The sequence below is a fragment of the Ensifer adhaerens genome (genome assembly GCF_002007205.1).
GTDB lineage: Bacteria > Pseudomonadota > Alphaproteobacteria > Rhizobiales > Rhizobiaceae > Ensifer > Ensifer adhaerens_D.
Window position 1 is genome coordinate 678372 of record NZ_LAZS01000006.1, and the last position, 114058, is coordinate 792429.

Sequence of the window (114058 nt, forward strand, 5' to 3'; positions counted from 1 at the left end):
GAAGTATTCCTGCTGCAAACCTCGCCATCCCGTTCTCCCCTGAAAACCCAAGGCGCCGTTTCCATCACTGCTGCGTGCAGGGTGACAGGATACATCCGTGAGTCAAGGGAGGGTTCGCCACAAGGTTCATGCTTGCAGGACCGTCAGACCCTGCAGAAATTCCTGTAAGCGATTGAAAAGAATGGCGCACCCGAAGAGATTCGAACTCCTGACCCCCAGATTCGTAGTCTGGTGCTCTATCCAGCTGAGCTACGGGTGCTTTTGCCTGAAGCGGTCGAACCGCTTGCGTGAGCGGTTCTCTAAAGGGTCCTTTCGGGGATTGCAAGCGCCGTTCCGCAAAAAATTTCATTTTTACGACGATGGCCCGATCTGCTGTGGACAGTCCTCGGCAGGACGATGCAGCAACACCCTGGAAAGCAGGACATTGTCGCGATGGAAGCAGCCACGGAAAAAAATATCGCGGATGCTAGACCGCAGCCCCGCCAGCGTCGCTTCGGCGGATTTACCAGTTCTAATGGCGAAACTTCGAGCGGAAGGCGTCGAGGGGCACCGGCCGATCGGGTAGTTCGATGCGGAAGAGCGTACCCGGCGTCGGCTTTTCGACGAGGGCGATCGTGCCGCCATGGGCAAGCACCAGCTCGCGCGCAATCGCCAGCCCAAGGCCGGTACCGCCGGAGCGGGCCGAGCCGCGGAAGGCCGCGAACAGGTTTTCCCGCGCCTTCGGCGGCATGCCGGGGCCGGTATCGTCCACGGAGATGGTGACGACACTGCCGATGCGCATGGCCGAGACGGCAACGACCCGCGGGCGGCCGTCCTCCGGTTCGTGATTGGTCAGCGCCTGCACGGCGTTGCGGCAGATGTTGTGCACCACCCGGAAAAGCTGCTCGCTGTCGGCGTCGACTTCGAGATCGTCCTGCATCTGGATCTGGAAATCGATGCCGGACTGCGGATCGATCGCCAGCAGCTCGGCAACGTCGGAGACCAGCGGCTTTAGCGCGACGAAGCGCCGGTGCGGCTCGGCTTCGGTGGTGCGCCCATAGGACAGGACCTCGCGGGTGTAGCCGACGGCGCGGTCGATGGTGCGCAGCAGGGTCGGGGCGAAGCGCTTGACCACCGGGTCGTCCACGTCGGCGAGGCGGTCGGAAATCAATTGCGCCGAGGACAGGATGTTGCGCATGTCGTGGTTGATCTTCGAGACCGCCAGACCGAGTTCCGCCAGGCTCTTCTGCTGCTTCAGCGTCTTCTGCAGTTCACGCTGCATGCTGGCGAGATGCTGGCCGGCGACGGCGAGTTCGTCGCGCCCCTCAGGCGGCACCAGCACGCGGGCGGGATCGGCCGGATCGTTGGAGAATTCCTGCATGTTTGCCGTCATCCGCCGGATCGGCGCGATCAGCATGCGGTTGATGGCGAGAAAGATCAGCGCCGCGGTGATCAGCGAAATGATCAGCGACAGAACAAAGACGTTGCGCGAGTAGACGAGCATGGCCTTGCGCAGGCTGGCATCCTTCATCAGGAGCTCGATCGTCGCATCGCTCTCGCCAAGCGGCCCATAGACGCGGATCACCCGATCACCGCCGAAGAGCAGCGTGTCGAAGGCATCGCGGATCGAAGCAAAGGCGGTCGCGTTGGCGACGTCGTACTCGCCCTTAATCTCGAGCGGCATGTCAGTGAGCGCGATCATGCGCGAGGCATCCTTGCGTCGGATGACGATCGCCTTGGTGCCGGTCGCCATCAGCGTGTCTTTCTGCACGCTGCGCGGCAGCTCGACATTCTGCAGGCCATCGACGACGACGGCGGCAGCGGCCGCCGTGTTCAGCCGGTCCTCAAGCCAACGGATGCGCATGGTCGCAACGGACGGCGCAAAGATCAGCACCTCCGCCAGCATGACGAAGACGATGGTGAGCAGGAGCAGCTTGCCGGAAAGACCCCGGAAGAACCCCGCACTCGTCTTCAGTGGCTCGCTCGCCGTTGCCGGACGCGTCTCTTCCGCCATGCCTTACAAACTTCCCTGCCCGTCAAACAAAACGCCCGAGGCCGCGCACAAGTGCCCGAGCCAAGGGGCTTTGCGCCAAGGCTCCATAATAGGAGATGACCGCCTGATTTCCAATCTTGCAAGGGCGGAGCCGGGTGCGACATAGGCGCGGGCACCTTTCCGTCCCGCACGGTCGGTCATGATAAAGATCCGCGTCCCGCCCATCGTTCTCCCCTTGCGTCGCCGAAACTATGATTTCCGGCGCGCCCCCGCCTCAGTTCTGCCTACCTGCACAGAATCGGAATCGGTGTAAGTCACCCAGGGAACAGGTCTGCAGCGTCCCGGGACGACGTCCCGCGCGCGGCAACGGCGGCCGGGCCGTGCAGCAAGACAGGCGGCAGACATTCGAGGCCCGTAGAGCAGCGAACCCGCGGCGCCGTGAGGGCGCCGCGGGCTCCAATCATTCGGCGGGGAAAGCCGCCGATCAGAACTCTTCCCAATCGTCCTTGGCGACCGCCGCAGCGGAGCTGCCGCCAAAGGCGCGGGCGACGTTGCCCATCATGCGTCGCGCCGGCGATTCGACCGGGCGGGTGGTTTCGCGCGCAACCGCCATCGGCCTTGCCGCGGTGTTGTCGACCTTGAAGTAGGCGATCAGGCTGGCGAGATTGTTGGCTTCGCCGGAGAGCTTGTGGGTGGCGGCATTCGCCTCTTCCACCATCGCGGCGTTCTGCTGGGTCACCTGGTCCATCTGGTTGACGGCAGTGCTGACTTCGCTGAGGCCCGTCGACTGTTCACGCGCCGCCGTCGCGATCGAGTGGATGTGGTCGTTGATCTTGAGGACCCGCTCCTCGATCTCGCCGAGCGCCGATCCCGTCTCCTGCACCAGGCGGACACCGGTTGCCACTTCGCTGCCCGACTTGGAGATCAGCGACTTGATGTCCTTGGCGGCGCTTGCGGCGCGCTGCGCAAGTTCGCGAACTTCCTGTGCGACGACCGCGAAGCCCTTGCCCGCATCACCGGCACGGGCCGCCTCGACGCCGGCGTTCAACGCCAGAAGGTTGGTCTGGAAGGCGATTTCGTCGATCACATTGGTGATCTGGCCGATCTCGCTCGAGGCCTGCTCGATGCGGCCCATGGCATCGACGGCGTTGCGCACGACGGCCGCCGACTGCGCGGCGCTGTGCTTGGCCTCGTTGACCATGACGGTGGCTTCCTGCGCCCGCTCGGTGGAGCTCTTCACTGCAACAGTGATCTGGTCGAGTGCTGCAGACGTTTCCTCGAGCGCTGCTGCCTGCTGCTCCGTCCGCTTCGACAGATCGTCGGCCGCCGAACGCAGTTCGGACGAATTGCCGTTGATCGAGTCGGTGGTCACGCGAACCTCGCGCAGCGTCTTCTGCAGCGTCGACAGGGTTTCGTTGACGTTGTTCTGCAGCTCGGCGAAGGCGCCCTGATAGTGGCCGTTCATGCTCTGGGTCAGGTCGCCGGCCGCAAGGCTCGCTATCACCCGGCGGGTTTCGGCGATACCAGCATCGACGCTGCCGACCAGCTCGTTGACGCTGCCAGCGAAACGGTTGAGGTCTTCGTTCTCGTAGTCCTTGCCGATGCGCTTGGTGAAATCGCCGGCGGCGGCGGCCGCAACGACGACGCCGATGCTCGACTGCAGGTCGGCGCTCTTTTCACGCAGCACCGCCTCCTGCGCGTTGAGGTCGCGGACGGCAAGGCCATTCTGCTTGAAGACCTGCACGGCTTCTGCCATTTCGCCGATTTCGTCCTTGCGCCCGACGAAAGGCACGTCCGCGGCAAGATCGCCGCCAGCCAGCTGCTTCATCTTGCCCGTCAACTCGAGGATCGGACGGCTCAAATGGTTCGTGGCGATGTAGAGGGCCGCGCCGATGCCGGCGATGAGGCCGAGCCCGGCGATGGCGAGGATGGTGACGATCACGCCGCGCTCGAAGGTGGCAACGTCAGCCGTCACCACTTCAAGCGTCTTCAGGTTGATGTCGACAACGCCGTCGATCTGCTCCTGAAACGCCTTGCGGTTTGCGCGGTTGGCGTCGGTATTGCCCTGCTCGTTGGCGGCCTGCGGCGAGACTTCCTCGCCAAGCCGCGCGGTCTCGACACGGAAGGTCTTGAACTCCGCGGCGCGCACCACCAGCGTGTCGAAGGAGGCCATGGTTTCCGCCGGGATCAGCGGGCGCCACTCGGTCAGCAGCGTATCGATCTTGTCGAGATTCTTGCGAATGCCCTCTGCGAAGGGCTTGGCCTTCTCAATGGTCGGGGCGGCATAGATGCCACGCGATTCCATGACGACCGCGGTCACCAGACGGTTGAGGCGTTCCGCGTAGAAGGCGCGCTTCGCCACGTTTTCGTACTGGTGGAACTTTTCGTTGTATTTGCTGACAGCAACCAGCGACATGCCGGTTACCGCAACCGCCAGCACACTCATGATGCCGACGATTAGATTGATCTTACCGCGTATTTTCATCCCGACCTCCACGGAGTGACGAGAGCGTCCGATTATCGGACATGCCGCCGCCCCATATGCACCGGAAGGACCCTAAATAGGCGTGGTTAATAAAGCTCATCGACCTCGACCGGCAATCTGGGGAGCCCACGTTAGGGCTCCGTTTACCAATCTCCGCTAGTTGGCCTCCCTTTTCGCGGCTCGACAGATTGCCTTTGGCGGGCGCACCGGCCCTTTTTGCTGTGCTGCCGCCATTGAATCGCCGCCCGCAATTGACTTTCCGGGAAAATTCCCCTTATAAGCCGCGCACGTCCGGTCAAGCCCTCCTGCCCGAAATGGCGGAGCCATGTCCGATAACGTAAACGCTCCTTGCTACACGCAAACCCAAGAAGGGCCGCACACCGCGGTATTAAATAAATGAAGCGTACCTACCAACCGTCCAAGCTTGTCCGCAAGCGTCGCCACGGCTTCCGTTCGCGTATGGCTACCAAGGGTGGCCAAAAGGTCCTCGCAGCCCGCCGGGCTCGTGGCCGCAAGCGTCTTTCGGCTTAAGCCGAAACTGCCCGAAACCAGTGTCCGGGCACATGACGTCAGATAAAGACAAAACGACTGTCGGGCGGCTGAAAAGCCGTCCGCAGTTTTTGGCCGTTCGGGCAGGAGAAGGCCGCAGAGGCCCCCTGTTTCTCCTCGAAGTGCTCGACCGCAACGATCCGGAAGGCGAAGCCCGCGTCGGCTTCACCGTCACCAAAAAACACGGCAATGCCGTCGAGCGAAACCGGATCCGCCGACGCCTGAAAGAGGCGGTGCGGCTTTCCGCCGGGTTTGCAATGAAACCCGGACACGACTATGTGATTGTCGCCCGACGCGAACTCCTGAATGCTCCCTTCGACGCCTTGACCCGGGGCCTTCGCGAGCGCATCGAAAACAAGCCGAAACAGAAGCGGCCGCCGGCCGGTTCCAGGAAACTATGATGGAAAAAAACCGCAACTATTTCGTGGCGATTGGCCTGTCCGTGCTGATCCTCATTGCCTGGCAGTTCCTTTACGTCAATCCGAAGATTGAAAAGGAACGCATTGCTGCGGAAGCGCTGCAGGCCCAGCAGGCACAGTCGCAGTCGGCAACGCCGTCTCAGCAGACGCCGGGTCAGGCCCTGCCGGGTGGCGGCGCAATCCCGGGCGCCGGTGAAAACCGCGACCAGGCGATTGGCAAGTCGGCCCGCGTTGCGATCGACACGCCGTCGCTTTCCGGCTCCATCAATCTCACCGGCGCCCGCTTCGACGACCTGAAGCTCAAGGAATACCGCGAGACGGTCGATCCGAAGAGCCCGGTCATCACCCTCTTCAGCCCGGCCGAGACGACCGACGGCTACTTCGCCGAACTCGGCTACGTCGGCAGCGAGGCCACCGGCTCGGTTCCGGGTCCGCAGACCGTCTGGACGCTTTCGGGCGGCGACAAGCTGACCGCGGCAACCCCGGTCACGCTCACCTTCACCAACGAGAAGGGCGTCGTCTTTACCCGCACGATCTCGGTCGACGACCATTACATGTTCCAGGTGGTCGACAGCATCAAGAACGGTGCTGCCGAGCCGCTGTCGCTTTCGTCCTATGGCCGCGTGACCCGCTTCAACAAGCCGACGACGCCGAGCGTCTACGTGCTGCATGAAGGCTTCATCGGCGTTATCGGCGACCATGGCCTGCAGGAAGTCGGCTATTCGAAGATCGAGGACGACAAGGCCATCGAGCCGGGCAAGGCGACCGGCGGCTGGCTCGGCATCACCGACAAATATTGGGCTGCCGCGATCGTTCCGCCGCAGGCGACACCTTACGACACCCGCTTCTCGCACTTCACCGACGGCCGTGGCCGCTACCAGAGCGACTACAAGAGCGACGCCGTCACCATCGCGGCCGGGCAGTCGTCCGAGGTCAAGAACCTGGTCTTTGCCGGCGCAAAGGAAGTTCCCGTCGTCGACAACTACGAAGTGGCCTACTCGATCCCCAACTTCGACAAGCTGATCGACTGGGGCTGGTTCTACTTCATCACCAAGCCGATGTTCAAAATGATGGATTTCTTCTTCCGTCTGTTCGGCAACTTCGGCATCGCGATCCTGATCACCACGATCGTCGTCAAGGCCATCTTCTTCCCGCTCGCCAACAAGCAGTACGCATCGATGGCGAACATGAAGAAGGTTCAGCCGAAGATGGAGGAACTGAAGAAGAAGTTCGGCGACGACCGCATGGGTCTGCAGCAGGCGATGATGCAGCTCTACAAGGACGAGAAGATCAATCCGCTCGCCGGCTGCTGGCCGATCCTGATCCAGATCCCGGTGTTCTTCGCGCTCTACAAGGTGATCTACATCACCATCGAAATGCGCCATGCACCGTTCTTCGGCTGGATCCACGACCTTTCGGCACCCGATCCGACGACGATCGTCAACCTCTTCGGTCTCTTGCCCTTCGACGGCCCGGCCTTCCTGCATCTCGGCGTCTGGCCGATCATCATGGGCGTCACCATGTTCGTGCAGATGCGCATGAACCCGACGCCGCCGGATCCGACCCAGGCAATGCTGTTCACCTGGATGCCCGTGGTCTTCACCTTCATGCTGGCATCGTTCCCGGCTGGCCTGGTGATCTACTGGGCCTGGAACAACACGCTTTCGGTGCTGCAGCAGTCGATCATCATGAAGCGCCAGGGCGTAAAGATCGAGCTCTTCGACAATTTGAAGGGCCTGTTTTCGAAGAAACCCAAACCGGCGGAATGACGCCGGTCAGGCACGGTAAACGCAGAGCCCCGGACTTCGGTCCGGGGCTTTTTTGTTTTGACGCCACGGCACGACACAGGATGGCGTTGACGCGGGCGTTCGCTCCGGGCATCTGGCGTTATTGAAACCAGCGCGCCCCTGCTCCAGGACAAATTGCCATGACCGACCCGTCGGCCACCTCCGCCCCGTTCGCCGCCAGCGAGAAGCTTGGCGCCCTGCTCGTCTTCGGCTCGGCCTTCTTCTGGAGTTTCGGCGGCGCCATTGCCCGGTTCCTGCACATTTCCGACAGCTGGACGATTGTGTTCTGGCGCTGCCTCTTTGCCGGCCTGTTCCTGCTCGCCTTCATGCTGGTGCGTGACGGACCGCGCGGCACGGTGGCGCTGTTCAAGGGCATGGGCTGGCCGGGCATCGCCGTCGGGCTCTGTTTCACCATCGCCTCGACGTCCTTCATCATCGCCATCTCCTACACGACCATTGCCAATGTCGTGCTGCTCGGCGCCGGCGTGCCGCTGTTTGCGGCGCTGATGTGTTGGGCGCTGTTTCGCGAACGGGTCTCGCGCTTCACCTGGGGCGCGATCACTGCCGTCATCTTCGGCGTCGCGATCATGGTCTCGGAAAGCCTGACGGGAAGCGTGTCTCCGGTCGGTGATGCGCTGGCGCTGCTGATCCCGGTCGTCTTCGCGCTGGCGACCGTGATTACCCGACGCTACCCGCATGTGCGCATGACGCCGGCCACCTGCTTCGGCTGTTTTGCCGCCAGCGCCATTGCCGCCAGCCAGTCGTCGGGACTTTCGGTCACCGGAAGCGAGCTCGCGCTGCTTTTCGTCTTCGGCGCCTTCAACCTCGGGCTTGGCATGGCGCTCTTCGTCACCGGTGCCCGACTGGTGCCTTCGGCGCTCGCCGCCCTGCTCGGCACTGCCGAAACCGTGCTCGGTCCGCTCTGGGTGGCGATCATCCATGGCGAGGTGCCGAGCAGCCGAACGATCATCGGCGGCACCTTCATTCTTCTGGCGCTGCTCGCCTATCTCTTCAACGAGTTCCGGCGGACGCAAGCCATTCCCACACGGCCGGTCCGCACGCCGACGCCTTGACATCCACGGCCAAAACCTTGAAGCCAAGGACTTTCTCGATGAAGGACCGACCGCCGATGGCCGACACCAGACCCAAAGACGACAAGCCGCTGTTCGGCCGGCCGTGGATTTTCATTCGCGGCGTGCCCGCCATGAAGTTCCTGCCGCCGGAAGGACCGGCCGAGATTGCCTTTGCAGGCCGCTCGAATGTCGGCAAGTCGTCGTTGATCAACGCGCTGGTCGGCCACAAGGGGCTGGCAAGAACGTCCAATACCCCGGGCCGCACCCAGGAACTCAACTACTTCGTGCCTGACGGCTATTCCGGCGAAGGCGATGACCTGCCGCCGATGGCGCTGGTCGACATGCCCGGCTACGGCTATGCCCAGGCGCCGAAGGAACAGGTCGATGCCTGGACGAAGCTCGTCTTCGATTACCTGCGCGGCCGTTCGACGCTGAAGCGCGTCTATGTGCTGATCGATAGCCGCCACGGCATCAAGAAGAACGACGACGAGGTCTTCGACCTGCTCGACAAGGCAGCCGTCTCCTATCAGCTCGTGCTGACCAAGACGGACAAGATCAAGGCCGCCGGCGTGCCGCGGCTGGTCGCCGAGACGCTTGAGAAAATCAAAAAGCACCCTGCAGCCTACCCGGAGGTCCTTTCGACCTCCTCCGAAAAGGGCGAAGGGCTCGAAGAGCTGCGGGCAGCGATCGGCACTGCCATCACGCGCTAGAGGCTGCGCGATGGTCCGGCATGAGGGGCCTTTTGCGAAACCAATGTCTTTGATCTCTGTCACTACCCGGACATGCAATCCGCTCTATCTCTGCGTTGCGTCCAGATCGGTGGCGCGGCCAGAGATAGGAGAGAGACATGTCCGATTTGATCGTTGTCGGGTTCGATTCCCCCGAGGAGGCTGACAGGGTTCTGGTCCGGCTCGCCGGGCTGAAGAAGGAATATCTGATCGACCTCGAGGATGCGGTGGTCGTCGTGCGCGACACCGAAGGCAAGGTCCATCTCAAGCAGAGCCTCAACCTGACCGCCGTCGGCGCCACCTCGGGTCTGCTCTCCGGCTCGCTCTGGGGCGGCCTGGTCGGCCTTCTGTTCCTCAATCCGCTGGCTGGCTTTGCGATCGGCGGCGCGCTCGGCGCGGGTGCCGGTGCCCTTTCGGGTTCGCTCAGCGATTACGGCATCGACGACGAATTCATCAAGTCGCTCGGCAACACCATCCCGAACAATTCCTCGGCCCTGTTCATCCTGGTGCGCAAGGTTCAGCCGGAAAAGGTTCTCGCCGAATTCCCCGACTTGCGCGGCCGCGTGCTGAAGACGTCGCTTTCGCCCGAACAGGAACAAAAGCTGCAGGCGGCACTCTCTGGCGCCAGCGCGGCTTCTCCGCCAGCCGGCTCGTTCTAGCTGGATTTGCCCGCCGGTACGAAGGCAAGCGCCAGACCATTGATGCAATGGCGCTTGCCGGTCGGCGGCGGGCCGTCGTCGAAGATGTGACCGAGGTGACCGCCGCAACGGCGGCAATGGCATTCGGTGCGGCTCATGGACAGCGAATTGTCCTCCCGTGTCGCCACGGCACCCGGGAGCGATTGCCAAAAGCTCGGCCAGCCCGTGCCGCTATCGTATTTAGCGTCGGCGGAATAGAGCGGCAGCGCACAGCCGGCGCAATGGAAGATGCCCTTGCGCTTCTCGTGGTTGAGCGCGCTGGTAAAGGGGCGCTCCGTATCCTCGTGCCTGAGGATGCGGTATTGATCGTCGGTGAGCGTCGCGCGCCATTCGGCATCAGATTTGACAACCTCGAAGCTCTCCGTTCCGGCTGCCCACGCAAGCGACGTCAGATCGCGGGCCGCGAAGGCTGCGGCCAAGGCCGTGCCTGCCATCAGGAAGACGCGCCGGCTGATCATGCTAACCTCCCATTTGGACTCGCAATCGACGATACCGCTCGGACCGAGCCACGGCAAAACAATGCCGTTCAAACCGTCGTGACGCCGCGGAACGCCATCGGCCATACGGCCGATGGCAGGCACCAGGCCGCAAGTGGCGGCCCGGCGCAGCGGAAGCTACCCTTTCGGCAGGAGCACCTTGTCGATCACATGGATGACGCCGTTCGACTGTTTGACGTCGGCGATCGTCACCATCGCCGTGCCACCGGTCTCGTCGGTCAGCGTCAGCTTGCCGCCGTCTTCCTTGGCCTTCAGCACGCAGCCGCCAACCGTCTTCACGTCATGTTCGCCACCATCGTCCGTGACCATCTTGGCGATCGCCGAGGACATCGCGTCGGCGGAAACGACATGGCAGGTCAGGACCTTGGTGAGCTTCTCCTTGTTTTCCGGCTTCAGAAGCGTGTCGACGGTGCCGGCCGGCAATGCGTCAAAGGCGGCATTGGTCGGCGCGAAAACCGTGAACGGGCCCTTGCCTTGCAGCGTCTCCACCAAGCCGGCAGCCTTGACGGCGGCGACCAGCGTGGTGTGATCCTTCGAGTTGACGGCGTTTTCGACGATGTTTTTCTCCGCATACATCGGAGCGCCGCCGACCATCGGATTTTCGGCATGGGCGGCGAATGCGCTTGCTGCGAGAACGGACGCCGTGGCGACGACGCGAATTGCAGACCTGAACATCTTCTCTTCCTTCCTTTTTGAGGGGAGGCGGCTCTTGCGCCGCCCCGAAGCTGCCGTTCCCTCCTTGGGGAACATGACAAGCAACGGATGCGCGGAAGAAAGAGTTTCAGAAAATCTCCGGCAATTTATCCAATTGATAAATAAGGATATTTTCCAACACGGTGCGATCAGAGGTTCCGCGCCTTGCCAAGCGCGATGATCGGCCCGGTGGCCACGCCGGTTGGCGAACCGCCAAGCGGTTCGACACTGATGGCGAGGACCGAGCCGGCGGAGATCCTCGAGCGGAACGTGGAGGGAATGGCAATCTCGCCCTCCCCGGTCTGCGGCAGGACGCCGAGCGAGATCGCCGGGTTGCTGCCATTGATCAGCCAGAGCTCGAGCGATTTCTGTTCCGCCTGGTTCGCGGCAACGGGCGTCACCTTAAGACGACCGGACGACGGATCGAAACGAGCCACGAGATCGACGGCGCTGCCTTTTCCGGCGAGTTCGGCAATGAGCGAGGCGCCGGTCGACGGCGCCTCGAACAGGCCGGCCATGGAAGCGCCCATCACCATCAGCGCGGCGAGCGAGGCCAGCGCCAGCCCACGCCAGAGCGCCAGCGAATGCCAGAGCCCGCGCGAAGGCACGGGTTCGGGCCGCAGCGTATCGAAAAGCCGCTGTTCGATCGCGGAGAAAGCCCTGGGTGGTGGCACCACCGGGTCGTAGCCCTCGTCGAAGGAAGAAAGGTTGCTCTGCCAGCGATCGACCATGGCCGCGAAGTTGCGATCGGAGGCAAGCCTGGCCTCGACCTTGCGGCGGTCGTCGGCAGACAACACGCCGAGCACATATTCGCCCGCGATCACCTCGTCGCGGCGAAAGTCCCGGCCTTCTGGGGTTGGCGTTGTCATCGTTCCATACACTCTCGCAACTTCAGGAGACTGCGCCTCAACCAAGTCCGCATCGTGTTCAGCGGCACCGCGAAGACATCCGCCAGTTCCTGGTAGCTCAGGCCCTCGACATAGGCGCGCCGCACCGCGTCTGCGCGATCCTTTTCAAGCTCCTCCATGCAGGCATCGATCCGCCTGCCTTCCGCTCTCACAACTGCCGATTTTTCCGGATCGGCAGCAGGATCAGCCAAATCGTAGGCTTCGTCAATCACGTTGGCGGCCGGTTTGCGCGCACGGATGATATCGATCGCCTGATTGCGCGCGATCGCCGCCAACCAGGAGCTGGCCGCCGCCTGTCCTTGAACGAAACGGCCGGCGCGCTGCCAGATCTTGACGTAGATTTCCTGCAGCGCCTCTTCCGCTTCGCCCCGGTTTGCAAGGATACGCAGGCAGATGCCGAAGAGTTTCGGGCTCGTCTGGCGGTAGAGTTCGGCAAAGGCATCGCGATCGCCGAGCGAGACGCGGCCAAGAAGCCCGGCAATATCCTCGTCCATCATCCAGTGCGCGCCCCAAAGCTCGTTCACAGACGGAGATAGGGCGCCGATCACAATGTGCCAGCCATGCCGTCATTCCGGCTTTATCTTGTTCGCCGATCATTCCATCGGTCCGGAACTTGCGCTAAACAGCAGCCGGTATTTTTCGAGGGTCCGCCATGTCCGCCAATGAAAGTGAAATCCAGGCACGCCTGCTCACCCAGGCCCTGCCCTACATGCAGCGCTACGAGAACAAGACGATCGTCGTCAAATATGGCGGCCACGCCATGGGCAACAGCGAGCTCGGCCGCGCCTTTGCCAGCGACATCGCGCTTCTGAAGCAATCGGGCGTCAACCCGATCGTCGTGCACGGCGGCGGCCCGCAGATCGGCGCGATGCTGACGAAGATGGGCATCGAATCGAAGTTCGAGGGCGGCCTGCGCGTCACCGACGAAAAGACGGTCGAGATCGTCGAGATGGTGCTCGCCGGTTCGATCAACAAGGAGATCGTCGCGCTCATCAACCAGACCGGCGAATGGGCGATCGGCCTTTGCGGCAAGGACGGCAACATGGTCTTCGCCGAAAAGGCGCGCAAGACCGTCAAGGATCCGGACAGCAACATCGAGCGCGTGCTCGATCTCGGCTTCGTCGGCGAAGTGGTCGAAGTCGACCGCACGCTGATCGACCTGCTTGCCCGCTCGGAAATGATCCCGGTCATCGCACCGGTGGCACCGGGCCGCGACGGCCACACCTACAACATCAACGCCGACACGTTTGCCGGCGCGATTGCAGGGGCGCTGAATGCGACGCGCCTGCTGTTCCTGACGGATGTTCCCGGCGTTCTCGACAAGCAGGGCAACCTGATCAAGGAACTCTCGGTCTCCCAGGCCCGCGCGCTGATCGCCGACGGCACGATCTCCGGCGGCATGATCCCGAAGGTCGAAACCTGCATCGACGCCATCAAGGCGGGCGTTCAGGGCGTCGTCATCCTCAACGGCAAGACCGCCCATTCGGTGCTGCTCGAAATCTTCACCGAGCGCGGCGCCGGCACGCTGATCGTGCCCTGACCGGACTGAACTCGTTCGCAACCAACAAGAAAGCGGGAGAAGGCCTCGGCCCACTCCCGCTTTTCGTTTTAACGGGCGAAATCCGATCAGCCGTTGTAAACCTCCATCGCTGCCGCCTTCAGCTTCTCCATCATCACGCGGTAGGGCCCCGGGCCATAGCTGACGCGCGAGACGCCGGCGCGGGCAAGCGTCTTCAGGTCGGGTGCGGCCGGGCGCATCATGATGTTGACGGGCAGGGTCGAGGCGGCGCAGACCTTGGCGATCAGCGCCTCGTCCACCAGCCACGGCACGAAGAAGCCGCTTGCGCCCGCTTCGGCATAGGCCTTGCCGCGGGCGATCGCCTCGTCGACGAGGCCAGCATGGCGCGTTTCGTCACCCTCCTGCAGGAAGAGATCGGTGCGGGCGTTGATGAACAGAGGGATGCCGCGGCGGTCGGCCATCTCGCGGATGGCGCGGATGCGGGCGGCCTGCTTGTCGACCGGATGCACGCCGCCCTTGCCGACCACCTGGTCCTCGAAATTGATGCCGATGGCGCCGACATCGAGGATGCGCGAGACATTGGCGGCACCGGTCGCCGGATCGTCGGAATAGGCGCCCTCGAAATCGATGCTGACGGGCAGATCCGTGCTCGCCACGATCAGCCGGGCGATATCCGCGAGCCAGGCAAGCGGCACCTTCTCGCCGTCGCCGAAGCCGTGAGCGGCGGCGACCGACCAGCTTCCGGTCGCAAGCGCCTTGGCGCCGGCCTCGGCCACCGCCTTGGCGCTGCCGGCATCCCAGATGTTGTAGAGCACCACCGGGTCACCCTTCTTATGCAGGGCGGCGAAGGCGAGCGCCTTTTCCTTCTGGTTCATTGCGTTTCCTCCACGAACAGGCTGACTGGTTTCATCTTCGCCTCGTGCCGGAGCAGCCATTGTTTCCGCCAGAGCCCTCCACCGTAACCCGTCAGTGAACCATCGGCACCGATGCAACGATGGCACGGAATGACGATGGCAATCCGGTTGGACCCATTGGCCTTGGCCACGGCACGCGCGGACTGGATCGTAGCGACCTCGCGGGCAATGTCACCATAGGAACGCGTCCCGCCGGCGGGAATTTTCACGAGCTTCGCCCAGACGTTGCGCTCGAACGGCGTTCCGCCTGATGCGAGCGGCGTTTGGAACCCGCCCGCCTCGCCTGCGAAATAGGCCTTCAGCTCGCCTTCGATCTGGTCGATCGGCGCCGTCCTGCCCGGAACGATGGCCGAGCGCGTCGCGCGCTTCAGCGCCTCCAGCTCCGCCGGCAACGCCTTGCGTTCATGGAATTCCAGCAGATAGAGATGCGTCGCATCGGCAACCGCGACCATCGGCCCGATCGGGGTTTCGATCCAGTCGGAGAAAAGCAGCGCCCGCCCCTGGGCTGCCGCCGGTGCATCACCGAGCAACCGCTGGAAGGCCGCGCGAAAACCGCTCGGCGATTCGTAGCCGGCCTCGAGCTGGGCGTCGATCACCCGGCCGCCGTCAGCGAGCTGGCGGGCGGCAAGCCCCAGGCGGCGGTGGCGCGCGAGATCGAGGAAGGTGATGCCGAGCGCGCGCTTGAAGGCGCGACGGACGGTCGAAGGATCAAGCCCCCGGCGCACGAGGTCGTCCTCGCTCCAGCGACGTTCCGGGGCCGCCTCCAGCGTCTGCAGCAGTTCCTGGACGAGCGGATCCTTGGCGCCGAACGTGGCGAGCGGCCGGCAGCGCTGGCAGGGGCGGAACCCCGTCTCCAGGCAGGTGCCGATCGAGCCGACGAAGATCGTGTTTTCCCGCTTCGGCTTGCGGGCCGGGCACGACAGGCGACAGAAGACGCCTGTTGTCTTGACACAGACGAAGGCAGAACCTTCGTATTCGCTGCTGCGCGCCATCAAGGCGTCGTAGAGCGTTTCATCGGAGGGAAGATCGAACAACATGCCGTGGTTCTAGCATGGCCACGGCTCGGAAGACGCCGGTTTTCGGGCGTCTATTTTTCAGGGCAGCGTGGCTTTTCAGATCAGCACGAGCATCACGACGCCGAGCACGATCAGCAGGCAGCCCAGAAGCTCCAGCCGGTTGATCCATTCGCGGAAGATGAAGAAGGACGAGGCGAAGGTGAAGAGCATTTCCACCTGGGCGACGACCTTGACGACGGCCGCCTGCTGCAGGGTCATCGCCATGAACCAGCCGAAGGAGGCAGACGCGCCGACGAAGCCGACGACAAAAGCCGGTTTCCAGGCAGCAGCGATGCGCGGCAGCTCGTCGCGCTCGCGAAGCACGATCCAGATCAGCATGACCACGGTCTGCAGCAGGATGACGAAGCCGAGGGTATAGCTCGCCTGCATCATATAATCGGGTGCGGGCAGGCTCGGCGCCAGCGCCAGCGAGGCCGAACGATAGGCGACGGCCGACAGGCCGAAGAAGGTGCCGGACAGCAGGCCGATGCCGGCGGTGCGTGAGAACACCGAGGTCACCAGCGTGCGCGCGCTCAAGGTCGTGCGCGCCACCGAGATCAGCATGACACCGACGACCGAGATGGCGATTGCCACCAGCGTGCCCTGGCTCGCCTTTTCGCCGAGAAAGATCAGACCGCAGAGGGCTGCCTGCGCCGGCTCGGTGCGCGAATAGGCGGTACCGACGGCGAAATTGCGGAAGGAAAAGAGGTGGACGAGCAGGAAGGTCGCGGCGATCTGCGCCACGCCGCCGACCACCGCCCAGAGGAAGAAGGTGCCGTTCGGCACCGGAAGCGGGCGGCCCGCCACCTGCCAGAGCAGAAACAGATAGAGGAAGGCGAACGGCAGGCCGAAGCCGAAGCGCACGAAGGTCGCACCCGTCGTGCCCATGACGCCTTTCAAGTGTTTCTGCATTGCGGAGCGGACGTTCTGAAGGAAGGCCGCGGCGATGGTGATGAGAACCCAGGTTTCCATCGTTGCGAGCTAGCACGCGGGCCGGTTGATTGCCAAGAACCAGCGGCAGATCCGGCGCCTATTCCGCTTTTTCCTGCGCCTCTGCGAGTTCCCGGCTCTCGCTGATCGTAATGCGCGGCGCTTCGTCCTCGAACGTCTTTACCCGCTGATCGTAGTTCGGGGCGAGCGTTCCGAGCACACGATCCCAGAACGAGAAATAGTTGGCGTAGTTGTACCGGAAACTCTGATGATGCTGGTCGTGGAATGTCGTGCACAAGAGCGGAGACGGGGAACGCGCCGTGGAGGTGGCGAAATACTCGAAGCCGCAATGCCCGATCATGCCGTTGAAATGTTCGAACAGCCGATGGGCGATAAGGACCAACGGCGGAAACGGCACGACGAATACGACGACGGCCGAAAAGCTCTGAAGCAGGAAGTTGTCGAACACGTCCTCGGAATAGGTGCTCCAGATCGTCGGCGCGACGCTTTTATGGTGCAGGCTATGCAGCGGATAGAGCCACTTGGTGTGCAGCAGCCGGTGCATGAAGTAGAACCAGGCATCGTAGAGGATCATGCTGAGCACGAAGAGCGGCAGGGCGTTCCACCAGTTGAGCGTCCAGGGTGCCGGCGCCCAGCCCTTCTGCTGGGCGTAAAGACCGATAGTCAGCGGCAGGCAGGCGCTGAACATCGATTTGAGGCTCTGGCGGATCTCGGCGTTGCGACGCTTGTCGGTACCGCGTCCCTTCTGGATCTTTCGCTCGGGATTGCGCTCGTTGAGCCATGTGATGCCGTAGCCGAGCACGAAATAGGTAACGACGGTGAACGCGTAGAATCCGAACAGAAACAGCAGATAGAACACTTCGTCAGACATTGGCATCCGCATCCCCGAGCCAAAAACCGCGCGAGCGGAAGATGCCACGCACTACCGATAACTCAAAGCGCTAATCTATGCGTCAGCATTGCGCGGAGCGCCGCTCGTCTTTATTTTGTCGTTTGCTGCCACGATCCGTCATGTCATAAGGCGGTCATGAAAAAGCTCGACCGCCTGCCGACCCGCTCCGAATTCGCCCATGTCACCGACTGGGTCTTCGACCTCGACAACACGCTCTACCCACACCACGTCAACCTGTTTGCGCAGATCGATCGCAACATGACGGCCTATGTGGCGAAGCTTTTGTCGCTGGATCCGGCCGACGCCAAGAAGCTGCAGAAGGACTATTACCGCGATCACGGCACGACGCTCAAAGGCCTGATGATCCATCACGGTATCGATCCGAACGATTTTCTCGAGCAGGCGCATGCGATCGATTATTCGATCGTTCCTGCCGACCCGGCGCTCGGCGAGGCCATCAAGTCGCTGCCCGGCCGCAAGTTCATCTTCACCAATGGCAGTGTCGCCCATGCGGAGATGACGGCCCGGGCGCTCGGCATCCTCGATCACTTCGACGACATCTTCGACATCGTCGCGGCCGACTTCGTGCCGAAGCCGGCGGGCGAGACCTATGACAAGTTCATGAGCCTGCACCGGGTGGATACCCGCAATGCCGTGATGTTCGAGGACCTGCCGCGCAATCTGCTGGTGCCGAAGGCGCTGGGCATGAAGACGGTGCTCCTGGTACCGCAGAACCTCGAATACACCTTTGCGGAATCGTGGGAAAAGTCGAACGACACCGACGAGCAGATCGACTACGTGACGGAAGACCTCACCGGCTTCCTGCGGAGCCTCCTCACGGATCTCTAGAGTGGGCGCGGGCGGACACCGCGAACACCGCTTCCCACCCGCTCCGACACAATTTGGCCGCCGAAAAACCCCTTTTCGGCCAATGACTTAAATTACGAAAGTTTAACTGGCGTCGGCCGCACCTCCGTCTATCCTTGCGATCGGAAACAACCGATCGAAAGGACGCATGATGCCGAACAAGACCCTGATCCTCGGCGTGGCCGCACTCTCAGTCGCCGTCACCGGAATGACCTCCCCCTCGTTCGCCGCACGCGAAAAGATGACGCCGGAGCAGCGCGGCGAGCGCATGATTGAGCGCCTCGACACCCACAAGGACCAGAAGGTTTCGCTCACAGAGTTCCAGGCGCGGATCTCGGACAATTTCAAGACCTTCGATACCAATGGCGACGGGCAGATCAGCACCGAAGAGATGAAGGTGAAGCGCGAAGCCTTCCGCGAGGCGCGCAAGGCCTGGAAGGACGCCAAGGCAAAGACCGGCACGGAGCGTGAGACCGCCCTTGCCAAGCTGAAGGAAGCCCGCCCGGCGATGCTGCCGGGCCTGAGGCCCAAGGCCTTCAAGCGCGTCGATACCGACGGCAACGGCTCCTTGAGCGCCAGCGAGGTCTCAAGCGCCGCCGAAGCCATGTTCAAGCGGCGTGACAAGAATGGCGACGGCGTCATCGACGCGGCCGACTTTACCAAGAAGATCTGACGGGAGCTCTTCTCTCTCCCCACCGCCCGGTGGAGAGGCTCCTCTCTGGCCCATAGCCCCTTGCTCCCCCGGCGAGGGGCTATGCGCATTGTCGGAGGCGTTCAGCGACGGCCGTTCGCCATCGGCACCGACTTAGGATCGACCGTTTCGTAGAAGCGGGAAATGATCTCCCAGGCTTCCTCGGCCGTTTCGACGAAGTGGACCAGATCGACATCGTTGGGCGCGATCGTGCCGAATTCGGCAAGCGCCTCGAAGTTGACGATCGAGCGCCAGAATTTTTCGCCGAAGAGAATGAGCGGAACCAGCGCCAGACGCCCGGTCTGCATCAGCGTCATCGTCTCGAACAATTCGTCCAGCGTGCCGAAGCCGCCCGGGAACACGGTGACGGCCTTGGCGCGCAGGAGGAAATGCATCTTGCGGATGGCGAAGTAGTGGAAGTTGAACGACAGTTCGGGCGTCACGTAGCGATTGGGCGCCTGCTCGTGCGGCAGCACGATGTTGAGACCGATCGACGGCGCGCCGACATCGTCGGCACCGCGATTGCCCGCTTCCATCACGCCCGGGCCGCCGCCGGTGACGACGACATATTCCTTGTAGTGCAGCTTGGCCGAATGCTCGGAGCAGAGCCGGGCAAACTTGCGCGCCTCCTCGTAATAGACCGAAGCCGCTTCGAGGTTCTTGCGCTGCGTCTCGTTCTTCGCCGCCCAGGCGTCGCCGCCGGGCTCGGGAATGCGGGCGCCACCGAACATAACGACGGTGGAATTGATGCCGCGCTCCTCCAGCATCATTTCGGTTTTCAAGAGTTCGAGCTGCAGCCGGATCGGGCGCAGCTCCTCGCGGCAGAGAAAATCGTCGTCGATATAGGCGAGGCGATAGGACGGCGAAGCCGATTGCGGCGTGACCGGTACGGTCTGTGCGCGTTGCCGGCTCTGCGAGCTGTCGGCCAGCGGATCCCAGACCCCATCTTTGCGGCGCAGCGCGCGTTTCTTCATACGTGCCATCGTGTCGTCTTTCCCGTCGCGTTCCGGACAATCGGCATCTCGTCCAGACGCGTCCTATCCTCAATCCTCGGTCATGAAGGTCGCAAGCGCACCAACGCGCCGCGGCGGCCTTTGCGCATCCCGAACGGGTACGCGGCGCTGTAGTGCCGCAGTCGCCTCAGTTTGCCAAGCCCCGGCCACTCACGGGACCTGAAAAGCCCTTCAACTTTTCAGGATCATATCTGCAGCGCCGCGCCCTGAGGGACATGTCAAGATCGCTGCAGCAGCTAGATCTGCTGCATAATTTTGTCCTTAAATCGATTCCGATTTTCGGATTTATGCAGTAGAGCTTTCGCAGGATAACCGCCGAACTTTAAGGAATTCCGATGACGAACCACGACCTCGCCTCCCTGTCGCAGACGATCGAAGCCGCCTTTGAAGACCGCGATTCCGTCAACACCGGAACGCGCGGCGCGGTGCGCGATGCCGTCGAGACGGCGCTGAACCTGCTCGACAGCGGCAAGGTCCGCGTTGCCCAGCGCGGCGAAGATGGGGTGTGGACTGTCAATCAGTGGCTGAAGAAGGCCGTGCTGCTCTCCTTCCGCCTCAACCCGATGGAAATCGTCAAGGGCGGCCCCGGCCAGTCGGTCTGGTGGGACAAGGTGCCGTCGAAGTTCGACGGCTGGAGCGTCAACGAGTTCGAGAAGGCCGGCTTCCGCGCCGTTCCGAACTGCGTCGTGCGCCGCTCGGCCTATATCGCCCCCAACGCCATCCTGATGCCCTCCTTCGTCAACCTCGGCGCCTATGTCGGCGAAGGCACGATGGTCGACACCTGGGCAACGGTCGGCTCCTGCGCCCAGATCGGCAAGCACGTGCACCTTTCGGGCGGCGTCGGCATCGGCGGCGTGCTGGAGCCGATGCAGGCCGGCCCGACGATCATCGAGGACAACTGCTTCATCGGCGCCCGCTCGGAAGTCGTCGAAGGCTGCATCGTGCGCGAAGGCTCGGTGCTCGGCATGGGCGTCTTCATCGGCAAGTCGACCAAGATCGTCGACCGCGCCACCGGCGAAGTGACCTACGGCGAAGTTCCGCCCTACTCCGTGGTCGTCGCCGGCTCGATGCCGTCGGGCTCGACCATGGGCAACGGCCAGCCGGCGCCGAACCTTTATTGCGCCGTCATCGTCAAGCGCGTCGACGAGAAGACCCGCTCGAAGACCGGCATCAACGAACTGCTTCGGGACTGATCCCGATGACACCGGAGGGGCCGCAGCCGAGCATGACCTGGCTGTTCTTCAGCCCCTCCGGTCGCATCGGTCGCCTGCCCTTCTTTCTCTCCTGGCTGTTCTGGTTCCTGATCGGCGGCTTCATGGTTGCCCGGATGGTCGCCAACGAGGGCAACGATACGGCGCTCGCGATCTGGACGCTGGCGTTCGTCGTCTCGAGCCTCGTCTCGCTGCCTTCCATCGCCATGCTGGCGATCAAGCGCCTGCACGATATCGGCTATCCCGGCCCACTTTCCCTCACCCTGTTTATCCCGGTCTTGAGCCCGGTCGTCTTCATCGCCCTTTGCCTCTGGCCGGGTGAGCCGGGGCCCAATGAATTCGGCGCGCACAGCGACGAACCCGGCCCCTGACCCTTCGCCCCTGTACAAGAACGGCGCGAGCGCGTATGAAGCGCGCCATGACAGGCCCGCGACGTGTTGGCCGCGGCAATTGGCGCCGAGACGATCCGATCGTCCCGGGCACGACGACCGAAATCCGAAAGACAAGATATGACTGAATTCGAAGGGATCGCGCCTGCGATCGCCGAGGCGTTGGCAAAACGCGGTTACAACGAATTGACGCCGGTTCAACAGGCGATGCGCGATCCGGAACTCGCCGGGCGCGACGCTCTGGTTTCGGCGCAGACCGGCTCCGGCAAGACGGTCGCCTTCGGCCTGGCGCTGGCGCCGACGCTGCTTGGCGACGAACGCCGCTTCGGACACGCCGGTGCACCCCTGGCGCTCGCCATCGCACCGACGCGCGAACTGGCGCTGCAGGTCAAGCGCGAGCTCGAATGGCTCTATGGAGAGACCGGCGCGACGATCGCGTCGTGTGTCGGCGGCATGGACATGCGCACCGAGAAGCGCGCGTTGGAGCGCGGCGCCCACATCGTCGTCGGCACGCCCGGCCGTCTCTGCGACCACATCCGCCGCAACTCGCTCGACATCTCGTCGCTGCGCGCCATCGTGCTCGACGAGGCCGACGAGATGCTCGACCTCGGCTTCCGCGAAGACCTCGAATTCATTCTCGAAGAGTCCCCAGATGACCGCCGCACGCTGATGTTCTCGGCCACCGTGCCGAAGTCGATCGCGACGCTTGCCAAGAGCTACCAGCGCGACGCCGTGCGCATCAGCACCGCTTCGGAACAGAAGCAGCATGTCGACATCGAATACCGTGCGCTGACTGTGGCGCCGAATGATCGCGAGAACGCAATCATCAACGTACTGCGGTACTACGAGGCCAGAAACGCCATCGTCTTCTGTTCGACGCGCGCTGCCGTCAACCACCTGACCGCCCGTTTCAACAATCGCGGCTTCTCGGTGGTGGCGCTTTCCGGCGAACTCAGCCAGAACGAACGCACCCACGCGCTGCAGGCCATGCGCGACGGCCGCGCCCGCGTCTGCATCGCCACCGACGTCGCCGCACGCGGTATCGACTTGCCGGGCCTGGAACTGGTCATTCACGCGGATTTGCCGACCAACTCCGAGACGCTGCTGCACCGCAGCGGCCGCACCGGACGCGCCGGCCAGAAGGGCGTGAGCGCCCTGATCGTGCCTGTCAACCAGCGCCGCAAGGCCGAGCGCCTGCTCGACGGCGGCCGGATCACCGCGACCTGGGCACGGCCACCGTCGGCCGACGAGGTCAGCCAGCGTGACGACGAGCGCCTGCTTGCCGATACGAGCTTTGCCGAGCCCATCCGCGAAGACGAACAGGCGATCGTGGCAGCACTTCTCGAGCGCCACGGCGCCGAGCAGATGGCAGCGGCCTTCGTGCGCCAGTTCCGCTCTGGCCGGTCGGCCCCGGAAGATCTGATCGAGGTCGCCGTTGGCGCCAAGCCGCGCCGCGACGAACGCGCACCGCGCGATGACCGTGCGCCGCGCGAGGACTTTGGTGCCGAACGCGCCGATTTCAGCGACGGCAGTTGGTTCTCGCTCTCGGTCGGCCGCAAGCAGAGTGCCGAACCGCGCTGGCTGATCCCGATGCTCTGCCGCCACGGCAAGCTGACCAAGCGCGACATCGGCGCGATCCGCATGCAGCAGGAAGAGACCTTCGTCGAAATGACCGCCGATGGCGCCGAACGCTTCCTGTCGGCGATCGGCAAGGACAAGATGCTGGAAAAGGGCATCCGCGTGAAGCCGCTCGCCGGCGCGCCGGATCTCTCGCAGCAGCGGCAGGAAAAGCCGAGCTTCTCCAGGGACAAGCCGAACTTCTCCAAGGATAAGCCGGGCTTTGCCAAGAAGCGCCCCTATTCCGACGACGCCCCTCGCAGTGACGACCGCGGCGACTTCAAGCCGAAGCGCAAGTTCGACAAGAAGCCCGGTTATTCCGAAGGGCCGGCCCACACCGAGGACCGGCCGCCGGCCAAGGGCGCCGAAAAGCCCTGGAGCAACAAGAAGAAGGGCAAGCCGAAGGGCAATGCCAAAAATCGCCAGGGCTGAGCCTGGCAACGGCAAAAGCACAGCCAAATCAACAGACGCCGCGATCCGATCGCGGCGTTTTTTTTGCATCTTGGGACCGGCACAATGCGGGTTACGCACGGCATCGCGGGCCGCAGCGCGGTGTTCAGGCGGCGTCGAGTTGCGATTGGGCGACGACCTTGACCACCCAGTCGGCGAAGACGCGCAGACGGCTGCTCAGGTGCCGGTTCGGCGGATAGACCAGATAGATCGGCATGGGCTCGACCTCCCAATCCTCGAGCACCGGCCGCATGGCGCCGGTCACGAGATCGTCGCGCACCATGAAGCGCGGCGCCTGGATGACGCCGAGGCCGGCGCGCGCCGCGGCGAGGTAGGTGGTGGATTCATTCGCCGCCACCGTATAGCGGCCGTTCACCTCGATTTCCTCGTTGCCGCGCTTGAAGTAGAACGGCATCTGCTGCCCGGTCTGCGGCCGGAAATAGCCGACGACGTAGCAGTTCTTCGAGAGATCCGAAGGGTGCTGCGGGACCGCGTGGCGCGAGAGGTATTCGGGTGCCGCGACGGCGACGAAGCTCATTTCGGTGATGCGGCGCGCAATCAGCGACTGGTCGGTGAGCGCACCGACGCGAATGGCGCAATCGACGTTCTCGGCCACGTAGTCGACGGTCCTGTCCGAAACCCCGAGATCTATCTGGATGTCGGGATAGCGCGTGTGAAACTCCGGCAGCGCCGGGATCACGATCAGGTTGGCGATCGCACTTGCCATCTCCACCCTGAGCCGTCCCTTCGGCAAGGTCTGGGCGCTGGAAAGGCTGCCGTCGAGTTCGTCGAGGTCGGTCAAAAGGCGGGCGGCACGTTCGTAATAAAGCGCGCCATCGGGCGTCACCAGCACGCGGCGGGTGGTTCGGTTCAAAAGCTTCGTGCGCAAATGTGCCTCCAATCCCTGGATGAGATTGGTGAGCGTTGCCTTCGGCATATTCAGCGAAGCGGAAGCGCGGGTGAAATTTCCGGTTTCGACGACCCGGAGGAACGCGCGCATGGCCGTGAGCTGGTCCATTTTCAAGAGCCGTAATTGTTCGAGAATACGAATAGTGTAGACAGATTGAAAAGACTATTCCAGACAGAAGACAATGCTATTCTCCTATCGTGGCGTGTTGTCGCCACATGTGGGTTTAGCTCGGGCCGAAGGCAAGAGAGATGGGCGAACAGTTCAAAGTGGAGACGATGCAGACGGGCCAAGGCTCGTGCACGGCACGCGTCTACCGCGGCGAAGCCCTGCTCAATCCGCCGCCGATCGTGTTGCACCTGCATGGCGGCTCCTTCGTCGGCGGAACGATCGCCGCCGGCGAGCGTGTCGCCGAGGCGCTTGCGGCTGCCGGAGCGGTGGTGATCTCTCCGGAATATTCCGCGGCCTGCCTCAATCCCTTTCCCGCGGCCCTCGATGTCGCCTATGCCATGCTGTCGTCGATGCGCTCGCGCTGCCCGCAGTTCGCGCACAAGAAGTCGTCGCTGTTCGTGGCCGGCGAAGAGGCTGGCGGCAATGTCGCCGCCGGTGCCGCGCTGATGGCGCGGGACCAGTATCTGACCGATCTCAAGGGCCAGATCCTGCTGTCGCCGATGCTCGACCCGTGCCTGGCAACGGAATCGTTTCGGCAATACTGCCCGCAGTCCTCGGCGCAATCGATCGCCGACGGCTGGCAACGTTATCTCGGCCAGAGCGGTGGCTTCACCCACCCTTACGCCGCGCCGGCCCACTGTACGCGGCTCGCCGGCCTCGTGCCTTCGCTGATCGTGACCAGCGAGGAATGTCCGATGCGCGACGAGGCTGAAGCCTATGCCGAGCGCCTGCGCAAGGCGGGCGTGGCGGTGGAGTCCCACGTTCTGCCGGGACGCGCCGGGTGGTTGCCGCAGAACGCGGGTTCCGGCGAAGGCTGGTCGGCGCAGCAGAAGGAAATTACCGGCATCTTCGCCCGCTTCTTTCAGAAGGCGGGGGCAAAGCCGGCGGAAATGACGGTGCGTTAGACGGGGTCGCTCAGAGGCGCATTCCCCCGATCTGGCATCGAACGCAAAGCGCCGGCTCCCAACCGGCAAGGAGAGAAAAATGACATCGACAGTGACCCGCCGGGCCCTCTGGGGCGCCGGCCTGAGTATCCTTTTGTCTGTCGGCGGCGGTGCCGCCGTCATGTTCGGCCTGCCGCAGCACTTCGAGGCCGATGCCGCGACCGATGCGGCGGCCGCCCCTCCGCCGGCCGTGCCGGTTTCGGTGGCACGGGCGCAGTCCAAGCGCATCACCACCTGGGAAGAATTCTCCGGCCGTCTCGAAGCGATCGAGCGCGTCGAGGTTCGCCCGCGTGTCGGCGGCGCCATCCTCAAGGCGCATTACCGCGAAGGCGCGCTCGTCAGCCAAGGCGACCTGCTGGTGACGATCGATCCCGAGCCCTATGCCGCCGCCGTCGAGCGGGCAAAGGCCCAGGTCGAGGCAGCGGAAGCGCGTGTTTCGCTCGCCAAGATCGAACTCGAGCGCGGCCGCAAGCTGGTGACCACCAGCGCCGTGCCGCAGAGCAGCGTGGACCAGCGTTCCAGCGCCTATGACGAGGCGCAAGCCGAAGTCCGCTCGGCCAAGGCGGCACTGCGTACGGCCGAACTCGACCTGCAATATACCGAGGTGCGCGCCCCGATTTCCGGTCGCGTCGGCCGGCTCGACGTCACCGCCGGCAACCTGGTTGCCGCCGGTTCCGCCTCGCCGGTTCTGACGACGCTCGTCTCGGTCGATCCGATCTATGCGAGCTTCAACGCCAGCGAAGAGGTGGTCACAACCGCACTCGCAAGGCTCGCGGCGTCCGCCGGCGGCAGCGCGATCGAGCGCATTCCGGTCCAGGTCGGCACCGCCGCCGACGAAGGCACGCCGATCTCCGGCCATATCCAGCTCATCAACAACGAGGTGGATGCGGCAACCGGCACCATCCGAGTGCGCGCAGCGCTTGAAAACGCCGACGGCAAGCTGATCCCCGGCCAGTTCGTGCGCATCCGCATCGGTGAACCGGATCCTGAGGAAAAGCTCGTGATCAGCGACCGCGCCATCGGCTCCGACCAGGACAAGAAGTTCGTCTTCGTCGTCGGCACCGACAACAAGGTCGAGTACCGCCAGGTGAAACTCGGACCGAATTCCGATGGTCTGCGGATCGTCGAAAGCGGTCTGGCTTCGGGCGAGAACATTGTCGTCAACGGCCTGCAGCGGGTTCGCCCCGGCGTCGTCGTGGCGCCGCAGCAGGTCGAGGAAACGACCGCCTCGATCGCCAAATAATCCAGGCGCCTCTTTGCTCGTTGTGAAGAGGCGGCCAGCCTAGGCATCACTCAGCAGACGCCTTGCCGCGCGGCGAAGCTTTCGCCGCGCACCGGCGAGGTCTGCCCGAAAACATCCCAAGGGGGATACCATGAACTTCTCACGCTTCTTCGTCGACCGCCCGGTCTTCGCGGGCGTCCTTTCGGTCCTGATCTTCGTGGCCGGCCTGATCGGCATGACCGGTCTGCCGATCTCCGAATATCCCGAAGTCGTGCCGCCGCAGATCGTCGTGCGCGCGCAGTATCCGGGCGCCAACCCGGCCGTCATTGCCGAGACGGTGGCGACACCGCTCGAAGAACAGATCAACGGCGTCGAGGACATGCTCTACATGCAGAGCCAGGCGACCGCCGACGGCCTGATGACGCTGACCGTCACCTTCGCGCTCGGCACCGACCCGGACCAGGCCCAGCAACTCGTGCAGAACCGCGTCTCGCAGGCCGAGCCGCGCCTGCCCGAGGAGGTGCGCCGCCTCGGCATCACCACGGTCAAGAGCTCGCCCGACCTGACGATGGTCGTGCACCTGCTTTCGCCAAACGGCCAGTATGACATCAACTATCTGCGCAACTACGGTGTGCTGAACGTCAAGGATCGGCTGGCGCGCATCGAAGGCGTCGGCCAGGTTCAGATCTTCGGCGGCGGCGACTATTCGATGCGCATCTGGATCGACCCGCAGAAGGCAGCCGAGCGCGGCCTTGCTGCAAGCGATATCGCCAATGCGGTGCGCGGCCAGAACGTCCAGGCGGCGGCCGGCGTCATCGGCGCCTCGCCCTCCGTCCCGGGCCTCGACCTGCAGCTTTCCGTCAATGCCCAAGGCCGCCTGCAGACGCCCGAGGACTTCGAGAACATCGTCGTCAAATCCGGCGCTCAGGGCGAAGTAACCCGCCTCGGCGACGTTGCCCGCGTCGAAATGGGCGCGTCCGACTATTCGTTGCGCTCGCTGCTCGACAACAAGCCCGCCGTCGGCATGGCGGTCTTCCAGGCCCCTGGCTCCAACGCGATCCAGATCTCCGACGATGTGCGCAAGGCCATGGCCGAGATGAAGCTCACCATGCCCGATGGCGTCGAATACGGCATCGTCTACGACACGACCCAGTTCGTGCGCGCCTCGATCGAATCGGTCGTCGACACCCTGCTCGAAGCGATCGCACTGGTCGTGCTCGTCGTCATCATCTTCCTGCAGACCTGGCGCGCCTCGATCATCCCGCTCGTCGCCGTTCCGGTCTCGATCGTCGGCACCTTCGCGGTGATGTACGTCTTCGGCTTCTCGATCAACGCGCTCAGCCTCTTCGGCCTGGTGCTGGCGATCGGCATCGTCGTCGACGACGCGATCGTCGTGGTGGAAAACGTCGAACGCAACATCGAGCAGGGACTGTCGCCCGTCCAGGCGACCTATCGCGCGATGCAGGAAGTCTCCGGTCCGATCATCGCGATCGCGCTGGTGCTCGTCGCCGTGTTCGTGCCGCTCGCCTTCATCACCGGGCTCACCGGCCAGTTCTACCGCCAGTTCGCGCTGACGATCGCAATCTCGACGGTCATCTCGGCGCTCAACTCGCTGACGCTCTCTCCGGCACTGGCCGCCCTTCTCTTGAAGGACCACCACGCGCCGAAGGATTGGCTGACGCGGGTGATGGACAGGCTCTTTGGCTGGTTCTTCCGCGGCTTCAACCGTTTCTTCGGCGCAAGCTCGGAAGCCTATGGTCGCGGCGTCGGCCGCATCCTGACGCGCAAGTCGCTGATCATGGTGGTCTATGTCGTGCTTCTCGGCGTCACCTTCACGCTGTTTCGCGCAGTGCCCGGCGGCTTCGTGCCAGCGCAGGACAAGCAGTACCTGATCGGCTTCGCCCAGCTTCCGGATGCAGCCACCCTCGACCGTTCGGAAGACGTGATCAAGCGCATGAGCGAGATCGCGCTCAAGCACCCGGGCGTCGAAAACGCCATCGCTTTCCCGGGCCTGTCGATCAACGGCTTCACCAACTCGTCGAACTCCGGCATCGTCTTCGTCGCCCTCAAACCCTTCGAGGAACGCAAGACGCCCGAACTGTCCGGCGGCGCGATCGCCATGCAGCTCAACCAGGAATTCGGCGTCATCCAGGATGCCTTCATCGCCATGTTCCCGCCGCCGCCCGTCCAGGGCCTCGGCACGACCGGTGGCTTCAAGCTGCAGCTCGAGGACAAGAACGGCCTCGGCTACCAGGCGCTCGACGAGGCGGCCAAGGCCTTCCTCGCCAAGGCCTACCAGACGCCGGAATTGGCGGGGCTCTATTCGAGCTACCAGATCAACGTGCCGCAGCTCTATGCCGACCTTGACCGTGTGAAAGCACGCCAGCTCGGCGTTGCCGTCACCGACGTCTTCGAGACTCTCCAGATTTACCTGGGCTCGCTCTACGTCAACGACTTCAACGCCTTCGGCCGTACCTACAGCGTGCGCGTTCAGGCGGATGCCAACTACCGCAGCCATGCCGACGATATCGGCAAGCTGAAGGTGCGTTCGCAGTCCGGCGAAATGATCCCGCTGTCGGCGCTTCTGAAGGTGGAACAGACGGTCGGCGCCGAACGGGCGATCCGCTACAACGGCTTCCTGTCGGCCGACATCAACGGCGGCCCGGCACCGGGCTTCTCGTCCGGCCAGGCGCAGGAAGCGATCGAACGCATCGCCGCTGAAACCCTGCCGCCAGGCATCGGCTACGAATGGACGGACCTGACCTACCAGCAGATCCTCGCCGGCAACTCGGGCATTCTGGTCTTCCCACTGGCGCTGCTGCTCGTCTATCTCGTGCTGGCGGCCCAGTATGAGAGCCTGACGCTGCCGATCGCGATCATCATGATCGTGCCGATGGGCATCATGGCGGCGCTGGTCGGTGTCTGGCTGACCGGAGGCGACAACAATGTCTTCACTCAGATCGGTCTGATCGTCCTGGTCGGGCTATCGGCGAAGAACGCCATCCTGATCGTCGAGTTCGCCCGCGAACTGGAACTGTCGGGCAGCACGCCGGTCAAGGCGGCGATCGAGGCAAGCCGGCTGCGGCTGCGCCCGATCCTGATGACCTCGATGGCCTTCATCATGGGCGTGGTGCCGCTTGTCATGTCGACCGGCGCCGGCGCGGAAATGCGCTCGGCCATGGGTATCGCGGTATTTGCCGGCATGATCGGCGTCACCGCCTTCGGCATCTTCATGACGCCGGTGTTCTACGTGCTGATCCGCAAGCTCGCTGGCGAGCGGCCTCTGAAGCACGCGGGAGCCCATATCGAGGCGCCGCATCTGGCGCCCGGAGAGTAAGAACCTCCATCCTCTTAGCCTTCACGCGGGCCGGATCCATCCCGGCCCGCTGACGCTGCGGCGTCGCGCCTCCGCCCAGGCGCGGCGCCGCAATGCATCTCGCGCGCCAGTTGCTCATCTCATGTGACAGGTCGCCATCCTGCGTGACAGTTTGCTGGCGATCGGATAAACCAGCAGCCTCCATTCCCAAGGCCCCCGTGGCCATGCAGACGGCATAGCGTTAGATGACCCCCACCGATCCGATCGCCAATCTCGCCACCCTCATCCGTTGCCCCTCGGTCACCCCGGCCGAAGGCGGAGCACTTATGGCACTCGAAGCCATGCTGAAGCCGCTCGGCTTCGCGGTCGACCGCGTGGTGGCGAAAGAGATCGGCACGCCTGATATCGAGAACCTCTATGCGCGGCTCGGAACCGAAGGCCCGCACCTGATGTTCGCCGGCCACACCGATGTCGTGCCCGTTGGCGACGAGGCTGCCTGGAGCCATGGACCGTTCTCGGCCGACATTGCCGGCGGCGAAATGTACGGCCGCGGCGCCGTCGACATGAAAGGCGGCATCGCCTGCTTCGTCGCAGCAATCGCCCGCCACATCGAAAAGCATGGCGCCCCGAAGGGCTCGGTCTCCTTCCTGATTACCGGCGACGAAGAGGGGCCGGCGATCAACGGCACCACGAAGCTGTTGCAATGGGCGGCCGACAAGGGCGAGCGCTGGGACGCCTGCCTCGTCGGCGAACCGACCAACCCGGAGAGCCTTGGCGACATGATCAAGATCGGCCGGCGCGGTTCGCTGTCCGGACGCATCACCGTCCATGGCGTGCAGGGCCACGCGGCCTATCCGCATCTTGCCGACAGCCCCGTGCGCGGCATCCTGCAACTAACCCAGGCGCTGATGGACCCGCCCTTCGACAACGGCACCGAGAGCTTCCAGCCCTCCAACCTGGAAGTCACGACGATCGACGTCGGCAACGCAGCCGTCAACGTCATTCCGGCCAAGGCGACGGCTGCCTTCAACATCCGCTTCAACGACACGTGGACGGCGGAAAGCCTGATGGCAGAGATCATTGCGCGGCTCGACCGCGCGGCAGCAAGCGGCAGCCTGCGCCCGGATCGCGTCCCCGTCCGCTACGAGATCGTCTGGGCCGAGCGCCCGAGCCACGTGTTCCTGACGCGCAACAATGCGCTGATCGATTCGCTCTCGGGCGCCGTCGAGGCCGTCACCGGGCGCCAGCCGAAGCTGTCGACGACCGGCGGCACGTCGGATGCCCGCTTCATCAAGGACTACTGCCCGGTGGTCGAGTTCGGCCTCGTCGGCCAGACCATGCACATGGTCGACGAACGCGTCGCCGTCGCCGACCTCGAGACGCTGACCGATATCTATGAAACTTTCATCGCCCGCTGGTTCGGCCATGCCGCTGCTTGACGAGGTGCTTGCCTATATCCGGGGGCTCTGGCTCCTGGCGCAGGGTAACGAAGAAGGCTTCCGCTGGCTCGATTTCAGCGAGAGCGGCCTCTGGCGCTCGTTCACGTCGATGCTCTGGTGCCTGCCGGCGATCGCCGTCACCTGGGCGTCCTGGCGGCTCTATTATCTCTCGGTCATGCCAGATGGCACCACGGTCGGCATCGGCCTCATCTTCAAGCTGCTGGTCGTCGATCTCGTCAGCTGGCTTTTGCCGCTGGTGCTGATCGCCATTCTCTCGCGCCCTCTCGGCTTTGCCGGAGCGGTGGTGCCGATCGTCGTTACGACCAACTGGCTTTCCGTGCCGCTCTCCTACGCCATGGCGGTCCCGGCGGCGATCCGTGTCGTCATCCCCGGGAGCCAGGGGCTGACGAGTTTCATCTGGCTGACGCTGCTCGTCATCAGCATAGCGGTGCTCTTCCGACTTCTGCGCATGGTGACCGGCAACCAGACACTGCTTGCCTCGGCGCTGACGGCGCTCTTCCTGCTGCCGTCGATGATGATCGGGGATCTCTTGCAGCGCTTCTTCGGCCTGATCCCGAGCTAGAGCTTCGGGATCGGCTCGCGGTCAGTAGTCCACTTGTAGGAAATAAAGCCCGTCGGGCGGCGCCACCGGACCACAGGCCTTGCGGTCGCGCGCTTCAAGCGCGGCCTGCAGGTCATCCGGCGTCCACTTGCCCTCGCCCACCAACTTCAGCGAGCCGGCGAAGGACCGGATCTGGTTGTGCAGGAAGCTCTGCGCCGTCGCGCGGATTTCGATGACGCCGGCAACCAGCGCGACATCGAGCCGGTCGAGCGTGCGTACCGGGCTCGTCGCCTGGCAATGGGCGGAGCGGAAGGTGGTGAAATCGTGGTGGCCGACGAGGCGCTGGGCACCTGCATGCATGGCTACATGATCGAGCGGCTTCGGCACCCACCAGGCGCGCCTGGCTTCCAGCGCCAGCGGCGCTGGCCTTGAAATGATGCGGTAGAGATAATGCCGGCGTAGCGCCGAGAAGCGCGCGTCGAATTCCGGCGACACTTCCTCGGCCTCGAGGATCGCCACCCGCTCGCCGGCAAGCCCCAGATGGGCATTCAACGCATTGCGCAGGGTATAGGACTTCCACAGACGCGTGAGGTCGGCATGCATGACCTGGCCGCTGGCGTGAACGCCCGAGTCGGTGCGGCCGGCGCCGCGGATCGAGACGGTCTCGCCGGTCAGGGACAGGATCGCCTTTTCGATTGCCCCTTGCACCGAAAGGCCGTTGTCCTGCCGCTGCCAGCCGACATAATCCGAGCCGTCATATTCGACCGTCAGTTTGAACCGCGGCATCAGCCGACCCTCGTGCCGGCCGCAACCGGCGTTCCGCGCAGGAAGTCGGCGGTACCAAGCGCCTTGCCGCCCGCGCGCTGCAGGCGCGTGAGCCGCACGGCGCCCTCGCCGCAGGCAATCGTCAGATTGTCGTCGAGAACCGTGCCAACCTCGCCGGCGCCGGTCGCCAGTTCCGAGTTCAGAACTTTGATGCGTTCCGGCTTGCCGGCGATTTCGAGCTCGAACCAGGCGCCCGGGAACGGCGACAGGCCGCGGATATGGTCGTGCACCTCGCGGGCGCTTCGGGCGAAATCGATGCGGGTTTCCGTCTTGCTGATCTTCTGGGCGTAGACGACACCCTCGTCGGGCTGCGCGGTCAGCGGCAGATCGCCGGCTTCGAGCCTGGCCATCGCTTCCTTCATCAAGGTGGCGCCGACCTGCATCAGGCGATCGTGCAATTCGCCCCCCGTCATCGTCTCGCCGATCTGGACGGCCTTAGTGAGGGCGACGGGGCCGGTGTCCAGCCCCTTGTCCATCTTCATCACCATCATGCCGGTCTGATGATCGCCGGCCATGACGGCGCGCTGGATGGGGGCCGCACCGCGCCAGCGCGGCAACAGCGAGGCGTGGCCGTTGTAGCAGCCGAGCTTGGTGCCGGTGAGGATTGCCTCGGGCAGAAGCAGGCCATAGGCGACGACGACGGCGACATCGGCATCGAAGTCCCGGAAGGCCTGGCGATCCGCTTCGTCCTTGAAGTTGACAGGCGTCAGCACGGGAATGCCCAGGAGTTCGGCTGCCTGATGCACCGGCGATTTCTGCAGGTCGAGCCCACGGCGGCCGCCCGGCCTTGGCGGCTGGGTATAGACGGCAACGATCTGATGGCCGGCCTCGGCGAGTGCCGCCAGCGTCGGTACCGAGAATTCCGGTGTACCCATGAAGATGATGCGAAGCGACAAGGCGGTAACTCCGTCCTTTCAGATCACTTCATGCAGCAAGCGGCGAAATGATCTCAATCTCTGAAACAGCACAATTCCGGGAAAGCCGTCTCAGGCTTTTCCCGGATTTGTTCAATGGGTCCCGCCTTCAAATCGAACGCTCGCGATTTACGCGATCGCTCACGATCGAAGGCTCAGATCGCCTTGGCGCCGCGCGTCTTGGCGGCCTTGGTGAACTTGCGGATCACCATATCGCGCTTGAGCTTGGAGATGTGATCGATGAACAGAACGCCGTTCAGGTGATCGATCTCGTGCTGCAGGCAGGTCGCGAGCAGGCCATCGGCCTCGATCGTCTGTTCCTTGCCGTCGCGGTCAAGGTGCTTGACGGTGATGGTCGCCGGGCGCTCGACCTCGGCATAATAATCCGGGATCGACAGGCAGCCTTCCTCGTAAACCGAATAGGTGTCGGAAGACGAGACGATCTCGGGATTGATGAAGACGAGCGGCGACTTCTCGTCGCCCTCCTTCGAAACGTCGAGCACCAGCATGCGCCTGGCGACGCCGATCTGGATCGCGGCAAGGCCGATACCGGGCGCATCGTACATGGTTTCGAGCATGTCGTCGGCCAGACGGCGGACGTCCGCGTCGATGGTTTCGATCGGCGTGGAAACCTGGCGAAGCACAGGATCGGGAAGGATGATAAGCGGCTTGATCGTCATGTTGCTCCCATAGCCGATCTTTCCGTCGGCGTGCAAGGAAATTGCCTTGCCACCCGCAGCAGCCCTTGCTGCAGCGGCCCGCGTTAACTGCATCGGCCGAATGTTCTTGTTTTGATCTACACTTCGCGAGAGAATCTGTTAGGTTTGGCGCATGGAACCTGCGCCTCTACCCTTTGCCCAGCCGTTGTTTTTCGTCGGCACCTTGCCGATCACGCTGGGCCACCTCGTGATTGCCGCCGGCCTTGTGGTCGTGGTTGCTCTTCTGATGGCATTTTCCCGCCGGCGCGATACCCGCGACGACGAGCGGCAGGAACAGATGGCGATGCTGCTGGCCGCCCAGACAGAGATGCAAGGGCGGGTCGCGGCCATGGCCGAGGTGTTCGGGGCGCGGCAGGCGGAGCTCAACCAGACACTCAGCCAGCGCATCGACGGCATGACCCACCGCATCGGCGCCTCGATCACCGAACAGACCAAGGCGACGCACGAGAACCTTAGGCGGCTGCAGGAGCGCCTCGCGGTCATCGACACCGCCCAGAACAACATTCAGGCGCTTGCCAAGGACATGGCCGGGCTTCAGGCGATTCTTTCCAACAAGCAGACGCGCGGTGCTTTCGGCCAGTCGCGCATGGAGGCGATCATCGCCGACGGTTTGCCGATGGGCGCCTTCGAGTTCCAGGCGACGCTGTCGAACGGCGCGCGGCCCGACTGCACCATCCGCATGCCGAACGGCCAGCCGCCGCTGGTCATCGATGCCAAGTTTCCGCTCGAAGCCTGGAACGCGATGCGTGACGCGCCGAGCCCGGAACGCCGGCTACAGATCGCACAGCTCTTCCGCCGCGACATGGAAACGCATGTGCGCGATATCGCCAGCAAGTATCTGATACCAGGCGAAACGCAGGACACCGCCTTCCTCTTCGTGCCGTCGGAATCGATCTTCGCGGAGATCCACGAGCATTTCGAAGCGATCGTTCAAAAGGCGCACCGCCAGCGGATCGTCATCGTCTCGCCGTCGCTGTTGCTCCTATCGATCCAGGTGATCCAGGCGATCCTCAAGGATGCGCGCATGCGCGAGCAGGCGCATCTGATCCAGGGCGAAGTCATCAGGCTGATGGAGGACCTCGGCCGTCTTGACGAGCGCGTACGCAAGCTTCAGGGCCATTTCGCCATGAGCCAGAAGGATGTCGAGGATATCCTCGTTTCCTCCAGCAAGCTCACCCGCCGCGGTGCCAAGATCGAGGCGCTCGAACTCGAGGCCGAGGGTGTCCCCCGGGACGCGGGTGATCAGCGTGCTGCGGTCGACAACCGCGTCGGGCAATTGCGCCTGCGGGTGGTTGACGAGGACTGAGGCTGTCGGGCACTCTCCGGCCCAATTCGCAAAGCCGACAGGACAATTTCACATGATTACTGTTTTTGGGTCCATCAACATGGATCTGATCGCCACCACCGCACGCCTCCCGAAGCCCGGCGAAACCGTTGCCGGCACGAGCTTCTCGACCGCCGCCGGCGGCAAGGGCGCAAACCAGGCGCTCGCCGCGCGGCGCGCCGGAGCAACGGTCAAGATGGCGGGCGCGGTCGGCGCCGACAGCTTTGCCGAGGGCGCACTGGAACTGCTGAAGGGCGCAGGCGCCGACCTGTCGCTGACCAAGACTGTCGACGAGCCGACCGGCACCGCCCATATCCTGGTCGGCGGTGACGGCGAAAACGTCATCGTCGTCGTCGCCAGCGCCAATGCGACGGTCGATGAGGCCGATGCGGTCACGGCCGTTGATGGCATGAAGCCCGGCGACACGCTGATGCTGCAGCTCGAAATTCCGGCGGCCTCGGTCGAGAAGGCGCTCACTGCGGCCAAGCAGAAGGGCGTGCGCTCGGTCATCAACATCGCGCCGCTGACGCCGGAGGCGGCCCGCCTCGGCCGCATGGCCGATATCGTCATCGCCAACGAGACAGAATTCGAGCTTCTTGCCGGCAAGAGCGGCATCAGCAGTGCGGAGCGCGAAGCGGCAATGAAGGCACTTCATGCCGAGACCGGCCAGACGGTCATCGTCACGCTCGGCGCCGAAGGCGTGATCGCCGTGCACGAGGGCGAGATCCAGCGCGCCAAGGGCCTGAAGATCGAGCCGGTCGACACGGTCGGCGCCGGCGACACCTTCTGCGGCTATCTTGCAGCCAGCCTCGATGCCGGCATCGCCTTCCCCGACGCTCTGCGCCGTGCCGCGGTCGCCGGCTCTCTCGCCTGCCTGAAGAGCGGCGCGCAGCCCTCGATCCCGCTTGCTTCGGACGTGGCGGCACGCGTCTAGGCGCGCAACGCCCCGCGGCCGGATCGGCACCGAATTCGCGGATGCAGCGGGTTGCACGCAGAGAGCTTGGTGCGGACGGGAAACCGTTCGCACTTTTTCTTTCGACGATCTGTATTGGTGCTTCTTTCGACTCAACAAACCGCCGCTTGCGCAATCCGGACAGCCGATGTCGCGGAGGTAAAACTTTGCGCGCAATTTTATGCAAGCGAGGCGTGAAATAGCGTCCGTGTTGGCCCTATTTTAAGATTCTCCAGTCTATTCAGGACCCTGAGAAAACCGGCCTAAGCGCCCGGTCGCCTCCAACATGCCGGTCGGCATCTGACGCTCCATGATGGAGTTCACCCCCATTGCGAAATGCGTCCACCGCAGGCGAGCGCCTGCGGACCTCCCAGCACGTGAGGATTTCATGTTCAAGTTCCAAGCCAAATCGCTGGCGACCAAACTGATCGCGGTGACAGGCGGCACGATCGCACTTGTCCTGCTTGCCTCGAATTTCGTTCTCATCTCCCAGACCCAGGACCGCGTCGAAACGCTGGTCCTCGAACAGGCAAGTGGCGAAGCCCGCGCAATCGCCTCCGACATCGCCGGCGACATCGGCGAGCTTGCGAGTGCTGCCCGTTCGATGGCCGGTGTCGTCGGCCGCGCGCATGCCGAAAAGTCGATGGAGCGCACCGGGGTGATCAACGTCTTGAGGGCGAACCTCGAGCAGAACCCCTTTGCCTTCGGCAGCTGGTTCGCGGAGGAGCCCAAGGCTTTCGACGGCCGCCAGGAAGACGTCGTCAACAACAAGGAACTGGGCGGCAACGACCTCGGCATCTTCACGCCCTATTGGTCGAAGACCCGCAACAACGAAATCCAGTACTCCACCTTCCGGGCCGACTATCCGGCCGAGTGGTATGCTCTCGCAGCCAAGAGCGGCAAGGGCGCCATCACCCAGCCCTATACTGCCGAAGGGACAGACGTTCCGACCGCGATGAGCTCGATCGCCTATCCGGTCATGTCGAACGGCAAGCTGATCGGCGTCTCCGGCGTCGACATTTCGCTCGCCTCGCTCGGCGAGGGCCTGGCGAAGCTGAAGCCCTTCGACACGGGCCGCGTCTACCTCCTGTCGCAGAGCGGCAAATGGCTGGTCGCGCCGATCCCGGACCTTCTGCTCAAGGAATATGACGGCGAAGGCAACGACGTCGTCAAGAACGCGCTGGCCTCGGGCAAGCCGGGCATTATCTCCAACCTCTCTTACGACGGCAACGAGCCCTTCGACCGTCTCGTCTATCCGTTCGCCCTCTCCGGCGTGAACACCAGCTGGATCGTGCTCGTCGACGTGCCGCGCACCGCGATCAACGCGCCGGTCAAGGACCAGACCTACATGATGATCGTCGGCGGCCTCGTCGTGCTCGGCGCCGTGCTGCTCGGTCTCTATCTCGCCGTTCGTGGTTTCGTGCAGAAGCCGCTGGCAAGCCTCGTCAAGGACGTGAACGATCTCAGCCACGGTGACTACACCAAGGCGATCGCCGGCCAGGATCGTTCCGACGAAACCGGCGAAGTCGCCAAGGCGCTCGAAGGCTTCCGCCATCAGCTTGCCGACACCAAGCGCCTCGAAGGCGAAGCCCGCCATGAGCGCGAACAGGCCGAGCGCGAACGCGGCCGCTCGGAAACCGAGCGCGCCGAATCGAGCGCGCTTCAGCGCGACATCGTCGCCCGCCTCGGCAAGGGTCTCTCGCATCTGTCGTCCGGCGATCTCGCGTTCCGCATCACCGACGATTTCCCGGGCGAATACGCGCAGCTCAAGCGCGACTTCAATGCGACGATGGAAAGCCTCGAAGAGACGATCCGCACCGTCAACCATTCGGTCGTCAACATCGGCAACGGCACCAGCGAAATCAGCAGCGCCGCCAACGACCTGTCTCACCGCACCGAACAGCAGGCTGCAAGCCTGGAAGAAACCGCAGCGGCCCTCGACGAGCTGACCTCGCAGGTCAACGCCAGCGCCGAAAACGCCAAGGTCGCCGCCAAATCGGTGGAAGTGGCCAGCAGCGACGCCGGACAGTCGGGCGAAGTGGTGCAGAAGGCGATTGCCGCGATGAAAGGCATCGAGCAGTCCTCGCACGAAGTCAGCCGCATCATCGGCGTCATCGACGAAATCGCCTTCCAGACCAACCTTCTGGCGCTCAATGCCGGCGTCGAAGCGGCGCGTGCAGGTGAAGCCGGCAAGGGTTTTGCCGTCGTCGCCCAGGAAGTGCGCGAACTCGCCCAGCGCTCGGCGAACGCCGCCAAGGAGATCAAGACGCTGATCAACACCTCGGCCGGCCAGGTGCGCGAAGGTGTCGATCTCGTCGGCAAGGCGGGCGGCGCGCTCGAAAAGATCGCCGAACAGGTGGTGCAGATCAACGGCCTCATCCGCCAGATCTCCAGCTCCGCTTCGGAACAGGCCGTCGGCCTGAAGGAGATCAACTCTGCCGTCAACCAGATGGACCAGGTAACCCAGCAGAACGCCGCCATGGTCGAGGAAACGACCGCGGCCGGCATGGCGCTCAACGAAGAAGCCCGCACGCTGAACACGCTCGTTTCGCGCTTCCGGGTCGCGCAGGCAACCGCATCGGCCCAACCGTCCTCGGCGGCAATGCTACGCGGCACGGCCGAGCGCATGCGCGCGGCTGAACGCCCCGCTCCGGTCCCGGCTCCCGCCCGCGAGGCGCGGCCCGCTCCGGCGGCGACCCCAGCGCGAAGCAACTACTCGGCTTCGACGCAGCGGGTGCTGACCCAGACCTCCGGCGCCAACGCGCTTGCCCAGGACAACTGGGAAGAGTTCTGATCAACGGAACGAGAAAAGAAAACGGCGCCTCTCGGGGCGCCGTTTTTGTTTGGACTACGATGATCGAGCCGAAGCTCAGATGCGTGCCAAGCGTTCCGTCAGAAGATCGAAGAAGCCCTGGTCGTCGACGAAGCGCATGACCTTGGCGTTGTGCGGCCGGCCGGTGACCTGCCACCAGTCGACGACGGTCATGCCGGCCGTGAGCTCCGACTTGGTTTCGATCTCGACGTTGCAATCCCGGCCGGTGAAAAGCTCGGGACGCAGCAGATAGGCAATGACGGTCGGGTCGTGCAGCGGGCCGCCGTCGCTGCCATATTTCTCGATATCGAAGCGTTCGAAGAATTCGAGCATTTCGGCCATGGCGATCGCCGGGCGGCTGCCGATGTCGCGGATCTTCTGGACGCGCGCCTTGTGGGTCAGCACCCGGTGGGTGACGTCAAGCGGCATCATCACGATCGGAATGCCCGAACGGAAAACGATGTCGGCGGCTTCCGGGTCGACGTAGACGTTGAACTCGGCGGCGGGCGTGATGTTGCCGCCTTCGAAGAAGCCGCCACCCATCATCACCAGTTCCTTGACCCGCGGGGCGATGTCAGGCGCCTTCTGAAGCGCCAGCGCGATGTTGGTCAGCGGACCGAGCGTGCAGAGCGTCACGGTGCCTTCTGCCTCGTTGCGCAGCGTCTCGATGATGAAGTCGACCGCATGCTGCTCCTCGAGCTTCATCGTCGGCTCGGCAAGCTCCGGGCCGTCGAGACCGGTCTTGCCGTGGACGTGTTCGGCGGTCACCAGCGGGCGGGCAATCGGCTTGTCGGCGCCCGAGAACACCCTAACCTTCGGCCGGTCACAGAGCTCGCACAGGATACGCGCGTTGCGGGCCGTCAAGGCCAGCGGCACGTTGCCGGCGACAGCGGTGATGCCGAGAAGATCGATCTCTTCCGGGCTGCCGAAAGCGAGCATGATGGCGGCGGCGTCGTCCTGCCCGGGGTCGGTGTCTATAATTATCTTTCTCGGCACAGGCACTTTCTCGTCCTCCCTGGATCACGTTGTTCGGGTCGATCCGACCCGAACAAGGCGCGATCGATACCATGCATTGGGACCGGGGCGGGGGCAAACGTCCTGGCGTTCCTCTGTCCCATTCCCGGATTCTGCGAGAGCGGACTATGATTTGCGTGCACGCCGGAGGCAAGCGGCTTGCACTCATTGCGCACAGCTACCATATTGCGGAAAGGATGCTGCAAGGCAGGTCCGAACAACGGTCGCTTGATCTCGCAAGGACTTGAAGAATGAGCCGAATTACGCCTTTTACGAGCCCGCTGCTGTTGGGTTTCGATACGATGGAAAAGACCCTTGAGCGCATCGCCAAGGGCAACGACGGATACCCGCCCTACAATATCGAGCGCATCCGCGGCGACGAATCGTCCGATGCGCCGGAACGCCTGCGCATCACGCTGGCGGTGGCCGGCTTTTCCGACGAAGACCTCGAAGTCACCACCGAAGAAAACCAGCTCGTCATCCGCGGCCGGCAGATCGACAACGGCGACCGCGACTATCTGCACCGCGGCATCGCCGCGCGCCAGTTCCAGCGCACCTTCGTTCTCGCCGACGGCATGAAGGTGCTCGGCGCTGAACTGCGCAACGGCCTGCTCTCGGTCGATCTCGTTCGTCCCGAACCGGTGCGTATGGTAAAGAAAATTAACATTTCAGTCCCAGAGTAGGATAACCGGCGGGATTTTCCCCTCACCGGCGACCACGGAGTGTCACCATGGGACTGAAAGACATCAGCTCGTCACTGTCGAAGAACGACCTCGCGCATCTCGGCGAAGGCGAAGTCGGCTACATCCGGAAAATGCGTTCGGAAGAGGTCTCGCGCTGCTTCCCGGAAGCACCGGAGATGGGACCGGGTATCGACCTCTGGGCACTCTTCGGCGCCGACGGCACGCCGATCCTCCTCACCGACAACCGTTCCAGCACCTTCTTCAAGGCGGCCGAGGACGATCTGAAGACAGTCACGCTGCACTGATCGGGCTACCGTCGACGACGGCGGCAACGTGATGCCTGAATGGAAGCCGTCGCCCCTGAGAGCGACGCAAGCTTGAGCGGAAAACCGCTTCACACTTTTCCTGGAATTGATCTTCTGGTCCGCAATTCCGGACGGAAAACCGCTTCGCACTTTTCCTGGAATTAAGCTTCTAGTCCGCAATTCCGGACGGAAAACCGCTTCGCACTTTTCCTGGAATTAAGCTTCTAGTCCGCAATTCCGGACGGAAAACCGCTTCGCACTTTTCCTGGAATTAAGCTTCTAGTCCGCAATTCCGGACGGAAAACCGCTTCGCACTTTTCCTGGAATTAAGCTTCTAGTCCGCAATTCCGGACGGAAAACCGCTTCGCACTTTTCCTGGAATTAAGCTTCTAGTCCGCAATTCCGGACGGAAAACCGCTTCGCACTTTTCCTGGAATTAAGCTTCTAGTCCGCAATTCCGGACGGAAAACCGCTTCGCACTTTTCCTGGAATTAAGCTTCTAGTCCGCAATTCCGGACGGAAAACCGCTTCGCACTTTTCCTGGAATTAAGCTTCTAGTCCGCAATTCCGGACGGAAAACCGCTTCGCACTTTTCCTGGAATTAAGCTTCTAGTCCGCAATTCCGGACGGAAAACCGCTTCGCACTTTTCCTGGAATTAAGCTTCTAGTCCGCAATTCCGGACGGAAAACCGCTTCGCACTTTTCCTGGAATTAAGCTTCTAGTCCGCAATTCCGGACGGAAAACCGCTTCGCACTTTTCCTGGAATTAAGCTTCTAGTCCGCAATTCCGGACGGAAAACCGCTTCGCACTTTTCCTGGAATTGCTTTAGACGCGCCGGAAGGTGAGATAGGCGGAGCTGCGCCCTTCCCTGCGTGCCTTGGCCTCGTAGCGCGTGCTCGGCCACCCCTCATAGGGCGTCAGCCAATCGGAAGCCTTCTCTGCCGTCCACTCGAAGGCTGCGTGATCGCGGCAGTGCAACAGAGTCCAGTTGACGTAGGTATCGATATCCGAGGCGAAGCAGAACAGGCCACCGGGCTTCAACACGCGGGCGAAGCGGTCGAGATTGACCTTGGAGACGAAGCGGCGCTTCCAGTGTTTGCGCTTCGGCCACGGGTCCGGATAGAGCAGATCGATCTGGTCGATCGACGCAGCCGGCAGCCAGTCGAGCACCTGGGTGGCGTCGTCGTCGTAGAGCCTGATGTTGCTGACGCCGCGCGCCTCGATGTGGCCGACGAGCTTGGCCATGGAATTGACGAAGGGTTCGACGCCGATAAAGCCCGTCGACGGCGCTTCGGCCGCGCGGTGGATCAGGTGCTCGCCGCCGCCGAAGCCGATTTCGAGGCGCATGCGGTCGACGACCTGAGGATAGAGCGTCTTCAGATCGGCCGGAGCCGCGCTCGAAAGGTCAAGCTTCAGCGTCGGCAGTACGGTTTCCAGATGCGTCGCCTGCCGCTCGCGCAGCGGCTTGCCCTTGCGGCGGCCGAAGAAGGCCTCGGTTGCTCTGGCACGGCGCGGTTCGGTCATGTCCTTGTCCCTTGGTCACGCTGATCTCGGATCAAGGCAACCCAAAATCAAAATGAACGAAGCGGGCGCTCCTTGCCGGAGCGCCCGCCCTGATTTTCGCAAACGCCTGATAGCAGGCCGCTGCGCTATCTTCAATGCGCGGCACTACAGCGCCGCGCGTCTTGTGAGACGCGCAAAGGTCGCTGTAGCACTTTAAAGTGCTGCATGTTTTTGTCCTTTAGTCGGTTACGATCAAAGGAAACGTGCAGTACACGCCACGCCGACGCCTTGATTAGGCGGCAGCCCGGCCGTTGACGGCGCCACTCTGCTCGATCGCAGCCTTCAGCGGCTTGACCAGGTCGATCTTCTCCCAGGAGAAAGAACCGTCACGGCCGGCCTTGCGGCCGAAGTGGCCATAGGCGGACGTCTTGGCATAGATCGGCTTGTTGAGATCGAGATGACGGCGAATGCCGGTCGGCGACAGGTCCATCGTCTGGCGGATCGCGTGTTCGACCTGATCTTCCGAAACCTTGCCGGTGCCGTGCAGGTCGACATAGATCGACAGCGGCTGGGCGACGCCGATGGCGTAGGAAAGCTGGATCGTGCAGCGGTCCGAGAGACCGGCCGCAACGACGTTCTTTGCCAGGTAGCGGGCGGCATAGGCAGCCGAACGGTCGACCTTGGTCGTGTCCTTGCCCGAGAACGCGCCGCCGCCATGCGGTGCGGCACCGCCGTAGGTGTCGACGATGATCTTGCGGCCGGTGAGGCCGGCGTCGCCGTCAGGACCGCCGATGACGAACTTGCCGGTCGGGTTGATGTACCAGGTGCAATCGTCGGCGATCTTCAGATCGTCGAGCGCTTCGCGGATATAGGGCTCGACAACCGAGCGAACCTTGGCGGAATCCCAGCTGTCGTCGAGGTGCTGCGTCGACAGAACGATCGAGGTGACTTCCGTCGGCTTGCCGTCGACGTAGCGTACGGTAACCTGGCTCTTGGCATCCGGGCCGAGCTTGGCGACTTCGCCTTCGCCCTTCTTGCGCGCAGCGGCGAGCAGGTTGAGGATGCGGTGCGAATAGTAGATCGGCGCCGGCATGAGCTCAGCGGTTTCGCGGCAGGCGTAGCCGAACATGATGCCCTGGTCGCCGGCACCTTCTTCGCCCTGCTTGTCGGCGGCGCTGTCGACGCCCTGAGCGATGTGGGCGGACTGGAAGTGCAGGAGCACGTCGATCTTCGCCGTCTTCCAGTGGAAGCCGTCCTGCTCATAGCCGATCTCGCGGATCGCCTTGCGGGCGGCGGACTTGAACTTCGAGGGGTTGATGACGTCGTTGCCGTCCTTGTCCTTCTTCAGAAGGCTCGGCGGCAGGCGCACTTCGCCGGCAATCACAACGCGGTTGGTGGTCGCCAGCGTCTCGCAGGCGATACGCACGCCCCAGGGATCGACGCCGGTCTTGGCCGCTTCGCGGTAGACCAGATCCACGATCTCGTCGGAGATACGGTCACACACCTTGTCCGGATGACCTTCGGCTACGGATTCACTCGTGAATAGGTAGTTTGCACGCATGCGGGAAGTCCCCTCAATGAAGAAAAAGCGCTGGCACGGTGTTAGTGGTTTTGCGACCGAAAAACAAGCACACAACGACATAAATATATCTTTATATCGCCATCGGGGCCAATCACTTTGATGCGCCGGGGGAAGGCGCGCAAGAAAAAAGCGGCACAATGGCCGCTTTGTTTTCAAGTCCCGACGGGGAACGTTGGAACTATTCGCTTTCTGCTTCCGCAGCGAGTGCCTTGACGAGATCGACGAGCCGGCGGCGAACCTTCGGGTCGGTGATCTTGACGAAAGCGCGGTTGAGCTGCAGCCCCTCGGAGGACGACAGGAAATCGACGACGTAGTTCGAGCTGGAAGCCTCTGCCATGCCGGGCTGACCGGCAGCGTTATCGCCCGGGGCATCCTCGAAGAAGAAGGAAACCGGAACGTTCAGGATGCCTGAAATGTTCTGCAACCGGCTGGCGCCGACGCGGTTCGTGCCCTTCTCGTACTTCTGGATCTGCTGGAAGGTGATCCCCAGACTTTCGCCGAGCTTCTCCTGGCTCATGCCAAGCATCGTACGGCGAAGACGAATCCGACTTCCGACATGAATGTCGATCGGATTCGGCTTCTTCTTGTTTTCGATCATATCTGCGTTCCCAAACACGCTGTTTCGTTAATCCATCGCCCGGCATGAGAACTCCGCTCACCGAGGCGTCCGCCAGGGTGATCGAACAAAGCCACCACAACAAGGACGATGGTGCGGACCACTATGCAATTTTAGGGGTTTTAGGTCAATTCTTCCTAATATTAAAACCAACACGCGAAAACACTGCAACCAGAAGGAGGAAGATCGCACCCAGCCAGAAAACGCGGCTTCGCATAGCGTCGTCTAACGGGGTAGGCATCCTTCCCGGCAGAAGTGTGTCGACCACTCCCCTATAATTGTAGGATAATCCTACCATTAAAACCCCACGTGCATCAACAATTGCTGATATACCGCTGTTGGCCGCGCGGACAAGGGGGGTACCAGTTTCAACGGCGCGCAATTGTGCCTGGTGGAAATGCTGGCGCGGGCCCGGCGTATCTCCGAACCAGGCGTCGTTGGTGATATTGAGAAGCGCGTCGGCGCGGCGCGCGGTCCCATCGATCTCGTCCGGGAAGATCGCCTCGTAACAAACGAGCGGGTAGAGCGTGCGGCCGCCGGGCAGCGTCAGCAGCGAACGACTTTTCGCAGCGGAAAAGCCACCTGGCATGGAAGCGGCGACCGAGCTCAGCCCCCAGGAAGACAGCAGGCTCTCGAAAGGCAGATATTCGCCGAAGGGTACCAGATGCACCTTGTCGGCAGCGCCGATGATCTGGCCCCGACCGTCGATCATATAAATCGAGTTGTAGTAGCGGGGCGGCAGGCCGGCGCCGGCATCCTCCACGCGCACGGCGCCGGCGATCAGCACCTGGTCGTCGTCAAGCACTTCGGCGATGCGCGCCAGGGCGTCCGGATTGTCGGTGAGGATGAAGGGGATCGACGTCTCCGGCCAGACGACGATATCCGGCCGTTTGCTCTCTTTCTCAGGCGCGACGGCGGTCAACGCAAGATGCTCCTCGAACACCGCAGCGCGCTCGCCATCGTCGAGCTTCTTCGCCTGGTCGATCACCGGCTGGACGAGGCGCACGGTCAGCGGCGGCTCGGGCGAAGCCGGCGCCGGCTGTGCCAGGCGGTAGAAACCGAAGCCCACATGGGCGGAAAAAAGCAGGACCGCGACCGCCAGGCCGATCCGGCTTCCCCTGCCCGTCGCGATCAAAGCGGGAGCGGCAAAGACGAAGACGGCGAGCATGTTGATGGTCGAAAGATTGACGACGCTTGCCGACTGCATCATCAGCGGCATCGGCATGGCGGCGTAGCCGATCGCATTCCAGGGGAAGCCGGTGAAGAGAAAGCTGCGCAGCCATTCGCAAAGGCCGAAGCCCAGGGCAAGGGCGGCAATGCGTCCGATGCCGTCGGACCAGAACAGGCGGGCAATCAGCGTCGCCAGGGCGTAGAAGAGCGCAAGAAAGGCCGGCAGGCCGACGACGGCAAGGGGCAGCGCCCAGGCAAACTCATCCGCCTCGACGAGCAGCGCGTTGCCGAGCCACCACAGACCACCGAGGAAGTAGCCGAAACCGAACCACCAACCGACGACCGCCGCGGGCCAGAGCCGCCTGACGACGCCGCCCTCCGGGTTTCCGGTCGCGCCGTCGAGCAGCCAGACGAGGATCGGAAAAGCAACGAATGCAAAGGCGAAGATGCCGAAGGGCGGCTGCGCCAGAACCGCGATAAGCCCCGCGAAGAAAGCGAGCAAAGCCCGGGGGAACCCGGAAAGAAGCATCACCCTGCCAGCCAGTCTTACCATGCAGCCTCCAGTCGATCCCGCCGCCTGCCACGGCGGAGGAACGAAACAACACCCGAATCAATCGGCGCCAGTCTTCCAAAAAACCGGCTTCTTGTCCCCTTTCGGGGCCGGATTAGGGGGCGAGGCAAGGTGTTCCGGCTTGGCAACGGTGCCTACGCCACCGGCTCGGAGACATCACGGATGGATGGAGGAGATTACCCGCGCGCATGAAACGCGCGGGAACCGGACGATCAGTGCTCGCCCGCCGTTGCCTCGGAGGCGGCAGCGCCATTGTTGAGATTGACCGGACCAGTTTCCGAAGCGGTCTCGCCCTCCGGCCGCAGGACGCGGCGGCGGGCCGGCGGGCGCTTGCGCATGATGCGCACACGCTTCACGCGGCGCGGGTCGGCGTCGAGGATCTGGAACTCGAAGCCCGGAATGGCCTGGACGACTTCGCCGCGCACCGGAATGCGGCCGAGCGAGGCGAAGATCAGGCCGCCGAGGGTGTCGACGTCCTCGAGTTGTTCGCGCACGTCGAAATCGCGGCCGATCGCCGCGGCGATCTCTTCCAGCTCGACGCGGGCGTCGGCGACGAACACGTCGTCCGACGTGCGCGCAAACATCACTTCGTCGTCGTCGTGCTCGTCCTCGATATCACCGACGACCATCTCGACGATGTCTTCGAGCGAGACGAGACCATCGGTTCCGCCATATTCGTCGATGACGAGCGCCATCTGGATGCGGGCGGCCTGCATGCGCTGCATCAGGTCGGACGCCAGCATCGAGGGCGGCACGAAGAGGAGCTGGCGGACGATGCCCGCCTCCTCCAGCGACTTGCCGAGATCGACGCGCGAAAGGTCGAAGCTTGCCTTGGGCGAGCGCGGCGCCTTTTCGGACGCGGCCGCCGTCGATGCCTGGGCTTGCGCCTTGCCGTTGCGGCGGCGATTGCGGGCCTGCTTCGTGACATAGGACAGCAGGTCGCGAATGTGGACCATGCCGCGAGGGTCATCGAGGCCTTCGCTGTAGACCGGCATGCGCGAGCGGCCGGACTCCTCGAAGATCACCATCAACTCGCCGATGGTGATGCTCTGGTCGACCGCTTCGATATCGGCGCGCGGAACCATGACGTCCTCGACCCGGATCTCGCGGAAGCGCAGGATGTTGTTGAGCATCGCCCGTTCGCCGGGCGAGAAAGCCGTGTTGCTGTCGGCATCGGTCTGAAGCGCGTCAGCAAGATCCTCGCGCAGGCTCGATGGACTTGCGCCGCGCAAGAGGCGCGCGGCCCGGCTCCAGAAGGTGGAAGTGGATTTCGTGCCCTCGTGTCGAGTGGCGGTGCTACTACTGCCCGCCTCCGCCTCTCCGGAGGCATCTGCCTCCTCGGTCGCCAGCGCGACGGGCTGTGTTTTAAAGTCGCTCATTGGTCCAAACTGTTAAATCGGGGTACGATCCCCGTAGGGGTCAGATAAGCCAAGACGCGCCAAAATGCGAGTCTCCAGGCCTTCCATTCTTTCGGCTTCGTCATCTTCCATATGATCATAACCGAAAAGATGCAGGAATCCATGCACGAGAAGATGCGTCAGATGCGCATCGAAGGACTTTTCGAGTTCCACCGCTTCGCGCTCGAGCGTCTCCTTCGCGACGATGATGTCGCCAAGCATCGGTCCGGGCATGGCGCCCGGCGTCACCGGAAAGGCGGGAAAGGACAGCACATTGGTCGGCTTGTCCTGATTGCGCCACTCGGCGTTGATTGCCCGCATGGAGGCGTCGTCGGTAAAGACGAGCGAAAGCTCCGGCGGATTTTTCGGCAGCGGTTGCTTCTCTTCGGTTGCCAGAAAGGCTGCCGCCGCCTCGAGCACCGGCGACGAGAAGGCGAGCAACGCCCCCTCATCCGGCCAGTTGCCCTCTTCCACGCTGATCTGGATATCCAATGCCGTCATGATCGCAGCGACCGCTTTCAGCGGTCGCCCTGCTCGCTTTCGTCGTGCACGGCCGTATGGGACTCGTAGGCCCTGACGATGCGCGCCACCATCGGATGACGCACGACATCGACGTCCTTGAAGCGCACGACCGAGACGCCTTCGACCCCTCTGAGGATCTGCAGCGCTTCGACGAGGCCCGACTTCACGCCGCGCGGCAAGTCGACCTGGCTCGGGTCTCCGGTGACGATCATCCGGCCGTTTTCGCCGAGACGGGTCAGGAACATCTTCATCTGCATCGATGTCGTGTTCTGCGCCTCGTCGAGGATGACGGCGGCATTGGCAAGCGTGCGGCCGCGCATGAAGGCGAGCGGCGCGATTTCGATGACGCCGGCGGTAATGGCGCGTTCGACCTTGTCGCCCGGCATCATGTCATAGAGCGCGTCGTAGAGCGGCCGGAGATAGGGATCGACCTTCTCCTTCATGTCGCCCGGCAGGAAGCCCAGGCGCTCGCCCGCCTCGACGGCAGGACGCGACAGCACGATGCGGTCGACGACGCCACGCTCCAGCAGCTGTGCGGCATGGGCAACCGCGAGGTAGGTCTTGCCGGTGCCGGCGGGGCCTACGCCGAAGACAAGCTCGGACCGCTCCAGCGCACGGATATAGGCATCCTGCGTCGGCGTGCGCGCTGCTATCGTCTTCTTGCGCGTCGAAATCTGCGCCATCGTCAATTTGGCTTTACGCTCCATGGTCGGCAATTGTAGCTGATCGTCGGCGGCAACCGCCATACGGATCGCGCCCTCGACATCAGACGTATCGATCGAAGCCCCGCCCTGCAATCGTCCATAGAGATAATCGAGAGCACGGCGCGCCTGGTTGGTGGCGACGACGTCACCGGAGATCGCTACGGAATTGCCGCGCGGTCGGGCGTCGATGCGCAGCCGCTCTTCGAGAAGCTTCAGGTTCTGGTCGAACTGGCCGAAGAGCTCGCTGGCGAACCGATTGTTCTCGAAGGTCAGCACGAAGTGATTGGCGTCTGTCGCAGAGGTTTTCGACTGGCGCGTGGATGAAGAGATCAATTCGTGTCCGTTCAAGCGGTTCAGGCTCCTTGTTTTCGGTCCTTACCCGATCATCTCCGCAAACAGGCTGTTCGGCCCGGCCTTGATGATTCGCACCTTGATAATGTCACCGATTTGCGATGCTTTTGCATCAACATTCACCGGCTGCAGCCACGGCGAGCGCCCGACGAGCTGGCCGGGCATGCGCCCTTCCTTCTCCAAAAGCAGGTCGATTTCGCGACCGACGCAGGACTCGGCGAAGGCCCGCTGCTGCGAAAACAGCAAAGCCTGCAATTTTTCCAAGCGCTTGGCCTTCACGTCCTCGGAAATTTGGTCGCCGAGTTCGGCGCCCGGCGTGCCGGGACGCGTCGAATATTTGAACGAAAATGCCTGTGCATAACCCACGGCTTCCACGAGGCGCATGGTGTCCTCGAAGTCCTCGTCGGTCTCTCCGGGGAAGCCGACGATGAAATCGCCCGACAAGGCGAGGTCCGGCTGGACCGCGCGGATGCGCGCAATCAGTGCCAGATACTCGGCGGCGGTATGCCTGCGGTTCATCGCCTTCAGGATGCGGTCGGAGCCCGATTGCACCGGCAGGTGCAGGTAGGGCATCAGCTTTGCCATCGAGCGGTGCGCCTCAATCAGGCTGTCGTCCATATCGCGCGGGTGACTGGTCGTGTAGCGCAGCCGGGCAAGGCCCTCGATCTCGCCGAGACGCGAAAGCAGGTCGCCAAGGCCCCATTCGCGGCCATCGGGTCCGACGCCGTGCCAGGCGTTGACGTTCTGGCCGAGTAAGGTGATTTCACGCACGCCGCCTTCGACGAGCTTTTCCGCTTCCGAGACGATCTGGGCGACCGGGCGGGAAACCTCGGAGCCGCGCGTGTAGGGAACGACACAGAAGGTGCAGAACTTGTCGCAACCTTCCTGCACCGTCAGGAAGGCGGTAACGCCGCGGGCGCGGGTCTTCGCCTTGTCGGGCGCCGGCAGGTGCTCGAACTTGTCTTCGACGGCATAGTCCGTCTGCACGACCCGTTCACCGCTGCGCGCGCGCTTCAGTGCCTCGGGCAGCCGGTGGTAGGTGGTCGGGCCGATGACGAGATCGACCGCGGGCGCACGCCTCAGGATCTCGTTGCCTTCGGCCTGCGCGACGCAGCCGGCAACGCCGATCACCATTTCGCGGCCTTCGGCGGCTTTCGCCTTCTTCAGGTCGCGCAGGCGGCCGAGCTCGGAATAGACCTTTTCCGCCGCCTTTTCGCGGATGTGACAGGTGTTGAGGAGGACGAAGTCGGCATCTTCCAGCACGTCGGTCGAGACATAGCCATCGCGCGACAATGCATCCGACATGCGGTCGGAGTCATAGACGTTCATCTGGCAGCCATAGGTCTTGACGAAGACCTTGCGGGCCGGCGCGCGTTCGTCGCCCATGGCGGGCGTTGTCGACAGAAGGGCTGTTTCCTGGGTCATGGCGGCTTACTTAGTGCAAACCGGTCCGAAGTTGAAGTATTTTCGGCAGCGGCCGCCTTTCCCGAGACGTCTCAGGCCCGCCCGCGCAACCGGTCCGACAGCATGCTGCGGATGCTCTGTTCGATCTTGCGGCTCACTTCCTTGCGGTTGGTGTGCCTGTCGTAGTCGATCGCCTCGCCGAAATCGACGTCGACCTCGATCGCCCCTTCGCGCAGGATGCCCAGCAGATGCGGCACCAGTTCGGTATCGCCCGGCCAGGCCGCGATCGGTCGGTTGAACCGGCCCATCGGCATGCCGTGAATGCCGGTATAGGAGATCGCCACCGGCTGCACGTGTACGAGCCCGGTCGGCGAATGCGGCACAGCCGACGCGGCAGCGCCGAAAAGCGAGGTCTTGATCTCCAGCAGGCGGTTGCCGTCCGAGGTCGTACCCTCGGGAAACAAAACGACGATTTCGCCGGCCGCCATGCGCTGGCCGATCTCGCTCACCTGCTTGCCGGTCGAGCGCTTCTGCTCACGCTCGACGAAGATCGACGCCTGCAGCCGGGCGAGAACGCCGAAGACCGGCCAGCCCTTCACCTCGGACTTGGCGACGAAGGCGACATCAGCGATGGACGAGAGGACCAGGATGTCCTTCCAGGAGGCATGGTTGGCGCAGATCAGCAACGGCCGGCGGCGGTCCGCCATGCCATGGACCCGCACCTTGATGCCGAGAAGGTAACAGGCGAGCCGGTGCCAATAACGCGGCAGGTGGCGCCGGGGTTTCAGATCGAGCCAGAGGCAGACGACCTGAATCGGCATCAGCACGAGCGAAACCAGCGCCAGAAGCGCTGCGAAGATCGCAATCCGTAGCCAATTGATCATCCGGAAAGAAATCCCTGGCGCAACCGAGTGAGCGCTTGGGACTAGCGAAGATCGAGCCGCATGACAAGCGCGGCGGTCCGCTGGCCGGCTTTGTCCTGGTAATAGGCGCGGCGTTCGCCGACCTTGTTGAAGCCGAGCTTGCGGTAAAGCCCGATCGCCGGCTGATTGGTCTCGTCCACTTCGAGGAACAACGCCTCGGAGCCCTTGACCAGCGCTTCGCGCATGGCCGCCTGCATCAACCTCCAGCCGAGACCGGAGCGCGCATAACGCGGCTCGACGCCGATCGTCAGGATTTCCGCCTCGCCGGCAACGGCTCGCGAGAGGACGAACCCGCCGAAGGCCGGGCGGAACGAGCCGTTGGTCTGCCGGGCGACAAAGCCGAACACCGTTTCCTGGACGAGGAGCGCATGAATTTCGCCGTCGCTCCACGGGGACGCGAAACGCTGGCGGTGCAGCGCCGCCGCGGCCATCAGGTCCGCTTCCTCCAAGGGGAAGATGTCGAACTCGGTGCGGCGGGTGAAGTAGTCGGTGAAGCTCATCTCGGTCTATGCTCGGGCAATCGCGAAGCCCGCCTGCGGCTTGGCGTCGGGGCCTCTGAGATATAGCGGACGCGGCTTGGCCGAGGCTGGATCGGCAACGGCACCAAGCACGGCGACGGCGGCGACATCGATGAGTTCTGAGGGCTTGAGCGGCATGTCGGCAGCGACGAGATGTGCGCCGGATCCGCCGATGACGCCGTCGAAACCGGCAAATCGTTCGCGCGCCGCCTCGACGGAGAACGCCTCGGGCTCTGCTATGGCAGCGCCCGTCGCATCGAAAGCCTGGAGATAGACTTCGTCCCGCTTGGCATCGATGGCCACGAGAACGGCCTTGCCGGGCGATGCGGCACGGATGCCCTCGGCCACGACCGCAAGCGTCGAGACGCCGACGGCGGGTTTGCCGAGCGCCAGCGCCAGGCCGCGGGCGGCCGCCACGCCAACACGAATGCCGGTGAATGACCCCGGACCGACGGTGACAGCGATGCGGTCGATATCGGAAAGCGATCGGCCGGCCGTAGCCAGTGCCTCGTCGACGAACTCCATCAGCCGCTCGGCGTGTCCCTTGCCGAGATCGGCCCCGGAACGCCCGAGCACGGCTTCCGCTTCGTTGTCATAGACGGCAACGGAGCAGCCCGAACCGGACGTGTCGATCGCAAGTACAATCATTTCAACGCTGTGATCTCTAAGACGCCACAAACCGCAAAGCCGAGGTGGCTTTGCGGCCAATTCTTACGCTACGCGAGACGCCAATGGTGGCGTCCGATATCAGACGGCTTCGACCGCTTCCACCTCGGGCACGAAGTGGCGCAGCAGGTTCTGCACGCCATGCTTCAGCGTCGCGGTCGACGACGGGCAACCGGAGCAGGCGCCCTTCATGTTGAGGAACACAGTGCCGTCCTTGAAGCCACGGAAGGTGATGTCGCCGCCATCCTGGGCGACGGCCGGGCGCACGCGCGTTTCCAAGAGTTCCTTGATCGTGGCGACGATCGTCTCGTCGCCTTCATCGAAGAACTCGTCTTCCTCGTCGGCCTGCTCGGCGCGGCCGCTGCCGGCCATGATCGCCTGGCCGGACATGAAATGCTCCATGATCGAACCGAGGATCGCCGGCTTCAGGTGCTGCCATTCCTGGCCTTCCTTGCTGACGGTGATGAAATCATAGCCGAAATAGACGCCGGTGACGCCGGGGATCGAAAACAGCCGTGCCGCAAGCGGCGAGCCGGCACGTGCTTCTTCCTCGTCGCGGAATTCGGCAGTGCCGTTTTCCAGGACGACCTTGCCCGGCAAAAACTTCAGCGTCGCCGGGTTCGGCGTGGCTTCGGTCTGAATGAACATGTCTGTCTCCGTTTCGCCGGGAACGGCATCCGCCCAGCTTTTTAGAATAATTCAAAAGAATATAGGAGCATGGCCCTCGGGTCGCAAGGGCACATAGCGACGCAGGTCAGCTGAGCGCGTCGATCTCCTCGTCCGTCAGGGCATCGGGGATGACCGTGACGGGGATCGGAAAGGCCGCGGCCTTGCCGGCAATGGACGACACCAGCGGACCGGGGCCCTCTTTCGCCGAACCGGCTGCGAGAACCAGAATGGCGATGTCGCGATCCTCTTCGATCGCCGCGTGGATCTGCTCGGTGGCCGTGCCCTCGCGGATGACGACCTCGGGCTCGATGCCGATCCGCTCGCGGACCGACTGGGACACCTTGGCGAGCGTCGCCTCGGCTTCCTCGCGCGCTTCCGCACGCATGATTTCCTCGACCCCCAGCCATTGCTGGAAGTCGCCGTCGGCGATCACATAGAGCAGGACGAGGCCACCATTGGAATTCTTGGCGCGCATGCCGGCATAATGCACGGCGCGCCCGCATTCCGGGGTATCGTCTATCACCGCCATGAATTTGCGGCGGTGACCTTCAAGTCGAGAGAGTCGGGTCGAGACCATAGGGTGAACAATACATCCCGCGCGAGCCGCCGCAAGGTCTGATTTTTGCGTTTCGGACGAGGACACGGAAAAGTGCCCGAGGCTTTCCGGTCGAGGTTCACTTCGGCTGGCGAAGGCCGACCATCAAAATGAAATTGGGTCCGGGCGTTCCCCGGACCCAATCAGTTTACTGCAAAAAGCCGATGATCTCGCGCACTTCGCGCATCGTCTTTTCCGCCCGTGCCCGCGCCCGCTCGCCGCCGTCCCTAAGGATCGCGTCGATATGGGCGGTGTCACCCATCAGGCGGCGCATCTCAGCGGTGATCGGTGCGAGAACCTCGACCGCGAGGTCGACCAGGGCCGGCTTGAACACGGAGAACTGCTGCCCGCCGAATTCGGAAAGCACCTGCTCCTTGGTCTTGTCGGACAGCGCAGCATAGATGCCGACGAGGTTGTCCGCTTCCGGTCGCCCCTTCAGCCCATCGACTTCGCTCGGAAGCGCATCCGGGTCGGTCTTGGCCTTGCGGATCTTCTTCGAGATCGTCTCGGCGTCGTCCATCAGGTTGACGCGCGACAGGTCGGACGGATCGGACTTCGACATCTTCTTGGTGCCGTCGCGCAGCGACATGACGCGCGGCGTCGCACCGCCGATCAGCGGCTCTACCGGCGGGAAATAGGCATGGATCGGCTCTTCGCCGACAACCATGTCGACACCGTAGCCGGCGCTGCGGATATGCTCCATGAAGTCGATGTTGAACTTCTGGGCGATATCGCGGGTCAGCTCCAGATGCTGCTTCTGGTCGTCGCCGACAGGAACGTGCGTCGCGCGGTAGACGAGAATGTCGGCCGCCATCAGGCTCGGATAGGCAAGCAGGCCCAGCGAGGCGTTCTCGCGGTCTTTGCCGGCCTTGTCCTTGAACTGCGTCATGCGGTTCATCCAGCCGATGCGGGCGACGCAATTGAAGATCCAGGCGAGTTCCGCGTGCTGCGGCACGGCCGACTGGTTGAAGACGATATGCTTCTTCGGATCGATACCCGAAGCGATGAAGGCAGCGGCGATCGAGCGGATCTGCCCCTTCAGGTCCTCGTGCACGAGCTGGGCCGTGATCGAGTGCAGGTCGACGACGCAGTAGATGCAGTCGTTGTTTTCCTGCAGCGCCACGAACTTGCGGATCGCGCCGAGATAATTGCCGAGATGGAGATTGCCCGTCGGCTGAACGCCGGAGAATACGAGCGGCTTGAATTCGTTCATGTCGTCCTCAATAGGCTGGTGGAGGGCCCCAGGGCCTGCTGGCCCATGTTGCTAACGGCATGGCTTATGCACGGGCGGCGGGAGGCAATCAAGAGGTCGAGAACTGCAGGTTCACGCCGCTGGCTGCAAGAGATCCCAATGGTTGCCGAACGGGTCGCTGAAGACGGCAACGGTGCCATAGGGCTCGTGGCGCGGCGCCTCCAGAAAGACGACGCCGGCGGCCAGCATCGCCGCATGGTCGCGGGCGAAATCGTCGGTGAAGAGGAAGAAGCCGACCCGGCCGCCGGTCTGGTTGCCGATCGCCGCCTGCTGGCGCTCGCCGTCAGCCTTGGCGAGCAGCAGCGCCGTTTCGACGGCCCCCTTGGGACGGACGACAACCCAGCGCTTGGTGGCGTCGAGAACGGTGTCCTCCACGAGATCGAAACCGAGCTTGCCACAGTAGAAGGCGATGCCGGCGTCGTAGTCCGGCACGACCAGGGCAATGCGTGCGATGGTCTGGCGCATCAGTCACCCGCCTCCGGCGTTGCTGCAGGCTCCGCAGGCGCTTTCGCGCCCCGCTTGATGTTGCGGCGGATCATGCCGAGGCTCGCGCCGCCGAGCCCGAAGGCGAGCGCGAAGTAGATCACCATGGCGACTGCGACCAGGCCCGTCAGCGTCGTTGTCCGCGTCAGCAGGGACGCGGCAGAGGACAGTTCGAAAGCGAACCAGCCGACAGCGTAGTACAGCGCCGCCGCCATGCCCGCCGCCGCGATGACGAGACGCGGGATGCGGGTGAGCAGCGGGATGTCCCTGCCCCAATGGCCGCGCCAGACGAGTGTCGCAAAGAGCAGGACGGCGTTCACCCAGCCCGCAACAATCTCGGCAGTGGCGATGCCGCTGGCGCCGAGACGCGGAAACAGGGTGAGCGCCAGGGACACGTTCACGACAACGGAGATGGCGGCGAAGATCATCGGCGTGCGCGTGTCCTCGCGCGCGAAAAAGCCGGGAATGAAGGCCTTGATCAGCACGAAAGCCGGCAGGCCGAGGCCGTAAATTGCCAGGATATGACCGACGATGATGGTCGAATCGGCCGAGAACTTGCCGCGCTCGAACAGCAGCCGGACGATCGGCTCGGACATGACGAGCAATGCGGCAGCGGCCGGCAGCGTCAAGAACAGCGTGAACTCGACGGAGCGGTTCTGCAGGTTCGACGCCTCGTTGACATTGCCAGAGCGCAGCGCCCGGGCGAGTTCCGGTAACAGCACGGTTGCGACCGCGATGCCGACGACGCCGAGCGGCAGCTGGTAGATGCGGTCGGCATAGACGAGCGAGGAAACGGCGCCTTCCTGCGCCGAGGCGATGTTGGTGTTGATCAGGAGGTTGATCTGGGTGATGCCGCCGGTGATCGCCGCCGGCAGGGCCAGCACCAAGAGGCGCTTCACGTTGGCGGTCATCTTCGGACGACGAAGGCCGATCTTGATGCCGGCGTCACGCACCGCGATCCAGACGATCGCAAGCTGCACCAGGCCGGCGGCCATGACGCCCCAGGAAAGCCCGTAGCCGACCGCGATCGGGTCCTGACCCGCGTACCAGGCATAGCCGAGCACGCCGATGAGGATGAAATTGAGAAACACCGGCGCGATTGCCGCGGCGAAATAGCGGTGCAGCGAATTCAGCATGCCCGCCATCATCGCCGCCAGCGACATGCAGGCGAGATAGGGGAACATGATCGCCGCAAAGACGATGGTGCTGCCGAGCTTTTCCGGGTCGTCGGCAAAGCCGGGCGCGATCAGGTTGCTGACGATGAAGGGCATCGTCAGTTCCATCGCGATCGTCAGGAACAGCAGCACGGTGAAGAGGACGCCAAAGACCTCCTCGGAGAAACGCCGCGCGCCATCCATGCCGTTCGCCTCGATTTCCCGGGCAAAGAGCGGCACGAAAGCGGAATTGAAGGCGCCTTCGGCAAAGAGGCGGCGGAAGGTGTTCGGCAGGCGGAAGGCGGTGTTGAAGGCGTCGGCCACCGGGCCGGTGCCAAGGGCTGCCGCCATGAAGGTTTCGCGGATGAAACCGAAGAGCCGGCTTCCGAGCGTCGCGCCACCGACAGTTGCAAATTTCTTGACCAGGCTCATGTTTCGGCTTTTGTCGCTCTTTGAGAGGAGACGCCCGGTGGCGGCGCGATGATGCCCGACGGCATGCGGTCGCGTGCTTCGTCACCCTCGCCGGCCATGACGGCCTTGAGGCGGGCGGCAATGTTCATCTGACGGTTTTCGCTCGTCACCTTCTGGCCGACGAGGTCGGTGACGTAGAAGGTGTCGATCACCTTCTCGCCGAAGGTGGTGATGTGGGCCGAGGCGATATCGAGCGAGAGATCGGAAAGCACCGCGGTGATCTCGGACAAGAGGCCCGGACGGTCGAGGCCCTCGACCTCGATGACCGTGAACTTGTTCGACAGCGTGTTGCTGATCGTCACTTCCGGCGTCACCGTGAAAGCCTTGGTGCGCTTCTTCACCTTGGTGCGGCTGGCAATGACTTCCGGCAGCCGCTTGCGGCCGGAAAGCACATCCTCGATCAGCTTGCCGATGCTCGCCGCCCGGCGCATCTCGTCCTCGTCGACGGCGAATTCGCGGTTAACGAGGATGGTGTCGAGCGCACGGCCGTCCGAGGTCGTGAAGATCTGGGCGTCGACGATGTTGGCGCCGGCCGCGGCACAGGCGCCGGCAATCACCGTCAGCAGCCGCGGATGGTCCGGCGAAAGCACGGTGATTTCGGTGATCGCGTGGAACTGGTGGGTGCGCACCATCGTCGCCAGCGCCTTGCCGGCGGCATCCGCCTCACGGATGAAGCGCGCATGCCGGATCTGGTCCTCCAGCGCCACCGTCAGGAGATACGGCTGGTAGTGCAGGCGCACATAGTCGTCGCGTTCTTTCTCGGACCAGTCCGTCAGCGCCTCGCCGAGCATGACGGCAGCATGCGCCGCACGCTCCTTGCGCGACAGTTCGGAGAAGCCGCCCGACAGCAACAGCTCGGTCTCGTAATAGAGCGTGCGCAGCAGCTGCCCCTTCCAGCCGTTCCAGACGCCGGGACCGACAGCGCGGATATCGCAGACGGTCAGGACAAGCAGCATCTTCAGGCGGTCGAGCGACTGCACCCGCTCAGCAAAGTCGACGATCGTCTTGCGGTCGTTGAGGTCGCGCGTCTGGGCGACCATCGACATCAAAAGATGCTCCTCGATCAGCCAGGCGACGAGTTCCGTTTGCTTCGGCGACAGCCCGAAGCGCGGGCAGAGCTTGCGCGCCACCTTGGCGCCGGCGGTCGAATGATCCTCCGGCCGACCCTTGGCAATGTCGTGCAGGAGCACGGCGACATAAAGCGCCTCGCGCTCCTCGATCCCCGGCATCAGCTTGGCGACCAGCGGATGTGCCTCTTCCTCGATGCCGCCCTCGATGCGCGAGAGCACGTCGACGGTGCGCAGCAAGTGCTCGTCGACCGTATAGTGATGATACATGTTGAACTGCATCATCGAGACGATCTTGCCGAAATCCGGAATGAAGCGGCCGAGCACGCCGGCTTCGTTCATGCGCCTGAGGATCAGTTCCGGCTTGCGGCGCGAGGTGAGGATCGACAGGAAGAGGCGGTTTGCCTCCTCGTTTTCGCGCAGCGCCGGCTTGATCAGGCCGAGAGAGCGCGTCACCTGGCGCAGGGCTGCCGGGTGGAATTCGAGCCCGTTGATATCGGCGATGTGGAAGAAGCGCAAAAGGTTGACCGGATCGCGCTTGAAGACATCGGGGCTTGCAAGCGCAATGCGGCCGCCGTCGTCGACGAAATCGAGCGTGCCGGCGATCTTGCGGCTGCGATGGGTGAAGCGGCCGATGATGCCGGAAATGCCGGGCGCGTCCTTGGCCTGCTGGTCTTCGAGTGCGGCGCAGAAGATGCGAGTGAGGTCGCCGACGTCCTTTGCCACCAGGAAGAAGTGCTTCATGAACCGTTCGACGGCCGAAAGGCCCGGATGGTCGTGATAACCGAGCGCCTCGGCGATCTCGCGCTGGATGTCGAAGGACAGCCGCTCCTCGGCCTTGCCGGTCAGGAAATGCATGTGGCAGCGCACAGCCCACAGGAAATCCTCGGCCTTCTGGAAGAGCTGGTATTCCTGCCGCGACAGCACCCCGAGCTTGACGAGGTCGGCCGTGTCCTTGAGCCGGTAGAAATACTTGGCGATCCAGAACAGCGTGTGCAGGTCGCGAAGGCCGCCCTTGCCTTCCTTGACGTTCGGCTCGACGAGATAACGCGTATCACCCGCCTTGCGATGGCGCTCGTCCCGTTCGGCCAGCTTGGCGGCGATGAAATCCGGCCCGGTGTTGCGCACGATCTCGTGGTCGAAGCGCGTTTCGAGTTCGGCGCACAAGGTCTCGGAGCCGCAGATATAGCGCGTTTCGAGAATGGCGGTGCGGATCGTCATGTCGGCGCGCGACAGCCGGATGCATTCCTCGATGGTGCGGGTGGCGTGACCGACCTTGAAGCCCAGGTCCCAGAGGATATAGAGCATGAACTCGATCGCCGGCTCCGCCCAGACCGCCTTCTTGACCGGCAGCAGGAACAGAAGATCGATGTCGGAGCCCGGCGCCAGCGTGCCGCGGCCATAGCCGCCGACCGCGGTCACCGCGATGCGCGAGGCCGGAGGCGCGTTGGCGGCATCGAAGATCTCGTTCAGCACGAAATCATGCAGCACCGTAATCAGCTGATCCTGCAGCCAGGAAATGCGCTCGGCGCAGAGAATGCCGGCACCATCCGCGTTGAACAGCTCGCGCGCCTTGGCCCGGCCGGCGACGTTTGCCTGCTTGAAGGCAGCCAGCAATGCCTGACGCATCGGGTCGCGCTGTTCGGCGTGGGCCGAGGCGATGAAGTCGCATTTTGCCCGGAGCGCTGCGACATCGAGGATTTCGGGAAAGAAGGTTTCGTGTCTGCCCATGAAGTGCCGAGGGGCGTCCTGTCCGACTGGTTGCGTGGTTCGCTGAATGAAGAGCGTTCCTGCATGCTCCCATCCGATCAAGGCCGAACCGGGACCGTGCAGCATTTCAAGTTACTACCGGCTCATCGCCGCGCCCTTAGAAAGGCGCGCGGCGCTGTATAGCCTTTTTCACCGACGCGTGCACAGCAAAAACCGAGAGCCTGCTACCGGGCACTCAGTTCCTTTTTCAGGGCGTAGAGCGCGTCCAGCGCCTCGCGCGGCGTCATGTCGTCGGGGTTGAGCGCCTTCAGCGCCTCGTCCACCCTGGAGTTTCCGACGGATTTCACCTCTTCTCGCCGGATCGCCACCTGGAAGAGCGGCAGATCGTCGATCAGTTGGCTCGCCGGATTCTTGCGGTCGGCGTCCTCGAGCTTGGCGAGCACGTCCTTGGCGCGCGCCACCACCGAGGCCGGCAGGCCGGCGAGACGGGCGACCTGAATACCATAGGAGCGGTCGGCCGCACCCGGCCCCACCTCGTGCAGGAAGATCACGTCGCCGTGCCATTCCTTGACCCGCATGGTGGCGTTCGAGAGACGTCCGAGCTTTTCCGAAAGCACGGTGAGCTCATGGAAGTGAGTGGCGAAGAGGCCGCGGCAGCGGTTCGCCTCATGCAGATGCTCGACCGCCGCCCAGGCGATCGACAGGCCGTCGAAGGTCGCCGTGCCGCGGCCGATCTCGTCGAGGATCACCAGCGAGCGATCGGTCGCCTGGTTGAGGATCGCCGCCGTCTCGACCATCTCGACCATGAAGGTCGAGCGGCCGCGCGCCAGATCGTCGGAGGCGCCGACGCGGGAGAAGAGCCGGTCGACGATGCCGATATGGGCGCTCGTCGCCGGCACGAAGGTGCCCATCTGCGCCATGATCGCGATCAGCGCATTCTGTCTGAGGAAGGTCGACTTACCGCCCATATTCGGACCGGTGAGCAGCCAGATCGCGCCGCCCTCCTCGCCCTCAGGCGGCGACAGATCACAGCCATTGGCGACGAAGGTATTCGATGCCTGGCGTTTGAGCGCCTGTTCGACCACCGGATGGCGGCCGCCGTCGATGGCGAACATGCGCGAGCGGTCGACGATGGGCCGAGCATAGGCCTGCTCTTCCGCAAGCACGGCAAGGCCGACGGAGACGTCCACGGTCGCAAGCGCCAGTGCTGCCGCCTTCAGCGTCTCGGCAGCGGCAACGACTTCTGCCGTCATCGCGTCGAAGGCTTCGAGCTCGATCGACAACGCGCGGTCGGCGGCGTTGGCAATCTTGCTTTCGAGTTCGGCGAGTTCCGTCGTGGTGAAGCGCATGGCGTTCGCCATCGTCTGGCGATGGATGAAGCGGGCGCGGCCGGCATCGGTGTCGGTCATCGAGCCGGCGTTTCCGGCTGTCACCTCGATGAAATAACCGAGCACGTTGTTGTGCTTGATCTTCAGCGACTTGATGCCGGTTTCTTCCGAATATTGCAGCTGCAGCCCGGCGATCACCCGGCGCGACTGGTCGCGCAGGCCCCTGACTTCATCGAGCTCGGCATTGGCGCCTTCGCAGACGAAACCGCCGTCCCGCTTCAAGAGTGGCAACTCTTCGCCAAGCGTTGCGTCGAGCAGCCCGAGCAGACCGGCAGGCAGCGCATCGATCGCTGAACGTGCCTGTTTCAACTCTTCCGAAAGCGTGCCGGCAGCCATCAGCCGCGAGATCGAGGCGGAGGCGTGCAAGCCCGCCCGGATGGCGCCGAGGTCTCGCGGTCCACCACGACCGAGCGCGAGGCGCGACAGAGCGCGCGGCATATCCGGCGCGCGACGCAGCGCATCGCGCAGGTCGCCGGAAAAGGAGGGCTGGCTCGCCAGGATCTCGATCGAGTCGAGCCGCTCGTTGATGCGATCCGGATCGGTCAAGGGCGACATCAGCCGCTCGGCAAGCAGCCGCGCGCCGCCGCTTGTGACCGTGCGGTCGAGCGCCTTCAGCAGCGTGCCTTCGCGGGCGCCCGAGAGCGTCTTGACCAGTTCAAGGTTCCCGCGCGTCGCCGGGTCGATGAACAGCGTCGAGGCCGCACTTTCGCGCTCGGGCGTTCCGAGCGCCGGACGCTCGGCAAGCTGGGTCTTCTCGACATAGGAGATCGCCGCGGAGGCGGCGGCCAGTTCGGCACGGGAGAACGTCCCGAAGCCGTCGAGTGTCTTCACGCCGAAATAGCGGGCAATGCGGCCCTCGGCCGTCGCGCTGTCGAACAGCACGGCCGGCTGCGGCACGGCCACGCGACCGAGCACGTCGAAGACGGGGCGAAGTTCCGGATCGTGAAACACCGTGTCGGCAAGGATCAGTTCGCGCGGCTCGATGCGCAGGATATCGGCAAGCAAACGGCTTTCGGCGGTTTCGGCCAGCCGGAAGATGCCGGTGGAGATGTCGATCCAGGCAAGCGCATAGGCCGGCTCCGAACCGCTCTTGATCCGCGCCAGCGCCATCAGGTAATTGGTCTCGGACGGCGAAAGCAGCTTTTCTTCGGTGATCGTGCCGGGCGTCACCAGGCGCACGACGTCGCGGCGGACCACCGATTTGCTGCCGCGCTTCTTGGCCTCCGCCGGGTCCTCGACCTGCTCGCAGACGGCAACGCGGAAACCGAGCCCGATCAGCTTCTGCAGATAATCGTCGGCGGCATGCACCGGCACGCCGCACATCGGGATTTCCTGGCCCATGTGCTGGCCGCGCTTGGTCAGCGTGATGCCGAGCGCACGCGAGGCTTCGACCGCGTCCTGGAAGAACAGCTCGTAAAAATCGCCCATGCGATAGAACAGCAGCGAGTCCGGGTTGTTGGCCTTGATCTCGATGAATTGTTCCATCATCGGCGTCGCGGTGGAACGGCTTTCCTCGCTCGCCAGTTCGGCTGCGGATAAAACCTCCCCCGCGCGGGTCGAATAGTCTGTCACGAAATTCATGATTGTTCCGAAAAAAGAGATGGCACACTATCGCCAAGCAAATATAGACGACAACCATAAAGAGGCGCACCGCAAGGCTCGCCCACAGGAGGATAGAGGAAACATGCCGGCCACCGACAAGACCGATCGCACCATGACGAGCGTCACTGCGCAGGAAGCGCTCGATTTTCACTCGCAGGGTCGCCCCGGAAAGCTGGAGATTTCCCCCACCAAGGCGATGGCCACCCAGCGCGACCTGTCGCTTGCCTATTCGCCGGGCGTCGCGGTGCCGGTGAAGGCGATCGCCGAAGATCCCAACACCGCCTATGACTATACGACACGCGGCAACATGGTCGCGGTCATCTCGAACGGCACCGCCATCCTCGGCCTCGGCAATCTCGGGGCACTGGCCTCCAAGCCGGTCATGGAAGGCAAGGCGGTGCTGTTCAAGCGCTTTGCCGACGTGGATTCGATCGACCTCGAAGTCGATACCGAAAACGTCGACGAGTTCATCAACTGCGTGCGTTTCCTTGGGCCCTCCTTCGGCGGCATCAATCTCGAAGACATCAAGGCGCCGGACTGTTTCATCATCGAGCAGAAGCTGCGCGAGGTCATGGACATCCCGGTGTTCCACGACGACCAGCACGGCACCGCGATCATTGCCGCCGCCGGCCTCATCAACGCGCTGGCGCTGACCGGCCGCGACTTCAAGACGACGAAGCTCGTCTGCAACGGCGCGGGTGCTGCGGCCATCGCCTGCATCGAGCTCATCAAGTCGATGGGCTTTGCTTCTGACAACATCATCCTGTGCGATACCAAGGGCGTGATCTTCGAAGGCCGCACCGAGGGCATGAACCAGTGGAAGTCGGCGCATGCGGTCAAGACCGATCGCCGCACGCTCGCCGAAGCACTCGACGGCGCCGACGTGGTCTTCGGCCTCTCGGCCAAGGGTGCCCTTTCGGAAGACATGGTACGCTCGATGGCGCCACGGCCGATCATCTTCGCCATGGCCAACCCGGATCCGGAGATCACACCGGAGGAAGTCGCCCGCATCCGCGACGACGCCATCGTCGCCACCGGCCGTTCGGACTATCCGAACCAGGTCAACAATGTGCTCGGCTTCCCCTACATCTTCCGCGGCGCGCTCGACGTGCGCGCGACGACGATCAACGACGAGATGAAGATCGCCGCGGCTGAAGCGCTCGCAAGCCTTGCCAAGGAAGACGTGCCCGACGATGTCGCCGCCGCCTACCAGGGCAACCGGCCGCGCTTCGGGCCGCAATACATCATCCCGGTCCCCTTCGATCCGCGCCTGATCTCGGCGATCCCGATGGCGGTCGCGAAGGCCGCGATGGAAAGCGGCGTCGCCCGCAAGCCGATCACCGATCTGGAAGCCTACGGCCGCCAGCTCTCCGCCCGGCGCGATCCGATCGCATCGACGCTGCAGCGCATCTACGAGCGCGTCCGGCGCCAGCCGAAGCGCATCGTCTTTGCCGAAGGCGAAGAGGTGCAGGTCATGCGCTCGGCGATCGCCTATGCCAACCAGCAGCTCGGCACCGCCATCCTGCTCGGCCGCGAGGAGCGTATGCGCGAAACGGCGGAACGCGAAGGCATCGATCTCGACCGCCCGGGCATCCAGATCGTCAATGCGCGCCTTTCCAAGCGTGTCAGCGCCTATACCGACTATCTCTATGCCCGCCTGCAGCGGAAGGGCTTCCTCTTCCGCGACGCCCAGCGCCTGATCAACAACGACCGCAACCACTTCGCCGCCTGCATGGTGGCGCTCGGCGATGCCGACGGCATGGTCACGGGCCTCACCCGCAACTATTCGACCGCCCTTGAGGATGTGCGCCGCTGCATCGATCCGAAGCCGGGCCATCGCGTCATCGGCGTCTCGATCGCACTCTGCCGCGGCCGCACGGTGCTGGTCGCCGACACGGCGGTTCACGACATGCCCTCTTCGGAGGAGCTTGCCGATATCGCCGAGGAGGCCGCCGGCCTTGCCAAGCGTCTCGGCTACGTGCCGCGCGTGGCAATGCTTGCCTATTCCACCTTTGGCCATCCCCAGGGCGAGCGTTCGGAACGGGTGCGCGAAGCGGTCAACATCCTCGACAAGCGCCGCGTCGACTTCGAGTATGACGGGGAAATGGCCGCCGACGTGGCGCTCAATGCCCGCGTCATGGAGCAGTATCCGTTCTGCCGCCTCTCGGGCACGGCGAACGTGCTCGTCATGCCGGCATTCCACTCGGCATCGATCTCGACCAAGATGCTGCAGGAACTTGGCGGCTCGACGGTGATCGGTCCGCTGCTCGTCGGCTTCGACAAGTCGATCCAGATCGTCTCGATGTCGGCCAAGGATTCCGACATCGTCAACATGGCGGCGATCGCGGCCTACAACGCCGGCATGTAGGACCGGCGTTGCCGGTCCGGCGGCTGCCCCATTCTGACGCAGCCGCCTCCAATCGGGTCACTTCGGCCCCTCGATTGGTAGCAATTCGAAACAACCTCAAAGAAGAAAAGCCCGCTTCCCTAATAAGGAGGCGGGCTTAATAGCGGGTAGTGCTTTTATGTTTAAGGTTATGAAAGTAGGAGTCTTGGGAACCCTATACCTGCCGAACCCCGGAAGATCGGCAGTTTCTCCATTTATTTCTCTATTCGTTCGTCATGAAATTAGAGAAGAACATGACAATACATGTCTCTCTTTCGACCTCGAAAGTCAAATCCATCATTAATATTTGGTTAACCCCATTAGGCCCGGTCAGGAGACCGCGCCACCGAACCGACCGGCATCGGCGCCGTAGTAGTTGAGGTAACGCCCCGAGATATTGCTGATCGGCAATACGATCAGAACGTCGGTCGTGCGGAAGGCATGATCGACCACCGCGCCGTCACCGACCATGGCGCCAAGGCGCATATAGCCCTTGATCAGCGGCGGCAGGGCGGCAAGCGCCTTCTTTGCGTTGATCGCCTCGGCCGGCATCAGATCCATCGTCCGGTGCAGTTCCGGGCGCGCGCTGACGGCCCAGTCGTCGCGGGCGCGGATGTTGTGGTGAAGGAAAGACAGCGCCAGCGCATGCTCGGCCGGAACGACACCCGGGAACGAGCCGCAGCCGAACATCGCGTCCATGCCGTATTTCAGCGCGTAGGCCCAGTTGCCCTGCCAAAGGAGTTCGACCGTGCGCTTGGTGCGGTACTCCGGCAGGACGCAGGAACGGCCGAGCTCCATGAAGCGCTTCGTCGGATGACGGGCGAGAAGCGCGTCGATCGCGAATTCGGAAGACGAATAAAAACCGCCGGAACGCTCAGCCACATCCTGGCGCAGCAACCGGTAGGTGCCGACGATCTGATCTTCGGAGTCGCCTTCGATCGCGGTGTCGAGAACCAGCAGGTGATCGCAGATCGCATCCCAGCTGTCGACGTCGCGCTTGCGCCGCTCTGCCTCGGGGCCAACCTGTGCCTTCATCTCCTCGACGAAAACCTTGTAGCGCACCGCCTGGGCGGCATCGATCTCCGATGCCGTGCGGGCGAGACGCGTCTCAAGATTGGCGATCCGGCCAAGCACGTCGCTTGCCGGAGCGGCAGCCTTCTTGCCGATGCAAGCCTGAGAAGTATCAACCACGTTCGCCGATTCCAATAGCTCGATGGCCATCCCGCGTCATCCCGAATCAATTCTGTCTGCCGGGCTTAGACCACGTTTCTGCAACAACATAGTGACATCAAAGCGGCACACAACCCCCGCTGCAGAATGGTTACCGTTACCACCGCGCGCGTTACCGTTTGCCGAGCAGACGCGCAATTTCGGAGGTCAGCACCTGCGGCTCGACCGGCTTGGCCAGGACGACATCGGCACCGGCGGCAAGGAGGCGGTCGCGCATGTCCTCGCGGATATCGGAGGTCAGCACGATCACCGGCAGCCGCGCCAGCGCGCGCGCCGCCTCATCCGCGCGTATCTGCCGCATCATGGAAAGCCCGTCGCCACCCGGCATGTTGAGATCGGTAACGAGAAGCTCCGGCAAGGGGCCTCCGGTAGACGCCCGCAGCGCCTCGGCAACCGCCGCGAAGTCGCTGACCAGCTGGACCGCGTGGCCGGAACGCTGCAGCAGGGTGCGGATGATCAGCGCGTTGATCGGATCGTCCTCGGCCAGCAGGATGCCGTCTCCCGATCTGCGGACCGGGTCGGCGGCAGGCTCTTCCCTCAGCACCGGCCTGTTGTCGTTGATCGCGTCGCGCTTTTCGATGCCCTTCAGGCGACCGAGCAGCACTTCGACCAGGGACTTTTCGCGCAAGGGCCGGATCAGCCAGGCTTCGTAGCCGTCCATCTGGTTGACGGGATGGCTGTTGCGCTCCTCCGGATTGATCAGATAGGTGCGGCGAACCTCCAACCGCCCGATCGCCGGCTGCAGCGCCAGAAGTTGCTCGTACTGCTGTGCGTGCCGGTGATCGACGATCACATCGGTGAGCGGCGCGCCGCCGGCCTGCACATCGGCAAGAACATGCTGGGCCGCGGCAAGCGTCGTTGCGCGGTGGCAGCGCCCGCCAAGCGTCGCAATGGTTGCGGCCAGCGCCGCCGAGGCCGGACCATCGGGGGCCATGACCAGCACATGCGATCCGGCAAGGGTCGAGCGGCGCTCCGGCGCGACCGCCTCGACCTCCGCAAGCGGCAGGCGGATTTCGAAGCGGCTGCCGCGGCCGGGCGCGCTTGAGGCCGTGAGGCTGCCGCCGCAGGCCTGCATGATGCGCCTGGATATGGCGAGGCCGAGCCCCGTGCCCTTGGCGCGCTGTTCGTCGTTTCCGGCCTGCTCGAACTCCTCGAAGATGCGCTTCAGATCGTCGGGCGTCATTCCCGGACCGGTATCGTCGATGCGGATCCTTACGCAATCCTCGACCGTGTCCGCGCTGACGAAGACGCCGCCGACGTCCGTGAATTTGACCGCGTTGCCGATCACGTTGAAAAGCACCTGGCGCAGCCGCGCCGCATCAAACGCCATCAGCGCCGGAACGTCGACGGAAACGGTGGCGCCGATCTCGATGCCCTTTTCGTGGGCGCGGTTGGAGAGCATCTCCACGACGCTCTCGATGACGCCGCGCGGATCCTGTCGGCTCGGGCGGAACTGGAAACGGCCGGCCGAAAGCGACGAGAAGTCGATCAGGTCCTCGACAAGCTGGACCAGGGCGTGGCCGGATTGCTGCATGCCGGCAAGGTAATTCTTCTGCTCGCTCGACAGCCGGGTCTGCCCGAGCAGATGGCTCATGCCGAGAATGCCCGAAAGCGGCGTGCGGATCTCATGGCTGACGGTGGAAAGCAGCCGCGACTTTGCCTGGCTCGCTTCTTCCGCCCGCCGGCGCGCCGCCTCGCGCTCGCGCGCTGCGCGCGCCTCCTCCGTGACGTCGCGCGCGATGCTGTGGCGCATGAGCTTGCCGCTGGCCGGATCGCGGGCGATCACGTCATGCCAGTCGAAAAGGCGGATGCCCTCGCCGGTGGCGATGCGCACCAGATAGTGATTGGGTGCTGCCTTCGGCTCGAAGCTCAGGCCAAGGGCGCTGCAGGCCAGACCGCGGACATCCGGCTGACCGCAGACCTGATGGAAGACGGCATTGGCATGGACGATCTTGCCGTCCATGCCGCGCATGATCGCAAGATCACCGAGCGCATCGTGGATGGTCGAAAGCAACGCCGAGGTTTCGGAACGATGCCAATCGAAGTCGCGCTCCGTCTCGTCGGAAACCGGCAGGCTATCAAGAGAACGGATGGCTTCGATGGCAAGCAGAAGCGCACCGACCACGCCGGCCGCGGCAAGCGCTGCGGCGAACAGGTGAAAGCCCGCGGTTATGCCGACCACGAGAATAAGGCCGGAGGCGATCAGGCCGAGCAACGCCAGGGACGCGTGCCTGAGCGCAGAGCGCCCATCGGAAGCCGGCTGCTCCGGCGTCGGGCCGGACGGCGGCGCATCGAGCGGAAGCGCGGAGATCGGCGCAGCGCTGCCCGCCCGGGCGTCTCTCCCGAAGCCGGTTTCGATCCGCTCTAGCAGTCGTGACGGTTCGCTCATGCGTTCCGGCTAACACGACAGGCGTTCCGAATGGCTTCAAGGCTTCGATAAAATCTTAGCGATCCGCCTTTTTCGCGTGCAGCAGCTCGTCAAGAATGATCGCGCCGGCGCCGATGGTGATGAAGGTATCGGCCAGATTGAAGACGGCGAAGGACCACGTCTCGGTGTAGAAGAGGATGTAGTCGATGACGTAGCCGAAGAGCAGCCGGTCGACGAGGTTTCCGAGCGCACCGGCAATGATCAACGCATAGCCGAAATGGGCGAAGAACCGATCCTTTGGCGTGCGCTTCCACAGCCAGAGCACGAAGGCGCAGACGGTGAGCCGCATGCCGACGATGAACCAGCCCTCCATGCCCGACAGCATCGAGAAGGCGACGCCGTAGTTGTAGGTGCGGTAGAGCGCCAGCATCGGCACGACGTGGACCGCCTGGTTGAACGGCAGGTAGAGCTCGACCAGGTACTTGATCACTTGGTCGGCGATGAGCGCGAGCAGGATGAAGACCGCGATCGGCAGCGGCCGGGAAAACAGCACCGGCTTCTCGCTCATGCTCGGGCATCCAGCGTCAAAAGGTGACGGCGCGCCTCGAACAGCATGATGCCGGTCGCGATCGCCAGATTGAGCGAGTCCGCCCGGCCGGCCTGTGGAATACGCGCAAGCGCGCCGGCCTCGCGGGCAAGCTCCTCCGGCAATCCCGACTGCTCATTGCCCATCAGAAGCACGACCGGCTTCGACTTGTAGTCAATGGTGCGATAGTCGACGGCGCCGGCGAGATGAGTTGCGACCACCTTCACGCCGGCGGATTTCTGCCAGCGGATGAAGTCTTCGGCGCTCGCGCGCGCCACCGGCATCGCAAAGACCGAACCCATGGTCGCACGGACGGTTTCGAGCGAGAACGGATCGGTGGTCTCGCCGACGAGAATGACGCCGGAGGCGCCGGCGGCATCGGCGGTGCGGATGACGGTGCCGAGGTTGCCGGGATCGCGGACCCGGTCGAGCGCCACATAGGTTTCACCGAGCTCAGGCTTCAGGTCCTTCAGCGACTGGTAGCGCTGCTCGAAGATGCCGACGACCATCTGCGGGTTGTCGCGCCGCGTAATCGTCGAGAGCACCTTCTCGCTGACCTCGAGCACCAGCCCGCCCTTGGCGAAGGTCTTTGCCGCCACCTGCTCCACATGCGGCTTGCCCTTGGCCGCCTTGGCATAGATCAGCGTCTTGATCTTCCAGCCGAGATCGAGCGCGTCGATCACCAGCTTCAGGCCTTCGGCCATGAAGGAGCGCGTCTCGTCGCGGTGCTTCTTCTGCGTCAGCGCGCGGATGTCCTTGATGATCGGGTTGGTGAGGCTCGTGACTTCCTTCACCTGACCGACCCGGCCGGTGCCGTGCTCGCTTCTGTCGTTCGTCATTGCGGTACCCAGCGGCTGAAGAGAGAGGTCGAAAGCGCCCTGCCCGGCTCGCGGCCGTCAAGCCCGCCCTCGCGGATGATGAGTTCGCCCGACTCCACCCGGCCGCCGCGGCCGCGCATCGTCTCGCGCATCAGTTCATGGATGGAGTAGAAGCTCGCCCGGATGGAATAGGCCGTCAGCACCAGGCCGCGCGCCTCCGGCGACAGGATTTCCCGGCAGATGTCTAGCATCGCCGCCAGATGGTCGAAAAGCTGCCAGACCTCGCCGTTCGGCCCGCGGCCGAACTTCGGCGGATCGGTCAAGATGATGTCGTAGCGGCTGCCGCGGCGCTCCTCGCGCTGGATGAACTTCATCGCGTCGTCGCAGATCCAGCGGATCGGCAGGTTTTCGGCGCGCGCCAGCTGCTGGTTTTCACGCGCCCAGCCGATCGCCTTCTTCGAGGCGTCGACATGGGTGACTTCGGCGCCGGCCCTGGCGGCAATCAGCGAGGCGACGCCGGTGTAGCCGAAGAGGTTCAGAACCTTGAGCGGGCGGCCGGCCGCCTCCACCTGATCCTTCACCCAGCTCCAATGCGCAAGCTGTTCGGGAAAGACGCCGACATGGCGGAACGAGGTGAAACGGCCATGGAATTCGGTGTTGAGGAGCTGCATTGGCCAGGTTTCGCCGAGCACGGCGCCGGGAAAGCGCCAGCGGCCCATGCCGTCTTCGTCGGTGTCGCCGGTGAAGATCGCGTCCGCCTTCTCCCAGACGCTGTCAGGCAGGCTGCGCGGCCAGAGCGCCTGCGCCTCGGGGCGCACGATACGATAGGGACCATACTGCTCGAGCTTCTCGCCGGCGCCGCTGTCGATCAGATGGTAGCCAGAGGCATTCGACGTCTCGAGAATGAGCGGCACGCGCTCGGCCGGCTTGTCGCCGGTTCGCCTGTTGATCACGCGCACAGGCGCCTCCTGTACGGGAGCCTGCTTGGCGGCTTTGTCGCGCGTCTCGGTGGCCTGTGCTACCGCTGGGCGCGCCGGCCGTTCCTTGAAGCCGCCGCCCTTCGGCGGTGCCGGCCGCTTCTGATCGTGGCGACCGCCGCCACGCGCCTCGGCACCGCGGCCCTTGGCCGTCGTCACGGAGGCATTCTTCGACCGCCGGTCCTTTTCCTTCACGCTGAAATCCCTGGGCTTTGTTAGAGCATGCGCCGCCTGCCCTGCGCAGTATCCGGTATGAACGGGCGGACGCCATGAGGTTTGTCGCCGCAGCTTGAGCCACGGTATCCATTGAAGCTGCAAATAGCATCGCTGATGCTCTTGGCAAAGCCGTTTCCGTTTTGCGAAGATCAAGGCGCAAGAACCCGCTGCAAATTTCCTGGGGCCGGAACCGACTTCCGGACATTCTGCAGTAAGTCTAATGTGTCGGAGCGCCTTCGCACGCCGATACCGGGCGCGGGGCACAAGCAGGGGGAGGAAACGCATGGACATGACCGGCGAAGAGCGGATTTCGGCTGGGCGCGACGCGGTGTGGCGCGGCCTCAACGACCCGGACATCCTCAAGCGATGCATCCCCGGATGCCAATCGCTGGAGATGACGTCGCCAACCGAGCTTGCGGCCGTGGTGAAGATCAAGATCGGCCCGGTCTCGGCCTCCTTCACCGGCAATGTCATGCTCTCCAATCTCAATCCGCCGGAGAGTTACACGATCTCGGGCGAAGGAAAGGGCGGCATCGCCGGGTTCGCCAAGGGCGGCGCCGACGTCGCCTTGAGCGAAGACGGGGAAGAAACGGTGCTGCGCTACGACGTCAAGGCGGAGGTCGGCGGCAAACTCGCGCAGCTCGGTTCCCGCCTGATCGACTCGACCGCAAAGAAGCTGGCGCAGCAATTCTTCGCCGATTTTAGCGCCGCGGTCGGCGGTACGGCAGAAGCCGCGAGCTGAAGTCGCGACGCGGATCGAACGGCGTCCCGTCTCGGATCTTCGGCTTTTTTGACCCTTTGGTCAGTTCTGCGGCGCTGCGAGCGTCGCCTGGGTCGCGAGCTTTTCTGCCTGGCTGCGGTGTTTTTCCGCCTCGCGGTGCCATTTCAGCGCTTCGTTCGCTTCGCTGCGCGCACGCCGCCGGTACTTGCCCTGGCTGAACCAGGTGGCGGCTGCCCCCAGGATCACGCCGAGGATGACCGCGAGAAACAGGAAGACGAAGAAGGGCGCGCTGACCGAAAGTACGCTGTCTTCCGGCCGGAAGGGGTTCAGCGCCAGTGTTACGCTTTGACGGTTGGCCACGCTTAGCACGATCAGGATGATTGCGACCGGCACGAGAACAACGATGTTGATCAGCTTCTTGAACATTCAATCGCTCCATCTCGCCGACGCCCGCGTTCCTTGCCGGACGCCAGCCGGCAACGGGCCTCGATTACAGGGGGGCGTTGGGGCCTCTGGCGACCGTGGAGGATGATTAATCCTCGTCTTCGCCGTTCATGCCCGGATTGAGCCGCTCGCGCAGTTCCTTGCCGGTCTTGAAGAAGGGCACCCATTTTTCCTCGACGAAAACGGAATCGCCGGTACGTGGGTTGCGCCCGGACCGCGACGGCCGGTTCTTGACCGAGAAGGCGCCGAAGCCGCGCAGTTCGACCCGGTTGCCTGCGGCGAGCGCGTCGGTGATCTCATCGAGGACCGCGTTGACGATATTTTCGACGTCGCGGTGGTAGAGATGCGGATTGCGAGCTGCAACAATCTGCACCAGTTCTGACTTGATCACTGTCGCCCCCTCAAATTCTTGTTTGTTTTGCTTTTTCGGTCTGCATTGTGATTTCCGCAAGGCGGTGCGCGGCATTTGCAAAATCACCGACATCGCTCGACGGCTCAGGCTGGGTATATGTCGCCTTGCTCATTGGCCATCAACCTGCCAAACCGAAACAAGACCGTCAAGAAACAACTTGTCGCCTGCAACTTTTTCGAGCCCGCTCATTGCCGGAAAAGCGTCATATCCCAACATCTTGATCCAGTTGGAGACGATCGCGCCGAGGCCAAAAGGCAGGGTCTTGCGCGGCGCTTCCCAATCGACGATCGGCAGGTCCTTCGACACCTTTTTCTCCGTGAGGAAGGCGCGAATTTCGTCCTCGCCGCCGAGCGTGTCGACGAGCTTGGCCTTCAGCGCCTGGCGACCGGTGAAAATGCGTCCGTCGGCGAGTAGCAGCGCGTCCGGACGCGGCAACTTGCGGCGCTCGGCAACCAGGTCGACGAACCAGGCGTAGCTGTCGTCGATCATCGACTGGATCATGGCCTTCGCCTCGTCGCTCGCCGGATGGAAGGGCGATGGCTCAGCCTTCAAAGGTCGCGACTTGATCGATTCCAGCGAAACGCCGATCTTGTCCATCAGCTCCTTGATCTGCGGATATTGGAAAATGACGCCGATAGAGCCGGTGATCGAGCTTTCGCCGGCAACGATCGTATCGCCGCCGAGCGCGATCATGTAGCCCGCCGAAGCGGCAAGCGTGCGGACATCGGAAACGACAGGCTTCTTGGCGGCAACCTTGCGGAGCGCCTTATAGAGGACCTCGCCGCCATAGGTCGTTCCGCCGGGCGACGAAATGGTCACGACCAGCGCCTTGACGCTGTCGTTGTCGGCAATTTTCTGGAGACGCTCGAGCAGCTCGCGGTCGTCCTGGATTAGGCCGGTGATTGCGACGCGCGCCACGTGCTGCCTGCTGCGGCCGACGTCGTCGGCAGCCCCCGACCAGGCAAAGATCGCGAATGCGGCGGCGAGAAGCAGGCCCGCCACCACAAAGCGCCAGAAACTCAACTTCCGGCGCAAGCTGCGGCGATCGGCGATGGCGAGTTCGTCCATGTGGGTTTCTCCCGATTTGTTGGCGCAGCTTCTGTCAGTTTCCGCGGGAACGTGCTATCTGCGCGCGAAGAGGCATATTCCATAGACGCGCTTGGCCACGGTTGAAAGCCGCGGCTGGCGTTTTTGCGCTTCACCCGAGTTTTTTTGCGGCGCCATTGTGCGACAGCAAAAAATATCCATATTTGCGACGACTTACACCCATGTATGTAAATGGCCCTTCGCCGGGTCAGCGACAAAAAAAGCAGTAGAACCGACAGGCCCTTCCATGTTGAACCACGCGCCAGCCCCGGGCATCTTTGCCGATACGGGTGCGAGCTCCGCCGACGCCTATGCGCTCGCCGCGCGGCATTCCGCGCGCGTGCGCCGCCTGAAGATCATCCTGCCGATCGTCGCCGGCGTCATTGCCGTCATTTTTGCCGCCGTATCCTTCGTGCGCGCCTTCATGCCCGTCGACCTGCAGATCGAGACCGCGACGATCGAAGACGGCAAGATCGTCATGAAGAACCCGGCGATTTCCGGTCGCAACAAGCAGGGCATCAGCTATTCGATGAAGGCGCAGCGGGCGCTCCAGGATATCGCCAATCCCGATATCATCACGCTGCAGACGATCCACGCGGAAATGCCGATGAAGGATTCCATGATTGCGACCGTGGACGCCACCAACGGCATCTATGATCGCGGCGCCAACACGCTCGACATGAACGCCCCGTTCACCATTTCCGTCAATAATGGCATCAACGCCGACTTCCAGTCGGCCTATCTGGACATCAATGCCGGCGAGATGGAAACGAAGCAGCCCGTTGCGATCAGCATGAAGGGCGGTTCGATCATTGCGCAGACGCTGCGAATGACGGATAAGGGACGTATTGTAATATTCGAGGGCATGGTGAGGGTGAACATTGAGCCCACCGCCATCCGCAAGAACGCGAAATAGGACCCGGTGCACTCCATGTCGGTCACAACCGCCTCATTTTTCAAGATTTCCGCCAGCCTGGCCATGGCCGGAGCGGGCGCTTTGATTATTGCCTCCGGCGCTTTTGCGCAGGCCACATCGAGCAAGATGAAGGGCCTTGAGCTTTCCAACGACAAGCCGATCCAGATCGAGAGCGACAAGCTCGAAATCAAGGACCCGGAAAGCAAGGCGATCTTTTCCGGCAACGTCAAGGTCGTGCAGGGCACGACGACACTGCAGGCCGGCAACATGGTCGTCTTCTACAAGTCCGGCGGCGGCTCGGTTTCGAGCGGCGACGCCGACATCGACCGTATCGAGGTCAGCGACAAGGTTTTCCTGAGCTCCGGCACGCAGCAGGCGACGGCCGATACCGGCTCGTTCGACATGACCAAGCAGGTCTTCGTTCTCAAGGGCGACAAGGTCGTTCTCTCGGAAGGCAAGAACGTTTTCGTCGGCTGCCAGCTCAACGTCCAGATGGAAACCGGAGAAGCCCAGCTCGAAGCCTGTGGCGGTCGGGTGCAGATCCAGCTCGACCCGCAGTCCCGCAAGAAGAACTGACGTAGACCGCTCGTGCAACTTCCCTTCCTCCACAAGCGCAAACGGGTCCGCAAACCGTCGGCGACCGCTACGGTCGCTTCCGGGCATGCGGTCGACAAGGCGCGCTATGACGGCACGCTGATCGCCCGCGGGCTTACCAAGGCCTATCGCGAACGCCGGGTCGTCAACGGTGTGTCGCTGGTGGTGCGGCGCGGCGAGGCCGTGGGCCTGCTCGGCCCGAACGGCGCCGGCAAGACCACCTGCTTCTACATGATCACCGGCCTCGTCCCCGTCGACGAGGGCTCGATCGAGATCAACGGCAACGACGTGACGACGATGCCGATGTACCGGCGCGCGCGCCTTGGTGTCGGCTACCTGCCGCAGGAAGCGTCGATCTTCCGCGGGCTGACGGTCGAGGAGAACATCCGCGCCGTCCTCGAGGTCCACGACAAGAACCTGGAGCGGCGCGAGAGCAAGCTCAACGACCTGCTCGGCGAGTTCAACATCACGCATCTGCGCAAGTCGCCGGCGATCGCGCTTTCCGGCGGCGAGCGCCGCCGCCTCGAAATCGCCCGCGCGCTTGCGACGGACCCGACGTTCATGCTGCTCGACGAGCCTTTTGCCGGCGTCGACCCTATCTCGGTCGCCGACATCCAGGCGCTTGTCCGGCACCTGACCTCGCGCGGCATCGGCGTGCTCATCACCGACCATAACGTTCGCGAAACGCTCGGCCTCATCGATCGCGCCTATATCATCCATGCGGGCGAAGTGCTGACGCATGGTCGCGCCAACGACATCGTCACCAATCCTGACGTGCGCAGGCTCTATCTCGGCGACAATTTCAGCCTCTGAGACCGCCTCGCGGGCGATTCCGCCCGCGATCACGCTTGACCAAACCTTTCCGATAAGCAATTTTTGGGCCAATTAAAAAAGGGCCCGACCGGCGACCGGAGAAGCACCGCGGCCCCTGGAGATTTCTCGGGAGTTTCGCGTCAGCATGGCCCTGTCCGCCAGCCTTCATCTGCGCCAGTCCCAGTCCCTGGTGATGACGCCCCAGCTGATGCAGTCGATCCAGCTGCTGCAGATGACGCATCTTGAACTCAACCAGTTCATCGCCCAGGAAGTCGAAAAGAACCCGCTGCTCGAATTTCAGGCGAATGACGATCAAGTCACCCCGGAGCGGGGCGAGATGGTGGGCGCCGAGGAAACTGGCGGAAGCGATGACGGCGGCGGCCAGGCGGATCTCTACGACAGCGCGACGTCGCAAAGCGGCGAGCGGCTCGACGACCAGCTCGATGCCGATTTTGCCAATGTCTTCCAGGACGACACGACGCCGCAGCGCGCCGATGCGCCCGAACTGCTCGGCCAGTGGAAGTCGATGCCCGGCAGCAGTGAGGGCGAAGACTACGACCTCGACGACTTTGTCGCCGGGCGCAAGAGCCTGCGCGAAACGCTTCTAGAGCAGTTGCCCTTCGCGCTTCCGGACGCCTCCGACCGGCTGATCGCTCAGCACCTCATCGACCAGCTCGACGACGCCGGCTACCTGCAGGCGGACCTCGGGGAGGTCGCCGAGCGGCTGGGCGCCACGCAAGCCGACGTCGTGAGCGTGCTCCTGACGCTGCAGCAGTTCGATCCGCCCGGCGTCTTCGCGCGCTCGCTCGGCGAATGTCTCGCCATCCAGCTGCGCGCCCGCGACCGCCTCGATCCGGCGATGGAGGCACTGCTTGCCAACCTCGAACTTCTGGCGCGGCGAGATTTTGCGACCCTGAAGAAGATCTGCGGTGTCGACGAGGAAGACCTGATCGACATGCTGGCGGAAATCCGCAAGCTCGACCCGAAACCCGGCACCAGCTTCGAGACCAGCGTCAGCGAGGCGATCGTGCCCGATATCGTCGTGCGCGCAGCACCCGACGGCTCATGGATGATCGAGCTCAATCCGGATGCGCTGCCGCGCGTACTGGTCAATCAGGACTATTTCGCTTCGGTTTCGCGCGGCACGCAGAAAAACAGCGCCGACCAGGCCTTCCTGAACGAATGCCTGCAGAACGCCAACTGGCTGACGCGCAGCCTCGACCAACGCGCCCGGACGATCATGAAGGTCGCCACCGAGATCGTCCGCCAGCAGGACGCCTTCCTTGCCAACGGCATCGGCCATCTCAGGCCGCTGAACCTCAAGACCGTCGCCGACGCGATAAAAATGCATGAATCGACCGTCAGCCGCGTCACCTCGAACAAATACATGCTGACGCCGCGCGGGCTGTTCGAGCTCAAGTATTTCTTCACCGTCTCGATCGGCTCGGCCGAGGGCGGCGACAGCCATTCGGCCGAATCCGTTCGCCACAAGATCCGCACGCTGATCCACGAGGAGAGCGCCGAAGCCGTGCTTTCCGACGACGACATCGTCGACAGCCTGAAGAAGGCCGGTATCGACATCGCCCGGCGCACCGTCGCCAAATACCGGGAAGCGATGAACATCCCCTCCTCCGTGCAGCGCCGGCGGGAGAAGCGCGCGCTGGCCAAGGCCGCCGGTTTCTGAGCACCGGAAGTTAAGCCGCATTAACTTTTTTGCGACCTTCGATTGACTCTCTCCGACACAGGCGATATGAGCCCGCCGCAATTGCCGGGGACATGCTCGCCCCGGAGGCGACCGGTGCGACCGGTGGCTGCGACAGAGGCGCGCCCGCAAGTCTGAAAGGCTTGGATGACGGGACCGCTTGGAATAGACTGGCTGCGCAAATCACGAACGAGAGAGGAAACTCCATGAGTGTGCGTGTATCCGGTAAACAGATGGAAATCGGCGATTCGTTCCGCGCCCGCATTGGCGAGCAGATCGAGCAGGCCGTTACCAAATATTTCGACGGAGGATATTCAAGCCAGGTCACTGTGGAAAAATCCGGGCCGCGCTTCAGCGCCGACTGCAAGCTTCATCTCGATACGGGCGTGGTAATGCAGGCGAACGGCCAGGCGAACGATCCACAGGCTGCCTTCGACGCGGCGTCGGACCGCATCGAAAAGCGCCTGCGTCGCTACAAGCGCAAGCTGAAGGATCATCACAACGGCAACGGCCAGAACGCTGCCGAAGTGGCCTACACAGTGATGGATTCGGTGCCGTTCGAGGATGACGAAGTCCCCGAGGATTATGCACCGACGATCGTCGCCGAAAGCTCGAAACAATTGAGGACGATGTCTGTCGCAAGCGCCGTGATGGCGCTCGACATGACAGATGAACCCGTCCTGATGTTCCGCACTCCCGGCAAGGCTGAGTTGAATATCGTCTACAGACGCAACGACGGAAATATTGGCTGGATCGACGCTGCCAATATCAAAGCATGAGCGAAAAAGAGGGATGCCGGCGTGCCGGCATCCCTCTCCCGCAACTCAGCGGCCAGGCCCGGAAAATGTGACTTTTCTGTGCATGGAACCCGCCATGACAAAGATGGTTAGAGCCATTGCGACGCATTTATGATGATGTTGTCCGGCTCTAACCGGCGAACGAGGACAAAAGAATGGCATTGGCAGGTCTACTGCATCAAAATGCGATCATCCCGGCCATGAGGGCCAACTCGAAAAAACAGCTCCTCCAGGAATTGGCGGCAAAAGCATCAAAGATCACCGGGCTCCCCGAGCGTGAAATCTTCGACGTGATCCTGCAGCGCGAGCGCCTCGGCTCCACCGGCGTCGGCAACGGCATCGCCATCCCGCACGGCAAGCTCAACAATCTTCCCTCGATCATCGGCATCTTTGCGCGCCTCGATGCGCCTGTCGATTTCGAGGCGCTCGACGACCAGCCGGTCGATCTCGTGTTCCTGCTGCTTGCTCCCGAGGGCGCCGGCGCGGATCACCTCAAGGCGCTGTCGCGCATTGCCCGCGTGCTTCGCGACCAGGACATGGTCGCCAAGATCCGCTCGAGCGATTCCGCCAGCGCGATCTACACGCTGCTCGACGACGACGCGACCTCGCACGCGGCCTGAGAGTGGCGAATGGCGCGCGTCCGAAAGGACGCGCATGCCCACCGTCAGTAGAGCTGGCGCCCGTTCAAATGATCAATGAAAATCCGGAACAAAGCGCCCTGGCTCGAAATGCCGAGCCGGCGGTAGATGTTCTTGCGGTGGATGCGCACGGTGCCCTCGGCGATGCTCATCACCTTGCCGATCGACAGGTTGCTGTGCCCCCTGAGGATCAGGCGCACGATGTTGCGTTGCTGCTTGGTTAGCCGATCCGAACACAGGCTGTCGAACGCTGCCTCCATAGCATCGTCACCCTCTTCGGATGGCGGCGGCACAATCGTCCGGCCCTGCTGGCGCCAATTCGACCTGATGGCCTCGCGCACGATCGGCTCGTAGACGCGCAGCCGGGCCAGCTCGGTCTCACTGAAAGGTTCGCCGCCGCGGCCGCGCATCAGCGAGTAGGTCGCCTGCAGGCCGGCATCGAGCGGGATGACGAAGCCCACCTCCTCGACGAGAACGCCCTTTTCCATCGACACGCAGGGATGCACTTCCGCCGACGACGAGAAGTCGGACAGGAAGAACTGGTCCGGCGCGAGTTCGCGCATTCGCCAGAGCCCTGCCGGCTGGCCGGCACAACAGGCGACGTAAAAGGGATCGAGCAGATAGGCGCCGCCGAGATAGGCGGAAAGCGCACTTGCCGACACCTTGGCCGTATAGCCGTCATGCAGGACGATCGGCCTTGCATCGTAAGGATAGGCAAACGCGACCGAGAGATCGAAGCCGGTGACCGATCGGAGCATCCGGTCGAGCGCTCGGCCGAAATCCTCCGTGCCGATCAGGCCGATCATCGCCGAGATATCGGCAGACTCGCTTGCGAGCATTCCCTTGTCATCCCCCAACCCTACGTATCCCCCATGGGATATCGACAGCCCCTCACTCGTCAACAATAATTCCCGGGGAGTGAGAACCGGATCCGTCGCGGGTCGTCATCGGCGCCGTTGCTAAGGATACGCAAGGGGAGGATTACGATGGCAGGCAGGCTTTCAGGCAAGGTGGCGCTGATCAGCGGCGGCGCGGGAGGCTGCGGCCTTGCCGCCTCCGAACTGTTTGCGCGGGAGGGCGCCAAGGTCGGCATTGTCGACCTGCCGCGCAGCAAGGGCGAAGAGGTCGCCGCAGCGATCCGCGCCAAGGGTGGCGAGGCGATCTTTGCCCCGGCCGACGTCTCTGTCTCCGCAGAGGTGACGTCCGCCGTCAAGGCGGTCGAAGCGGCCTTCGGCGCTATCACCGTGCTCTTCAACCATGCCGGCATCCTCGCCGTCGGTCCGTTTCTCGAAACGGAGGAGGACGAGTGGGACCGGCTGATGGCGGTCAATGTGCGCAGCATGTTCCTGATGACCAAGGCGGTGCTTCCGGGCATGCTTGCAGCCGGCGGCGGCAGCATCGTCTGCACCTCGTCGATTTCGGCGGTCGCGGCAACGCCGATGGAGGTGCTCTACGACACCACCAAGGGCGCCTGCCACATGTTCGCGCGCGCCATCGCCGTCGAGTTCCGCGACCGCGGCATCCGCTGCAACGCCGTCTGCCCGGGCTTCATCGCCACCGATCACGGCAAGCGCGAGCTCGTCGGGCTCAGCAAATACGGCGTCGACGTTTCGGAAGCGGCGATTGCCGCACAGCAGGGCCGCATGTGCGATCCGAAGGAAGTGGCGAACGCGGCATTGTTTCTGGCGAGTGACGAGGCGAGCTTCATCAACGGCACGCATCTGTTCGTCGACAATTGCTTCACCGCGGTTTGAGGGAGGGGAGAATGCTTCAGGCAGGTGGCCACTGGCGCAACTGGGTCGGAAACCAATCATGCATCGTGCGCCATCGCGGCGCGCCCGACAGCGAGGCGGCGCTCGCACAGATGGTCCGCGAGGCGACATCGCAGGGGCTGAACGTCCGCTGCGCCGGCTCCGGTCATTCGTTCACGCCGGTGGCGCTGACCAGCGGTCTGCAGCTGACACTCTCGAGCATGCAGGGCGTCGTCAACATCGACAGCACCCGCAAGCGCGTGGCGGTCAAGGCCGGCACCACCATCAACCAGCTCGGCAAGGTGCTGAAGGAGAACGGCCTGTCGCTGATCAACCAAGGCGATATCGACAGCCAGGCGCTAGCCGGCGCGCTGACGACCGGCACACATGGCACCGGCGCCAGGCTCGGCAACATGGCCTCGCAGATCGTCGGCATGCGCCTCGTGCAGCCCGACGGCAGCATCCTCGTGGTCGACGAGACCACGCCGGATCTGCTGGAGGCGGCGCGCGTCTCGGTCGGCATGCTCGGCGTGATCTCGGAGATCACATTACAGGCGATGGACAGCTACAATCTCCATGAAAAGCTCTGGCGCTGCACCTTCGACGAAATGATCGAACAGCACGACGAGCTTGCCGCCAAGCACCGCCATTTCGGTTTCTTCTGGTGCCCGGTTCCGGAGAGCCGCCACTGCTACTGCCTGCCGGACACGGCCTCGGTGTCGACCACGGACAAGACCTCCGACGTCTGCGAGATGAAGGTGATCGACATCACCGAGGAAGCGCCGATGGAGCGCGGGTTCGAGAAGATCGCCTATTCCTCGGAGATCTACCCGATCGAGTACGTGCCGAACTTCCACGAGCTCGAATATGCGGTGCCTGTCGCCCACGGCAAGGAAGCGGTAAAGGCAGTGCGCAAGCTGATGCTGGAAAAGCACCCGACCTGCATCTACCCGATCGAATATCGCTTCACTGCCGGCGACACCGGCTGGATCAGCCCCTTCTTCGAGCAGGATTCGATCACGCTTTCGGTCTCGGGCGAACCGGGCACCGACTACTGGGAATACCTGAAGGACGTCGACACGATCCTCCGGCAATACGGCTCGCGGCCGCACTGGGGCAAGCTGCATTTCCTCGGCGCCGAGGATGTGACGGCGCTCTACCCTCGCGCGGGCGATTTCCGGGCGCTCCGGGCCAGGGTCGATCCGGAGGGACGTTTCCTCAACGATCACCTGCAGCAGCTCTTCGGATAGCGCCAGCCAACCAAGCGCCCGCCGCTGCGCTCAGCCCAAACAAAAACGCCGCGCGATGGTCGCGCGGCGTTCTTTATAACTCTGACCGTCAGGATCAGGCGGTCGGCGCGTCGCCGTTTTCGCCAGCAACGACCTTGGGGCCACCCTTGGAGACGCCGACCATGGCCGGGCGCAGAACGCGGTCGCCGATGGTGTAGCCGGCCTGGACGACCTGCAGCACCGTGTTGTTCGGAACGTCCGCATTCGGGATCTCGAACATGGCCTGGTGGAAGTTCGGATCGAACCTCTGGCCTTCCGGCTCCAGCTTCTTGACGCCGTGGCGCTCGAGCGCCGACAGCATCGAACGCTCGGTCATTTCCACGCCCTCGATCAGCGCGTTGAGGCCGGCCTCACCGGCTTCCTTGGCTTCCGCCGGAATGGCGTCGAGCGCGCGGCGCAGGTTGTCGGATACCGCCAGCATGTCGCGGGCAAAGCCGGCAACCGAATAGGACTTGGCGTCCTTGACGTCGCGCTCGGTGCGACGGCGCAGGTTGTCCATTTCGGCCGCAAGCCGAAGGTACTTGTCGCGCAGCTCGGCGCTTTCGGCCCGGGCGAGTTCCAACGGATCGGGCTCGGCAACGGCTGCTGCTTCGGCAGCCTCGGCAGCGTCCGGCGCGGCGTCGAATACCTCGTCGGTGGCCTCGGGTCCGTGCTTGTTCGTATCGTCGGTCATGACGTTCTCCGCAGTGTCGTCTCTATTGTCCTTCGCATTTCCGCGCCGCAAGCGCGAGCCTGCGTTTCAGCAAAAATGCTCAGGGACAGGATTTGAAGCCGATATCGAGGTTTGGGGCCGAAAAATCAAGGGTCCAATCGCGCTCCTGCTGCGCCGCGCGTCTTATCAGTCGCGCAAAGATCGCTGCAGCACTTTGATTTGCTGCATGTCTTTGCCCTTGATCGAGATCGATTTAAGGCGACACGCAGCGACAAAAGCGCGCCTTTAGCGGGAAAGCCGCGACATCAGCTGCGCGGTATAGTCGACCATGGGGACGATGCGGGAGTAATTGAGCCGCGTCGGACCGATGACACCCACGGCACCGACGATGCGGTCTTCGCCATCGCGATAGGGCGCGACGATCAATGACGAGCCGGAAAGCGAGAACAGCTTGTTTTCCGAGCCGATGAAGATCCTCACCCCCGGGCCGCTTTCGGCAAGATCGAGCAGCTCGATCATGCTGTCCTTCTTTTCGAGGTCGTCGAACAGCATTCTGAGCCTATCGATGTCCTCGGCGCCTTCGAGGCCTTCGAGCAGGTTGGCGCGGCCGCGCACGATCAACCGCGCCGGCTTCTCGTCGCCCTCGTTGCCCGACCAGATGGCAAGACCGCGCTCGACGAGATCCTGCGACAGCGCGTCGAGCTCGCCGCGCACCGTCAATTTCACCTTTTCGAGCTGTGCCCTGACTTCGGCGATCGTCTGACCGGCGAGATGCGCGTTGAGGAAGTTTGCCGCCTCCGTGAGCTGCGAACTGGTAACGCCGGCCGGCAGCTCGATGATGCGGTTTTCCACCTGGTCATGTTCGCCGACGAGCACGGCCAATGCCTTGGTCGGCGCCAGACGGATGAATTCGACATGCTTCAAGACCGGGTCGGCCTTGGCGGTGATGACAAGCCCTGCACCGCGCGACATGCCGGACAACATCTGGCTCGCTTCGGTCAAAAGCGCATCGACCGGCTGGGTATGATCGTCGCGCCGCACGTGCCGGTCGATCGAGGCACGATCTTCGGGCGAGAGGTTGCCGACCTGCATGAAGGCGTCGACGAAGAAGCGCAGGCCCGTCTGGGTCGGCAGGCGGCCGGCGCTGACATGCGGCGAATAGATGAGGCCGAGATCTTCGAGGTCGCTCATCACGTTGCGCACGGAGGCGGGCGACAGCGCCATCGGCAGAAGCCGCGACAGATTGCGCGAGCCGAGCGGCTCGCCGCTCGTCAGATAGGTCTCCACGATGCGACGGAAAATTTCGCCCGAGCGCTCGTCGAGCGCCGCAGCGATTTCCTTTGCTCCGGGATTGCGCAGTACCATGTCACTCCACATATGCAGGCACATCCTGCCGTGGCCGGAATATAGTGTCCCTGCCGCCCGATGGCAAAAGGGAAAAAGCGGTCGATTGCCTTGCTTTCCACTGGTTCCCTTTACCTCTGCCATGCTCTGCAGCGCCGCGCGTCCTTGGACGCCCCAAAGGTCGCTGCAGCGCCTTAAACTGCTGCATAATTTTGTCCCTAAATCGATTTCGATTTAGGGAATTATGCAGTAGAAGGCTGACGAGATACGATAGGAGTTGACGATGCGGCCATCCGGCAGAAAAACCAATCAAATGCGCAAGGTTTCCTTCGAGCGCAATTTTTCCAAGCACGCGGAAGGCTCCTGTCTGGTGCGGTTCGGCGACACGCATGTGCTGTGCACCGCCAGCCTTGAGGAAAAAGTTCCGGGCTGGCTGCGCAACGGCGGCAAGGGCTGGGTGACGGCGGAATACGGCATGCTGCCGCGCGCCACCGGCGAGCGCATGAAGCGCGAGGCCGCCAACGGCAAGCAGAGCGGCCGCACCCAGGAAATCCAGCGCCTGATCGGCCGGTCGCTGCGTTCGGTCGTCGATCTGCCGGCGCTCGGCGAACGCCAGATCTCGATCGACTGCGACGTCATCCAGGCCGATGGCGGCACGCGCACGGCGTCGATCACCGGCGCCTGGATCGCGCTCCACGACTGCCTGAAGTGGATGGAAGCCCGCAACATGGTGAAGGTCGAGAAGGTCCTGAAGGATCATGTCGCCGCCATTTCCTGCGGCATCTTCGCCAACCAGTCGGTGATCGACCTCGACTACCTGGAAGATTCCGCTGCCGAAACCGACGCCAACTTCGTCATGACCGGCTCTGGCGGGATCGTCGAGATCCAGGGCACGGCCGAAGGCAAGCCGTTCTCCGAAGAGGAATTCGCAAGCCTGATGGGCCTTGCCAAGAACGGCATCGCCGAGCTGGTCGCGCTGCAGAAGCAGGCGATCGCCGGCTGACGAAAGGAACCGACATGGCCCCGGCGCTGGAAGGCATTCTCGAGACCGCGCTTTACGTAGGCGATCTCGATGCCGCCGAGGCCTTCTACGGCGGCATTCTCGGCCTTGAGCGGATCACCCGCGCCGCAAACCGGCACGTGTTCTTCCGCTGCGGCCAGGGCGTGCTTTTGATCTTCAATCCGGCCGAAACGCTGAAACCGCCGGCGCCGGACGCAGCCCTGCCGGTACCGCCGCATGGCACGACCGGCCGGGGACATATGTGCTTTCGGGTAGCGGCCGAGGCGCTCGACGCCTGGAAAGCGAAGCTCGAAACAGCCGGTATCGAGATCGAAAGCGATCTTCGCTGGCCGAACGGGGCGCGGTCCTTTTACTTCCGCGACCCGGCCGGCAACAGCCTTGAATGCGCGGAACCGGGCCTGTGGTCCATCGAATGAACACGAAACGAGACACCATGCGCAAACTGGATAACAAGACGCTGATCGTCGCCAGCCACAATGCCGGCAAGATCCGCGAGATCCGCGATCTCATCGGCCCGCTCGGCTTCGAGGCGAAGTCGGCGGCAGACCTCAATTTCATCGAGCCGGATGAAACTGGAACCACCTTCGAGGAAAACGCGACAATCAAGGCGCTCGCCTCGGCCAAAGCCTCCGGCCTGCCGGCGCTGTCCGACGATTCTGGCCTCGCGATCGATGCACTCGGTGGCGCGCCCGGCGTCTATACCGCCAACTGGGCCGAGCGCGAGGACGGCAGCCGCGACTTCGCCATGGCCATGCAGAAGGTCGAAGACGCACTGCAGGACAAAGGCGCGACGACGCCTTGCGAGCGCACCGCGCGCTTCGTCTCGGTGCTCTGCCTCGCCTGGCCGGATGGCCATGTGGAGCTGTTCCGCGGCGAAGTCGAAGGCTTCGTCGTCTGGCCGCCCCGCGGCGGCCAGGGTTTCGGCTATGATCCGGTGTTCCAGCCGAAAGGCTACGACACCACCTTCGGCGAGATGAGTGCCGACGAGAAGCATGGCTGGAAGCCGGGCGACGCCGAGGCCCTGTCGCATCGCGCCCGCGCCTTCAAGATCTTTGCCGAGACCTGCCTCGGAGCCTGATCGGAGCGGGATGAGGAAAAGTGTGAGCGGTTTTCCGCCCGCATCCGGCTTCCTACTGAAAGTGACCATGAGAGACGCAATAATGCAGACTGCCACGCTTTCGGCGATCGGTGACGGCATGGACCCCGGTTTCGGGGTCTATGTGCATTGGCCGTTCTGCGCGGCCAAATGCCCCTATTGCGACTTCAACAGCCATGTGCGCCACCAGCCGGTGGACCAGCCCCGTTTCGTCGCTGCCTTCCTGAAGGAGATGGAAGAAGTCCGCGAGCTCTCCGGCCCGCGCACCGTCACCAGCATCTTCATGGGTGGCGGCACCCCCTCCTTGATGGAGCCTTCGACGGTCGATGCGATCCTCCAGGGCATCGCCCGGCATTGGCACGTGCCTGATGGCATCGAGATCACCATGGAGGCGAACCCGTCGAGCGTCGAGGCGACGCGCTTCCACGGCTACCGCGCCGCGGGCGTCAACCGCGTCTCGCTCGGCGTCCAGGCGCTGAACGACCGGGACCTCAAGTTCCTCGGACGGCTGCACAATGTCGAGGACGCGTTGAAGGCAATCCGGCTGGCGCGCGAGATCTTCCCGCGCATGTCCTTCGACCTGATCTACGCCCGCCCGAACCAGACGGTCGAGGAATGGGAGCGCGAATTGAAGGAGGCCGTCTCCTATGCGGTCGACCACCTGTCGCTCTACCAGCTGACGATCGAGGAGGGCACACCCTTCTACGGCCTGCACAAGGCCGGCAAGCTGATCGTTCCGGATGGCGAGCAATCGGCCGTGCTCTACGAGGCGACGCAGGAGATTACCGCCGCCATCGGTATGCCGGCCTATGAGGTTTCAAACCACGCCCGCCCGGGTGCCGAAAGCCGACACAACCTCACCTATTGGCGCTATGGCGACTATGCGGGCATTGGCCCCGGTGCGCACGGGCGCCTCGGTATCGGCAACGGCAAGATCGCGACCTCCACGGAGCGCAAGCCCGAGGAATGGCTGCGCCTGGTCGAGACCCATGGTCACGGCATGATCGAGCGGGAATCCCTCGATCTCGAGGCGCAGTCCGACGAGTTGCTGCTGATGGGTCTGCGCCTCAAGGAAGGCGTCGACCTCGCCCGCTGGCAGACCCTGTCGGGTCGCGACCCGGACCCGGAGCGCGAGCAGTTCCTGATCGACCACGGCTTCATCGAGCGGCTCGGCAATTCGCGCCTGCGCTGCACGCCGGCCGGCATGCTGATCCTCGACGCGGTGGTCGCCGATCTCGCCTGCCCCTGAGGCGAACGGGTCTTGGGTTGGCGTTCGCCGGCTACAGGCTCAATCGAACGTTTCACCTGACAGAGGCGTCGCCCGCATCGACGGCCGCTCCTCGAAGGCATCGAACCAACGGGTGAGAGACGACCGGCCGCGGAACGACGGCAGGTCGCGAAAAGCCATCCAAGAAAGCGCCGTGGCGAGCGCGATCTGACCGATATCGACAGGGACGCTCGGCTCCAGCGTTCGCTCCAGCCAATCATAGGTCGCCTCGATCTTCTCCTCGTAGCCGTCCGCAAGCGCCGGATAACGCAGATGCTCCGGCCGGCGCTCCCGCTCCCAGCGCAGGCCGATGCCGGTCTGGGCCAGAACCTGCGCCACCGACTGCAGCCTCAGCGCCCGCCAGCGCGGTTCGCCGGTTTCAGGGATCAGCTTGCGTCCCGCATGCAGTGTGTCGAGATAGGCGCAGATGACATCGCTGTCGAAGATCGGCTCCTCCCCCGCGCGCAACAGAACCGGCACTTTGCCGAGCGGATTTTCGGCATAGACCTCGTCGTTGCGCCGGGTCGGGCTGGTCTCGTGGTGGATGACCTGCAGTTGATCGGCAAGACCGGCCTCATGGGCAAAGACGAGCGCCTTGCGGGCGAAAGGGGAATGGGTCTGGTAGTAGAGGATCATGGCTGCCTCGCGGGATCTGGCGTGAATTCCTGTTCCCGTGAAGAGATATTGCATTGCGACCGATAAATGCGCTCTGTTTCAGCGGCCGCACTGCAAGTTTGTTTCGTCTAGGCCGCCTTCATCGGATTACCCTTCAGCCGGTTGAGCTCGATGCCCCTGGTGACGAGCCGCGCGACCTGAGCGTCATCCACCTCATCGGTGGAGCGCAGGCGAATGTAGGCAATGTCGCCTTTGCCGCCGCCCTTCTCCAGGCGAGCGTCGAGATCGAGCATCTCGGCGCCGCGCCAGAAGCCGAAGGTGACGTGATCCTTGGCCCCCTTCAAAAGGCAGACTGCACCGCCGGCTTCATAGATGGGGTGGCCCCATTTGACGCCGTCGGTGAGCCCGCCTGCGGCCATGAGGGCACCGTGCAGGCGCTTCGCCACATCGGCCGGAACACCGGACAGGCCGGCAATGTAGTCATCGAAAGTCTTGGTCATGATCGGCTTTCACTTGTTCGGTTGCAAGGCAGGCGTCAGTTCTTGAACGGGATGAGCGCGCGCAGCCGCGGGTCTCTAAGCCACAGACCGCCCCAGGCGATCACACCCAGATAGAAGCCGAAGAGCAGATGGGTGAAAAGCGGGCTGCCGGCCCTTAGATGCGTTGCCATGGCGCCCCCGAGATAGCCCGTGAGCAGAATGGCGCCGAGGATCGAGGTTCGCGGGATCACGTAAAGCACCGTGCACAGCAAGGTGAGAATGCCGAGAAACCGCGCAAGGCCCTGATCGGCGGGATAGCCGAGCGCGACCATGGTTTCGGTGACGACGGCAAGCGGCACGAGCTTGATGACGGCATCGAAGACCAGGAAGGCGACAAGCACGCCGCTGAGAAAGCGGCCGAGGATGATCGACTTTGCCGTTGGGGCGGGCAGAGCAAGGCTGGTGTTCATGGATATCTCTCCTTGGATTCCGTTGTCGATCCAAGGACGAAGTCGCGTGAGGGATCCCGACAGAGGCCGTCAGATTTTTCTTTCGGAAAGCTCGATGCTCGGCGCTTCATCGAGCTTGTCGAGTTGCATGCGGATGTAGGCGCATTCGGCCGCATTGGTGGCAAGCGCGATCGCATGGTCGAAGGCGACGCGCGCCTCGCGGACTTTGCCGAGCTGCTTCAGCAGGTGGCCGCTCAGGCCATGGAAATAGAAATAACCGGACAGCTTTTCGGCCAAGGGCGCGATCATTGCGAGTGCGGCTTCGGGCCCCTGGCGCTTCGAAACCGCCACGGCGCGGTTGAGCGTGATCACCGGAGAGGGCTGCAATCGTTCGAGCGCCTGGTAGAGCAGGTCGATCTGCGCCCAATCGGTCTCTTCGGCGCGCTCGGCACGGGCGTGCAGCGCGGCGATCGCCGCCTGAATCTGGTAGGCGCCCGGCTGACGGTGGCGCATTGCCTTGTCGATCAGGGCCAGTGCCTCGTCGATCAACGGACGATCCCACAGGCTGCGGTCCTGGTCTTCAAGCAGGATGACGGCGCCATCCGCGTCGAAGCGGGCGCGCGCCCGCGAATGCTGGATCATCATGAGCGCCGTCAGCCCCATGATCTCGGGCTCGGCCGGAAAGAGCTGCAGCAGCAGGCGTCCGAGCCGGATCGCCTCCTGGCACAGGTCGGCCGATACGCTTTCCGGGCCGTTCATCGCCGAATAGCCCTCGTTGAACACGAGGTAGATCATCGTCGCGACGGCGGCGAGCCGGTCGGCGCGGTCAGCCGCGTCGGGCGTCTCGAAGGCAAGACCGGCGGCCGCGACCCGCGACTTCGCACGAGTGATGCGCTGTTCCATCGCCGCCTCGCTGACCAGGAAGGCGCGGGCGATCTGCTTGACCGAAAGGCCCGAAACGATGCGAAGCGCCAGCGCGATCTGCTGCGTTGCCGGCAGTGCCGGATTGCTGCACACGAACAGCAGGCGAAGAATGTCGTCACGATAATGGGAGCCGTCGAGCTGGTCGGCGAGCGCGCCCTCCCGATCCTCGAGGTCGGAGAGAATCTCCTCCGGCGGCAGCGTCGTCTCGCGGGAGTGGCGGCGGACCTTGTCGATGCCGCTGTTGCGGCCGACGAAGATCAGCCAGGCGGCGGGGTCGCGCGGCGGGCCACTCTTCGGCCAGGTTTTCAAAGCCCGGATACAGGCCTCCTGAAACGCTTCTTCGGCGGTGTCGAGGTTGCGGAAATAGCGCAACAGCGCGCCCACAGCCTGCGGCCGGGCCGAAACGAGTGCGAGGTCTATCCAGGCTGTGTCTGTCATGAAGCAAGCTCACTGGGTTTGTAGATGGCAAGGGGGCGGATTTCGTAGGAGCCGGCCGATGGGTTGGCAGTGCCGAGGTCACGGGCAAATTCGAGCGCCTCGTCGAGAGACACACAATCGATCACGAAAAAACCGAGCAGTTGCTCCTTGGTTTCGGCAAAAGGGCCGTCGGTGATGATGGTCTCGGCATGGCTGTGCCGAAGCGTCGTCGCCGAGATCGTCGGCATCAGCCGGGCGATCGGCCCGAGTTTGCCGGCTTCGGCATATTTGCGCTCGACTGCCGCCATGTCACGCATCACTCTTTCGTCCTCCTCCTTGCTCCAGGTGTTGGTGACATTTTCGTTATTGTAGCAAAACACGGCGTAAAGCATGGAACTCTCCTGCTCCTGAAATAAAGACGGTGGCGGCAAGGAATAGCCGACAACCCGGATGAAAAAAACATGGCCGGTAGTGCTCTCGCCTACCGGCCCGCAATACGTGTGGATGGAAACGCTCAGACGTTTTCGCGGCACTCTAACGTGGGGTCGACGGCCGGCCTTTGGAAGAGGCGGATAAGCCGACCGTCGATCGCCGCAAGACCGGCCGCAATCAACGTCATGCCCAGGAAATGCTTCGGCTCCAGCGTCTCGCCAAGGAACATGGCGCCGAGCAGAATGGCGCTGACCGGAATGAGGAAGGTGACGAGCATCAGGTTGGTGACCCCGGCCGTTTCGAGAATGCGGAAGAACAGGACGTAAGCGAGTGCGGTGGAAATGAGCGCTATGCCGATGATCGCAGCCCAGACGTCGAAGCCGGGCATCGGAAGCGTCCAGGGATGGTCGATCAGCAGAGACAGCGGCACCAGCATGATGCTCGATGCTGAGACCTGACCGGTTGCCGTCACGATTGGCGCGACACCCATGCGCTTGAAGCGACGGGCAAAGACGCCGGCGAGCGAGTAGGAAAGGGCAGCGCCGAGAATGGCGACCTGAGCCAAGAGGTTGGAGCCAAGCCCGCCGAGCGCCGCCGGGCCGATCATCATCGCCACGCCGAGGAAGCCGACGACGACGCCGGCGAAACGATTGGCCGTCAGCTTCTCGTCATCGGTCAGAAGGTGCGCCACGATGACGCCGAAAAGCGGTGTGGTGGCGTTCAGGATCGAGGCAAGGCCGCTTGCGATATGCGTCTGCCCCCAGACGATCAGCGAGAAGGGGATGAGATTGTTGAGCAGCCCCATGCCGAAGAAGGCCAGCCACACGCGCGGATCGCGCGGCATCGACAGTCCCATCAGACGAATGAAGGCGAGCAGCGCGAGCGCCGCGAGACTGACCCTGAGCGCCACGATCGTGACCGGAGGCAGCGCCTTGACGGCAACGCCGATGAAGAAGAAGGAGCCGCCCCACAGAATGGACAGCAGGATCAACATGCCCCATTCCCGGGCGCCCATGACCTTGGCCTGCGTTGCTTGCACCATGACCGTAACCCTCGTTTGTTTGTTCAGCTAAAGCATTGTGGCTTCGACCACCTTGACTTTGCATCAATATTCTCAGGATATTAAGCACCCAACAAACGATCATTTCTCGACACATGATTGAGTTTGGCTAAACCATGGCTACATTCCTTCCCTCCCTCGCCTCGCTGCGCGCCTTCGAGGCGGCGGCGCGCCATTCGAGCGTGACGAAGGCCGCGCACGAGCTCAACGTCACCCCCGGCGCGGTCAGCCTGCAGGTGCGCGAACTGGAGCAGACGCTCGGGGTGACGCTGTTTGACCGTCGGCCGAGACAGCTGGTGCTGACCGAGGATGGCAGCACCTATTTTGCGACGCTCAGGCGCGCCTTCCGGATGATGCGCGAGGCCACCGAGGAACTGACGGCGCGCAAGCGTGCGCCGGTGCTGACGGTAAGCTGCACGCCCACCTTTGCCGCCCAATGGCTGGTGCCGCGCATTGGCGCCTTCGAGCTGCAGGTGCCTGGCATCGACGTGCGCATCAGCACCACCAACCGGTTGACGGATTTCGACAGCGACGGGGTCGATGTCGCCATCCGCCATGGGCTCGGCCGCTATGACGGGCTTGTGAGCGAACGCCTGATCGACGACGACCCGGTCCCGGTCATCCATCCGGCGCTCAGGGCCAAGAAGCCTCTCGACAGGCCAGAGGATCTCGCGAGCCATGCACTGCTGCATGACGTGCACCGCCAGGATTGGCGGCTATGGCTGGACGCAGCCGGGGTCGAGGGGGTGGATCCGGGGCGCGGACCGGTCTTCGTCAACAGCAACGGCGCCATCGACGCGGCCAAGGCCGGCGATGGCGTGGCGCTGGTTCGCCTGTCCCTGGTGGCGCGGGAGCTCGCAGACGGCATGCTCGAGGCCCCCTTTCCGGAGGGCGTCATGACCGGCCTCGCCTACCATCTCGTCTATCCGCCGGCCGCGCTCGATCGGCCGCCGGTCGTCGCCTTCCGCAGCTGGATCATCACGGAGGCACGCGCCCAGCAGGCGATCGAGGATCCGGCCGCCGGGACACCGCACAAGCTCGCGGCACAAGCGCAACGCTGAACGAAAAAGGGCCCGGAATCCGGGCCCTTTTTTAAGACAGTCGGGATCGACTATTCGTTGATCAGGCGCTTCAGCAGCTCGATCTCATGGCTGAGCTTGGTGTCGCCGGAGATCAGCTCCTCGATCTTGCGCACGGCGTGCAGCACGGTCGTGTGGTCACGGCCGCCGAAGCGACGGCCGATCTCCGGGAAGGAGCGCGGCGTCAGCGTCTTCGACAGATACATGGCGATCTGGCGCGGCTTGACGATGACGCGGGTACGACGGTTGGAGACGAGCTCCTGGCGCGAGACGTTGTAGTGCTTGGCAACAACGCGCTGGATGTCCTCGATGCGGACACGACGCGGCTCGCCGGCATTGACGAGGTGACCGAGCAGTTCATCGACGCGCTCGATCGAGAGCTGCGGCTCGAAGGACCGGCGGAACAGGAGCTGGTTGAAGGCGCCTTCCAGTTCGCGGCCGCTGGCGGTCACGTTGCGTGCCACATGGCTGAGGATTTCGCCGGGAATGTCGAGCGAACCGTCGTCCTGACGGGCCGTGTCCAGGCGACGCTTCAGCATTTCGAGCCGCATGTCGTAGTCCGGGCCGTCCATCTCGATGGCGACACCGCCCTGGAGACGCGAACGGACGCGGCTGTCGAGCGATTCCAGCTCCCACGGCGCGCGGTCGGCGGCGACGACGACCTGCTTGGCGGAATCGAGCAGCATGTTCAGCAGATGGCAGAACTCGTGCTGGATCGACTTGCCCTGCAGGAACTGCATGTCGTCGATGATCAGGAGGTCGATGTTGCGCAGCGACTCCTTCAGCGACAGCGCGTCGTTGTCGCGGATCGCGGTGGCGAAACGCCACATGAAGTATTCGGCCGTCAGATAGACGACACGCGGTGCACGCGCGCTCTGCAGCGCCTGGATGGCGATTGCCTGCAAGAGGTGCGTCTTGCCGAGGCCGACGCTCGAATGGATGAAGAGCGGATTGAACCGCACCGCACCGGCGCCGGCTTCCGCGATCGTCCGGGCAGCGGCAAGCGCCACGCGGTTCGAGGAACCCTCGACGAAGCTCTCGAAATTGTAGCGCTGGTCGAGCGGCGAGCCGAAGAGCGGCGCCTGGGTCGGCCTCTGCACGCTGGCGATGGTCGCCGCGGCAACGGTCGCCACCGGCTGGGCGGCGGCCGGGCGGCGCGCCGGCTGAGCCGGAGCTGCATCTGCCGCCTGCGGCAGCGTTTCTTCCTGGGTGGTCGGACGGGCGCCACGGGTTGCCGTGCGCACCAGGATCTCGACCTTCAGAATCTCGCCGTCTTCCTGCTGGAAGATCGAGGTGATGAGGTCGAGATAACGGTTGTTGATCCAGGACTTCAGGAACGTGGTCGGCACCGAAAGGCGCACGACGCTCTTAGATACGGAGTGAAGCTTCAGACGCCCGAACCAGCTTGCAAAGACATCCGGACCGACTTGAGCTTTGAGACGCGCACTTACCCGCTCGAACAGTGCGTCGTTCCTCATGTCGAATTTTTCCCCCGCCGCCTGAGATAGATTGCTTCCGGCTTGAAATGCGTCTCCTTCTTTCTGAAGTGCGCCCGCCGTCACCAAATTCATCTGCATTTTGCCGCCTTCCAATTCATGTTCAGATGCCGTCATCGCTGCCGGCCTCATCTCTTATGTCCGTCGCCCGCGGCGCCCATGAGGGCCATGCCGCTTTCGCCGAACGTCACAGTCGCAGACAAAGCCGGGCTCCTCATCTCCCGCCTCGCTGCGCGCTACGCGCATCCACTTGCCGTTTCGGGCAGGCAGATGTCCCCTCGCGCCTATCGTCAACAATCCTCCGGTGCGCTCCCGCACCGTCCCGGATCCTCCTCCTCGTCAACGGCTCTCCGCACCCTCGTACGAAGCGATGAGCCGCGCGTTGGATCTTCGTCTCGCGTCCAGGCGCCGCTTGCACCCGTCATCGAGATCTCGGCGCCCCGTCACAATCACAGGACGAAAGTTTCTCGTCCGGAGTGGTATAACCATCCGGTTTTTCACCTTCGACTTGTATGATTGAACGACGTGGAGCCGCCCTGATACAAAGGACAGAAACATCGAAACCATTTCTTGGAAATGGCCTCTTTTGCTTCCTTTTACAGATGTGGTCCGTGTCCCCTGTGGAGGGCATTTAGGCAGGATCGCTGGGCAAGATCAATCGCGATTTTTACGCAACCTTAAGCGCTGGCCGTTGACTCTCTCGCCGCCATTTGCTTGCCGCATTCCGAGTCCGTGAAGAATCCCTGTTGAATCAAGGGTTTTGATTTTTCGCTCTTTGCTTAGCTGGCGAAAAAGAAAAAAAATAAAAATTCGCTTGACTCAGAATGGGCCCGAGAGACCCCCTGCCAGAGACATCCTTTTGATAAGGACCTCTCGCAAGCCATTGAAAAAATTACATTAATTTTGTCATCGCACTGACATAAGCAAAGATCGCCAGATTAACCATCGCGATGACAGAAGTATGAATCCGAAAAGCCCGGCGCAAGGGCCGGGCTCTCGATTAACAGATTTTTCTTAGCCGGATTAGGCCGAAAGCGACTTCACGCGCTGTGCAAGACGCGAAACCTTGCGCGATGCAGTGTTGGCATGCAGGACGCCCTTGGTGGCGGCGCGCATCAGCTCGGGCTGAGCTGCCTTGAGCGCAGCGGCTGCAACTGCCTGATCGCCCGTTGCGATTGCTTCCTCGACCTTGCGGATGAAGTTGCGAACGCGCGAACGACGGGCCTTGTTCACTGCGGTGCGGCGTGCGATCTTGCGGGTCGCCTTTTTCGCCGAAGTTGTATTGGCCATTGGTGCCTCTCTTCGAAAACTGACATGAACTCCGCCCTCGCCGTGCCGGGTCACTGCGACCTGTCATCAAAGCAATTCGGGAGTATTTCCGGAAAGCCCAGGATGGCGTTCCAAACTGAGGGCGGCGTATAGCGGGAAACGGCCGCCCCGTCAACGCGCAATTTCCGGAATCTGCGCGCTCCCCCTAGAGCTAGCGATGTTTGAACTCCGGCTTGCGCTTGGCGACGAAGGCGGCCATGCCTTCCTTCTGGTCTTCGGTCGCAAACAGCGAATGGAAAAGCCGCCGCTCGAAACGAAGGCCTTCGGCAAGCGTGACCTCCAGCGAGCGGCTCACCGCCTCCTTCGCCATCATTACCGCCGGCAACGAGAACGATGCGATCTTCTCGGCAGCCGCCAGCGCTTCTTCCATCAATTTGTCCGCAGCCACCACACGCGAAACGAGTCCTGCGCGCTCGGCCTCAGTCGCATCCATCATCCGGCCGGTTAGGACCAGGTCCATCGCCTTCGCCTTGCCGACGGCGCGCGTCAGGCGCTGGGAGCCGCCCATGCCGGGAATGACGCCGAGGGTGATCTCCGGCTGGCCAAACTTCGCCGTCTCGGAGGCGATGATGAAGTCGCACATCATGGCGAGCTCGCAGCCGCCGCCGAGCGCATAGCCGGAGACGGCGGCGATCACAGGTTTGCGGGCGGCTGCCACCTGGTCCCAGCCGCCGATGAACTCGCCGAGATAGCTGTCGACGAAATCGAGCGACTGCATCTCCTTGATGTCGGCGCCGGCGGCAAAGGCCTTCTCCGAGCCGGTCAAGACCACGGCGCCGACCTCCTTGTCGGCATCGAAGGCCTTCAGCACTGCAGCAAGCTCGCGCATCACGGTCGAGTTCAGCGCATTCAGCGCCTGCGGCCGATTAAGCGTCACCAGGCCGACGCGGCCGCGTGTTTCGACCAGCAGCGTTTCGTAGGTCATTCCTGTTTCCTCCGGTTCATGCGCCAGACCGCTAACGGGCCGGCGTTCATTTCTGGCAATGCGGACAATAGAAGGTCGAGCGCCCCGCCTGCACGATACGGGCGACCGTACCGTCGCAGCCGGGCGTGCGGCAAGCGTCTCCTTCGCGGTCGTAGACGGAGAAGGAGTGCTGGAAGTAGCCGAGCGAGCCGTCGGCCTGGATATGGTCCTTCAGCGACGAGCCGCCGGCGGCAATGGCATCGGCGATGACCTCGCGGATCGCATCCGTCAGCCGCAGCAGCCCGTCCTTCGGCTTGCCGCGCTTGTCGACGAGCGCGCCGGCAGGCTTCACCGGCGACAGGTGCGAGCGCCACAGCGCCTCGCAGACATAGATATTGCCGAGGCCGGCGATGTTCTTCTGGTCGAGCAGTGCCGCCTTCAGCGGCTGCGCCTTGCCGGAAAAGCGGGTAGCGAGATAGGCGGCATCAAGCAGGTTTCCGGTCGGCTCTTCACCGAGCGCGCGGAAATAGGCGTGGCTCGCCACCGTATCCCGCCGGGCGAGGTCCATGAAGCCGAAACGGCGCGGGTCGTTGTAGATCACCCGCACGGGGCCTTCGGCGCCAGCGAGATGGAAGATGACGTGATCGTGCTTCTCGTCCTTGCCGCGCGGGTGGTGGAATGCGCCCGGTGTCGCCCCCGCCTCGATGCGGAAGGAACCGGACATGCCGAGATGGGCGATGATCACGTCGCCGGCCTCGAGATCAATCATCAGATACTTGGCACGGCGCGACAGCGAGACGATGCGCTGGCCGGCAACGGTCGAGGAAAAATTCTCCGGGAACGGAAACCGCAGGTCCGGCCGGCGCAATTCCGCGTTGACGAGCAGCGCGCCCTCCATGGTCGGCGCCAGGCCGCGCTTGACGGTTTCGACCTCGGGCAATTCCGGCATGAATGCACTCCTTCGATCTCAGCCACCGGATGCGGTGGTTGGCATTTCCTTGGCGGCCTTCTTATCCTATAGGGGTGCGCTATGCCGCAGCCGCGGTCCCGCCCACGAGATAGCGCGTGACGGGCCTTTTCGCTATGGTGCCGGAAAAATTGGTTCAGGTGGAGTTTTTCGTATGACGGATCAGCGCGTATCGGCCGATGGCGGCATGGAAACATCCTTCGGTTTCCGCAACGTCGGTACGGGCGAGAAGCAGCCGCTCGTCAACGACGTCTTCCACAAGGTGGCCAAGCGCTACGACATCATGAACGACGTGATGTCGGCCGGCCTGCACCGCGCCTGGAAGGATGCGATGATCGCGGCGCTGAACCCACCGCGCCGCGAGGACTACAGGACCCTTGACGTTGCCGGCGGCACAGGCGATATCGCCTTCCGCATCATCGAAGCCTCCGATCGCAAGGCGCATTCAACCGTGCTCGACATCAACGGCTCGATGCTCGCCGTCGGCGCCGAACGGGCCGAGAAGAAGAAGCTTTCCGCCAACCTCGATTTCGTCGAGGCCAATGCCGAGGAACTGCCCTTCGAGGCAAACTCCTTCGACGCCTATACGATCGCCTTCGGCATCCGCAACGTGCCGCGCATCGACGTGGCGCTGAAGGAGGCATACCGGGTGCTGAAGCGCGGCGGCCGGCTCTTGGTGCTGGAATTCTCCGAAGTGGAGATGCCGCTGCTCGACCGCTTCTATGACGCCTGGTCGTTCAACGCGATCCCGAAGTTCGGCAAGCTGATCACCGGCGACGAGGCGCCCTACCAGTATCTGGTGGAATCGATCCGCAAGTTTCCGAACCAGAGGGACTTCGCGACGATGATCAAGGAAGCCGGGTTCTCGCGCGTCTCCTTTACCAATTACACCGGCGGCATCGCAGCGCTGCATTCCGGCTGGAAAATCTGATCCCGATGAGCACGCCTGGAGCATATGTCCGCCTCGCGCGGATCGGCTGGGTTCTCGTGCGCGAAGGCGTCGTGTCCGCCGTCCCGACAGAGCATCTGCCGCCCTTTGCCCGTCTTGCCCAGAAGGCCGCCGGCCTGTTGGCGCGCCGCAGGATACCCGGCGAGGAGCGCAGCGACCGCCTGTCGCGCGCCGTCGCCCGCCTCGGCCCCTCCTATGTGAAGATCGGCCAGTTCCTCGCAACCCGCCCCGACGTCGTCGGCGCGGAGTTTGCGGCCGACCTGTCGCTTTTGCAGGACAGCATGGCAACCTTCCCGCAAAAGGAAGCTATGGCCGCGATCGAGGGTTCGCTCGGCCGGACGGTCGACGATCTCTACGCCGAATTTTCCGAGCCGATGGCCGCCGCCTCGATCGCCCAGGTGCATCCGGCGATCGTGATGCGCGACAGCGGCCCGGAGAAGGTCGCCGTCAAGGTCATCCGCCCGGGCGTTCGCCAGCGCTTCGCCTCCGATATCGAGGCGATGTACCTCGTCAGCCACATGCAGGAACGTTTCCTGCCTTATACGCGACGGCTGAAGCCGGTCGAGGTCACCAAGACGCTGGAACAGACGACCAAGATCGAGATGGATCTTCGCCTGGAGGCAGCCGCCCTTTCCGAGCTTGGCGAGAACACCAAGGACGATTCCGGCTTCCGCGTGCCGAAGGTCGACTGGGAGCGGACCGGGCGCGACGTCGTCACCATGGAGTGGATCGACGGCGTCAAGATGTCGGATATCGAGGGGCTGAAGGCGGCGGGCCACGACCTCAACCTTCTAGCCGAAGTGCTGATCCAGTCCTTCCTGCGCCACACGCTGCGCGACGGCTTCTTTCATGCCGACATGCATCAGGGCAATCTCTTCGTCGACGATGCCGGCCATATCGTCGCCGTCGACATGGGCATCGTCGGCAGGCTTGGAAAGAAGGAGCGCCGGTTCCTCGCCGAAATCCTGTTCGGCTTCATCACCCGCGACTACCAGCGGGTCGCCGACGTGCATTTCGAGGCGGGCTACGTGCCGTCGCATCACGACGCGGCGAGTTTCGCCCAGGCGATCCGCGCGATCGGCGAGCCGATCCACGGTCAGCCGGCCGAGACCATCTCGATGGCAAAGCTTTTGACCCTGCTCTTCGAGGTCACCGAACTCTTTGACATGCAGACGCGGCCGGAGCTCGTCATGCTGCAGAAGACGATGGTGGTGGTCGAAGGGGTCGCGCGCACGCTCAACCCACGCTTCAACATGTGGAAGGCGTCCGAGCCGGTCGTCGGCAAGTGGATCCGCGACAATCTCGGACCCAAGCGCATCGTCGGCGATCTCCGCGACGGTCTGCATGCGGCGCTTCGTCTCGCTGAAGCCGCGCCTGAGATCGCCGCCCGCACGGAAAAATTCTCCAGCGAGATCATGGCGATGAGCGAGAACGGCCTGCGCTTCGATGCCGAGACCGCGCATGCGATCGGCAAAGCGGAAGCGAAACACACGCGTTCCGGCCGTATCGCGCTGTGGCTGATCGCCGCCACGCTCGTCTATATCGCCTGGCAGGTGACCTGATCCCGCCCGCGCCTTAGGCGGCGCGGCGGGCTTGTCTTTCTACCCACGCTTGCTATCCTGCCCGCATGGACAATCGCTCTATCCTCGTCATGGTGCTTTGCACGCATACCCCAGGGGTGTGCGGGAGACCTGTTGCGCTGAGTTAAGCGAAATGTCCCCCAACCAACCCTGCCGAGGCGAGCAGGGTTGGGACCTGTTTCCTCGGAGCAAAAGAGAGGAAACAATGACCGAGACAAACGATCCCTCAAAAATCAGTATCCGCGCGGCCCGCGTCATCGATTTCGAAGCGATCGCGGCGCTGATGAGCCAGCCGGGCATCCGCTCGGGTACGCTGCGCCAGCCCTTCGCCACCCCGGAACAGACACGCAAGTGGCTGGAGAACCTTTCGGACGACAGCATCGTCATCGTCGCCGAGCGCGCCGGTCGGATTCTCGGCATGGCCGGACTGCATCGCAGCAAGGGGCGCCGGCAGCATTCGGCAGCACTTGGGATCAGCGTCGACGACAACCATCGCGGCGAAGGCATCGGTAAGTCGCTGCTGACCGCCCTGATCGACGCCGCCGACAACTGGCTCGGCATCAGCCGCATCGAGCTTACGGTCTTTACGGACAACGAACCCGCGATCGCGCTCTACCGCAAGACCGGCTTCGAGATGGAAGGCACGCACCGAGCCTATGCGCTCCGGAACGGCGTGCTGGCCGACGTGTTCGCGATGGCCCGCATTCGTGCGCCTGCGGCGCCCAAAGCCGCTTGAGGGCCGCAAGGCTCGGCAACCGGCACAGACTGTGGCCGGCGGATTGCGATCCAGCGCAACCGCCGGCAGTATCCTGTTCCATCCGGAACTGCGAATATATCGGCACTGTGCGATCTTCTTCCCATGGATGACGAAGGCTCATCCCAACCCATCCGGAGGAGAGACCATCATGCGCAAGTTCATCGTCGCAGCCACTGTCGCCGTCGCCGCTGCCATCTCCTTTGCCGCGCCGTCGCAGGCCGGCGGCATTTCGATCGGCTTCGGCAACGGCTATTACGGCCACGGCTGGAACGGCCGTGTCGGCTACGTCGGCAGCTATTATGGCGGGCCCTACTACTACGATGGCGAGCCCTATTGCTTCCTGAGGACGGTGAAGCGCTACGACAGCTACGGCAACCGCTACTACAAGAAAATCCGCATCTGCCGCTAAGCGGCAGAATGAGGGAGGGCGCTTGAGAGCCCGGCCGCTTGCGGCCGGGCTTTTGTATTCCGACATCTGCCGTCGTCAATTCGATTCCGCTTTGCGGAAATCTGGTGTAGCTCAAATCGCAAGCCGCTTTTGAGTTCGCAATCGAGGAGGATCGGTCATGGATCTCGGCATCGCTGGAAAACGCGCGCTTGTGCTTGGCGGCAGCAAGGGACTGGGTCGCGGCATCGCCGAGGCGTTGACCGCCGAGGGGGTGTTGGTAGCCCTGACCGGCCGTGACGCGGCGTCAGCCGCCAAGGCAGCGAGCGACGTTGGTCCCTCGGCGCGCGGCTATGCCCTCGACCTCTCTAAGCCAGAAAGCCTCGACGGCCTGCTTGACCGGATCGAAGCCGATTTCGGCGCCATCGACATTCTCGTTCTCAACGGCGGCGGACCGCCGCCCTCGCCTGCCTCGGTCATCGAACCGGACTTCTGGCGTTCTCAATTCGAGACCATGGTGCTGGCCGGCATGCGCATCACCGGGCGGCTGTTGCCCGGCATGCGGGAACGCCAGTTCGGCCGCATCATCGCCGTCGCCTCCACCAGCATCCGCGAACCGATTGCCGGGCTTACCGCATCGAACGCGCTCAGAAGTGCTGTCGCCGGCTGGCTGAAGACGCTCGCTGGCGAGGTCGCTGCCGACGGCGTGACCGTCAACCTGCTTCTGCCCGGGCGGCTTGCCACCGACCGCACACTCAGCTTCGACCGGATGGACGCCGAAAGCGAAGGCGTCGATATCGCAACGGTCGCGGCGCGCAGCCAGAAGGAGATCCCGCTCGGGCGCTACGGCACGCCGGCAGAATTCGGGGCGGCCGCGGCCTTCCTTGCCGGACGCCAGGCAGGCTACATCACCGGCGTGGCGCTGCCCGTCGACGGCGGCCTCAGCCGCTCGATGCTCTGAAAAGGTTCAGGGTGCTTTTCGCCGGCACATGGTGTGACCAGCGGAAGCGAAATCATGCTTCGTCCTGGCTGCCATCGCCGATGAGCGCCGAGAGGTCTTCGGCAAGCCACGTCACCAGGGCGCCCTCCTCGGGCCGGTAATAGAGGGCGATCTCCATCGTCTCGATCATTGGCAGCCCGTCCTGCGGGCCCACTATCCGATGCCGGTCGTGGACGACGCGGGCCGGCAGCAGGCTGATGCCCAACCCGTCGGCGACGGCCGACTGAATGCTGGCGAGGCTGGAACTGGTGTAGCTCACACGCCAGCGTCGCCCTGAGGCATCCAGTGCCGCCACCATGTCGTCGCGATAGAGGCCGCGCGGCGGAAAGACGACGAGCGGCAGAGGATCGAGCGCAAGAACAGGATGGGCAGCGCTGTCGATCCAGCTCAAGCTTTCCTGCCAGCGTTTCACGGCATCGCCCGTGCCGCGGCGCTGCTTGACGACAACGATATCGAGTTCGCCGCGATCGTAGAGCGACCGCAGCTCGCGGCTGAGCCCGCTCGTCACTTCGAGCCGGACATTGTCGTGGCGGCGGGCAAAGGCCGCGAGTGTGCTGGTCGTGCGGCCGGCTGCAAAGTCTTCGGGCAGGCCGAGGCGCAGCGTCGCGGCAACCGATGCGCCCGAGAGAAGCTGCCGCGCTTCCGCGTCCAGCGCCAGCATGCGCCGCGCATAGCCGATCAACTGCTCGCCCGCTTCCGTCAGGCGGACCTGGCGATGGCTGCGCTCGAGCAGCCTATGGCCGGCTTGCTCTTCCAGCCGCAGAACTTTCTGGCTGACGGTTGACTGGGTGGAATTGAGCCGACCGGCCGCAGCGGTGAACCCTCCGCAATCGGCGACCGCCGCGAAGGCTCTCAGCAGATCCAGATCGAAAGGCTGACCATTCATATCTCCACTTGATAGCATTCATACATTTAATTTCCAAATGAATGCAGCGCTGCCTATGGTCGCCGACGGGGGCCATGCCGGGCGCGGGAGACGTTCGGCGACGACGCGTGTCTTGCGCCCTTGAAAAGGTCATGGATCGGCTCAAGTAAGCACGAGATCGCGGTGAGCGAGAGCGGCACGAATGGAGCCTCTTCCGGGTTTCCTCGTCCGCTCTTAACCGGAACCATTGCGATCGGTCGATCCATTCGACCGGCCTGCATGATCGGAAAGACCAAATGCGACCAAGACTTTTCGGCTCGCTGATCGGCGCATCGATTGCCGCCTTCAGCCTTGCACCTCAAACCGTGGGGGCTTCGATGCTTGAAAACCAGCTGATCTCCGCCGCCGAGAGCGGCGATCCAGACAAGGTCAAAGCGCTGCTGCAACAGGGCGCAAGCATCGAAGCGCGCGACGCCAGCGGCGCGACGGCGCTGCTCGTCGCCACCCATGAAAACCGCGTCGATGCGGCGCGCGCGCTGATCGAGGCCGGCGCCGACGTCAACGCAAAGGACAAGATCCAGGACAGCCCCTATCTCTATGCCGGCGCGCGCGGACATCTCGACATCCTGAAGCTGACGCTTGCCAATGGCGCCGACCTCAAGAGCACCAACCGCTATGGCGGAACCGCGCTGATCCCAGCTGCCGAGCGAGGCCATGTCGAGACCGTCAAGACGCTGATCGAAGCCGGCATCGACGTCGATCACGTCAACCGCCTCGGCTGGACCGCGCTGCTTGAGGCAATCATCCTCGGCACCGGCGGCGAAAAGCACACCGAGATCGTGCGGCTGCTGATTGCGGCCGGCGCCGACGTGAACCTTGCCGACGGCGAGGGCGTCAGCCCGCTGACGCACGCGCGCCAAAGGGGCTATGGCAAGATCGAAAAGCTGCTGGCCGACGCCGGCGCGCGCTAGAAAGAACTCTCATGACCCAGGAACAGACCTATCTGGCCGAGGCGGTAACGCTTGCCCGTCGCAACATCGAGAAAGGCGGACGCCCCTTCGGCGCCGTCGTCGTCAAGGATGGCGAGATCGTCGGCCGCGGCGTCAACGAGATGTTGTCATCAGGCGATCCGACCTCGCATGCGGAACTGAATGCGCTGCGCGCCGCCGCCCAAAACCTTCGCTCCCCGCGGCTCGAAGGTGCTGCGGTCTATGCCAGCGGCCAGCCCTGCCCGATGTGCCTTGCGGCCATGCGAATGGCCGGGATCACCGAGATCGCCTATGCGAACTCGAATGCCGACGCCGAACCCTTTGGCCTCTCGACCGCAGCGATCTATGCGGAACTGGCAAAACCGCTCGCCGAGCAGGCCATGCGCTTCCGCCATGTGCCGGTCGATGATGCCGAGACGACACCGCTTTATGCGGCCTGGAAGCAGCGGCAGGACGAGGATTGAGCCAACGGGCCAGCCCGGCCCTCACGTTGCGAAGCAGCCCCGGGGCGGCCGATGGCCGCCTCGGGCTTTTCTTTTCATGCCAGGACCGACTGGGAAATCACGCCCCTTGCCGAACACACGTGTCGGCTGTAATCGCATAGGCGTTTCTTCCTTTTTGCCCCGCTTCCACCCCACGAGAAAACGGAGCGGCCTCCAGCCTGCAGGTGCCATTGATGACTGCCTATTCCGAAAAAGCGGGCCGCTTCGTCGCGTTGCTTCTCATAGCGGGCTCCGGCGTGGTGACGATCGCCAAGGGCATGAGCCTGACTTTCCTTGCGATCCGCCTCCAGCGTGACTTCGGCCTCAACCCCGCCAGCATCGGGGCTCTGATCGGCGTGGGTCCACTGCTCGGCGCGATCGTCAGCCCCTTCGCCGGCACGCTCTCCGATCGGATTGGCCGAAAAGGCGTGCTGACCGCAGCGCTCTTCATGGCCGGATTGGCGCTGGCCGGACTCGGACTGGCGCAATCGATCGCGGCCTTCGCGCTGGCACACATCGTTTCTGCCGTTGCCGCCGCCGTTTTTGAGCCGGTCGCGCGCGCTTTGATGAGCGATGCGGCGCCTGAGCGCCTGCGCCTCAAGGTTTTCTCCTGGCGATACCTCGCCATCAATGCCGGCTGGGCGATCGGGCCGTTGATCGGCGTATGGGTCGGTGCTGCCTATGTGACGCTGTTCGTCATCGCCGGCGTCATACACGCGGTCTTCGGCTTCGTGCTCTTCCTCACCGTGCCGGAAGCCAAAAATAGGCAGGCGGTCGAAACCGAACGAAGGTCCGGAAATGCAGACGGCTGGCGCGGGCTCCTCGCCGCCTTGCGCGATCGACGCCTGGTCTTCTTCGTCGTCGGCGGCACGCTGCTTCTCGCCGTTCACGGTCAGTGGTCGGTGACCCTGTCGCAGTATCTCAATACCGGCTTTGAGGACGGCGTCACGCTTTTCGCGCTTCTGGTTTCGACCAACGCGATAACGGTGCTGGTCGCCAGCACGCCGGCCCGCTTCGTCATCGAACGGATCGGTGCCTTGCGCGCCCTGTCGCTCGGCTGCCTGCTGTTCCTGTTCGGCGAGATCGGCTTTGCCGCCTCGTCCGGAATGGAAATGCTCGTCGCCTCGATGATTCTCTTCACCATCGGCGAAGTGCTTGTCGTCCCGTCGGAATATGTGCTGGTCGACGGCATTTCCAACGCCGGCAACCGTGGCACCTATTTCGGTGCCCATTCGCTCTCGACGTTTGGAAACTTCCTCGGGCCGCTCATGGGCGGCCTCGCGCTCGGCGCCGTCGGCGGCGCCGGCATGTTCCTGTTGTTCGGGGTGTTTGCGGCGGCAGGTGCGCTTCTATTTGCCATCGGCCATTCCATGCCGCCGCCCCGTCCTGAGGCGGCGCGCGCCGATGCATCCGACAGCGGCGCCCTCCGTGGGGACATCCTGCGGCTGGGCCAACTCGCCTAGCGCCTTGATCCGCTGTTCGAAGGGAGCGACGCGTTGATCTGCTGCTGCACCCGTTCGAGCGGCCCCGGCGCCATTGCTGCCGGCGGCTGATACGGATTGGAGAAGGCGTAGATCAGGAACAGGATGATGCCGGTGTAGGCGCCGAAGAGGCAGAGCAGCAGCAGGTTCCGCCGTCTCGGCGGATAGGAATAGTAGGCGAGCGCGATGAAGATCACGCCGGACAGCGCCGCAAACCAGAAGATGCTGTCGATCTGGTCCGCGACGTTGCTTTCCCGCTTGGTCCGGCTCTGCGAAATGTCGTGCAGGCGTTCCAACATCTGACTGCGCAGGCTCTCCTGGCGTTTATCGGCGGGCGCAAGGTTCAGCACATGCTGGTAGGCATTGTCCCAGAACGCCCAGGCCTCATTCGAGAGACGGCCCTTGTCGGCCAATGACTGCCACTCGCCGTCGATCACCTGGGATACGTAGGCGGAGATCGCCTGCTGGATCGGTGCCTTGAAGGCTTCGCCGTAGTGTGCGGCATCATAGTAGATGTCGGCAATAGCGCCGGCTTCGGTCGCCATTTCGTATTTGAGTTGCTGGTACTCGACCATCTCCTGCGCGAAGACGAGCGCAAGGATCAGGCCATGCAGTGCCGAGATCCGGAAGATGACCGAACTGGCCAGCTCCTTTTCATGGCCCTCGGCCTCGCCGCCCATGACCGACCGCATCAGGAAGTATGAAGCAAGCGTCAGGGCGACCGTGCCACACACGAAGAGAGCACCGACCAGCATCTCGACGATCATGTCCCCTCCACAGCCCATTCTCCTGCCGCGGGCTTTCGTCAATTCTGAGCCCACGATCGGCGAAAGACAACGGCTGCACGCCCCGGACCGGGCCCTGGCGGCTGTCTTGCGGCGGGCCGAAACGCTATGCTTGCAGCGTCAGCCACCCGCCTCGCCACCATTTCGACACTGCCAACGCCTAAGCACCGCACCAAAACTGGAGTAAAAACAAGATCATGAGTGCGCCAAGCGAACAGACAGTCCTCAAACAATCGATCGCGGCCACCGTGGTCGTCGGGGTGACGGGCGTTATCTTCGGTCTGCTATCGGGCTCGGTCTCCATCGTGTTCGACGGCGTCTTCTCGGCCGTCGACGCCTCCATGACGTTGCTTGCGCTTGGCGTGACGCAACTGATCCCGAAGCCGAGCAAGCGCTTCCAGATGGGTTTCTGGCACATCGAGCCGATGGTGCTGCTCTTCAATGCCGGCCTTCTGACGCTGCTGTCCTTCTACGCGATGGTAAACGCCGTCGGCTCTATTCTATCAGGCGGCAACCACCTCGCCTTCGACTGGGCGATCGCCTATGCCGCCGTCGTCGTGGTGATCTGCGCCTTCATGTTCTTCTATGTACGCCGGGCGAACCGGCCGATCGGCTCAGAATTCCTGGCGCTCGACGTGCGCGCCTGGGCGATGTCCGGTGCGATCACCTCCGCGCTGCTCGTCGCCTTCGTGATCGCCGCCGCCCTGAAGGGCACGGCCTACGAATACGTCACGCCCTATGTCGACCCGGCGATCCTGATCGTGCTGACGCTCTGCCTGATCCCGCTGCCGATCCGCACGGTCTTCCAGGCGCTGAAGGAGATCTTCCTCGTCGCACCCGCCGAGCTTGACGAGCGCGTGCGGCAGGCGGCCGCGAACGCCGTCACACGCCACGGCTTTGCCGATTACCGCACCTATGTCGCCAAGGTCGGGCGCTCCAAGACGATCGAGGTCTACCTGATCGGAACGCCGGAAACCAAGGTCGGCACGCTCGCCGAGCTCGACCGGATCCGCGCCGAGATCGGCGAGGAGATCGGCGATCCCGGCCACGACCGCTGGCTGACGATCGCCTTTACCGGCGAGGCCCGCTGGGCGGAGTAGTCATTTCTTCCCATCACGAAAGCGCGATCCGCTTGGTGATGCCGATCGCCTCGAGAAAGGCCTGATCGTGGCTGACGACCAGCAGCGCGCCGTCATAGGCCCTGAGCCCCGCCTCGACCGCCTCGATGGAATCGATGTCGAGATGGTTGGTCGGCTCGTCGAGGATCAGGAGCTGGGGCGGCTTGCTGCCGCTCAGCACACAGGCGAGACCGGCGCGTAGCATCTGGCCGCCGCTGAGGCTCGAGACGAGCTGCAGGGCTGCGTCTGCCCGGAACATGAAGCGGGCGAGTGCCGCCCGGCAATCGTTTTCGCTGGCAGCAGGGTTGAGGATCCGGAAATTGTCGCGGATCGAGAGCGCGGGATCGAGCAGGCTCACCTTTTGGTCGAGCATGGCGTGATCGACGAGCACGCGCGCGCTGCCGGACCACGGCTGCAGATCGCCTGTCAGCAGCGACAGCAGTGTCGTCTTGCCCGAGCCGTTGCGGCCGGTGAGCGCAACGCGCTGCGGACCGACGATCGAGAGCGATAGCCGGTCGATGATGGGCTTTCCCCGTTCATAGCCAATACTGACATCATCGAGCTGCAGGACGCTGCGGCCGGCAGGCAGGCCGGTCAGCGGCAGGCGAACAGTCAGCGGCTGCAGGATTTCGATGCGTTCGCGCGCTTCGACGAGATCGCCGACCGCCTGGTCCCGTCTCCGCTCCGCAAGGCGGGCATTGTCGCCGCCGGTCTTTTCGCTGCGCTCCTTCCTGGCGTCGAGCAGGAGCAGCGGCTCGTCGCCCTTGGCGCGCTTGCGGCGGCCGGCGGCATCCTTGCGCGCCTTGCGTTCGGCCGTCTCCTGGGTCTTGCGCTCGACCTCGGCCAGACGCCGCTCGGCATCGGCGAGATCGTGACGGGCTGACGCCAGCTCGATCGCCTTGCGCTCGCGATAGTGGCTCCAGTTGCCGCCATAGGTCGCAGCGCCGAGCGACGTCAGTTCGACGATCGCATCCATCTCTTCCAGGAGTTCGCGATCATGGCTGACGACGATGGCGCCGCAGCGCCAGCCAGCCATCAGCGCGGCAACGGCCGCCCGCCCCTCACGATCGAGATTGTTGGTCGGTTCGTCGAGCAGGATGAAATCCGGTTCCTTGAAGACAAGGGCAGCGAGCTTCACGCGGGTCATCTGCCCGCCGGACAGGGCAGCGATGCGCGTTTGCGCCGAGGCATCCAGACCGACGCGCGCAAGCGCTTCCTCCATGCGGGCTTCCAGCGTCCAGTCGGCGGAGGCCAGTTCGTCCATGGTGGCGCACCCCTCCTCCGCTCGGCTAAGGACGGCAAGCGCGCCGGTGACGCCGAAGAGATCGGCGACGGTCTCGTCGGCTGCGACCTGAACGGTCTGGCTGAGCACGCCGAGGCTGCCGACGACGGTGACCTTGCCGGCCTGCGGCGCCAGCGACCCTTCGACCAGTCGCAGCAGCGTGGATTTTCCAACGCCATTACGACCGACAAGGCCGGTGCGAACAGGACCGAAGGTCAGATCAAGATCGGAGAGAAGGCTTCGGCCCTCAGGCGTGGACCACGAAATTTGGGAGAGTGAAATCGAAGCAGGCATGGATACGTGTTTCCCTGATGGCAAGACGGTTCGGCTTGGCGGTCAGGGTGAAATCCATCGATGCGTGTATCCTGTTCAAATTTCTATCGCGGCAATAGATAGCATCGAATGCGCCCGTTTCAAGGCGAGACGTTCGATGCCGCGCAGTAGTGAAGGGAAGATCAGGCGAGACTGCGTCGCGCCTCGTCGTCGCCGAAGGCCAGGCCGGAGGCCCGCACGCTTCGGTTTCGACCGTGGTTCTTGGCGTCGAGAAGAGCGGCATCGGCGCGGGTCAGAAGCGTGGCGACCGGTCCGTCGTCGGGGGCCGAGGCAATGCCGACCGAGACCGAAACCGTGCCCAGGATGCGGCCGCGATGCGAGAGCGGCGTCGTGCCGATCTTCGTTCGCAGACGCTCGGCAAGCTCGAAGCCTGCGGCCTCTCCGACATCGGGCATCAGCACCGTGAATTCCTCGCCGCCGAACCGATAGGCACTGCCGGCATCGCCGACCGTATCGACGATGATCTGCGCCACATACTGCATGACGACGTCGCCGGCATCATGGCCGAACTCGTCGTTGAAGCGCTTGAAGTGGTCGATGTCGATCATCAGGCAGGTGAGCGGCTTGCCGCCCTGCCCGCGCGGCTCACGGTTCAGCGCCTCGTCCAGGCAACGCCGGTTGAGTAGTCCCGTCAGCGCATCGCGCACCGCGAGATTGGTGAGCTTCTCGCGAAGTTGCAGATTGGCGACGGCGAGCCCGATGTTTTCTGCGATCAGTTCGAGATAGAGGCGCGACGCCTCGACCGCGAACTCTTCCTCAGACCGTTCCTCGAAGTAGAGAAGGCCGATCGTATCGCCCTGCGCCGTCAACGGCACGCAGAGGCCGGTCACGCCATCATCGTCGAGGTGCTGGCAGGCGATGTCGCTGTGGCCGCGGTTGCTGACATGCGGCCGGCCGCGGCGGAGCCCCCAGCAGGCGCTCGACGGGAAGGATGGTGCCGAATGCTCAGGATCGAGCCAGGTGCCGACGCGGGTCAGATGCGTGCGGCCGTCGTTCAGGACGTAGAGGTGGCCGGCGAGGTTGGGGAAGACCTGCGGCGCGAAGCGGGCGACGACCTCGGCCAGTTCCTGCTGGCTCTGGCAGGCCTGCAGCCGGTGCATCATCTGCAGGATCAGGTCTTTCGTCTGCTGGTCCAGTCGTCGCTCCGCGTCCAGCCGATCCCGTTCCAGGCCGTTTTCCCGGAAGATGTGGATCGCCTTGTTCATCTCGCCGATCTCGTCGCTGCGCCGGTCGAGCGGGACTTCCACAGCGTAATCCTGCTCGGCAAGCCGCGTGACGATGCCGCTCATGCGGGTGAGCGGCATGGCGACGCGACGCTTGAGGATGAAGTAGAGCACGCTCAAGAACAGGGCGGCGGTGATGCCGAGCATCGTCTTGGCGGCGGCCGCGTACCAATCGCTGCGCTCCTGCGCCGCATTGAGGGCCGCGCCGGTGCGAACGTTGGTCAGATCCCTGAACCGCGCCACGGTGTCGAGAAGGGCCGTCTGCAGACGCTCGTGCTCGGGCCCGAAGAGCTTTTCCTGCGCGCCTGTGCTGTCGCCCTTCTGATAGGCCTCGATGGCGGCAACCTCGATCCTGTCGAGCGCTTCCGCCTCGCGAACGATTTCCTGCAAGGCGGCGATCTCGCCCGGTGACGCACCAAAGTTCGCCGCGGTCTTTGTCGCCTCCTCGCGCTGGCGCTCCTCCTCTTCGGCGCGATGGAAGGCTTCGAGATGACGCTCGTCGCCGCGCATGACATAGAGACGCGCTTCGTCGCTTCGCATCTCCGCGCCGAGTGCAAGCTCTTCGCCAAGCGTATCGAGCACCAGATGCTGCTCAACCGCCTGTCGCTCCTTGATCGCGCTGTCCGTCGACAGGATGAAGGCAGCGCCGGAAAGCCCCGTCAGCAGGACGGTTACGCCATAGGCCCAATTGGTGATCGCATTTATGCGCATGGAAGAAGCTTAGCCCCCGCGGATTGAAAGCGGATTAACCGCATTATCAGGCTTCGGCAACAGGCCCGGAACAGGTTGAAGCGGACCGCACGGCTTTTGTTCCATTGTGCGCCACGGACGGAAACAATACCCAAGCACGAGCGTAGCAAAATGCGTAGCGGCCCGATGTCGGTTCAGCCGGTCTCCGCAAGTGGGACACGTTGCGCCCGGCCTATCGCTCAAGTAGGTTCGACGTCAGAGCCGCTGGCAAAGCCAGCGGTGGTAAAAGTTCTGGTATCGCGTAGGCTCGGCGGCCTTTGCCGGGCGAGAGGACGGCCGAAAGGCCGGGTGCAAATGACACTGTCGGGCAAGCGTATTCTCCTCATCATCTCCGGCGGTATCGCGGCCTATAAGAGCCTCGACCTCATCCGCCGCCTGCGCGAACGCGGGGCGAGCGTGCGGCCGGTCATGACGGCTGGCGCGCAACAGTTCGTAACGCCGCTTGCCGTCGGCGCGCTTTCGGCCTCGCATGTCTATCTCGATCTCTTTTCGCGCGAGGACGAACAGGACGTCGGCCATATTCGCCTCGCACGCGAATGCGATCTGATCGTCGTAGCACCGGCAACCGCCGACCTGATGGCGAAGATGGCGAACGGCCACGCCGACGATCTCGCCTCGACCATCCTGCTGGCAACCGACCGGCCAGTACTGGTTGCGCCGGCGATGAACCCGAAGATGTGGGCGCATCCGGCAACGCGCCGCAACCGGACGACGCTTGCCAGGGACGGCATCCGCTTTATCGGCCCGGAAGCCGGCGAGATGGCGGAAAGCGGCGAGGCCGGCGAAGGCCGGATGAGCGAGCCGCTGGCGATCGCCGCCGCCGTCGAGCATCTTCTTGCCGATGCGCCGAAGCCGCTTGCCGGGCGCCGCGTCATCGTCACCTCAGGGCCGACGCATGAGCCGATCGACCCGGTGCGCTACATCGCTAACCGCTCCTCCGGCAAGCAGGGCCATGCGATTGCTGCGGCACTGGCGAAACTGGGTGCCGACGTCACGCT

General features: G+C 63.5%; 106 protein-coding genes and 1 tRNA gene (1 of these 107 running past the window's edge). 47 read left to right on the plus strand and 60 right to left on the minus strand.

Going from position 1 to position 114058, the window contains the following annotated elements; genetic code table 11:
• Positions 1-182: 182 nt before the first annotated feature.
• The 3 genes from XB14_RS15910 to XB14_RS15920 all read right to left on the minus strand — a co-directional run bounded on the left by XB14_RS15910 (position 183) and on the right by XB14_RS15920 (position 4457).
• Positions 183-259: transfer RNA gene (locus XB14_RS15910), tRNA-Arg, on the minus strand.
• Positions 260-511: 252 nt separating this feature from the next.
• Positions 512-1993, minus strand: a complete 1482-nt coding sequence (locus tag XB14_RS15915; protein ID WP_077962531.1) for a sensor histidine kinase — start codon at positions 1991-1993, stop codon at positions 512-514.
• Positions 1994-2456: 463 nt separating this feature from the next.
• Positions 2457-4457 carry a methyl-accepting chemotaxis protein gene (locus XB14_RS15920; protein WP_077962532.1) on the minus strand — a complete coding sequence of 667 codons (2001 nt, stop codon included), beginning with the start codon at positions 4455-4457 and terminating at the stop codon, positions 2457-2459.
• Between the two features lie 396 nt (positions 4458-4853).
• Here XB14_RS15920 and rpmH point away from each other — a divergent pair, with 396 nt between their 5' ends.
• The 6 genes from rpmH to XB14_RS15950 all read left to right on the plus strand — a co-directional run bounded on the left by rpmH (position 4854) and on the right by XB14_RS15950 (position 9672).
• A complete protein-coding gene (gene rpmH / locus XB14_RS15925; RefSeq protein ID WP_077962533.1) occupies positions 4854-4988 on the plus strand; it encodes a 50S ribosomal protein L34 in 135 nt (44 codons plus the stop codon).
• 20 nt (positions 4989-5008) lie between these two features.
• Positions 5009-5407: a ribonuclease P protein component gene (gene rnpA / locus XB14_RS15930; protein ID WP_077962534.1), complete on the plus strand. Its 399-nt coding sequence runs from the start codon at positions 5009-5011 to the stop codon at positions 5405-5407.
• Positions 5407-7194 (plus strand): membrane protein insertase YidC, encoded by a 1788-nt coding sequence (yidC, locus tag XB14_RS15935; protein WP_077962535.1) that lies wholly within the window; start codon positions 5407-5409, stop codon positions 7192-7194. Before rnpA ends, yidC begins: the two co-directional genes overlap by 1 nt.
• Positions 7195-7352: 158 nt before the next feature.
• Complete coding sequence (locus XB14_RS15940) at positions 7353-8285, plus strand: DMT family transporter (protein WP_077962536.1); 933 nt, start codon at positions 7353-7355, stop codon at positions 8283-8285.
• 56 nt (positions 8286-8341) lie between these two features.
• On the plus strand, positions 8342-8995 hold the full coding sequence (yihA, locus tag XB14_RS15945; RefSeq protein ID WP_077962950.1) for a ribosome biogenesis GTP-binding protein YihA/YsxC: 654 nt from the start codon (positions 8342-8344) through the stop codon (positions 8993-8995).
• A 137-nt stretch (positions 8996-9132) separates the two neighbouring features.
• On the plus strand, positions 9133-9672 hold the full coding sequence (locus XB14_RS15950; RefSeq protein WP_077962537.1) for a DUF1269 domain-containing protein: 540 nt from the start codon (positions 9133-9135) through the stop codon (positions 9670-9672).
• On the opposite strand, the gene msrB is transcribed toward XB14_RS15950, so the two are convergent.
• From msrB to XB14_RS15970, 4 genes are all read right to left on the minus strand, one after another.
• A complete protein-coding gene (msrB, locus tag XB14_RS15955) occupies positions 9669-10169 on the minus strand; it encodes a peptide-methionine (R)-S-oxide reductase MsrB (RefSeq protein ID WP_077962538.1) in 501 nt (166 codons plus the stop codon). The genes XB14_RS15950 and msrB overlap by 4 nt on opposite strands.
• A 156-nt stretch (positions 10170-10325) precedes the next feature.
• Positions 10326-10883 carry a fasciclin domain-containing protein gene (locus XB14_RS15960; RefSeq protein WP_077962539.1) on the minus strand — a complete coding sequence of 186 codons (558 nt, stop codon included), beginning with the start codon at positions 10881-10883 and terminating at the stop codon, positions 10326-10328.
• A gap of 167 nt (positions 10884-11050) precedes the next feature.
• The gene (locus XB14_RS15965; protein ID WP_077962540.1) at positions 11051-11770 is read right to left on the minus strand and encodes an anti-sigma factor; all 720 of its coding nucleotides are present in this window, start codon (positions 11768-11770) and stop codon (positions 11051-11053) included.
• Positions 11767-12306, minus strand: coding sequence for a sigma-70 family RNA polymerase sigma factor (locus XB14_RS15970; protein WP_077962541.1), 540 nt, complete (start codon positions 12304-12306; stop codon positions 11767-11769). The genes XB14_RS15965 and XB14_RS15970 overlap by 4 nt, the downstream gene beginning before the upstream one ends.
• Positions 12307-12461: 155 nt before the next feature.
• On the opposite strand from XB14_RS15970, the gene argB reads away from it, so the two are divergent.
• A complete protein-coding gene (gene argB, locus XB14_RS15975) occupies positions 12462-13349 on the plus strand; it encodes an acetylglutamate kinase (protein ID WP_034797321.1) in 888 nt (295 codons plus the stop codon).
• 86 nt (positions 13350-13435) lie between these two features.
• Here argB and XB14_RS15980 read toward each other — a convergent pair whose 3' ends face one another.
• The 4 genes from XB14_RS15980 to XB14_RS15995 form a co-directional block, all read right to left on the minus strand.
• Positions 13436-14203, minus strand: coding sequence for an isocitrate lyase/PEP mutase family protein (locus XB14_RS15980; protein ID WP_077962542.1), 768 nt, complete (start codon positions 14201-14203; stop codon positions 13436-13438).
• Positions 14200-15279 (minus strand): bifunctional transcriptional activator/DNA repair enzyme AdaA, encoded by a 1080-nt coding sequence (locus XB14_RS15985; protein ID WP_077962543.1) that lies wholly within the window; start codon positions 15277-15279, stop codon positions 14200-14202. Before XB14_RS15985 ends, XB14_RS15980 begins: the two co-directional genes overlap by 4 nt.
• Positions 15280-15354: 75 nt before the next feature.
• Positions 15355-16269, minus strand: a complete 915-nt coding sequence (locus XB14_RS15990; RefSeq protein ID WP_077962544.1) for a DMT family transporter — start codon at positions 16267-16269, stop codon at positions 15355-15357.
• A gap of 58 nt (positions 16270-16327) precedes the next feature.
• Complete coding sequence (locus XB14_RS15995) at positions 16328-17119, minus strand: sterol desaturase family protein (protein ID WP_077962545.1); 792 nt, start codon at positions 17117-17119, stop codon at positions 16328-16330.
• A gap of 156 nt (positions 17120-17275) precedes the next feature.
• Here XB14_RS15995 and XB14_RS16000 point away from each other — a divergent pair, with 156 nt between their 5' ends.
• A complete protein-coding gene (locus tag XB14_RS16000; protein WP_077962546.1) occupies positions 17276-17989 on the plus strand; it encodes a pyrimidine 5'-nucleotidase in 714 nt (237 codons plus the stop codon).
• Positions 17990-18158: 169 nt separating this feature from the next.
• Positions 18159-18680, plus strand: a complete 522-nt coding sequence (locus tag XB14_RS16005) for an EF-hand domain-containing protein (RefSeq protein WP_179119600.1) — start codon at positions 18159-18161, stop codon at positions 18678-18680.
• Positions 18681-18781: 101 nt separating this feature from the next.
• Here the strand turns inward: XB14_RS16005 and XB14_RS16010 are convergent, their stop codons facing one another.
• Positions 18782-19681, minus strand: a complete 900-nt coding sequence (locus tag XB14_RS16010; RefSeq protein WP_077962548.1) for an LOG family protein — start codon at positions 19679-19681, stop codon at positions 18782-18784.
• Between the two features lie 365 nt (positions 19682-20046).
• Between XB14_RS16010 and dapD the strand changes: the two genes are divergently transcribed.
• The 3 genes from dapD to XB14_RS16025 all read left to right on the plus strand — a co-directional run bounded on the left by dapD (position 20047) and on the right by XB14_RS16025 (position 23360).
• Entirely contained in the window at positions 20047-20904 is an 858-nt protein-coding gene (gene dapD / locus XB14_RS16015; RefSeq protein WP_077962549.1) for a 2,3,4,5-tetrahydropyridine-2,6-dicarboxylate N-succinyltransferase, read from the plus strand.
• A gap of 5 nt (positions 20905-20909) precedes the next feature.
• Entirely contained in the window at positions 20910-21293 is a 384-nt protein-coding gene (locus tag XB14_RS16020; RefSeq protein WP_077962550.1) for a DUF805 domain-containing protein, read from the plus strand.
• Positions 21294-21431: 138 nt separating this feature from the next.
• On the plus strand, positions 21432-23360 hold the full coding sequence (locus XB14_RS16025) for a DEAD/DEAH box helicase (RefSeq protein ID WP_077962551.1): 1929 nt from the start codon (positions 21432-21434) through the stop codon (positions 23358-23360).
• Between the two features lie 124 nt (positions 23361-23484).
• Here the strand turns inward: XB14_RS16025 and XB14_RS16030 are convergent, their stop codons facing one another.
• Positions 23485-24396, minus strand: coding sequence for a LysR family transcriptional regulator (locus XB14_RS16030; RefSeq protein WP_077962552.1), 912 nt, complete (start codon positions 24394-24396; stop codon positions 23485-23487).
• A 140-nt stretch (positions 24397-24536) separates the two neighbouring features.
• On the opposite strand from XB14_RS16030, the gene XB14_RS16035 reads away from it, so the two are divergent.
• From XB14_RS16035 to XB14_RS16055, 5 genes are all read left to right on the plus strand, one after another.
• The gene (locus XB14_RS16035; protein ID WP_077962553.1) at positions 24537-25361 is read left to right on the plus strand and encodes an alpha/beta hydrolase fold domain-containing protein; all 825 of its coding nucleotides are present in this window, start codon (positions 24537-24539) and stop codon (positions 25359-25361) included.
• A gap of 79 nt (positions 25362-25440) precedes the next feature.
• A complete protein-coding gene (locus XB14_RS16040) occupies positions 25441-26643 on the plus strand; it encodes an efflux RND transporter periplasmic adaptor subunit (protein ID WP_077962554.1) in 1203 nt (400 codons plus the stop codon).
• Between the two features lie 130 nt (positions 26644-26773).
• Complete coding sequence (locus XB14_RS16045; protein ID WP_077962555.1) at positions 26774-29959, plus strand: efflux RND transporter permease subunit; 3186 nt, start codon at positions 26774-26776, stop codon at positions 29957-29959.
• A gap of 224 nt (positions 29960-30183) precedes the next feature.
• Positions 30184-31377 (plus strand): succinyl-diaminopimelate desuccinylase, encoded by a 1194-nt coding sequence (gene dapE, locus XB14_RS16050; protein WP_077962556.1) that lies wholly within the window; start codon positions 30184-30186, stop codon positions 31375-31377.
• Positions 31364-31960, plus strand: coding sequence for a hypothetical protein (locus tag XB14_RS16055; protein WP_077962557.1), 597 nt, complete (start codon positions 31364-31366; stop codon positions 31958-31960). Before dapE ends, XB14_RS16055 begins: the two co-directional genes overlap by 14 nt.
• A 21-nt stretch (positions 31961-31981) precedes the next feature.
• On the opposite strand, the gene truA is transcribed toward XB14_RS16055, so the two are convergent.
• From truA to def, 3 genes are all read right to left on the minus strand, one after another.
• Entirely contained in the window at positions 31982-32725 is a 744-nt protein-coding gene (gene truA / locus XB14_RS16060; RefSeq protein ID WP_077962558.1) for a tRNA pseudouridine(38-40) synthase TruA, read from the minus strand.
• Complete coding sequence (fmt, locus tag XB14_RS16065; RefSeq protein ID WP_077962559.1) at positions 32725-33660, minus strand: methionyl-tRNA formyltransferase; 936 nt, start codon at positions 33658-33660, stop codon at positions 32725-32727. The genes truA and fmt overlap by 1 nt, the downstream gene beginning before the upstream one ends.
• A 173-nt stretch (positions 33661-33833) precedes the next feature.
• On the minus strand, positions 33834-34358 hold the full coding sequence (def, locus tag XB14_RS16070; RefSeq protein ID WP_077962951.1) for a peptide deformylase: 525 nt from the start codon (positions 34356-34358) through the stop codon (positions 33834-33836).
• Positions 34359-34509: 151 nt separating this feature from the next.
• Between def and XB14_RS16075 the strand changes: the two genes are divergently transcribed.
• From XB14_RS16075 to XB14_RS16085, 3 genes are all read left to right on the plus strand, one after another.
• Entirely contained in the window at positions 34510-35703 is a 1194-nt protein-coding gene (locus tag XB14_RS16075; RefSeq protein WP_077962560.1) for a DNA recombination protein RmuC, read from the plus strand.
• A gap of 52 nt (positions 35704-35755) precedes the next feature.
• Complete coding sequence (locus XB14_RS16080) at positions 35756-36655, plus strand: ribokinase (RefSeq protein ID WP_077962561.1); 900 nt, start codon at positions 35756-35758, stop codon at positions 36653-36655.
• Positions 36656-37061: 406 nt separating this feature from the next.
• Entirely contained in the window at positions 37062-39467 is a 2406-nt protein-coding gene (locus XB14_RS16085) for a methyl-accepting chemotaxis protein (RefSeq protein ID WP_077962562.1), read from the plus strand.
• Positions 39468-39542: 75 nt separating this feature from the next.
• On the opposite strand, the gene XB14_RS16090 is transcribed toward XB14_RS16085, so the two are convergent.
• Positions 39543-40487 carry a nucleoside hydrolase gene (locus tag XB14_RS16090; protein WP_077962563.1) on the minus strand — a complete coding sequence of 315 codons (945 nt, stop codon included), beginning with the start codon at positions 40485-40487 and terminating at the stop codon, positions 39543-39545.
• Between the two features lie 263 nt (positions 40488-40750).
• Between XB14_RS16090 and XB14_RS16095 the strand changes: the two genes are divergently transcribed.
• Together XB14_RS16095 and XB14_RS16100 are read left to right on the plus strand one after the other, a co-directional pair.
• On the plus strand, positions 40751-41182 hold the full coding sequence (locus XB14_RS16095) for an Hsp20 family protein (protein WP_077962564.1): 432 nt from the start codon (positions 40751-40753) through the stop codon (positions 41180-41182).
• A gap of 47 nt (positions 41183-41229) precedes the next feature.
• Positions 41230-41487 carry a DUF1150 family protein gene (locus tag XB14_RS16100; RefSeq protein ID WP_077962565.1) on the plus strand — a complete coding sequence of 86 codons (258 nt, stop codon included), beginning with the start codon at positions 41230-41232 and terminating at the stop codon, positions 41485-41487.
• Positions 41488-42313: 826 nt separating this feature from the next.
• On the opposite strand, the gene trmB is transcribed toward XB14_RS16100, so the two are convergent.
• The 18 genes from trmB to mutS all read right to left on the minus strand — a co-directional run bounded on the left by trmB (position 42314) and on the right by mutS (position 63785).
• Positions 42314-43012, minus strand: coding sequence for a tRNA (guanine(46)-N(7))-methyltransferase TrmB (gene trmB / locus XB14_RS16105; RefSeq protein ID WP_077962566.1), 699 nt, complete (start codon positions 43010-43012; stop codon positions 42314-42316).
• Between the two features lie 271 nt (positions 43013-43283).
• A complete protein-coding gene (gene metK / locus XB14_RS16110) occupies positions 43284-44552 on the minus strand; it encodes a methionine adenosyltransferase (protein WP_077962567.1) in 1269 nt (422 codons plus the stop codon).
• A 199-nt stretch (positions 44553-44751) separates the two neighbouring features.
• The gene (locus XB14_RS16115; RefSeq protein WP_077962568.1) at positions 44752-45171 is read right to left on the minus strand and encodes a helix-turn-helix domain-containing protein; all 420 of its coding nucleotides are present in this window, start codon (positions 45169-45171) and stop codon (positions 44752-44754) included.
• Between the two features lie 145 nt (positions 45172-45316).
• Positions 45317-46912 carry an apolipoprotein N-acyltransferase gene (lnt, locus tag XB14_RS16120; protein WP_077962569.1) on the minus strand — a complete coding sequence of 532 codons (1596 nt, stop codon included), beginning with the start codon at positions 46910-46912 and terminating at the stop codon, positions 45317-45319.
• A gap of 230 nt (positions 46913-47142) precedes the next feature.
• Positions 47143-48309, minus strand: coding sequence for a hemolysin family protein (locus tag XB14_RS16125; RefSeq protein WP_077962570.1), 1167 nt, complete (start codon positions 48307-48309; stop codon positions 47143-47145).
• A gap of 12 nt (positions 48310-48321) precedes the next feature.
• Entirely contained in the window at positions 48322-48828 is a 507-nt protein-coding gene (gene ybeY / locus XB14_RS16130) for an rRNA maturation RNase YbeY (protein ID WP_077962571.1), read from the minus strand.
• A gap of 17 nt (positions 48829-48845) precedes the next feature.
• Positions 48846-49901 carry a PhoH family protein gene (locus XB14_RS16135; protein WP_077962573.1) on the minus strand — a complete coding sequence of 352 codons (1056 nt, stop codon included), beginning with the start codon at positions 49899-49901 and terminating at the stop codon, positions 48846-48848.
• Between the two features lie 27 nt (positions 49902-49928).
• Entirely contained in the window at positions 49929-51329 is a 1401-nt protein-coding gene (miaB, locus tag XB14_RS16140) for a tRNA (N6-isopentenyl adenosine(37)-C2)-methylthiotransferase MiaB (protein WP_077962574.1), read from the minus strand.
• Between the two features lie 71 nt (positions 51330-51400).
• On the minus strand, positions 51401-52192 hold the full coding sequence (locus tag XB14_RS16145; RefSeq protein ID WP_077962576.1) for a lysophospholipid acyltransferase family protein: 792 nt from the start codon (positions 52190-52192) through the stop codon (positions 51401-51403).
• Positions 52193-52233: 41 nt separating this feature from the next.
• Positions 52234-52731, minus strand: coding sequence for a GNAT family N-acetyltransferase (locus XB14_RS16150; protein WP_077962577.1), 498 nt, complete (start codon positions 52729-52731; stop codon positions 52234-52236).
• Positions 52732-52737: 6 nt separating this feature from the next.
• Positions 52738-53397 (minus strand): tRNA (adenosine(37)-N6)-threonylcarbamoyltransferase complex dimerization subunit type 1 TsaB, encoded by a 660-nt coding sequence (gene tsaB / locus XB14_RS16155; protein ID WP_077962579.1) that lies wholly within the window; start codon positions 53395-53397, stop codon positions 52738-52740.
• Between the two features lie 99 nt (positions 53398-53496).
• A complete protein-coding gene (locus tag XB14_RS16160; protein ID WP_077962580.1) occupies positions 53497-54063 on the minus strand; it encodes a NifU family protein in 567 nt (188 codons plus the stop codon).
• Between the two features lie 106 nt (positions 54064-54169).
• On the minus strand, positions 54170-54661 hold the full coding sequence (locus XB14_RS16165; RefSeq protein WP_034797413.1) for a universal stress protein: 492 nt from the start codon (positions 54659-54661) through the stop codon (positions 54170-54172).
• Between the two features lie 166 nt (positions 54662-54827).
• Complete coding sequence (gene trpS, locus XB14_RS16170) at positions 54828-55892, minus strand: tryptophan--tRNA ligase (protein WP_077962582.1); 1065 nt, start codon at positions 55890-55892, stop codon at positions 54828-54830.
• Positions 55893-56003: 111 nt separating this feature from the next.
• Entirely contained in the window at positions 56004-56396 is a 393-nt protein-coding gene (locus XB14_RS16175; protein ID WP_077962583.1) for a VOC family protein, read from the minus strand.
• Entirely contained in the window at positions 56396-58000 is a 1605-nt protein-coding gene (murJ, locus tag XB14_RS16180) for a murein biosynthesis integral membrane protein MurJ (RefSeq protein WP_077962584.1), read from the minus strand. The genes XB14_RS16175 and murJ overlap by 1 nt, the downstream gene beginning before the upstream one ends.
• Entirely contained in the window at positions 57997-60837 is a 2841-nt protein-coding gene (locus XB14_RS16185; protein ID WP_077962585.1) for a [protein-PII] uridylyltransferase, read from the minus strand. Before XB14_RS16185 ends, murJ begins: the two co-directional genes overlap by 4 nt.
• A 203-nt stretch (positions 60838-61040) precedes the next feature.
• Positions 61041-63785, minus strand: coding sequence for a DNA mismatch repair protein MutS (gene mutS / locus XB14_RS16190; RefSeq protein ID WP_077962587.1), 2745 nt, complete (start codon positions 63783-63785; stop codon positions 61041-61043).
• 103 nt (positions 63786-63888) lie between these two features.
• On the opposite strand from mutS, the gene XB14_RS16195 reads away from it, so the two are divergent.
• Entirely contained in the window at positions 63889-66174 is a 2286-nt protein-coding gene (locus tag XB14_RS16195; RefSeq protein WP_077962588.1) for an NADP-dependent malic enzyme, read from the plus strand.
• A 348-nt stretch (positions 66175-66522) separates the two neighbouring features.
• Here XB14_RS16195 and XB14_RS16200 read toward each other — a convergent pair whose 3' ends face one another.
• From XB14_RS16200 to XB14_RS16220, 5 genes are all read right to left on the minus strand, one after another.
• Positions 66523-67413: a GNAT family N-acetyltransferase gene (locus XB14_RS16200; RefSeq protein WP_077962589.1), complete on the minus strand. Its 891-nt coding sequence runs from the start codon at positions 67411-67413 to the stop codon at positions 66523-66525.
• 121 nt (positions 67414-67534) lie between these two features.
• A complete protein-coding gene (locus XB14_RS16205) occupies positions 67535-69811 on the minus strand; it encodes an ATP-binding protein (protein ID WP_077962591.1) in 2277 nt (758 codons plus the stop codon).
• 55 nt (positions 69812-69866) lie between these two features.
• Positions 69867-70358, minus strand: coding sequence for a signal peptidase II (gene lspA / locus XB14_RS16210; protein ID WP_077962592.1), 492 nt, complete (start codon positions 70356-70358; stop codon positions 69867-69869).
• Positions 70355-71215 carry a TrmH family RNA methyltransferase gene (locus tag XB14_RS16215; RefSeq protein ID WP_077962596.1) on the minus strand — a complete coding sequence of 287 codons (861 nt, stop codon included), beginning with the start codon at positions 71213-71215 and terminating at the stop codon, positions 70355-70357. The genes lspA and XB14_RS16215 overlap by 4 nt, the downstream gene beginning before the upstream one ends.
• The gene (locus tag XB14_RS16220; protein WP_077962597.1) at positions 71212-72366 is read right to left on the minus strand and encodes a class I SAM-dependent rRNA methyltransferase; all 1155 of its coding nucleotides are present in this window, start codon (positions 72364-72366) and stop codon (positions 71212-71214) included. The genes XB14_RS16215 and XB14_RS16220 overlap by 4 nt, the downstream gene beginning before the upstream one ends.
• A gap of 304 nt (positions 72367-72670) precedes the next feature.
• Between XB14_RS16220 and XB14_RS16225 the strand changes: the two genes are divergently transcribed.
• Positions 72671-73129, plus strand: a complete 459-nt coding sequence (locus XB14_RS16225; RefSeq protein WP_077962598.1) for an SRPBCC family protein — start codon at positions 72671-72673, stop codon at positions 73127-73129.
• A gap of 60 nt (positions 73130-73189) precedes the next feature.
• Here XB14_RS16225 and XB14_RS16230 read toward each other — a convergent pair whose 3' ends face one another.
• The 3 genes from XB14_RS16230 to sppA all read right to left on the minus strand — a co-directional run bounded on the left by XB14_RS16230 (position 73190) and on the right by sppA (position 75032).
• Complete coding sequence (locus XB14_RS16230; RefSeq protein ID WP_077962599.1) at positions 73190-73534, minus strand: DUF1049 domain-containing protein; 345 nt, start codon at positions 73532-73534, stop codon at positions 73190-73192.
• 106 nt (positions 73535-73640) lie between these two features.
• The gene (locus tag XB14_RS16235) at positions 73641-74036 is read right to left on the minus strand and encodes an integration host factor subunit beta (RefSeq protein WP_370689537.1); all 396 of its coding nucleotides are present in this window, start codon (positions 74034-74036) and stop codon (positions 73641-73643) included.
• A 36-nt stretch (positions 74037-74072) separates the two neighbouring features.
• Positions 74073-75032, minus strand: a complete 960-nt coding sequence (gene sppA, locus XB14_RS16240) for a signal peptide peptidase SppA (protein WP_077962600.1) — start codon at positions 75030-75032, stop codon at positions 74073-74075.
• A 265-nt stretch (positions 75033-75297) separates the two neighbouring features.
• Here sppA and lptC point away from each other — a divergent pair, with 265 nt between their 5' ends.
• The 6 genes from lptC to ptsN all read left to right on the plus strand — a co-directional run bounded on the left by lptC (position 75298) and on the right by ptsN (position 80492).
• Entirely contained in the window at positions 75298-75966 is a 669-nt protein-coding gene (gene lptC / locus XB14_RS16245; protein WP_077962602.1) for an LPS export ABC transporter periplasmic protein LptC, read from the plus strand.
• A gap of 15 nt (positions 75967-75981) precedes the next feature.
• Positions 75982-76542, plus strand: a complete 561-nt coding sequence (locus tag XB14_RS16250) for an LptA/OstA family protein (protein ID WP_077962604.1) — start codon at positions 75982-75984, stop codon at positions 76540-76542.
• Between the two features lie 12 nt (positions 76543-76554).
• Positions 76555-77373 (plus strand): LPS export ABC transporter ATP-binding protein, encoded by an 819-nt coding sequence (gene lptB / locus XB14_RS16255; protein ID WP_077962605.1) that lies wholly within the window; start codon positions 76555-76557, stop codon positions 77371-77373.
• Between the two features lie 145 nt (positions 77374-77518).
• On the plus strand, positions 77519-79057 hold the full coding sequence (gene rpoN, locus XB14_RS16260; protein WP_077962607.1) for an RNA polymerase factor sigma-54: 1539 nt from the start codon (positions 77519-77521) through the stop codon (positions 79055-79057).
• A 224-nt stretch (positions 79058-79281) separates the two neighbouring features.
• Complete coding sequence (hpf, locus tag XB14_RS16265) at positions 79282-79854, plus strand: ribosome hibernation-promoting factor, HPF/YfiA family (RefSeq protein ID WP_034797455.1); 573 nt, start codon at positions 79282-79284, stop codon at positions 79852-79854.
• Between the two features lie 173 nt (positions 79855-80027).
• On the plus strand, positions 80028-80492 hold the full coding sequence (gene ptsN, locus XB14_RS16270; protein ID WP_077962609.1) for a PTS IIA-like nitrogen regulatory protein PtsN: 465 nt from the start codon (positions 80028-80030) through the stop codon (positions 80490-80492).
• A 44-nt stretch (positions 80493-80536) separates the two neighbouring features.
• Here ptsN and XB14_RS16275 read toward each other — a convergent pair whose 3' ends face one another.
• The gene (locus XB14_RS16275) at positions 80537-81349 is read right to left on the minus strand and encodes a helix-turn-helix transcriptional regulator (RefSeq protein ID WP_077962610.1); all 813 of its coding nucleotides are present in this window, start codon (positions 81347-81349) and stop codon (positions 80537-80539) included.
• A gap of 147 nt (positions 81350-81496) precedes the next feature.
• Here XB14_RS16275 and XB14_RS16280 point away from each other — a divergent pair, with 147 nt between their 5' ends.
• Entirely contained in the window at positions 81497-82264 is a 768-nt protein-coding gene (locus XB14_RS16280) for an SDR family NAD(P)-dependent oxidoreductase (RefSeq protein ID WP_077962611.1), read from the plus strand.
• Positions 82265-82275: 11 nt separating this feature from the next.
• Positions 82276-83511 carry a D-arabinono-1,4-lactone oxidase gene (locus tag XB14_RS16285; RefSeq protein ID WP_077962612.1) on the plus strand — a complete coding sequence of 412 codons (1236 nt, stop codon included), beginning with the start codon at positions 82276-82278 and terminating at the stop codon, positions 83509-83511.
• Between the two features lie 94 nt (positions 83512-83605).
• Here XB14_RS16285 and grpE read toward each other — a convergent pair whose 3' ends face one another.
• Together grpE and hrcA are read right to left on the minus strand one after the other, a co-directional pair.
• Positions 83606-84223, minus strand: coding sequence for a nucleotide exchange factor GrpE (grpE, locus tag XB14_RS16290; protein WP_077962613.1), 618 nt, complete (start codon positions 84221-84223; stop codon positions 83606-83608).
• A gap of 264 nt (positions 84224-84487) precedes the next feature.
• On the minus strand, positions 84488-85567 hold the full coding sequence (gene hrcA / locus XB14_RS16295) for a heat-inducible transcriptional repressor HrcA (RefSeq protein ID WP_077962614.1): 1080 nt from the start codon (positions 85565-85567) through the stop codon (positions 84488-84490).
• Positions 85568-85829: 262 nt separating this feature from the next.
• Here hrcA and rph point away from each other — a divergent pair, with 262 nt between their 5' ends.
• From rph to hemW, 4 genes are all read left to right on the plus strand, one after another.
• Complete coding sequence (gene rph / locus XB14_RS16300; RefSeq protein WP_077962615.1) at positions 85830-86549, plus strand: ribonuclease PH; 720 nt, start codon at positions 85830-85832, stop codon at positions 86547-86549.
• Positions 86550-86563: 14 nt separating this feature from the next.
• Positions 86564-86983: a VOC family protein gene (locus XB14_RS16305; protein WP_077962616.1), complete on the plus strand. Its 420-nt coding sequence runs from the start codon at positions 86564-86566 to the stop codon at positions 86981-86983.
• A 17-nt stretch (positions 86984-87000) separates the two neighbouring features.
• Positions 87001-87645, plus strand: coding sequence for an RdgB/HAM1 family non-canonical purine NTP pyrophosphatase (gene rdgB, locus XB14_RS16310; RefSeq protein WP_077962617.1), 645 nt, complete (start codon positions 87001-87003; stop codon positions 87643-87645).
• Between the two features lie 82 nt (positions 87646-87727).
• Positions 87728-88912, plus strand: a complete 1185-nt coding sequence (gene hemW, locus XB14_RS16315; protein WP_077962618.1) for a radical SAM family heme chaperone HemW — start codon at positions 87728-87730, stop codon at positions 88910-88912.
• A gap of 39 nt (positions 88913-88951) precedes the next feature.
• On the opposite strand, the gene XB14_RS16320 is transcribed toward hemW, so the two are convergent.
• The 6 genes from XB14_RS16320 to XB14_RS16345 form a co-directional block, all read right to left on the minus strand.
• Positions 88952-89566, minus strand: coding sequence for a glutathione S-transferase family protein (locus tag XB14_RS16320; RefSeq protein ID WP_077962619.1), 615 nt, complete (start codon positions 89564-89566; stop codon positions 88952-88954).
• Between the two features lie 107 nt (positions 89567-89673).
• Positions 89674-90045: a DUF1801 domain-containing protein gene (locus XB14_RS16325; RefSeq protein ID WP_077962620.1), complete on the minus strand. Its 372-nt coding sequence runs from the start codon at positions 90043-90045 to the stop codon at positions 89674-89676.
• Positions 90046-90080: 35 nt separating this feature from the next.
• Positions 90081-90494, minus strand: a complete 414-nt coding sequence (locus tag XB14_RS16330; RefSeq protein ID WP_077962621.1) for a DoxX family protein — start codon at positions 90492-90494, stop codon at positions 90081-90083.
• Between the two features lie 69 nt (positions 90495-90563).
• Positions 90564-91835, minus strand: a complete 1272-nt coding sequence (locus XB14_RS16335; RefSeq protein WP_077962622.1) for an RNA polymerase sigma factor — start codon at positions 91833-91835, stop codon at positions 90564-90566.
• On the minus strand, positions 91832-92206 hold the full coding sequence (locus XB14_RS16340) for a YciI family protein (protein WP_077962623.1): 375 nt from the start codon (positions 92204-92206) through the stop codon (positions 91832-91834). The genes XB14_RS16335 and XB14_RS16340 overlap by 4 nt, the downstream gene beginning before the upstream one ends.
• 122 nt (positions 92207-92328) lie before the next feature.
• Complete coding sequence (locus XB14_RS16345; protein ID WP_234804055.1) at positions 92329-93288, minus strand: DMT family transporter; 960 nt, start codon at positions 93286-93288, stop codon at positions 92329-92331.
• A gap of 134 nt (positions 93289-93422) precedes the next feature.
• On the opposite strand from XB14_RS16345, the gene gcvA reads away from it, so the two are divergent.
• On the plus strand, positions 93423-94367 hold the full coding sequence (gene gcvA, locus XB14_RS16350) for a transcriptional regulator GcvA (RefSeq protein WP_077962624.1): 945 nt from the start codon (positions 93423-93425) through the stop codon (positions 94365-94367).
• 50 nt (positions 94368-94417) lie between these two features.
• On the opposite strand, the gene dnaA is transcribed toward gcvA, so the two are convergent.
• From dnaA to mutM, 4 genes are all read right to left on the minus strand, one after another.
• Positions 94418-95863, minus strand: a complete 1446-nt coding sequence (gene dnaA / locus XB14_RS16355; RefSeq protein WP_234804056.1) for a chromosomal replication initiator protein DnaA — start codon at positions 95861-95863, stop codon at positions 94418-94420.
• 1041 nt (positions 95864-96904) lie between these two features.
• Positions 96905-97171 (minus strand): 30S ribosomal protein S20, encoded by a 267-nt coding sequence (gene rpsT, locus XB14_RS16360; RefSeq protein ID WP_034797494.1) that lies wholly within the window; start codon positions 97169-97171, stop codon positions 96905-96907.
• A 190-nt stretch (positions 97172-97361) separates the two neighbouring features.
• Positions 97362-98135 carry an enoyl-CoA hydratase gene (locus XB14_RS16365; protein WP_077962625.1) on the minus strand — a complete coding sequence of 258 codons (774 nt, stop codon included), beginning with the start codon at positions 98133-98135 and terminating at the stop codon, positions 97362-97364.
• 46 nt (positions 98136-98181) lie between these two features.
• Complete coding sequence (gene mutM / locus XB14_RS16370) at positions 98182-99063, minus strand: bifunctional DNA-formamidopyrimidine glycosylase/DNA-(apurinic or apyrimidinic site) lyase (protein WP_077962626.1); 882 nt, start codon at positions 99061-99063, stop codon at positions 98182-98184.
• Between the two features lie 172 nt (positions 99064-99235).
• Here mutM and ubiE point away from each other — a divergent pair, with 172 nt between their 5' ends.
• From ubiE to XB14_RS16395, 5 genes are all read left to right on the plus strand, one after another.
• Positions 99236-100012 (plus strand): bifunctional demethylmenaquinone methyltransferase/2-methoxy-6-polyprenyl-1,4-benzoquinol methylase UbiE, encoded by a 777-nt coding sequence (ubiE, locus tag XB14_RS16375; protein WP_077962627.1) that lies wholly within the window; start codon positions 99236-99238, stop codon positions 100010-100012.
• Positions 100013-100017: 5 nt separating this feature from the next.
• On the plus strand, positions 100018-101592 hold the full coding sequence (gene ubiB, locus XB14_RS16380) for a 2-polyprenylphenol 6-hydroxylase (RefSeq protein ID WP_077962628.1): 1575 nt from the start codon (positions 100018-100020) through the stop codon (positions 101590-101592).
• 223 nt (positions 101593-101815) lie between these two features.
• Positions 101816-102346 (plus strand): GNAT family N-acetyltransferase, encoded by a 531-nt coding sequence (locus XB14_RS16385; protein ID WP_077962629.1) that lies wholly within the window; start codon positions 101816-101818, stop codon positions 102344-102346.
• Between the two features lie 169 nt (positions 102347-102515).
• Positions 102516-102776, plus strand: coding sequence for a hypothetical protein (locus tag XB14_RS16390; protein ID WP_077962630.1), 261 nt, complete (start codon positions 102516-102518; stop codon positions 102774-102776).
• Positions 102777-102933: 157 nt separating this feature from the next.
• Complete coding sequence (locus XB14_RS16395) at positions 102934-103713, plus strand: SDR family oxidoreductase (protein ID WP_077962631.1); 780 nt, start codon at positions 102934-102936, stop codon at positions 103711-103713.
• A gap of 52 nt (positions 103714-103765) precedes the next feature.
• Here the strand turns inward: XB14_RS16395 and XB14_RS16400 are convergent, their stop codons facing one another.
• Positions 103766-104638, minus strand: coding sequence for a LysR substrate-binding domain-containing protein (locus XB14_RS16400; RefSeq protein ID WP_077962632.1), 873 nt, complete (start codon positions 104636-104638; stop codon positions 103766-103768).
• 356 nt (positions 104639-104994) lie between these two features.
• On the opposite strand from XB14_RS16400, the gene XB14_RS16405 reads away from it, so the two are divergent.
• The 3 genes from XB14_RS16405 to XB14_RS16415 all read left to right on the plus strand — a co-directional run bounded on the left by XB14_RS16405 (position 104995) and on the right by XB14_RS16415 (position 107551).
• Positions 104995-105588 (plus strand): ankyrin repeat domain-containing protein, encoded by a 594-nt coding sequence (locus tag XB14_RS16405; protein WP_077962954.1) that lies wholly within the window; start codon positions 104995-104997, stop codon positions 105586-105588.
• A gap of 11 nt (positions 105589-105599) precedes the next feature.
• Entirely contained in the window at positions 105600-106070 is a 471-nt protein-coding gene (locus XB14_RS16410) for a nucleoside deaminase (protein ID WP_077962633.1), read from the plus strand.
• A 212-nt stretch (positions 106071-106282) separates the two neighbouring features.
• Positions 106283-107551, plus strand: coding sequence for an MFS transporter (locus tag XB14_RS16415; RefSeq protein ID WP_234804058.1), 1269 nt, complete (start codon positions 106283-106285; stop codon positions 107549-107551).
• Here the strand turns inward: XB14_RS16415 and XB14_RS16420 are convergent.
• A complete protein-coding gene (locus XB14_RS16420) occupies positions 107548-108336 on the minus strand; it encodes a DUF4239 domain-containing protein (RefSeq protein WP_077962635.1) in 789 nt (262 codons plus the stop codon). The two genes, XB14_RS16415 and XB14_RS16420, sit on opposite strands and share 4 nt — an antisense overlap.
• Positions 108337-108551: 215 nt before the next feature.
• Here XB14_RS16420 and XB14_RS16425 point away from each other — a divergent pair, with 215 nt between their 5' ends.
• A complete protein-coding gene (locus XB14_RS16425) occupies positions 108552-109454 on the plus strand; it encodes a cation diffusion facilitator family transporter (RefSeq protein ID WP_077962636.1) in 903 nt (300 codons plus the stop codon).
• Positions 109455-109467: 13 nt separating this feature from the next.
• On the opposite strand, the gene XB14_RS16430 is transcribed toward XB14_RS16425, so the two are convergent.
• Together XB14_RS16430 and XB14_RS16435 are read right to left on the minus strand one after the other, a co-directional pair.
• Positions 109468-111048, minus strand: coding sequence for an ABC-F family ATP-binding cassette domain-containing protein (locus XB14_RS16430; RefSeq protein WP_077962637.1), 1581 nt, complete (start codon positions 111046-111048; stop codon positions 109468-109470).
• A 161-nt stretch (positions 111049-111209) separates the two neighbouring features.
• Positions 111210-113021, minus strand: a complete 1812-nt coding sequence (locus XB14_RS16435; protein ID WP_077962638.1) for a diguanylate cyclase — start codon at positions 113019-113021, stop codon at positions 111210-111212.
• 333 nt (positions 113022-113354) lie between these two features.
• Between XB14_RS16435 and coaBC the strand changes: the two genes are divergently transcribed.
• On the plus strand, positions 113355-114058 hold the 5' portion of the coding sequence (coaBC, locus tag XB14_RS16440) for a bifunctional phosphopantothenoylcysteine decarboxylase/phosphopantothenate--cysteine ligase CoaBC (RefSeq protein WP_077962639.1). Its footprint extends 511 nt past the window's final position; the window shows 704 of its 1215 coding nt (coding positions 1-704); the start codon lies at positions 113355-113357; the stop codon falls past the right edge of the window.

Coding starts and splice junctions, on each gene's coding strand:
- XB14_RS15915 (WP_077962531.1), bottom strand. CDS start 1,993: ATGGCGGAAGAGACGCGTCCGGCAACGGCGAGCGAGCCACTGAAGACG.
- XB14_RS15920 (WP_077962532.1), bottom strand. CDS start 4,457: ATGAAAATACGCGGTAAGATCAATCTAATCGTCGGCATCATGAGTGTG.
- rpmH (WP_077962533.1), top strand. CDS start 4,854: ATGAAGCGTACCTACCAACCGTCCAAGCTTGTCCGCAAGCGTCGCCAC.
- yidC (WP_077962535.1), top strand. CDS start 5,407: ATGGAAAAAAACCGCAACTATTTCGTGGCGATTGGCCTGTCCGTGCTG.
- XB14_RS15940 (WP_077962536.1), top strand. CDS start 7,353: ATGACCGACCCGTCGGCCACCTCCGCCCCGTTCGCCGCCAGCGAGAAG.
- yihA (WP_077962950.1), top strand. CDS start 8,342: ATGGCCGACACCAGACCCAAAGACGACAAGCCGCTGTTCGGCCGGCCG.
- XB14_RS15950 (WP_077962537.1), top strand. CDS start 9,133: ATGTCCGATTTGATCGTTGTCGGGTTCGATTCCCCCGAGGAGGCTGAC.
- msrB (WP_077962538.1), bottom strand. CDS start 10,169: ATGATCAGCCGGCGCGTCTTCCTGATGGCAGGCACGGCCTTGGCCGCA.
- XB14_RS15960 (WP_077962539.1), bottom strand. CDS start 10,883: ATGTTCAGGTCTGCAATTCGCGTCGTCGCCACGGCGTCCGTTCTCGCA.
- XB14_RS15965 (WP_077962540.1), bottom strand. CDS start 11,770: ATGACAACGCCAACCCCAGAAGGCCGGGACTTTCGCCGCGACGAGGTG.
- XB14_RS15970 (WP_077962541.1), bottom strand. CDS start 12,306: ATGATGGACGAGGATATTGCCGGGCTTCTTGGCCGCGTCTCGCTCGGC.
- argB (WP_034797321.1), top strand. CDS start 12,462: ATGTCCGCCAATGAAAGTGAAATCCAGGCACGCCTGCTCACCCAGGCC.
- XB14_RS15980 (WP_077962542.1), bottom strand. CDS start 14,203: ATGAACCAGAAGGAAAAGGCGCTCGCCTTCGCCGCCCTGCATAAGAAG.
- XB14_RS15985 (WP_077962543.1), bottom strand. CDS start 15,279: ATGTTGTTCGATCTTCCCTCCGATGAAACGCTCTACGACGCCTTGATG.
- XB14_RS15990 (WP_077962544.1), bottom strand. CDS start 16,269: ATGGAAACCTGGGTTCTCATCACCATCGCCGCGGCCTTCCTTCAGAAC.
- XB14_RS15995 (WP_077962545.1), bottom strand. CDS start 17,119: ATGTCTGACGAAGTGTTCTATCTGCTGTTTCTGTTCGGATTCTACGCG.
- XB14_RS16000 (WP_077962546.1), top strand. CDS start 17,276: ATGAAAAAGCTCGACCGCCTGCCGACCCGCTCCGAATTCGCCCATGTC.
- XB14_RS16005 (WP_179119600.1), top strand. CDS start 18,159: ATGCCGAACAAGACCCTGATCCTCGGCGTGGCCGCACTCTCAGTCGCC.
- XB14_RS16010 (WP_077962548.1), bottom strand. CDS start 19,681: ATGGCACGTATGAAGAAACGCGCGCTGCGCCGCAAAGATGGGGTCTGG.
- dapD (WP_077962549.1), top strand. CDS start 20,047: ATGACGAACCACGACCTCGCCTCCCTGTCGCAGACGATCGAAGCCGCC.
- XB14_RS16020 (WP_077962550.1), top strand. CDS start 20,910: ATGACACCGGAGGGGCCGCAGCCGAGCATGACCTGGCTGTTCTTCAGC.
- XB14_RS16025 (WP_077962551.1), top strand. CDS start 21,432: ATGACTGAATTCGAAGGGATCGCGCCTGCGATCGCCGAGGCGTTGGCA.
- XB14_RS16030 (WP_077962552.1), bottom strand. CDS start 24,396: ATGGACCAGCTCACGGCCATGCGCGCGTTCCTCCGGGTCGTCGAAACC.
- XB14_RS16035 (WP_077962553.1), top strand. CDS start 24,537: ATGGGCGAACAGTTCAAAGTGGAGACGATGCAGACGGGCCAAGGCTCG.
- XB14_RS16040 (WP_077962554.1), top strand. CDS start 25,441: ATGACATCGACAGTGACCCGCCGGGCCCTCTGGGGCGCCGGCCTGAGT.
- XB14_RS16045 (WP_077962555.1), top strand. CDS start 26,774: ATGAACTTCTCACGCTTCTTCGTCGACCGCCCGGTCTTCGCGGGCGTC.
- dapE (WP_077962556.1), top strand. CDS start 30,184: ATGACCCCCACCGATCCGATCGCCAATCTCGCCACCCTCATCCGTTGC.
- XB14_RS16055 (WP_077962557.1), top strand. CDS start 31,364: ATGCCGCTGCTTGACGAGGTGCTTGCCTATATCCGGGGGCTCTGGCTC.
- truA (WP_077962558.1), bottom strand. CDS start 32,725: ATGCCGCGGTTCAAACTGACGGTCGAATATGACGGCTCGGATTATGTC.
- def (WP_077962951.1), bottom strand. CDS start 34,358: ATGACGATCAAGCCGCTTATCATCCTTCCCGATCCTGTGCTTCGCCAG.
- XB14_RS16075 (WP_077962560.1), top strand. CDS start 34,510: ATGGAACCTGCGCCTCTACCCTTTGCCCAGCCGTTGTTTTTCGTCGGC.
- XB14_RS16080 (WP_077962561.1), top strand. CDS start 35,756: ATGATTACTGTTTTTGGGTCCATCAACATGGATCTGATCGCCACCACC.
- XB14_RS16085 (WP_077962562.1), top strand. CDS start 37,062: ATGTTCAAGTTCCAAGCCAAATCGCTGGCGACCAAACTGATCGCGGTG.
- XB14_RS16095 (WP_077962564.1), top strand. CDS start 40,751: ATGAGCCGAATTACGCCTTTTACGAGCCCGCTGCTGTTGGGTTTCGAT.
- XB14_RS16100 (WP_077962565.1), top strand. CDS start 41,230: ATGGGACTGAAAGACATCAGCTCGTCACTGTCGAAGAACGACCTCGCG.
- trmB (WP_077962566.1), bottom strand. CDS start 43,012: ATGACCGAACCGCGCCGTGCCAGAGCAACCGAGGCCTTCTTCGGCCGC.
- metK (WP_077962567.1), bottom strand. CDS start 44,552: ATGCGTGCAAACTACCTATTCACGAGTGAATCCGTAGCCGAAGGTCAT.
- XB14_RS16115 (WP_077962568.1), bottom strand. CDS start 45,171: ATGATCGAAAACAAGAAGAAGCCGAATCCGATCGACATTCATGTCGGA.
- lnt (WP_077962569.1), bottom strand. CDS start 46,912: ATGGTAAGACTGGCTGGCAGGGTGATGCTTCTTTCCGGGTTCCCCCGG.
- XB14_RS16125 (WP_077962570.1), bottom strand. CDS start 48,309: ATGAGCGACTTTAAAACACAGCCCGTCGCGCTGGCGACCGAGGAGGCA.
- ybeY (WP_077962571.1), bottom strand. CDS start 48,828: ATGACGGCATTGGATATCCAGATCAGCGTGGAAGAGGGCAACTGGCCG.
- miaB (WP_077962574.1), bottom strand. CDS start 51,329: ATGACCCAGGAAACAGCCCTTCTGTCGACAACGCCCGCCATGGGCGAC.
- XB14_RS16145 (WP_077962576.1), bottom strand. CDS start 52,192: ATGATCAATTGGCTACGGATTGCGATCTTCGCAGCGCTTCTGGCGCTG.
- XB14_RS16150 (WP_077962577.1), bottom strand. CDS start 52,731: ATGAGCTTCACCGACTACTTCACCCGCCGCACCGAGTTCGACATCTTC.
- tsaB (WP_077962579.1), bottom strand. CDS start 53,397: ATGATTGTACTTGCGATCGACACGTCCGGTTCGGGCTGCTCCGTTGCC.
- XB14_RS16160 (WP_077962580.1), bottom strand. CDS start 54,063: ATGTTCATTCAGACCGAAGCCACGCCGAACCCGGCGACGCTGAAGTTT.
- XB14_RS16165 (WP_034797413.1), bottom strand. CDS start 54,661: ATGGTCTCGACCCGACTCTCTCGACTTGAAGGTCACCGCCGCAAATTC.
- trpS (WP_077962582.1), bottom strand. CDS start 55,892: ATGAACGAATTCAAGCCGCTCGTATTCTCCGGCGTTCAGCCGACGGGC.
- XB14_RS16175 (WP_077962583.1), bottom strand. CDS start 56,396: ATGCGCCAGACCATCGCACGCATTGCCCTGGTCGTGCCGGACTACGAC.
- murJ (WP_077962584.1), bottom strand. CDS start 58,000: ATGAGCCTGGTCAAGAAATTTGCAACTGTCGGTGGCGCGACGCTCGGA.
- XB14_RS16185 (WP_077962585.1), bottom strand. CDS start 60,837: ATGGGCAGACACGAAACCTTCTTTCCCGAAATCCTCGATGTCGCAGCG.
- mutS (WP_077962587.1), bottom strand. CDS start 63,785: ATGAATTTCGTGACAGACTATTCGACCCGCGCGGGGGAGGTTTTATCC.
- XB14_RS16195 (WP_077962588.1), top strand. CDS start 63,889: ATGCCGGCCACCGACAAGACCGATCGCACCATGACGAGCGTCACTGCG.
- XB14_RS16200 (WP_077962589.1), bottom strand. CDS start 67,413: ATGGCCATCGAGCTATTGGAATCGGCGAACGTGGTTGATACTTCTCAG.
- XB14_RS16205 (WP_077962591.1), bottom strand. CDS start 69,811: ATGAGCGAACCGTCACGACTGCTAGAGCGGATCGAAACCGGCTTCGGG.
- lspA (WP_077962592.1), bottom strand. CDS start 70,358: ATGAGCGAGAAGCCGGTGCTGTTTTCCCGGCCGCTGCCGATCGCGGTC.
- XB14_RS16215 (WP_077962596.1), bottom strand. CDS start 71,215: ATGACGAACGACAGAAGCGAGCACGGCACCGGCCGGGTCGGTCAGGTG.
- XB14_RS16225 (WP_077962598.1), top strand. CDS start 72,671: ATGGACATGACCGGCGAAGAGCGGATTTCGGCTGGGCGCGACGCGGTG.
- XB14_RS16230 (WP_077962599.1), bottom strand. CDS start 73,534: ATGTTCAAGAAGCTGATCAACATCGTTGTTCTCGTGCCGGTCGCAATC.
- XB14_RS16235 (WP_370689537.1), bottom strand. CDS start 74,036: ATGTCGGTGATTTTGCAAATGCCGCGCACCGCCTTGCGGAAATCACAA.
- sppA (WP_077962600.1), bottom strand. CDS start 75,032: ATGGACGAACTCGCCATCGCCGATCGCCGCAGCTTGCGCCGGAAGTTG.
- lptC (WP_077962602.1), top strand. CDS start 75,298: ATGTTGAACCACGCGCCAGCCCCGGGCATCTTTGCCGATACGGGTGCG.
- XB14_RS16250 (WP_077962604.1), top strand. CDS start 75,982: ATGTCGGTCACAACCGCCTCATTTTTCAAGATTTCCGCCAGCCTGGCC.
- rpoN (WP_077962607.1), top strand. CDS start 77,519: ATGGCCCTGTCCGCCAGCCTTCATCTGCGCCAGTCCCAGTCCCTGGTG.
- hpf (WP_034797455.1), top strand. CDS start 79,282: ATGAGTGTGCGTGTATCCGGTAAACAGATGGAAATCGGCGATTCGTTC.
- ptsN (WP_077962609.1), top strand. CDS start 80,028: ATGGCATTGGCAGGTCTACTGCATCAAAATGCGATCATCCCGGCCATG.
- XB14_RS16275 (WP_077962610.1), bottom strand. CDS start 81,349: ATGCTCGCAAGCGAGTCTGCCGATATCTCGGCGATGATCGGCCTGATC.
- XB14_RS16280 (WP_077962611.1), top strand. CDS start 81,497: ATGGCAGGCAGGCTTTCAGGCAAGGTGGCGCTGATCAGCGGCGGCGCG.
- XB14_RS16285 (WP_077962612.1), top strand. CDS start 82,276: ATGCTTCAGGCAGGTGGCCACTGGCGCAACTGGGTCGGAAACCAATCA.
- grpE (WP_077962613.1), bottom strand. CDS start 84,223: ATGACCGACGATACGAACAAGCACGGACCCGAGGCCACCGACGAGGTA.
- hrcA (WP_077962614.1), bottom strand. CDS start 85,567: ATGGTACTGCGCAATCCCGGAGCAAAGGAAATCGCTGCGGCGCTCGAC.
- rph (WP_077962615.1), top strand. CDS start 85,830: ATGCGGCCATCCGGCAGAAAAACCAATCAAATGCGCAAGGTTTCCTTC.
- XB14_RS16305 (WP_077962616.1), top strand. CDS start 86,564: ATGGCCCCGGCGCTGGAAGGCATTCTCGAGACCGCGCTTTACGTAGGC.
- rdgB (WP_077962617.1), top strand. CDS start 87,001: ATGCGCAAACTGGATAACAAGACGCTGATCGTCGCCAGCCACAATGCC.
- hemW (WP_077962618.1), top strand. CDS start 87,728: ATGCAGACTGCCACGCTTTCGGCGATCGGTGACGGCATGGACCCCGGT.
- XB14_RS16320 (WP_077962619.1), bottom strand. CDS start 89,566: ATGATCCTCTACTACCAGACCCATTCCCCTTTCGCCCGCAAGGCGCTC.
- XB14_RS16325 (WP_077962620.1), bottom strand. CDS start 90,045: ATGACCAAGACTTTCGATGACTACATTGCCGGCCTGTCCGGTGTTCCG.
- XB14_RS16330 (WP_077962621.1), bottom strand. CDS start 90,494: ATGAACACCAGCCTTGCTCTGCCCGCCCCAACGGCAAAGTCGATCATC.
- XB14_RS16335 (WP_077962622.1), bottom strand. CDS start 91,835: ATGACAGACACAGCCTGGATAGACCTCGCACTCGTTTCGGCCCGGCCG.
- XB14_RS16340 (WP_077962623.1), bottom strand. CDS start 92,206: ATGCTTTACGCCGTGTTTTGCTACAATAACGAAAATGTCACCAACACC.
- XB14_RS16345 (WP_234804055.1), bottom strand. CDS start 93,288: ATGGTGCAAGCAACGCAGGCCAAGGTCATGGGCGCCCGGGAATGGGGC.
- gcvA (WP_077962624.1), top strand. CDS start 93,423: ATGGCTACATTCCTTCCCTCCCTCGCCTCGCTGCGCGCCTTCGAGGCG.
- dnaA (WP_234804056.1), bottom strand. CDS start 95,863: ATGAGGAACGACGCACTGTTCGAGCGGGTAAGTGCGCGTCTCAAAGCT.
- rpsT (WP_034797494.1), bottom strand. CDS start 97,171: ATGGCCAATACAACTTCGGCGAAAAAGGCGACCCGCAAGATCGCACGC.
- XB14_RS16365 (WP_077962625.1), bottom strand. CDS start 98,135: ATGACCTACGAAACGCTGCTGGTCGAAACACGCGGCCGCGTCGGCCTG.
- mutM (WP_077962626.1), bottom strand. CDS start 99,063: ATGCCGGAATTGCCCGAGGTCGAAACCGTCAAGCGCGGCCTGGCGCCG.
- ubiE (WP_077962627.1), top strand. CDS start 99,236: ATGACGGATCAGCGCGTATCGGCCGATGGCGGCATGGAAACATCCTTC.
- ubiB (WP_077962628.1), top strand. CDS start 100,018: ATGAGCACGCCTGGAGCATATGTCCGCCTCGCGCGGATCGGCTGGGTT.
- XB14_RS16385 (WP_077962629.1), top strand. CDS start 101,816: ATGACCGAGACAAACGATCCCTCAAAAATCAGTATCCGCGCGGCCCGC.
- XB14_RS16390 (WP_077962630.1), top strand. CDS start 102,516: ATGCGCAAGTTCATCGTCGCAGCCACTGTCGCCGTCGCCGCTGCCATC.
- XB14_RS16395 (WP_077962631.1), top strand. CDS start 102,934: ATGGATCTCGGCATCGCTGGAAAACGCGCGCTTGTGCTTGGCGGCAGC.
- XB14_RS16400 (WP_077962632.1), bottom strand. CDS start 104,638: ATGAATGGTCAGCCTTTCGATCTGGATCTGCTGAGAGCCTTCGCGGCG.
- XB14_RS16405 (WP_077962954.1), top strand. CDS start 104,995: ATGCTTGAAAACCAGCTGATCTCCGCCGCCGAGAGCGGCGATCCAGAC.
- XB14_RS16410 (WP_077962633.1), top strand. CDS start 105,600: ATGACCCAGGAACAGACCTATCTGGCCGAGGCGGTAACGCTTGCCCGT.
- XB14_RS16415 (WP_234804058.1), top strand. CDS start 106,283: ATGACTGCCTATTCCGAAAAAGCGGGCCGCTTCGTCGCGTTGCTTCTC.
- XB14_RS16420 (WP_077962635.1), bottom strand. CDS start 108,336: ATGATCGTCGAGATGCTGGTCGGTGCTCTCTTCGTGTGTGGCACGGTC.
- XB14_RS16425 (WP_077962636.1), top strand. CDS start 108,552: ATGAGTGCGCCAAGCGAACAGACAGTCCTCAAACAATCGATCGCGGCC.
- XB14_RS16430 (WP_077962637.1), bottom strand. CDS start 111,048: ATGCCTGCTTCGATTTCACTCTCCCAAATTTCGTGGTCCACGCCTGAG.
- XB14_RS16435 (WP_077962638.1), bottom strand. CDS start 113,021: ATGCGCATAAATGCGATCACCAATTGGGCCTATGGCGTAACCGTCCTG.